Consider the following 111354-nt stretch of genomic DNA (forward strand, 5'->3'; position numbering starts at 1 on the left):
GGGATGGCGGCGTCGCGCTCCAGCAGCTGCGCATAGCCCAGGATGGCGTTGAGCGGCGAGCGCAGCTCGTGGGAGATGCCGATGACATAGCGGCTCTTGGCCAGGTTCGCCGCCTCGGCCGCCTCCTTCGCCTCCTGAAGCGCCGCGTCGGTGCGCTGGTGGGCGCGGATCTCGCTCATCAGCAGGCTGGTCTGCCGCCGCGTCTCCTCCTGCGCCACCTTGCGGCTCCCATGCGCCAGCACCAGCGTCCAGGCGACGATGCCGCCGATGACGACGAGGACGAAGAAGGCCTTCCAGAAGGCGGCGTCGAGGTCGGCGCTGGGCCGCGACTGCAGCCGGATGCCGAGGAAGACCAGGCTGATGGTGGCAACGAAGAGCAGGAAGACCACCATGAAGGCGCCGACCGGCGTCGCCAGGCCGCGCAGGAGCGGCGCCGGAAGCAGGGCGCGCAGCGGCGTCATGATCTGCGAGGAAAGCCGCGCATGCGGCTTGCAGCCATCGCCGCAGCGGGCGTCGAGCGAGCAGCAGAGGGAGCAGATCGGCCCTGTGTAGACCGGGCAATAGGCCATGTCGCGGGGCTCGAAGTCATGCTCGCAGATGACGCAGGTCAGCATCGGGCGCGCCGCCCAGGCGGCGCGGGGCCGGCGCGCCAGGTAGAAGCGCCCGCCCGTGGCCCAGGCGATGGCGGGGGCGGCGGCGAAGGCCACGCCGAAGGCGATGAAGGTGGACATCGCCTGCGCCAGCGCGCCCAGGAAACCGTAATAGGCGAGGAAGGAGGCCAGGACCGAGAGCAGCATGGCGCCGACGCCGACGGGGTTCACGTCGTAGAGATGGGCGCGCTTGAACTCGATGCCGGGCGGGCTGAGGCCGAGCGGCTTGTTGATCGCGAGGTCCGCGACCAGCGCCCCCATCCAGGCGGCGGCGACGTTGGAATAGACGAAGAGCACCTGCTCGATGGTGTTGTAGACGCCAAGCTCCATCAGCAGCAGGGCGACGGCGATGTTGAACACCAGCCAGACCACGCGGCCGGGATGGCTGTGCGTCAGCCGCGAGAAGAAGTTGGACCACGCCAGCGAGCCGGCATAGGCGTTGGTGACGTTGATCTTGATCTGCGACAGCGCGACGAAGATGGCGGTCACCGCCAGCACCAGGGTCGGCGAGGCGATCAGCACGCCGAAGGCGAGGCGGTACATCTCGGCCGGCTGCACCGCCTGCGCGGCGGAGAGGCCCGAGCGCAGCGCGGCATAGGCCAGGAAGGAGCCGGCCAGCAGCTTCAGCACATCGAAGGCGATCCAGCCCGGGCCGCCGGCCAGCAGCGCGCCCCACCAGACCCAGCGCCGCTGCGTTGCGCGCGGGGGGAGGAAGCGGATGTAGTCCACCTGTTCGCCGGTCTGGGTGATCAGCGCGAAGAGCACCGAGGCGGCGGCGCCGAAGGCCAGCAGGTCGAAGCCGGCGCGGCCGTTCTCCCCGGCATAGGCCGTCCAGCCCGCGAGCCAGTCGGGATGCGCCAGGATCAGCGCGATCAGCGGCAGGATGTTGAGCACCAGCCAGACCGGCTGGGTCCAGGTTTGCACCCGGCTGATGAAGGTGATGCCGTGGGTGACGAGGGGCACCACGACGGCGGCGCAGAGCAGGTAGCCGAGCCAGAGCGGCACGCCGAAGAAGCTGTCCAGCATGTCCGCCAGGATCACCGCCTCGATGCCGAAGAAGATGAAGGTGAAGCTGGCGTAGATCAGCGAGGTGATGGTGGAGCCGATATAGCCGAAGCCGGCGCCGCGGGTCAGCAGGTCGATGTCCACCCCGGCGCGGGCGGCGTGCAGGCAGATCGGCAGGCTGGCCAGGAAGATCACCACCGAGACGAAGAGGATGGCGGAGACGCTGTTGACGAAGCCATGGGCGACCGTCAGCGCGCCGCCGATGGCCTCCAGGGCGAGGAAGGAGATCGAGCCCAGCGCCGTGTTGGCGACGCGGAAGGCGGACCATTTCCGGGCGCTCTCGGCGGTGAAGCGGAGGGCGTAATCCTCCATCGTCTCGTCGGCGACCCAGCGGTTGTAGTCGCGCCGGATGCGCATGATGCGCTGGCGTGTCGCCATGCGGGGGCCCGTCCTCGCGCCGCCGGGCGGGAGGGATGGCGGCGCGCCACAGACTGGGGCCGGGGCGCCGGACGGGTCAAGACGGCCGGGGCTACGTCATTTGACGTATAACGCCGGTGGGAGGATCGCCGCGAGACTGCGCGCCGCGATGAGGCCGGGCCTCCACCGGCCGCCGCTTGCAGGAGACCCGATCCCATGACCGTCCGCTTCCCCGTCTCCCGGCGCGCGCTGCTCGGCGCGGCGGCCGGCGCCCTGGCCATGCCGGCCATCCGCCCCGCCCTCGCGCAGGGGAGCGGCCCGATCAAGGTCGGCGTGCTGCACTCCCTCTCCGGCACGATGGCGATCAGCGAGACGGCGCTGCGCGACACCGTGCTGATGATGGTCGAGGACCAGAACCGGAAGGGCGGCGTGCTGGGCCGCAAGCTGGAGGCGGTGGTGGTCGACCCGGCCTCCAACTGGCCGCTCTTCGCCGAGAAGGCGCGTGAGCTGCTGCAGGTGCACAAGGTGGACGTCACCTTCGGCTGCTGGACCTCGGTCTCCCGCAAGTCGGTGCTGCCGGTCTTCGAGGAGCTCAACGGCCTGCTGTTCTATCCGGTGCAGTACGAGGGCGAGGAGCAGTCGAAGAACGTGTTCTACACCGGCGCCGCGCCGAACCAGCAGGCGATCCCGGCCGTCGAATACCTGATGAGCGAGGATGGCGGCGGCGCCAGGCGCATCGCGCTGCTGGGCACCGACTATGTCTATCCCCGCACCACCAACCGCATCCTGCGCGCCTTCCTGAACAGCAAGGGCATCGCCGATGCCGACATCCTGGAGGAATATACCCCCTTCGGACATTCCGACTGGCAGGGCATCGTCAGCCGCGTCAAGCAGTTCGCCAGCCAGGGCAAGAAGACGGCGATCGTCTCCACCATCAACGGCGACGCCAACGTGCCGTTCTACCGCGAGCTGGGCAACCAGGGCATCAAGGCCGAGGACATTCCCTCCGTCGCCTTCTCGGTGGGCGAGGAGGAGCTGGCCGGCATCGACACCAAGCCGCTGGTCGGCCACCTGGCCGCCTGGAACTACTTCATGTCGGTCGACAGCCCGGTGAACACCGAGTTCAAGAAGATGTGGGCGTCCTACATCAAGAACCCGAAGCGCGTCACCAACGACCCGATGGAAGCCACCTACACCGGCTTCAGGATGTGGACCCAAGCGGTGGGCCAGGCCAAGACGACCGCCGTCGATGCCGTGCGGAGCGCCATGTACGGCCAGAAGGTGGAGGCCCCCTGCGGCTACACCGAGCAGATGTTCGAGAATCACCACCTCTCCAAGCCGGTGATGATCGGCGAGATCATGGAGAACGGCCAGTTCAACGTGGTCTACAAGACGCCGACGGCGATCAAGGCCGAGAACTGGTCGCCCTTCATCCCCGAGAACGCCAACCGCGCCAAGGCCGGCTGATGTTCCGCCTCCTGTGCCTGCTGGCCTCGCTCCTGCTGATCCCGGCTGCCTCGCAGGCGCAGGAGAGTTTCGAGGCCACCGCCGCGCCCCTGGCCGGAAGCTTCACGGCCCAGGCCGAGGCGGTGGAGAGGCTCGGCGCGCTGGGTGATCCGCGCGCCCTGCCGCTGCTCCAGGCCCTGGCCGAAGGCCGCTTGCAGAAGCAGGCCGATGGCACGCTTCTGATCGCCCAGAATGGCGCGGTGCGCGAGGCGCTTTCGGGCGCCCCGGCCGCCGGGCCGGGCGAGGTGGTGCGCATCAACAACCGCGTGCGCGCGGCGCTGCGCGGCGCGCTGGGCCGCCTGCAACTGATGTCGCCTGAGGAGGCGGTGCGCGCCGCCGCCGCGGAGGGGCTGTTCCGCAGCCGCAGCGCGGAGAACATCCCGCTGCTGGAGCAGGCGCTGGCGCGCGAGACCGTGCCGGCGGTGGGCCGCCGCATGGAAATGGCGCTCGCCGCCGCGCGGCTGATGTCGGGGGACGTGGCGACACGGCGCGCCGGCATCGCGACGCTCGGTGCCAGCAGCTCCGCCGAGGCGCGCGGATTGCTGCTGGAGGCGCGCGCCGCGGGGGCCGAGACCGCGGACGGGATCGACGCGGCCATCGCGGCCATCGACGGGCGGCTGAAGCTGCGCCAGATGGCCGAGACGGCGTTCCAGGGCCTCTCCCTCGGCTCGATCCTGCTGCTGGCCGCGCTCGGCCTCGCCGTCACCTTCGGTGTCATGGGCGTGATCAACATGGCGCATGGCGAGATGGTGATGCTGGGCGCCTATACCACGGTGATGGTGCAGGAGGCGCTTCGCGGCATTCCCTGGCTGGCCGCCTGGTCCTTGCCGCTCTCGGTGCCGGCGGCCTTCCTGGTCACGGCAGCGGTGGGGGTGGCGCTGGAGCGCGGGCTGATCCGGCACCTCTACGGCCGGCCGCTGGAGACGCTGCTGATGACCTTCGGCGTCGGCATGATCCTGCAGCAGGCGGTGCGGCTGATCTTCGGCGCGCAGAACCGCGAGGTGGTCAGCCCGGCCTGGATGCAGGGCACGCTGACCCTGCCGGGCGATGTCACCGTGACGCAGAACCGGCTCTGGATCATTCTCTTCGCCCTGGTGGTGCTCGGCCTGACCGTCGCCGCCATCCGCTTCACCCGCTTCGGCCTCGAGATGCGCGCCGTGGTGCAGAACCGCCGCATCGCCGCCACGATGGGCATCCGCACCGGCCGCGTCGACGCCATGACCTTCGCCTTCGGCTCCGGCATCGCCGGCATGGCCGGGGTGGCGGTGAGCCAGATCGACAACGTCTCGCCCAATCTCGGCACCGGCTACATCATCGACAGCTTCATGGTCGTCGTCTTCGGCGGCGTCGGCTCGCTGGCCGGCACCATGATCGGCGCCTTCACCCTGGGCCTCGTCAACAAGATGCTGGAGCCATGGGCGGGCGCGGTGTTGGCCAAGATCGCCGTGCTGGTCGGCATCATGCTGTTCATCCAGCGCCGGCCGAAGGGCCTCTTCGCGCTCCGCGGCAGGGCGGCCGAACAATGAGCGCGACGACCGCCCACCCGCCGGTCCGCACCGCGCTCCGCCCGGGCCTGGTGCTGCGCGGGCTCCTCCTCGGCGGCCTCGCCATCCTGGCGCTGCTGCCGGTGCTGAACCAGCTGCCGCAGGACTCCGCGCTGCACGTCTCGGACTTCGTGGTCGCGGTGTCGGGCAAGTGGATCTGCTACGCCATCCTGGCCCTGGCCATCGACCTGGCCTGGGGCTATGCGGGCATCCTCTCGCTCGGCCATGGCGCCTTCTTCGCCCTGGGCGGCTACGCCATGGGCATGCACCTGATGCGGCTGATCGGGCCGCGCGGCGTCTATGGCCATCCGGTGCTGCCGGACTTCATGGTCTTCCTCGGCTGGACTGAGCTGCCCTGGTACTGGTGGGGCTTCCAGCACTTCCCCTTCGCCCTGCTGATGGCGCTGGCGGTGCCGGGGCTGCTCGCCGGGCTGGTCGGCTGGCTGGCCTTCCGCAGCCGCATCACCGGCGTCTATCTCAGCATCATCACCCAGGCCATGACCTATGCGCTGATGCTGGCCTTCTTCCGGAACGACATGGGCTTCGGCGGCAACAACGGCTTCACCGACTTCAAGGAGCTGCTCGGCATGCCGCTCAATACCTCCGGCGCCCGCGCGGCGCTGTTCTATGCCGCGCTGCTGGCGCTCGGCGCCGCGCTGCTGCTCTGCCGCCACATCGCCCGCTCCAAGCTCGGCCGGGTGCTGGTGGCGGTGCGCGACGCGGAGAGCCGCCTGCGCTTCCTGGGCTATGACACCACCGCCGTGAAGCTCAGCGTGTTCGTGCTCTCGGCGATGATCGCGGGGCTGGCCGGGGCGCTCTACGTGCCGCTGGTCGGCATCATCAATCCCGGCGAGTTCAGCCCGGGCAACTCGATCGAGGCGGTGGTCTGGGTCGCCGTCGGGGGGCGCGGCACGCTGGTGGGCGCGCTGCTTGGGGCCTTCTCGGTCAATGCCCTCAAGACCTGGCTCACCTCCTTCGCGCCGGATCTCTGGCTCTTCGTGCTGGGTGGCCTCTTCGTCGCCGTCACGCTGCTCCTGCCGCGCGGTCTGGCAGGCCTGTTCCGCAGGGAGGAGGGGCGATGATCGGCGGTGTCGAGGGCCGGCTCTACCTCGATGGCGTCTCCGTGGTCTTCGACGGCTTCCGTGCGCTGAACGCGCTGTCGCTGATCATCGAGCCGGGGGAGTTGCGGGCCATCATCGGGCCGAACGGCGCGGGCAAGACGACGATGATGGACATCATCACCGGCAAGACCCGCCCGACCGCCGGCACGGTCAGCTTCGGCGAGCATGACCTGACGCGGATGGACGAGGCTGAGATCGCCAATCTTGGCATCGGCCGGAAGTTCCAGAAGCCCACGGTCTTCGATGCCCTGACGGTGTTCGAGAACCTGGAGCTGGCGCTGAAGGCGCCGCGCGATCCCTGGTCCTGCCTGCGCTGGCGGCTGGCCGAGGGCGCGCGCCGCCGGATCGAGACGGTGATGGAGGAAATCGGCCTCACCGAACGCGCGCGGGACCGCGCCGCCATCCTGTCGCACGGGCAGCGGCAATGGCTCGAGATCGGCATGCTGCTGATCCAGGAGCCGCGGCTGCTGCTGGTCGACGAGCCGGTCGCCGGCATGACGGATCAGGAGACGGAGAGCACCGCCGCCCTGCTGCGCGGCATCGCCGGGCGGCGCTCGGTGGTCGTCGTGGAGCACGACCTGGAGTTCGTCCGGGCGCTGGGCAGCAAGGTCACGGTGCTCTGCGAGGGCAGCGTGCTGTCCGAGGGGTCGATCGACCATGTCCAGAACGATCCGCGCGTGATCGAAGTCTATCTGGGGCGCTGAGCATGCTGCGTGTCGAGGGTATCGATCTCTTCTATGGCGCCAGCCGGGCGCTGCGCGGTGTCTCGCTGGCCGCTGATCCCGGTCGCGTCACCTGTGTGCTGGGGCGCAACGGCGTCGGCAAGTCCTCGCTGATGCGCGCCATCGTGGGCCTCGAGCGCATCCGCGGGGGCCGCGTCGTCTGGGAGGGGAGGGACATCTCCGCCCTCTCTCCCGCCGACCGCGCCCGCGCCGGCATCGGCTACGTGCCGCAGGGGCGCGAGATCTTTCCCTTCCTCACGGTGCGGGAGAACCTCGAGACCGCGCTCGCCGCCGCGCCGCGCGGCAGCCGGGTGCCGGAGGATGTCTTCGAGCTTTTCCCGATCCTGAAGCAGTTCCTGCGCCGGCGCGGCGGCGATCTCTCCGGCGGGCAGCAGCAGCAGCTCGCCATCGCGCGCGCTCTCACCGCGCGGCCGCGCCTGCTGATCCTCGACGAGCCGACGGAGGGCATCCAGCCGAATGTCATCAAGGACATCGCCCGCGTGATCGCGCTGCTGGCCCGGAGCCGCAACATGGCGGTGGTGCTGGTCGAGCAGTATTACGAGTTCGCCCGCGAGCTGGGTGACCAGCTCGCGATCCTGGTGCGCGGCGAGGTGGCGCTGGCGGGGGCATCCGGCACGCTGGACGAGGAGGCGGTGCGCCGGCTGCTGACCGTTTAACGGGCCTTAGCGCCGGTTGCGCACCGGCACGGTCTCCAGCCTCAGCTGTGGCGTCTGGCCGGATTGCCAGGCATTGGCGCCCTCGGCCACGGCCGGCACGGGAAGGTCGGCCCGCCCCTCGCGCCGCTCCTGCGTCGAGAGGCCGAGCCTGCGGTCGCGCTCCGCCACGGCGGCGGGGTCAAGCTGGCCGTCTGCCGTGTAGCCCATCATCAGCCGCGGCGGGCCGAGCGGCAGCGTGTCGCCGCGGTCCACCTGCCAGGTGTGCCAGGTCTTGCCGTAGGTGGTGGAGAGGTCGCGCATCGCGGCCTTCTCCGCCACCTGCGGCAGGCCGGGCATGACCAGCAGGCCGGAGGTGGTTTCATAGTGATGGCTGTGCCAGAGCGGCTTCTCCTCCTCCGGCAGGTCGCGGAACAACCGCTCCGAGACGATGTATTCGATGCCGATCAGCCGCGCCTGGGCGTGGTTGCCGTCGAAGATCGTGCACTGATGCAGGTCCTCGGTGAGATGCGTGCAGTAGTGATGCGCCTCGACGGGCCGCCCCATGTCATCGGCATAGAAATGGAAGCCGTTGAGGTAGAGGTCCATGGCGTTCAGCGGCGCCTTGGACTGCAGCAGCGCCGCGCCCGTGCCAAGCACCTGGCTGCGGGTGGAGGGTTCGGCGCCGGCGGCGGGGCTGCCCTGGTGATGCTGCACCGGCTGGGCCAGGGCATGGCCGCAGGCGCAGGCGGCGAGGGCCGGGGCGGCGGCGGTCAGGACGGCGCGGCGGGGCAGCGGGGATTGTTGCAACCGTTTCATGGCGGAGGTTCTCCCGAAGGGCCTCCGCCTGCAACGGCGGCGCCGCGCGGATGTTGCGGCGCCGGCCTCACATCCGCGCGGGCGGCCGCGTCACATCGTGGCGCCGATCGGCCAGGGCGCGAACTCCGCCGCGCCGAAGTCGTAGCTCTCGCTCTTGGTGCGCTCGCCCGAGGCGACGCGCAGGATGAGCTGGAAGATCCGCTCGCCGCACGCCTCCACCGTCTCGCGGCCGGAGAGGATGGTGCCGCAATTGACGTCCATATCCTCCTCCATGCGCTCGTACATGGCGGAATTCGTGGCGAGCTTGATCGAGGGCGCCGGCTTGCAGCCGAAGACGCTACCCCGGCCAGTGGTGAAGCAGACCATGTTGGCGCCGCCCGCCACCTGGCCGGTCGCCGCCACCGGGTCGTAGCCCGGCGTGTCCATGAAGACGAAGCCCTTCTCCGTCACCGGCTCGGCGTAGTCGTAGACGGCGGTGAGGTTGGTGGTGCCGGCCTTGGCCATGGCGCCGAGCGACTTCTCCAGGATGGTGGTCAGCCCGCCCGCCTTGTTGCCGGGGGAGGGGTTGCTGTTCAGCTCCGCCTGGCCGCGCGCCGCGTACTCCTCCCACCAGCGCATCAGCCCGACCAGCTTCTCCCCCACCGCGCGGGAGGTGGCGCGGCGCGTCAGCAGGTGCTCGGCGCCATAGGTTTCCGGCGTCTCGGAGAGGATGACGGTGCCGCCATGCCGCACCAGCAGGTCCGAGGCATGGCCCAGCGCCGGGTTGGCGGTGATGCCGGAATAGCCGTCCGACCCGCCGCATTGCAGGGCGATGGTCAGGTGGCTGGCCGGCACGGCCTGCCGGTGCACCTGGTTGGCCTCGGTCAGCACCTCGCGCACGAAGGCGATGCCGGCCTCCACCGTCTTGCGGGTGCCGCCCATGGACTGAATGTCCATGTTGCGCAGCCGGCCGGCGAGGTTCTGCTCCTCCAGCAGCCCGGAGATCTGGTTGACCTCGCAGCCCAGGCCGATGGCGATGACATGGCTGAAATTGACGTGCCGCGCATAGCCCGCCAGCGTGCGGCGCAGGATGCGCAGGCCGTCATTGTCGCCCATGCCGCAGCCGGTCTTGTGCGTCAGCGCGACGACGCCGTCGACATTGGGGAACTCGGCCAGCGGGTCGTTGCCGGTGAAGGGGTTGCGCTTGAAGGCATCGGCGATCATCGCGGCGACATGCGCCGAGCAGTTCACGCTGGTGACGATGCCGATGTAGTTGCGCGTGGCCACGCGGCCATCGGGGCGGAGGATGCCCTGGAAGGTGGCGGGCTCGGGTACGTAGAGCGTCGGCCTGGCATCGACGCCCCAGGCATAATCCTTGTCGAAATCGCCCATGCCGCAATTCTGCACGTGCACCCAGTCCCCGGGCGCGATGGGCTGCGTGGCGAAGCCGATGATCTGCCCGTAGCGCTTCACCGCCTCGCCCGGCGCATGGGCGCGGACCGCCACCTTGTGGCCGGGCGGAATGCGGGCGCGGGTCAGGACATTGGGTCCGACGGGCGTGCCCTCGGCCGCGGCGCGGCGGGCGATCAGCACGCTGTCCTCGGGATGCAGGCGGATGAAGGGTGTCTCGGCCGGGGCGTCCATGGTTCGTTGTCCTCCAGGGGTTCGGACATCCTAGAGCGGACCCGGCATCGCGGAAATTGGCAAGGCGTGGGCCGGGCGCTCACGTAAAACAGCCGCCTGAGGGGCTGATCGCAGGGCGGGGCGGACCGCCGGGCGGGCTCAGGCGTGGCCGGCGACACCCGAGAGCAGCAGCGGATCGATCCGCAGCTTGGCCAGGGCCTGCCGCCACTTCTCCTCGGCCGTGCCCTCGAACAGCAGGGCCTCGTCCGCCGAGACGTTGAGCCAGGCGTTGCGCTGGATCTCCTCCTCCAGCTGGCCCGGCCCCCAGCCGGCATAGCCGAGCGCCAGCAGGCCCTGGCGCGGCCCGCCGCCGCCGGCGATGGCCTTCAGGATATCGACGCTGGCGGTGAGCGCGAAATCGCCCGTCACCCTCAGGCTGCCCTCGCTCGACCAGTCGGTGGTGTGCAGCACGAAGCCCCGGCCGCCTTCGACCGGCCCGCCGGCGAGCAGGCGGATTTGCCGCTGGGGCGGCGCCGGCTCCACCTCGAGCTGCTTCAGCAGATCCTCGAAGGAGAGGCTGTCGAGCGGCTTGTTGAGCACGATCCCCATCGCCCCGTCCGCCGAATGGGCGCAGAGGCAGATGACGGACCGGGCGAAGCGGGGGTCCTGCATGCCGGGCATGGCCACCAGCAGCTGGCCGTTCAGGTAGCCGGCCTGCAGGCTGCTTCCGGTGGCCTGGCCCGCCGCGGACCCGAGGGGCTTCCCCTGGGCATTGCGGAAGGCGTCGGGCAACTCATCCTCGCGTGCGCGTCTTGCCATTACTCTGTCAACATGGCGGCGGCGGCCGGCCCGCGCAAGCGCCATGCCGGCCGTCCGGCGCGGCGGGGTGTGGGGCGCGGCGGCGGATCGCGCGTTGACAGTGCGGGCCGGGCTGTGAAAAGCCGGCAGGGCCTGGCGGCGCGGCAGGCGCGCCACAAAGAGGAGAACGCCTAATGACCATTCAGACCGGCGAGACCATTCCGTCGCGGAAGCTGACCGAGGCCACGGCGGAGGGCCCGCGCGAGACCTCGACCGAGGCGGTCTTCGGCGGCAAGACCGTGGTGCTCTTCGGCGTGCCAGGCGCCTTCACCCCCACCTGCTCCGCCAAGCACCTGCCCAGCTTCCTCGAGACCGCGGGGGCGCTGAAGGCCAAGGGCGTCGACACCATCGCCTGCATGGCGGTGAACGACGCCTTCGTGCTGCGCGCCTGGGCCAAGGACCAGGGCGTGGCGGATGAGGTAGTGATGCTGGCCGACGGCGCCGCCGACTTCACCAGGGCGCTCGGCCTGGAGCTGGACCTGACGGCGCGCGGCCTCGGCCTGCGCTGCCAGCGCTTCGTCCTGGTGGCGAAGGATGGCAAGGTGACGCATGTCGCGGTCGAGGCGCCGGGCGCCTTCGAGGTGTCGAGCGGCCAGGCGGTCCTGGCGGCGCTCTGACGGGCCTGCCGGGCGCCGGGCCCCTTAGCCCGGCGCCTCCGGCCGGTCCACCCGCCGGTTGTCGCGGCCGCGGAACCAGATCAGCGCCCGCCGCTCGCGCTGCTCCGGGCTCATGGCGAGCCAGTCGCGGAACTCGGCCAGCACCTTGCCGGTGATCGGCGCCACCGGCAGGTCGAGCAGGGTGTCGAGCGGCATGTAACCCAGCCCCTCCAGCTCGCCCGAGCCGGCGAGCCGCCCCTCCGCCGCCTCGGCCGGGGCGATCAGGAAGCGGGCGTTGAAGCGGATCGGGCTGGTCGGCGGCGTCACCGCGCGGCAGAGATACTCCAGCCCGTCCAGCCGCGGCACCGCGCCGCCGAGCGTCAGCCCCGTCTCCTCCTCCAGCTCCCGCGCGGCGGCGATGGCGAGCGCGCGCGCCAGCCGCGGCGGCGCGCGGTGCTCGAGCGCGGCGCGGGTGGCGGAGCGCAGCTCGGTGGCGGCGGCGGCGGCGCGGTCCGCCAGATCCACCCGGCCGCCCGGAAAGACCAGCCGGTTGGGCATGAAGCGGTGCCCGGCGGCGCGCATCCCCATCAGCACCTCCACCACCCCGGCATGGTTGCGGCGCCAAAGGATCAGGGTGGCGGCGTGGCGCGGAAAGGCCGGGCGGGCGGCGGGAGCGGCCGGGTGGCCGGCGGGGGCGATCTCGGACATGGCGCACAGGCTCGCACCATGCGCGGTGCCCGAAAAGGGGCCAAGTTCTTGACATTGCAACGACGCGAGCGCATCTGCCGGAAAGCGGACGAATCAGGTCCGTTTTAGCTGAGAACCATTCTCAAGGAAGAGGGGCCCGCGTGTTGCGGCTGTCGAAACTGACGGATTATGCCGTGGTGGTGCTGTCGCGGCTCGAGGCCGAGGGCGGGGTGCAGACCGCGCCGGGCCTCGCCGCGGCCACCGGCATCGCCGAGCCGACGGTGGCCAAGGTGCTCAAGACGCTGGGGCATTCCGGGCTGGTCGAGGGGCTGCGCGGCGCGCGCGGCGGCTATCGCCTGGCGCGGCCGCTCTCCGCCATGCCGCTGTCCGAGGTCATCGTCGCCATCGACGGCCCGATCGCGCTCACCGCCTGCGTCGATGGCGCCAGCGGCGGCTGTGAGGCCGAGGCGGTCTGCCCCGTCCGCGGCCGCTGGGACCCGGTGAACGAGGCGATCCGCGCCGCGCTCTCCTCCATCACCCTGGCCGATCTGGCGGTGCCCCGCGCCGCATGCTCCGCCGCGCCGCCCGCCCGTCCGCGCCCGCCGGCGGAGCCGGCCCGCTCTTATTCGCCGGCGCAGCCGGCCCGCCTGCCCGCCCATTCGCCCGCCGCCGAGTAGGGAACACGCCATGCCCGCCGTCACCGAAACCATCGATACCGTCGCCTCCGTCACCTCGGGCACCTACAAGTACGGCTTCGAGACCGAGATCGAGATGGAGTTCGCCCCCAAGGGGCTGAACGAGGACATCGTCCGCTTCATCTCCGCGCGGAAGAACGAGCCGGAATGGCTGCTCGCCTGGCGGCTGAAGGCCTTCGCGCTGTGGCGGACGATGGAGGAGCCGCGCTGGCCGGCGGTGAAGTATCCCCCCATCGACTATCAGGATGCCTACTACTACGCCGCGCCGGTGAAGAAGCCGGGGCCGAAGTCGCTCGACGAGGTCGATCCCGAGCTGCTGCGCACCTATGAGAAGCTCGGCATCCCGCTGCGCGAGCAGGCCATCCTGGCCGGCGTCGAGGGCGCGGGGGAGAGCCCGGCCGAGGGCCGCATGCCGGTGGCGGTGGACGCCGTGTTCGACAGCGTCTCGGTGGCCACCACCTTCAAGGGCCGGCTGGAGAAGGAGGGCATCATCTTCTGCTCCATCTCCGAGGCGGTGCAGCACCACCCCGAGCTGGTGCGCCAGTATCTCGGCAGCGTGGTGCCGCAGGCGGACAACTTCTTCGCCGCGCTGAACAGCGCCGTCTTCACCGATGGCAGCTTCGTCTACATTCCGAAGGGCGTGCGCTGCCCGATGGAGCTGTCCACCTATTTCCGCATCAACGCCAAGAGCACCGGCCAGTTCGAGCGCACGCTGATCATCGCCGATGAGGGCGCGACCGTGTCCTATCTCGAGGGCTGCACGGCGCCGATGCGCGACGAGAACCAGCTGCACGCCGCGGTGGTGGAGCTGGTGGCGCTGGACGATGCCTCGATCAAGTACAGCACGGTGCAGAACTGGTATCCGGGCGACGAGGACGGCAAGGGCGGCATCTACAACTTCGTCACCAAGCGCGGCGCCTGCCGCGGCCGGCGCTCCAAGATCTCCTGGACCCAGGTCGAGACGGGGTCCGCGATCACCTGGAAGTACCCCTCCTGCATCCTGCAGGGCGATGAGAGCGTGGGTGAGTTCTACTCGGTGGCCATCACCAACAACCACCAGCAGGCCGATACCGGCACGAAGATGATCCATCTCGGGCGCAACACGCGCTCGACCATCATCTCCAAGGGGATCAGCGCCGGGAAGGGCCAGAACACCTATCGCGGCCTGGTGAAGATCCAGCCCAAGGCGTCGGGCGCGCGCAACTTCACCCAGTGCGACTCCCTGCTGATCGGCGACCAGTGCGGCGCGCACACCGTGCCCTATATCGAGAACCGCTGCATGACCGCCAAGGTCGAGCACGAGGCGACGACCAGCCGCATCGCCGAGGACCAGCTCTTCTACTGCCGCCAGCGCGGCCTGTCGGAGGAGGATGCGGTCGGGCTGATCGTCAACGGCTTCTGCCGCGAGGTGCTGAAGGAGCTGCCGATGGAGTTCGCCGTCGAGGCGCAGAAGCTGCTGCAGATCAGCCTCGAGGGCTCGGTCGGCTGAGGCCTTTCCCGGCGTCGCGGCACGCCGGTGCGGAACTGAGATGCGAGATGAAGGGCGGCGCCATCCTGTCGGGCGCGCGCCGCAAGGACGGAAGTGGAAGCGATGCTGAAGATCGAAGGGCTGACCGCCGAGATTGATGGCAAGGAGATCCTGAAGGGGATCGACCTCGAGGTGCCCACCGGCGAGATCCACGCCATCATGGGGCCGAACGGCTCGGGCAAGTCCACCTTGTCCTACGTGCTCTCCGGGCGCGAGGGCTATGAGATCACCGGCGGCGCCGCGAGCTTCGAGGGCCAGGACCTGCTGGCCATGGAGCCGGAGGAGCGCGCCGCGGCTGGCCTGTTCCTCGCCTTCCAGTATCCGGTCGAGCTGCCCGGTGTCGGCAATGCCAACTTCCTGCGCACCGCGCTGAACGCGCAGCGGCGTGCCAAGGGCGAGGCCGAGCTGGACGCCATGCAGTTCCTCAAGCTGGCGCGGGAGCGGATGCGCGCCCTGTCGATGCCCGAGGACATGCTGAAGCGCGGCGTCAATGTCGGCTTCTCCGGCGGTGAGAAGAAGCGCAACGAGGTGCTGCAGATGGCGCTGCTGAAGCCGCGCATCGCCATCCTGGACGAGACCGATTCCGGCCTCGACATCGACGCGCTAAAGATCGTGGCCGATGGCGTCAACGCCATGCGCGGCCCGGACTTCTCGGCGCTGGTCATCACCCACTACCAGCGCCTGCTGGACTACATCGTGCCCGACCGCGTGCACGTGCTGATGGGCGGCCGCATCGTGCAGTCCGGCGGGCCGGAGCTGGCGCAGCAGCTGGAGGCGAGCGGCTACGGCTCGGTGCGGGCGGCATGAACGCGGTGAGCGAACCTGCCGTGACCGAGGCCGGCGCCGCCGGCTTCCTGCATCGCTTCGAGGGGCTGCGCGCCCGCCTGCCGGGCCGCGGCCTGCCCTGGCTGGTGGAGCGGCGCGAGGCCGCCGCCGAGAGCTTCCGCGCCCAGGGCTTCCCCAGCCGCAGGGTGGAGGCCTGGAAGTACACCGACCTCGCGCCCCTGACCCAGGCCGGCTTCGGCGAGCCCCTGACCCCGGTGGAGAGCGCGCTGCCGCTGCCCCGCCCGGCGGCGCCACGGCGTGTCGTGCTGGTCGATGGCCGGTTCAGCCAGGACCTGTCCGACCCCGACGCGCCGGTGCGCAGCCTGGCGCGGCACCTTCCGGAGCTGGAGGGCCGCCTCGGCGCCCTGGCGCGGGTCGAGGACCTGCCGCTGGTGGCGCTGAACACCGCCCTCTTCGAGGATGGCGTGCTGATCGATCTCGCGCCGGGCGAGGATGGTGGCGTGATCGAGCTGCTCTCCGTCACCCGTGCCGACCGGCCGGTCGCCTCGCATCCGCGCCACCTGATCCGGCTGGGCGCCGGAGCGAAGCTCGTGCTGATCGAGCGCAGCTGGGGCCATGGCGAGGGGCGCTACCTGCACAGCCCGGTCTTCGAGGTCGAGGTGGGCGAGGACGCGCATGTCACCCACGCCCGGATGCAGCAAGAGGGGAAGGGGGCGATCCACCTTTCCACCGTCTTCGCCGAGGTCGCGGCGCGCGGCACCTATGACAGCTTCCTGCTGCATGCCGGCGCCAAGCTGTCGCGCAGCGAGGCGCATGTGCGGCTGGCCGGGCCGCGCGCGGCGGCGCATCTGAACGGCGCGCAGCTGCTGGGCGATGGCCAGCATGGCGATTGCACCACCTTCCTCGACCACGCGGCGCCGGACTGCCCGAGCCGCCAGACGGTCAAGACGGTGCTGGCCGGCAGGTCGCGCGGCGTCTTCCAGGGCAAGATCCATGTCCATCAGGTCGCCCAGCGCACGGATGGCTACCAGATGAACCAGGCGCTGCTGCTGTCGGACCAGGCCGAGATCGACAGCAAGCCGCAGCTGGAGATCTACGCCGACGACGTCAAGTGCAGCCACGGCGCCACGGTAGGCGAGCTGGACGAGGAGCAGGTCTTCTACCTGCGCTCGCGTGGCATTCCCGCCGCCCAGGCGCGCTCGATGCTGATCGAGGCCTTCCTGCAGGAGGCGGTCGAGGGCGTCACCGAGGAGGCGGCGCGGGCCGCGCTGGCCGAGGCGGTGGCCGGCTGGTGGGAAAGGATGGCGGCGTGATGGAGGGGGCGGTCGCGGCCGGCTTCGATCTCGCCCGCATCCGCCGGGATTTCCCCATCCTGGCGGAGAAGGTGCGCGGCAAGGATCTCGTCTTCCTCGATTCCGGCGCCTCCGCCCAGAAGCCGCGCCAGGTCATCCGGGCGATGACGCGGATGATGGAGACCGCCTATGCCAATGTGCACCGGGGCGCCTACCATCTCTCCGAGGCCGCCACCGAGGCCTATGAGGCGGCGCGGCGCGCCGTCGCCGGCTTCCTGAACGCGGGCAGCGAGCGCGAGATCGTCTTCACCGCCTCCTCCACCGCCGCCATCAACCTCGTGGCGCACAGCTACGGGCGTGGCGTGCTGAGGCCGGGGCAGGCGGTGCTGATCTCCGAGATGGAGCACCATGCCAATCTGGTGCCCTGGCAGATGCTGAAGGCCGAGCGCGGGATCGAGCTGCGCGTCGCCCGCGTGACCGATGCCGGGGAGCTGGACCTCGCCGATGTCGAGGCCAAGCTGGCCGATGGCCGGGTGGGCCTCCTCGCCGTCACGCATATGTCCAACGTGCTGGGCACGGTGACGCCGGCCGGGCGGCTGGCGGCGCTGGCGCATGCGCATGGCGCGAAGCTGCTGCTCGACGGCTCGCAGGCGGCGGTCCACCGCCAGGTCGACGTCCAGGCCCTGGACTGCGATTTCTACGTCTTCACCGGCCACAAGCTCTATGGCCCGACCGGCATCGGCGTGCTCTGGGGCCGGATGGCGCTGCTGGAGGCCATGCCGCCCTTCCTCGGTGGCGGCGACATGATCAGCGAGGTGACGCTGGAGGGCTTCCTGCCCGCGCCCGTGCCGGCGAAGTTCGAGGCTGGCACGCCGCCCATCGTCGAGGCGGTCGGGCTGCACGCGGCCATCGACTACGTCCAGGCCATCGGCATGCCGGCCATCGAGGCGCATGAGCGGCATCTGGTCGATCACGCCATGGCGCGGCTGGCGCCGATCGAGGGGCTCTCGCTGCTCGGCCGGGCACAGGATCGCGGCGGGGTCTTCGCCTTCGCGCTCGACAACGCGCATTCCCATGATCTGGCGACATTGCTGGACCGCGTCGGCATCGCGGTCCGGTCCGGCCGCCATTGCGCCGAGCCGCTGCACGCCCGATTTGGAGTGGAGAGCACCTGCCGCGCCTCCTTCGGCCTCTACACGACCGAGGCGGAGATCGATTACCTGGCGGAGGCGCTCGGCAAGGCGCGGGAGTTCTTCGGCTGATGTTCGACGATCTGCGGGACCTCTACCAGGAGGTCATCCTCGACCACGGGCGCAAGCCGCGCAATTTCCGCCGGCTGGAGACGTTCGATCGCGAAGGCCGCGGCGACAACCCGATGTGCGGCGATCGCATGCAGCTCTGGGTGAAGCTGGCGCCGGACGGGCGGCTGGACGATCTCGCCTTCCAGGGCAAGGGCTGCGCCATTTCCATGGCCTCGGCCAGCCTGATGACCGAGACCGTGCGCGGCAAGACGCAGCAGGAGGCGCGGCACCTGTCCGACTGCTTCCGCGAGCTGGCGATGACCGGCGCCTGCCCCGATTGCGGCGCCGGGCTGGCGGAGGAGATGGAGCGCCTGCAGGCCCTGGGCGGCGTCTCCGAGTTCCCGAGCCGGGTGAAATGCGCGACCCTGGCCTGGCACACGCTGAACGAGGCGCTGGAGAACAGCGGGAAGGAGGCGAGCAGTGAGTGACGGGAGCCCCGCCACCCAGGAGCGGCACGGAAGCTGGACACCGGAGGGCGAGACGCCGCCGCGCATCTCCGAGGACGCGGTGATCGGCGCCATCGCCAATGTCTATGATCCCGAGATCCCGGTGAACATCTACGAGCTCGGGCTGATCTATGCCGTCGAGATCGGCGATGACGGCGTGGTGAAGGTCGAGATGACGCTGACCACCCCGTCCTGCCCCTCCGCCCAGGAGCTTCCGGGACAGGTGGAGGAGATGGTCCGCGCCGTGCCCGGGGTCACCGATGTCACGGTCGAGATCGTCTGGGACCCGCCCTGGGACCCCTCGCGCATGAGCGAGGATGCCCGGCTGGCGTTGAACATGTACTGACCGCTGGCCATCTTGAGGTTGAGATGAGCACCACCGCCACCACGCCCCGTCCCGCTCGCGCGCTGCCGCCCCTCATGCAGGTCTCGGAGGCGGCGGCCGAACGCCTGCGCGCCCTCTATGCCGGCGGACAGGAAGGGCGGCTGCTGCGGATCGCGGTCAAGACCAAGGGCTGCTCCGGCATGGCCTACGACCTGAGCTGGGCCGATGCGCCCGGCCCGGGCGACGAGGTGGTTTCGGACAGGGGCGTGACCGTGCTGGTGGACCGTAAGGCGACGCTGTTCCTGATCGGCACCACCATGGACTACGAGGTGAAGGCCATGTCGGCCGGCTTCACCTTCACCAATCCGAACGAGAAGGGCCGCTGCGGCTGCGGCGAGAGCTTCCACGTCTGAGGGCAGGGCCGGGGGCGATCCCCCGGCCGCCGCCCCGTTCAGTCGAGCCGCGCGCCGGAGACGCGGACGACGTCCTTCCACTTGGCGTCCTCGCGCGCAATGAAGGCGTCGAATTCGGCCGGTCCCATCGGCCGCGGCTCACTGCCGATGTCGCGCAGCTTGGCCAGGGCGGCGGGCTCCTTCAGGATCTCCAGGATCAGCCCCGAGACGCGCTCGATGATCGGCTTCGGCGTCCTGCTCGGCGCCTGCACGCCGAACCAGGCCTCGGCCTCGAAGCCCTCGACGCCGCTCTCGGCCACCGAGGGCACGTCCGGCAGGGCGAACCAGCGCGCCTTGCTGGTCACCGCCAGGGCGCGCAGACGGCCTTCCTGGATATGCGGCAGGTAGGGCGGCAGGTTGTCGATGGCGATGTTGAGCCGGTCGCCCAGCAGGTCGGGGATCACTGAGGCGCTGCCGCGATAGGGCACATGGAAGATGTCCGTGCCGGTACGGTGCTTGAGCAGCTCGCCGCACATATGGCCGGAGGTGCCGTTGCCGGGCGTGCCGTAGCTGAGGTCGCCGGGCTTCTCCTTGGCCTGCTTCAGCAGGTCGGCGAAGCTCTTGATCGGGCTGTTGGCCGGGACGGTGATGACATTGGCCAGGGAATTGACCAGCGCGAGGCTCGTCAGGTCCTTCGGCGCATAGGGCATCTTGGTGTAGAGGAACTGGTTGATGCTGGCCGTGCCGATGGTGCACATCAGCAGCGTGTAGCCATCCGGCTCCGACTTCGCGACCATGTCGCTGCCCAGCATGCCGCCGGCGCCGGGGCGGTTGTCCACCACCATGGGCTGGCCCAGCATCTGGGAGAGCCGCTCGGCGATGACGCGGGCGGTCACGTCGGTGGCGCCGCCGCCGGGGAAGGGCACGACGAGGCGGATCGGCCGGCTGGGATAGGCGGCCTCCGCGCGCAGGCTGGCGGGGAGGAGGGCGGGGGCGGCCAGAAGGCTGCTGGCGGCCAGCAGGTGGCGGCGCGAGAGCGTCATTGCGCGACCTTTCGAGAACGTTTTCTGCGCGCGTGCTAGACGCTGGGGCCCCATTCTGCAAGCGGCAGCCTGGCCTTTCCCGCACCTCCCCCGGCCCCGGCCGCTACTCCACCCTGGCCCCCGAGCGGCGCACCACCTCGCCCCATTTCGTCACCTCGGCGGCGACGAAGACCTCGAAGGCCGCGGGGCTGGTGCCGCCATTGGGCGTCAGCCCCGGCTTCATGCCGCCGAGATCGGCCAGCCGGGCCCAGGTCTCCGGCTCGGCGATGATGGCGTCGATGGCCGCGCCGAGCTTCTCGACGATCGGCCTCGGCGTCCTCGCCGGGGCCTGCACGCCGAACCAGCCGGTGGCCTCGACACCGGGGAATCCCGCCTCGGCGGTGGTCGGCACATCGGGCAGGGCTTCGCTGCGCACCGGCGTGGTGACCGCCAGCGGCCGCAGCCGGCCGTCGCGGATATGGCCGATGGCGGAGGGGAGGTTGTCCACGCCGACCTCGATGCGGCCGGACATGATCTCGGCCAGCATCGGCCCGGCGCCGCGGAAGGGCACATGGGTGAGGTTGATGCCGGCCTCGAGCTTCAGCAGCTCACCCGTCATGTGCAGCGAGGTGCCGGCGCCCGAGGAGCCGATATTGAGCTTGCCGGGCTCCTTCTTGGCCAGTGCCACCAGCTCCGCCAGGGTCTTCACCGGCAGGGCGGGGGTGACGAAGATGACGTTCGGCACCTTGATCACCAGCCCGACACTGGCGAGATCCTGCGGCTTGTAGCCCATTTCGCTGCCGTAGAGCGCGTAGTTGATGGCGCCCGAGGAGACGGTCTGCATCAGGATGGTGTAGCCGTCCGGCTCGGCCTTGGCGACGGCGTCGGAGCCGATGTTGCCGCCCGCCCCGGCGCGGTTCTCGATGGGGAAGGGCTGGCCCAGCCGTTCCTGCAGCCGGGGCGCGATGACGCGGGCGGCGATGTCGGTGGTGCCGGCGGGCGTGAAGGGGACGATGAAGCGCACCGGCCGGGTGGGCCAGTTGGCGGCCGGGGCCGCGCTTCCAGGGGTCGCGCTTCCCGGGGTCGTGCTTCCCTGGGCCATGGCAGGGCCCGCCGCGGGCAGCATGGACAGGGCGGCGGCGCCCAGGGAATGGCCCAGCAGGGTGCGGCGGGGCAGCGGCGTGGTCATGGCGGTCCTCTCCTGGCTCGGCGGCGCGGAGACATGGCCCGCGCCTTGTCCGTCTGGCCTCGTTCCTGCCGCAGAAGGATGCGGCCCCGCAAGCGGGAAGTGCGCCAGCGGTGGCCACCGGCACAGAACCTCGCCGCATGGGTGATCTGCCGGGGGTGGAGGCTCGTCGCGCAGCAGAATTGCGCTATGATGACAAGCCAGGAAACATATGTGCGGGAACCGGCGCGATGAGCCCCTTCAACGATCCTTCCATCCGTTTCACCCGGACCACGCAGCCGCGGCCCAGGCCCGAGGATGCCTCGCTCAGCTTCGGCAAGGTCATGACCGACCACATGTTCCTGATGGATTATGAGGAGGGGAAGGGCTGGCACGATCCGCGCGTGGTGCCCTATGGCCCCTTCAGCCTGGATCCCGCCACCTCGGTGCTGCACTACGGCCAGGCGGTGTTCGACGGGCTGAAGGCCTTCCGCGGCGAGGATGGCAGCATCCGCCTGTTCCGCGCCCAGCGCCACGCGGAGCGGCTCAACCGCTCCTGCCGCGCCCTCTGCATCCCGGAGATGGATCCGGCGCTGATCCGGGCCTCCTTCGAGGCCATCGTCGCCGCCGATCATGACTGGGTGCCGCGCGCCGCCGGAACCTCGCTCTACATCCGCCCGACCGTCATCGCCCGCGACGTGATGCTCGGCGTGCATCCGGCGCACAGCTACACCTACTTCGTCATCTGCTCGCCGGTCGGGGCTTACTACAAGGAAGGGGTGAAGCCGGTTCGCATCCTGGCCACCGACACCCATGTCCGCGCCGTGCAGGGCGGCCTCGGCGAGGCCAAGACGGCGGCCAACTACGCCGCCTCCCTCTCGGCGCAGCAGGAGGCGGAGAAGCTCGGCTTCACCCAGGTGCTGTGGCTGGACGGCGTGGAGCGCCGCTTCATCGACGAGGTCGGCACCATGAACATCATGATGCGGATCGGCGACGAGATCGTCACCCCGCCGCTGGCCGGCACCATCCTGGACGGCGTGACCCGCAACTCCATCCTGACGCTGATGCGCGACTGGGGCCTCGGCGTCTCCGAGCGGCGCATCGACATCCAGGAGGTGATGCAGGCCGGGCGTGACGGCACGCTGGCCGAGATGTGGGGCACCGGCACCGCGGCCGTGGTCTCCCCGGTGGGGCAGCTCCAGTACAAGGGCGAGACCATCACCATCGGTGGCGGCGAGACGGGCGCGCTGACGCGCAAGCTCTACGAGGCCATCATCGCCATCCAGTACGGCCGGGCGCCGGACCCGCATGGCTGGACCAGTGCGGTGCGGCTGCCCGTCGCGGCCTGACCGCCCGAGGCCTGACCATCCTGGCGCGGGGAGGGGGGCGGCCCCCTCCCCGGTGAGGCTCAGCGCGTGGTGAAGACCTCGGTCGCCTGGGTCTGCTCGTCGACGCGCGGCCGGTAGTCGAGGCCGCGCCGCAGCGCCCAGACGCTCTTCTGGGTGTGCAGCGGGATGATGGCGACATCCTCCATCGCCACCTTCATCGCCTCCTGGTGCAGCGCCTCGCGCTTCGCCTCGTCCAGGCTCTGCAGGCCCTGCAGCGTCAGCTCGTCGACGCGCGGGTTGGAGTAGCGGCCGTAGTTGGACAGGCCCGTCCCCGCCGTGCCGCGCGAGCCCAGGACGGCGCGGAGCGAGGTGGAGGGCTCGCCCAGGCTGTTGCTCCAGCCCAGCAGGTAGGCCGAGGCCTCGAAGCGGTTCAGCCGGCCGATCAGCGTCGCCAGCGGCTGCGCGTCCACATTGGTCTTCACGCCGATGCGCGTCCACATCTGCGCCACCACCTGCAGGATCTGCGCGTCGTTCACGTAGCGGTCGTTCGGGCCGCGCAGCGTGACGGTCAGGCCGTTCGGATAGCCGGCCTCGGCCAGCAGCGCCCTGGCCCGCTCGACATCATACTTCGGCACGGCGATGGCGGGGCTGTAGCCGAAGGCGCCGGGCGGCATGAACTGCCCGGCCGGCACCGCCGCCCCCTCCATCACGCGGCTGACGATGGCGGGGCGGTTGATGGCGATGGAGAGCGCCTCGCGCACGCGCCGGTCCTGCAGCGGGTTCCTGTCCAGCGTCTCGCCATTCGGGCCGGTCACGTCGGGCGTGGCGCCGTCCCGGTAGACATCGAGGCCGAGGAAGATCAGCCGCAGGCTGGTGTTCTCGACCACCTTCACCCGCTCGTCCTTGCGCAGCCGCGTCAGGTCGTTGGTGGGCAGGTTGTCGATCATCTGCACATCGCCCGAGAGCAGCGCCGCCACGCGGGCCCCGGAATTGGTCAGGATGCGGTAGTCGACCTTGGCCCATTCCGGCTTGTCGCCCCAGTAGGCGTCGTTGCGCGCCATCTCCACCCGGTCGTTCGGGCTGTAGGAGACGAAGCGGAAGGGGCCGGTGCCGATCGCCGCGCGGCCGCTGTTGAACTCCGAGGAGGCGACCTCGCCGAGCGAGCGCGGGATGATGAAGATCTGCGTCAGGTCGTTCGGCAGCAGCGGATAGACGCCGTTGGTGCGGAAGCGGATGGTGCGATCGTCGACCACCGTGATGTCGGTGATGGCGCGGGTATAGACGGCGAAGGAGCTCGGGCTCTGCACCGTGGGCGGCCGGCGGACGGAATAGGCCACGTCCTCGGCGGTGAGCGGCGCGCCGTTGTGGAAGGTGACGCCGGGGCGGAGCCTGAATTCCCAGGTGGTGTCGTCCACCAGCTTCCAGGATTCCGCCAGGCCCGGGATGACGCGGGAATTGCCGTCGCGCCGGGTGAGCCCCTCGAACATATGGGAGGAGAGCTGGATGCTCGGCGTCAGCGTGTAATACTGCGGGTCGATGCTGGCCGGCGGCGCCGAGATGCCCATGGAGAGGGTCTGGCCCAGGGCGGACGTCAGCGCGGGGGTCAGAACGGGGGGGGCCGCGAGCAGGGCGGTGCCCAGCAACGCGGCCTTGAGGCTGGATGTGATACGCATGGCGGTCTTCCGCGTGGAGGAGGAGGGGATGGGGGAGGTCATGCCGCCTCCCCCTCGGTCCAGCCAAGCTCCTGGCCGACCAGGCTGGCCCAGTAGGCCGCGCCGAGCGCCAGGATCTCGTCGTTGAAGTCGTAGAGCGGCGTATGGACGTTGTGGAAGCTGCCGTCCGGGTTCACGCCGTTGCCGATGCGCATGAAGACGCCGGGCTTCTCGCGCAGCATGAAGGCGAAGTCCTCGCCACCGGTGCTGAGCGGGATCTCGCCCACCTTCTCCGCGCCCACCAGGGCGGCGGCGGCGGCCGTGGCCACCGGCACCTTCTCGGCCGCGTTGACGGTGGGCGGGCAGAGCGCCTCGTAGCTCAGCTCGGCGGTGCAGCCATGCGCCGCCGCCAGGGTCTCGGCCAGCTCCTGCAGCCGGCGCCGGATGACGGCCTGGGCGGCGGGCTCGAAATACCGCGCGGTGCCGCGCACCACGACCTTGGCCGGCATGACGTTGGGCGAGCCGAAGCTGCCGCCCTGGACATGGCCGACCGAGAGGGCCGCGCTCTCGATGGGGCGCAGGTTGCGCGGCAGGATGGTCTGCACGGCCAGCAGGAAGTGGCCGAGCACGACCGTGGCGTCGGTGGCGAGATGCGGCGCCGCGCCGCCATGGCCGCCGGTGCCGTGGAAGGTGACGCCCCAGAAATCGGCGCCGGCCAGCATCGGGCCGGGGCGCGTCGCGAACTGCCCGACCGGCAGGCCCGGCGTGTTGTGCATGCCCCAGACGCTGTCCACCGGGAAGCGCTCGAAGAGCCCGTCGCGGATCATGGCGGGGGCGCCGGTGCCGGCCTCCTCGGCGGGCTGGAAGATGAAATGGACGGTGCCGGCGAAGTCCGGATTGCCGGCCAGGTAGCGGGCGGCGCCAAGCAGCATGGTGGTGTGGCCGTCATGGCCGCAGGCGTGCATCTTGCCCGGCACGGTGGAGGCATGGGCGAAGTCGTTCTCCTCCTGGATGAAGAGCGCATCCATGTCGGCGCGCAGCCCGATGGCCCGCTGGCCGGGCCGCCGCCCCTTCAGCGTACCGACGACGCCGGTGCCGCCGATGCCCTCGGCGACCTCCAACCCCCATTCCCGCAGCTTGCCGGCCACCAGCCCGGCGGTGCGCACCTCCTCGAAGCGGGTCTCGGGATGGCGGTGGATGTCCCGCCGGATCTCGACCAGCTCGGGCTCATAGGCCCTGATCGCCTCAAGGATGTCCTGCCGCATGCTGTCGTCCTTTGTCTGCTGCGCGATGCGGGGCAAACTGAGGCGCCCCCGGCCGGGGGTCAACGGGCGTGACATGTTAACGGCTTATGCGATAGATATATTTCCATCATGATGGACACGCCCGCCGCCATGCCCGAGATCCGCGATGCCACCGAGGCCGACCTGCCGGCCATCCTCGCCATCCTGAACCAGGCGATCCGCGAGACCACCGCGATCTGGCACACCGCCGAGGCGACGCTGGAGGCCCGTCGCGCCTGGCTGCACGAGCGCCAGGGCCGGGGCCTCCCGGTGCTGGTGGCGGTCTCCGGGGGGGAGGTGCTGGGTTTCGCCAGCTTCGGCGACTTCCGCCCCTTCGCCGGCTATGCCCTGACGGCCGAGCATTCGCTCTACGTGGCGCCGGCGGCGCAGGGGCGCGGCCTCGGCAAGGCCCTCCTGGCGGCGCTGCTGGTCCGGGCCGAGGCGCTCGGGCTCCATGTCCTGGTGGCGGCGATCGAGGCGGCCAACGCCCCCTCCATCGCCCTGCACCGGGCCATGGGCTTCGAGGAGGCGGGGGTGCTGCGACAGGTCGGCCGCAAGTTCGATCGCTGGCTCGACCTGCTCTTCATGCAGAGGATCCTGCCCGGCGGCGGCTGAGGCGTGGCCGGGCCCGCGGCGGCTGGCCGGCAGGCGGCGCGCGCATCCCTCCTGCCAGCCCTTGGCGGGCCTTTTCTCGTTGACGGGGCGGGGGCGCCGCCGCATGGTCCCCCGCCCGATTTCGGGCCCGATTTTCAACCCCCCGATTTCAACCCTGGGATGACCCTTCCGATGCCTGCGATCACGCTGCCCGACCAGTCCGTCCGCCAGTTCGACGGGGCTGTGACCGGCACGACCGTGGCCGCCGCCATCGGCCCCGGCCTCGCCAAGGCGGCGCTGGCCATGCGGGTGGACGGCCAGCTGCGCGACCTCTCGGCGCGCATCGACCAGGATGCCGAGATCCGCTTCATCACCCGCCGCGACCCCGAGGCGCTGGAGATGATCCGGCATGACGCCGCGCATGTGCTGGCCGAGGCGGTGCAGGAGCTGTTCCCCGGCACCCAGGTGACCATCGGCCCGGCGATCGAGAACGGCTTCTACTACGACTTCGCGCGCAACGAGCCCTTCACCCCGGAGGACTTCCCGGCGATCGAGGCGAAGATGCGCGAGATCATCGCGCGCAACGCGAGCTTCGAGCGAGAGGAATGGCCGCGCGCCGAGGCCATCGCGTTCTTCGAGAAGCGGGGCGAGCGGTACAAGGCCGAGCTGATCCGCGACCTGCCGGAGAGCGAGGTGATCTCGATCTACCGCCAGGGCGAATGGCTGGACCTGTGCCGCGGCCCGCACATGCGGAGCACGGGCGACATCGGCTCCGCCTTCAAGCTGATGAAGGTGGCCGGCGCCTATTGGCGGGGCGATCATCGCAACGCCATGCTCTCCCGCATCTACGCGACCGCCTGGCGCGACCAGAAGGAGCTCGACGCCCATCTCCACCAGCTGGAGGAGGCCGAGAAGCGCGACCACCGCAAGATCGGCAAGGAGATGGGGCTGTTCCACCTCCAGGAGGAGGCGGCGGGCAGCATCTTCTGGCACCCCAAGGGCTGGCGCCTCTACACCACGGTGCAGGACTACATGCGCCGGCGGCTGGATGCCGAGCGCTACCAGGAGGTGCGGACCCCGCAGCTCGTGGACCGCAAGCTGTGGGAGGCCTCGGGGCATTGGGAGAAGTATCGGGAGAACATGTTCCTGGCGACGGTGGATGACGAGTCCGAGAAGGACCGCATCCTGGCGCTGAAGCCGATGAACTGCCCCTGCCATGTGCAGATCTTCAACCATGGCCTGCGCTCCTATCGCGAGCTGCCGATGCGCATGGCCGAATTCGGCGCCTGCCACCGCTACGAGCCCTCGGGCGCGCTGCACGGCATCATGCGGGTCCGTTCCTTCACCCAGGACGACGCGCATATCTTCTGCACCGAGGCGCAGATCGCCCAGGAGACGGTTGAATTCGTCAGCCTGCTTTCGCGCGTCTATCGCGATTTCGGCTTCGAGAGCTTCCGGGTGAAATTCTCCGACCGGCCGGAGAAGCGCTCCGGCACGGACGAGGTCTGGGACCATGCCGAGGGCGCGCTGCACGAGGCCTGCCGCATCGCCGGCGTCGAGTACGAGATGAACCCGGGCGAGGGCGCCTTCTATGGCCCCAAGCTGGAATTCGTGCTGCGCGACGCCATCGGCCGTGACTGGCAGTGCGGCACCCTGCAGGTGGATTTCGTACTGCCCGAGCGGCTGGACGCCGTCTATGTCGGCGAGGATGGCAACCGGCACCGGCCCGTGATGCTGCACCGCGCCATCCTCGGCTCCTTCGAGCGTTTCCTCGGCATCCTGATCGAGGAGCATGCCGGGCGCTTCCCGCTCTGGCTGGCGCCGGCGCAGGTGGCGGTGGCGACCATCGTGGACGAGGCGGCCCCCTATGCCCGCGAGGTGGCGGCCGCCTTCCGCAAGGCCGGGCTGGCGGTGGAACTGGACGTGCGGAACGAGAAGATCAACCGCAAGGTCGTCGACCATATCGAGCAGCGCATTCCGGTGCTCGCCGTGATCGGCCGGCGCGAGGCGGAGGAGGGGCGGGTGGTGCTGCGCCGCCTGCCGGGCCGTGAGCAGGTGGCCATGAGCCTGGCCGAGGCGGTCGAGACCCTTGCATCGGAGGCGCTGGCGCCCGATCTAAGGGCGCCGACAGAGGTTGCGGTTGCGTGACCACTGCACCATAAGACACTCCGCTTCGTCCCCCACAGCAACAGGAGCCGACTCTGGCCCGAGGCCCAATCCCGAACCAGCTGCCAACCCGCGACGGTCCGCGGGTCAATGAGGATATCCGCGTCCCGCAGGTTCGCCTGATCGACCAGGATGGCGAGATGCTCGGCGTCATGAGCGCGCGCGAGGCCCTGCTCCGCGCCTATGACGCGGGCATGGATCTGCTGGAGATCAGCCCGAATGCCGTCCCCCCGGTGTGCAAGATCACCGACTACGGCAAGTTCAAGTACGAGCAGCAGAAGAAGGCCAACGAGGCCCGCAAGAAGCAGAAGATCGTCGAGATCAAGGAAATCAAGGTTCGCCCGAACATTGATGACCACGACTACGACGTGAAGATGCGCGCGGCGAAGGGCTTCCTCGAGGAAGGCGACAAGGTGAAGGTCACCCTGCGCTTCCGTGGCCGTGAGATGGCGCACCAGGATCTCGGCGTGAAGGTTCTCGAGCGCATCCGCACCGAACTGGTCGAGCTGGCCAAGGTCGAGCAGATGCCGCGTCTGGAGAACCGCCAGATGATCATGGTACTGGCGCCCAAATAATCCGCCGGCGGCCGGGCCCTGCCCGCCAGACCGGATGAAAAGGCCGGGGCGTGTCGCGCTCCGGCCTTTTTCGTGGGATCCCCGGGGCCGCCGCCCCCCCTAGCGCCCCGGAAATCGCAGATCGAGGCCGCGCGCCCGCCATCCCGCCTCGATCACCGCCTTGTCGATCAGCCCGGCGGGATCGGCCTTGCGCGGCGAGAAGGCCAGCGAGGGCGCCCGCTCGCGGCGCCAGATGCCGAGCAGCCGGCGCAGCTCCGTCAGCGGCTCGGGATGGTCGTCCACGCGCAGGTCAAGGTCCGGGAAGTCCTCGGTGGTGATCAGCTTCATCGCCGCCGACTGCCGCCCCCGCCGGTCGCCTCCTGCCGCCTGCCCGGCATCGAGCGCCAGCATCAGCCGTTCAGGCAGCTGCAGGCCGGTGCCGGAGCGGAAGGTCGCCGCCGTTTCGCCCACCACCGCCGGATTGGCCAGCATGTTGCCGGCCACGCTGAAGCCCTGCCCCTGCTGGCTGCCCGCCCATTCGACGCAGCTCTGGCCGGTCCAGGCGGCGGCGCGGCCATGCCGGTCCACGGCGTGGATCTGCCGCAGCGCCTTTCCGTCATCGCCCACCAGCGCGCCCTCGATGGCGGCCGAGGGCGTCAGGCCACGCGCCAGCCCGTCCAGCACGGCGGGCGCCAGGTAGCGGTTGGTGAAGGACTGGGTGGAGACGGCGCCCACCCCGGCCCGCACATGCGGGCAGGAGGCGCCGACGGCGAAGGCGCAGGTGGTGACGGCCACCGCGAAGGCGCCGCTCTCGGCGTCATGCGCCACGATCGACCAGGTCATTGCCGCGTTGTCCTCGGTATCTTGCTGCGCTCCACGGTGGCGCTGACGGTCCGGCGGATCAAGGGGAAGCCGGAGCCGGCGGGGGCGGCGCGAAAGTCTTGCCTTGACAGCGGCGTTGTGGTGCAAGCTGGCCCATGGCCGACCTCTCCTCCCCCAGCTCCCATCACGACCGCGTCCTGATCCTCGATTTCGGCAGCCAGGTGACGCAGCTCATCGCGCGCCGGGTGCGGGAATCCGGCGTCTATTGCGAGGTCTGGCCGTTCACGGCCGGCGAGGAGCGCATCCGCGCCTTCGCGCCCCGCGGCATCATCCTCTCCGGCAGCCCGGCGAGCACGACGGAGGAGGGCAGCCCGCGCGCCCCGCAGGCGGTCTTCACGCTGGGCGTGCCGGTGCTCGGCATCTGCTACGGCCAGCAGACCATGTGCCTGCAGCTCGGCGGCGATGTCGCCGGCAGCGACCACCGGGAGTACGGCCGCGCCTATGTCGAGGTGCGCGAGGCCTGTGCCCTGACGCAGGATGTCTGGGCGCCCGGCGCGCGCGAGCAGGTCTGGATGAGCCATGGCGACCGCGTCACGGCCCTGCCCGAGGGCTTCCGCATCGTCGCCGTCAGCGACGGCGCGCCCTATGCGATGATCGCCGACGACGCGCGCCACTTCTACGGCCTGCAGTTCCACCCCGAGGTGGTGCACACCCCGCATGGCGCGCAGCTCCTGCGGAACTTCACCCACGGCGTCTGCGGCTGCCGGGGCGACTGGACCATGGCGGCCTTCCGCGCCGAGGCCATCGGGCGCATCCGCGCCCAGGTCGGCGGCGGCCGGGTGATCTGCGGCCTCTCGGGCGGCGTCGATTCCTCCGTCGCGGCGGTGCTGATCCACGAGGCGATCGGCGACCAGCTCACCTGCATCTACGTCGATCACGGCGTGATGCGCGCCGGCGAGACCGAGCAGGTCGTCGCCACCTTCCGCGACCGCTTCAACATCCGGCTGGTGCACCGCGATGCGTCGGACCTCTTCCTCGGCGCGCTCGAGGGCGTCACCGATCCGGAGGTGAAGCGCAAGACCATCGGCCGGTTGTTCATCGAGGTCTTCGAGGAGGAGCAGGCCAAGATCGGCGGCGCCGACTTCCTGGCCCAGGGCACGCTCTATCCGGACGTGATCGAGAGCGTCTCGGCCACCGGCGGCCCCTCCGTCACCATCAAGTCGCACCACAATGTCGGCGGGCTGCCCGAGGACATGCGGATGCAGCTGGTCGAGCCGCTGCGCGACCTGTTCAAGGACGAGGTGCGCGCGCTGGGCCGCGAGCTGGGTCTGCCGGAGGAGATCGTCGGCCGGCATCCCTTCCCGGGGCCGGGGCTTGCCATCCGCATTCCCGGCGCGGTGACGCGGGAGAAGGTGCAGATCCTGCAGAAGGCCGATGCCATCTACCTTGAGGAGATCCGCGCCGCCGGCCTGTACGATGCCATCTGGCAGGCCTTCGCCGTGCTGCTGCCGGTCAGGACGGTGGGCGTGATGGGCGATGGCCGCACCTATGACAGCGTCTGCGCGCTGCGCGCCGTCACCAGCACGGATGGCATGACGGCCGATGTCTACCCCTTCACCATGGAATTCCTGACGCGGGTGGCGGGGCGCATCGTCAACGAGGTGCGCGGCATCAACCGCGTGACCTACGACATCACCTCGAAGCCACCCGGAACCATCGAGTGGGAGTGAATTAGGGTCGTTTCAGACCGTCTCGCTCCGTGCCGAAAACCGCACCAACCATTTGACTGGCAAGGATTTTTCTTCCTACTCCGTATCACTGCATGTCACCCCAGCCGAGCCACTTTGTTGGTATCGATGATGGTATGGCGCAGGATGGTCAAGAAACGGGCTTCCGATACCAACAGCGCCTGTTGATGGTATCCGGTCGCCCCCTGACCGGATGCGGATCTATGAGCGAACTCACTGATAAACAACTGAAAAATCTGAAGCCAAGGGCCAAGCTCTATAAGGTGGCGGACCGCGACGGGATGTACGCGGCTGTCACCCCAACCGGGGTCATCTCGTTCCGGTATCAGTACCGGGTGAACGGGCGGCAGGAGGTCTTGACTATCGGCCGGTATAGCGCCGACGCGGCGCGCAAGCTGACACGGGCACCCGACGCGCTGGAATACGGAATGGAAGTATCGCTTGCGGAGGCTAGAGCGCTCCTGGCGCGCGCTAGGCGTCAGGTCGAGCGGGGCGAGTCGCCGTCGAAAGCCAAGGTGGAAAAGCGCACGGCGTCAGCAGCAGCGGTCACATTCGGCGGGTGGGCTGAAGCCTATTTTAAACACAAAGCCGATCCCAAGTCGGGGGCCGAGAAACTGGCCGACAGCACCTTGGCGATGCGCCGATCCGTCTATGATCGCGCCATCGCGGGAGAGCTGTCGAAAGTCAAGCTGGGAGAGGTGACGCCGCAACGCCTCAAACGTCTGTGCGACGAGGTCAAGGAGAAGCGCGGGCCGGCCGTCGCCGTGCATGTCCGCGAGGTCGTGTTGCTGGTGTTCCGCCATGCCCAAGGAAGTGGGGTTGATGTGAGCAACCCGGCCGAGTCGATCCGCACCAGCGCCATCGCCACGTTTGAACCGCGCGACCGCGCGCTGTCGCCGTCCGAGGTTCGCGCGGTCCTAGCGGCTCTGGATCATGTGTCGGCGGCACCCACGCTGCGCTTGGCGGTGAAGTTTGTCCTACTAACCGGCGTTCGCAAATCGGAGTTCATCGACGCCACATGGAAGGAAATCGACTTCACCGCCGCGCGCTGGACGATCCCGGCCGAGCGCATGAAGGCCGGCAAAGCGCACGTTGTCCCGCTGAGCGATCAGGCGCTCGACATTCTGACGGCTTTCCGCACCATGTTCGGCAACAGCCGATACCTCCATCCCGGCCGATACGACGGCGATGCGCCCATCAGCAACGCCACACTCAACCGCGTGATCGACACGGTCGTAGAACGCATCCGGGAGACTGATCCTGACTTTCAGAGCTTCGGTGTTCACGATCTGCGCCGCACGCTCTCGACCGGCCTGAATCGCGCCAAGTTCGATGATCGTTGGATCGAGATGAGCTTGGCCCATGCGCCCCGGAACCGGATCGCGGCCATTTACAACGTGAACCGCTACCTCGCCGAGCGGAAGATCATGCTTCAATGCTGGGCTGATATGCTCGACGCCTGGGTGAAGGGCGAATCCGCAAGAAACCTGATCGCCGACGCGAAGCGACGTGCCGCCGAGGTCCACGACGACGAATTGGACGATGATCTCTGAACTACATGCGGCCCGCGTCCATTTTGTCAGTTGTTGTCATTGGTGGCCGCCAGCCGGCCGGATCGGCGATCCAGCGGTCGATGTCTGATTCATGCCAGCCTGCGCCGTTGATGCTGATCCTGAGCTGGGGCGGGAACGTGCCTTCGGCGATCTTGCGGTAGATGGTGGACCGGGATAGGCCCGTGCGGGCGAGGACGGTTTTCAGGCGGACGATACGGTCTGGTTCACGCATGGCTGCGCTGCCTCCTGCTGGTTGTTTCTGACGATTGCAGAGACCAGTGAGAGCAACGAATTATCGTTGTGCAATAGATATTTAGATGGCGTAGTGCTGTGGCGTAGAATCGGCGGTAAAAAGGAAGAACTTACGGTCGGACACCTTAGCTCCTGCCAATGTCAATGCCGGGTATGAAGGCGATTTGTCTGCCAAGATTGCGGCCTGATTCGAACAATATGTCGGCACTATAGGCGTTCCAATGGCAGATCAGTGATGTAAATTCGTTCCAAAACGTGGGAGCATGGAACATTGAGTTTCGATGAAAGGTCACTGACTGCCGCGCGAGATCGGCTTCTTGAAACAGCCGTGCGGTTCTTCTCCGCTGACCCTGCTGTCATGGGGATATTTCTGGGGGGATCGCTCGCGGCTGGTAGCGCTGATGCTTATTCCGATATTGACCTCCGCGTCGTGGTGACGACGGATCGGCATGACTACTATGTCAGTCAGCGTCGCGAACTGCCAAGGCAATGGCCGGGTTTTCTGTTCAACGAGTGGGTGCCCGGCGCGCAACATTGCGTTTCTCACTTTCGTCCATTCGGAAAGATCGACATCTTTTACTACGATGCCGCTGCGCTTGCTCCGTCCCCTTGGTATCGTCTGCCAATCCGGATTTTGCATGACCCCAAGGGAATCGTTGCGGACCTCGTAAAACGTTCACAGGGATTCCCATTCACGGTTTCCGAAGACGACCTAGATTTTTCGATCAGCAAGGGCTTGGCGGCCGCGCATGAAAGCTACCGGCGCGCGCGGCGTGGTGAGCTGTTCTATGCCCTGTCGCTGTTGGACGAGTTGCGCCAGCACATAATGCAGGCCGACGACTGGCTAAATGATCGGACCCCGGAAACGGCTGTGATAGCAAAGTTCGACAGACGCGGAAGCAGCGCCGTTCTCGATGTTCTCAAAGCGTCCTATGGCCCATGCGCGGCTGACGCCATCATGTCGGCGCTGCGCCTTCTGGCGGCAACCTATCGCGCGCAGGTCACAGAATTGCATGGTAAATTCGGCCTTGCGCGGCCTTTGGTGTCGGACCTTGAGGCTCTGGATGTTGTTCTGTTGAGAGCGTAGGCCAGACAGCAGCAAATCGGCGTCTGCTACAATCCGATGCCTCTTCCTCTGCCAAGGCCGTGACTGAGGGCAAGTTGCCGGCCAAGCCTCATCCCTGAGTCGAAATCCATGCTGATGCCGAGTTGCTTCTTGCGGCATTCGAGCAGGGATTCCATCTGCGGATCACGTTGAAGGCTCATCGCCATATTGCCCATCTCCGCCCGCGCTGACCTGTAGCCGGAATAGTTGCCCGCCGCATATTGGCGCTCGCCGGTCTGTTTGAGTTCCCGGAACCGTTCCACGAAGCGATCCGCGCGGCGCTCCGGGCTGGTGCGAATCTCGGTTTCGAGCTGGAGGGCGCGGATGGCGCGATTGACCTTGCCCGATCCCGCCTCATGGGCAAGGCTCTCATCCTTGGCATAGGCCGCTTCGGCGTCCTGCCAGCCAAAGGGGCGCACCCCATCGAACGCCTTACGGGAATCGACCAGTTCTTCCCATTGTTCGGGGCTTGCCTTGCTCCCGGCATCCTCGGCGTTGAAGACCTGGCCAACGGCATGGGCATGGCGGATGAGCGCCATTCTGCGGGCGTGGCGCAAGGCATCCTCCGAATCTATTCCGGCGTCCCGCGCCACCGCCTCGATCTCCTGCTTTATCCCGCTGCCGGTCGTCTCCCTTTCCGGCCCTTCTGCGCCGTCGCGGAGTTCGCGCACGCTGAAGATAATGTCGTCGATCCGGTCGAGGGCATTGTCCGGCACACGTACCTGTTCAACGGCGGCATCACGGGCATGGGAGGCAATACCGCGCCGCTCGGCATAGTCCTGTGCCGGGTCGTAGTCCGATGCCATGTCCTTGGCCCGGTCGCGCGACAGGGTGTTGATGAGCTTATCCTGACTCGAAAAATCGTCGCGGCCATAATGCAGGTCCATGCTGTCGCGGTGACGCGATAGCGCGACATAGCTGCCGTGGGCGTCCATGCCGGGCGTTGCCAGCACATACGTCCGGTCCACGGTCATGCCCTGCGCCTTATGGATGGTCGCCGCATAGCCATGGTCGATGCGGTCGTAGTCCTTGAGGTCAAAGCTGATGCCGCGCCCGTCATCGGTGCGAACCGACATGGATTGCGGGCTGACTGCCTCAATCGTGCCGAGGGTGCCGTTCTTCACGCCAAGCCCGCGCTCGTTTTGCAAGAACATGATGCGATCACAGGCGGCGAAGTTTCTAGCGCCGCGCTCGACCGTGACGCGCACATCCTCGCCAAGATCGCCCGCCTCCCGCATCCTGTCGCGGGCGGCCTCGTTGAGTTCCCGCACCTCGGCATTGGTATGGGTAAGGATGATGCGGCTGCTGTCGGGCGATGCCTGCCGGTCGCGGTCCCAGCGGTCGATCAGATCGTCACGCGCCTGCCCGCGCGTCTGAGCCTCATGCACCATGTCGTGCGCGTCATAGGCATGGATCGCATGGCTAGTCCTGCCGGTGGCCAGATCGCGGGTGGCATCGCGCTGCCAGTCCTCACGCTGGCGGCGCACTTCATGGATTTCCACGCCGCCATGACGCTCGTGGATAGATCGGAAGGCTGCGCCCGCCTCGATAGATTGAAGCTGCTGCGGATCGCCGACCAGCACGACCTTTGCGCCTACGTCGGCGGCATGAGAAAGCACGCGCTCCAACTGCCGCGTGCCGACCATGCCCGCCTCGTCAATGACAAGCACGTCGCGGTTGGTCAGCATGTCGCGCCCGTTCTTCCAGCCATGTTCCATGCTCGCGATGGTGCGGGACGCAATGCCCGATCCGCTTTCCAGATTCTCGGCCGCGATGCCGGACAGCGCCACGCCGCGCACCTCGTAGCCCGCCGCTTCCCAAGCCTCGCGCGCAACGCCGAGCATCGCGCTCTTTCCCGTCCCGGCATAGCCAACGACAATGCCAAGGTCGCGCCCGTCCGTGACATGCGCAAGCGCGTCGGCCTGCTCGCCGGACAGGACAAGGCCGCGCTGTTCGGCACTGGCCAAAGCAGCTTCGCGGTCCCGGTCGTTGACTTCGTGCCGTTCCCTCTCGGCCATCATCTCAGCCGAGCGGCGCAGGCGCTGTTCGGTCTCGATCATGTCTCGGGTGGTGAACCGATCCTCGCCGCGTCCGTCTTGCCCAAGCTCGACCAGATCAGGCGAACCCCGCATTGCGCCCATAACCTCGTTGAACTGGTCGATGCCGTCGCTGTGGCGATGCGCGAACATCGCCATGTCGCGCCGCGTGAACGTCGATTGCTGATGCGTGATCGCGTCCAGCGCCACCGATGGATCGGCGATGATACGCTCGCCGTTGTTGCGGGCGATCTCGCGGTGCATGTCCGCCCGGTCGGCGGCTTCAATGCCTTCGCCTTCGATCCGCTGCGCGGGTGCGCCGATCTGGCTTTGCGGCTCAAGTCCGATGCCCTGCGCCGCAAGGCTGCGATGGTCGATGCGGGCGTCGATGTCGAGTTCGGCCAGTCGTTCGTTAACATGATCGGCCCAGCGTTCGCGCCACCGTCCCACCATCTCCGTCCGGTTCCAGTCGCGGACCTTTTTGCCGAACCCGTCCTTATCGACCTCGCGCATGGTGAGCATGACATGGGCATGGGGCTTCGGCATCCCGTCCTCGCCGATGTCCCAATGCACATTCAGATCAGCGATCATGCCGTGATCGATAAATTCAGCCTGCGCAAAATCGCGGGCAAGCTCGATGCCTTGGCGTTCCGTCATCTCGCGAGGGATTGCAAATTCGACCTCGCGGGCAAGCTGGGCGTCCTTGCGCACCTCGAACGCCTCGACATCGTTCCAGAGCCGTTCGCGATCGCTCCACTGCTCGGGCGCGTTCTCCGGCAACAGCACCTCGGAATGGACGACGCCACGCTTGGCGGAAAAGTCCTGCACGCGGTCCAGCCGCTCATCGCGCATCCGTGAGGCCGAGCGGTAGGCGGCAGAGGCTACCGCGCTCGACCCGGCCTTGCGGCCAATGACCTTGACGTGAAGATGATAGATCGCCATCGCCATCAAGCATTGGCACGGTCAAGCGCACGTCGGAACGACGTATAAGCGCGCCCTCCCTCGAAAAAATCTCGGGATGGACCAGCCGGTCCCGCACCATCCCAGCAACATAGAAGCAATCGGCCACGCGCTCAACTACCATCGCTCCATCAACAGCTTATGGAGGATGCAGTGCGTAAGCCACGGGACTTCGATACGGAATTGAAGACGCTTGAAGATAAAGCGCGGGAACTCAAAACCCGCAAGGTGCAGCAACTCGGCGAATTGGTGATCGCCACCGGGGCGGACAGCCTCACCGCCCAGGAACTGGCGGGCGCGCTGGTGGCATTGGCGGAAACCAAGGACGCCGGAAAGAGGGAGGCATGGGCGAAGCGAGGGGCGGCGTTCTTTCAGGGCCGGTCGCGGCGATCTGCTCCGGCATCTGACCGCGACGCAGGCAGCACTTCGGCGCAACCGGGCGGCGCGCAACCGGCATCAGGCGCAACAGGCGCGACATGACATGCGAAGCTGGCAGGTCGAGAGACGCAAGCGAACGCGACACCTGATCGAACTCGGCGGTCTCGTCGTCAAGGCAGGCATCGTCGAACTCACCGGCGACGACCGCACCGTGATCTATGGCGCGATGATCTGGATCGCCGAAAAACTCAAAAACGAGGACGGCGAACATGCGCGCGGTGTCTGGGCAAAGCTGGGAAAGGTGGCGTTCGAGATGGAGCGTTCGGCGGACCCAAACGACAGGGTGCAGTCGCAGCCGAATCGGGCGTGATTGATGGCGGGTGGCGCGGAGACCCCAAATATCGCAGCGCCACCCGCCATCGCGCGGCAACGCCGCGCAAAGACACACAAGCAAAATGGAACGGCAGGAAAGCCATCACGGCGCAACGCTCTGGGATGGCTGACAAGCTTCAAAGGGATGAGCACGAGAAGGCATTGGCGCTCTGGTCGGCAATGGGAAAAGAGGCGTTCGAGTTTGAGCGCCACAGAATCGCCGAGGATGCCTAAACTCCGAACCGCTCCCGCATTTCTCTGGCCTTCGCCCATTCGTCGCCGGGTATTCGGTCGATCAGTTCCTTCATCACCCGGACAAACGTGGTCTTGAGGGTTTCGTCGGTCAGGGTCTTGGCGCGATCCGTTGCAAGCAACGGGCGCATGTCGGTGAAGAAGGTAGGATTGGCAAGTTTTTGGAACATGCGCTGCTGCGCCTCGGCCCGCGAAATCGTAGTCTCCGCCTTTTCGAGATAGAGGCGGAAACATGCGATGATCCTGGCGGTGTCCAGCCCATCGAACACGGTGAGCGCGTGATCGAGGTCGAACAGGTCGCGGCCCTTGTTGCGCTGAAGCAAGGCCCGCAACTTGGTCGCCAGCATTTCCTCCCGCGAGAATGTCGGGATTGCGGCCTTGCCGGTGAACCTTTGCCTTGCCAAGCCACGGTTCCAGCACGGCGCGAACACCATCGAGGACTGACCCAATCGGGCCGGCGCTCGTTCGCACGAGGTCGATGTCTTCTGAGTAGCGCAGCGGTGCGGGGAAATGCAGCTTGTTGAGCGCCGTGCCGCCCCGGAAGCGCAGTTCGCCGCGAAGGAATGGATCGGAGAAGATGGTGATAAGCGCGCGGCTGATGATGAGGTCTTGCTCGACCTGCCGCTGGCTTGCCCACGGCGCGACACGGCTCCAGGCGGTGATGTAGTCCTGCGGGATCATTGGTCGATCTCCGGCGGCCGGCGGACGATCACGCGCCAGCGTGCATCGCGTTCAGATGGCGGCGGTGACAAATCCGGATCGCCCGCCTGCTTGGGATCGAGTTCGATCCAGGGCAGCGGCCCGCGCGCCGACAGCGCCACGGACATCGCCTCCGCGATCTGCGGATGCCCCAACCTTCCGAGCAGATGCCCGAGGCGCTGCACGACCGCCTTCTCGAAAGCGCCCGACAAGGAGGCGAGCTTTTTGGGTTGCAGCCGCTCGGCCAGTTCGGAAAGCACCGTCGCGATGTTGTCCAGACCCGCGCCGGACTGTGGATAGCGCACCAGGTCGAGCGCCGTCAGCTCCGGTGAGGACAGCTTCATATAGCCCGATGGCGTCTTACGATCCTCGATCCCCGCCGCCACCGTCGCCATGTCCTTGCGGTAGGAAAATACGATCCGCGTCCGCCCGGCTTCGATGTCGGGCAGGAGCTTGTTCGTGACGACCTGAAACTCCATCACGGCTTGATGTGAAGCGCCGTGGGTTGCGGCCGCCGTCAGCAGCCCCACATAATACGGACGCTGTTCGTGGTGCATCAAGGCGTCGATATACCACTCGGGCGGCGGCGCCCCCACCGTGGAATGCTGGGGCGGCACGACCACATAGAAGCCGCGCCGGGGTCGGAGAAGCTGGCCGCGCTGCTGCAAACGCTCGGCGGCGTCGAGGAACGCGCCCCGGCTGACGCCGATCTCCTTCTGCGCTTCATCCGCAGAAAAGACCCCCCGGCCCGTAGCAAGCAAGCCGGAAACGTAGGAAGATAAGGCTGACCGCTCAACTCGGATCATACCACATTATCCGCTTTCAGCGCGGAAATATCAATATGATTCATTGATCGAATCATCCTTAAAAATCCGCGTATAGGGCGGATTCTTCAATATGATGCGGCAGCGACCTCGTCCCTCGCCTCCTAACGGGATGGATGGTCACGCCATCTTCTCTAATTTTCTCCAATCTTCTATACACTTCGCCAAACGTGATTCACGATTGGCGTATGAGCGACGAAATCCTCACGATCCGGGAGGTGGCGGAGCTTCTCAAGATCAATGAGAAGACGGCTTACAAGCTCGCGGCTGCGGGCAAGCTGCCGGGCTTCAAGGTCGGCGGATCGTGGCGCTTCGAGCGCCGGGAGATAGCAAACTGGATAAAGCGCAAGGTTGAGGAGCAACAAAGGGATAACGGCGGTGATCACTGAGTACCATGCCAAGCTATTCGCTCACGAGTTGAGCAGGCGGCACTCCGTTGCGGATGCCGAGAAGCTGGCTGGCGCGCTCATGGACGCTCAGGTTGATCTCAACCCCCATCAGGTAGAAGCCGCGCTGTTCGCCTTCAAGTCGCCGCTATCCAAGGGCGCGATCCTCGCCGACGAGGTGGGCCTTGGAAAGACCATCGAGGCCGGACTCGTCCTCGCTCAGAAATGGACGGAAGGCCGCGATGCGTTTATTCGAGCTTCCCGCCCGCATCGACGGTACGGCGGATTTGACCTTGCCCGATCCGGTCAGGCAGGTCGTGGAAAGCGAGCACACGGCGATCCTCGACGACATGGCCGCGCGGCAATCGGCATGGTTCGACGACGAAATGGAAAAGCTCGACAACTGGGCGGAGGACAAGCGCGCCGGGCTAAAGGCGGACCTCAAGGAGCTGGACGAGCAGATCAAGGCGCTCAAGAAAGAAATCCGCCAGACCGGCAATCTGCCGGACAAGCTTGCCCTGCAACGGCAGGCCCGCGCCCTTGAGACAAAGCGCGACGAGGCATGGCGCGCCTATGACGCCGCCGCGAAGGATATTGAGGTTCAGAAGGAGCGCCTTCTGGATCAGGTCGAAGAGCGTCTCGGGCAGAACGTGTCCGACGAAGAGCTGTTCGCCATTAGGTTCGAGATCGTGTGAGGGGGCGCGCGGAATGACAAGTTCAATCGTCACAACGGGCATTAGGGGCAATACGTACAAGACGCTTCTTAGGAAACACATCCTGCACACCAAGCCGTCCGTCGTCGGCCTCGCCGTGGCATACGTGTCCGCGTCGGGGTTCAATCTCGTGAAGAGCATCCTTGATGAAGGAGGTGTCGATGAAGTCAGGCTGGTTACCGACACGAAAGACGGTGTGACTCATCCGAAGGCGCTTCAGACTGCCATGGACAGCGGATGGGGGATTCGCGTCGTTGACAGTCTGCCCGGCACCTTCCATCCCAAACTGTACGTTGGCGCCGACAGCTTCAATGAGACCAAGGGCGTCGATGGTCTCTCGCTTGTCATTGCAGGATCACAGAATCTCAGCCTCGGTGCGTTCTCCAGGAATGGCGAATGCGCGTTCTGGAGCGTAGCGCCTCACAGCCGAGACTCTGCCGCTCAGGCTTGGCTTGATTGCTGGCAACTCGGTGTGCCCCTGACCAAGACGAAACTGAAAGACTACGAGAAATATTTCGCGCTTCGGAATCGCCATCGCAGACCTGAAGACCTCGTGACGCTCGGGGTTGCGGACAGTGCTCCCAAGACCACTGCCGCTGGCGCTCCGCCAAAGAATGCAACACCGCCCAAAACGGCCGAGAAGGCCATATCGGAGACGGCTGCTTCTGTTGCTTGGGCTGGACTTCAGTCCTTCACCGGCGAGTATAACTTGCAGGTCGAGTTTCCCAAAGAGGCCGGGCTTGTGCTCCGCAGAGTTTTTGGCAAGCCATCCAAAGATGGCTCCATCGACATACTTTGCGCCGACGGGATCACTCGCACCTTCAAGTTCAGGTTCTACGAAGACAATGGCATGTTTCGCCTGAATGTCCCCAATGCAGCGCCATTGGTCGATTGGGCGCGTGCAAATAAGGCGGGCATCGCCTACGTCGAGCACGACGAAGTGGGCGTCATTTCGTTCGAGATATTGAAACCCGGGCAGCCTCTCATGGACGTTGTAGATCGTTCGCTCGCGCTTGGTACGTGGGGCCGCACGCCCACGAGATTGTATGGCTGGTACTGATGACTGTGGAAGACAACGAAGCACCGTTCGCTGGCATGGAATCGAGCAGCCCGACGAGGCTCACTCTGACCTCCGATGATGTTGCGGCCCGCAAACGCACCCTCCTGCGCAATTTCCTCGCGCAGACGCTGCCAGAATGCCTCAGCGAGGGGCAGATCGACTTTGAGCTGTTGAGGCGAGCCCTGGGCGATTGGATTGAAGCCGGCCAGGAGCGATTTGGCCTGTCTTGGCCGGGCAAAGCCCAATGCATGAAGATCATTCAGCAGCCGAGCGTGGCGACCCTGAAACCAAAGCGCACCGACTCGGTGGAGTTTGACGCCACCGGCAATGTCTTCATCGAGGGGGACAATCTGGAAGTCCTGAAACTTTTGCAGAAGGCATACTTTGGCAGGGTCAAGCTGATCTATATCGACCCGCCCTACAATACCGGGCAAGAGTTTATCTATCCGGACAAATATGCAGAAACTCTGGAGACGTATCTCGCCTACACCGGTCAGGCTGATGCCGAGGGACGCCGCTTCTCCACCAACACGGATACGGTTGGGCGATACCATTCCAACTGGCTTAATATGATGTACCCGCGCCTCTACCTTGCGCGGAATCTCCTTCGCGACGACGGCGTTATCTTCATCTCGATCGACGACCACGAATTGAGTCGTTTGCGAGAGTTGTGCGACCAGATTTTCGGCGAGGAGAACTTCAAGGCCGACATTGCCTGGCAGAAGCGATACACGCGCAGCAACAACACGGTCGATTTCACGACCGTCGTTGAGCATCTCTTAGTCTACGCCAAGTCGGAGGCGTTCGAGGTCAGCCTGCTGCCGCGCACCGAGGAGGCGGACGCGCGCTACACAAACCCCGACAACGACCCGCGCGGCGTTTGGAAGGGCGCTTCATTCCTCAATCCTGCGTCCCCGCAGGACCGTCCGAACCTCTGCTATCCGCTCAAGAATCCGAACACCGGCGGCGTCGTTCACCCAACCACAAATGCCTGGCGCCGTTCGGAAGAAGCCTTTCATGAGTTGCTGGCCGACAATCGGCTCTACTGGGGGCCGGATGGGAAGGCGGCTGTCCCGTCCATCAAGATGTTCCTTTCAGAAGCAAGGGGGCTCACGCCCATCAACTTCTGGGCGCATGACTATGCCGGCCACACCGACGAGGGGACGCGAGACCTTGACACGTTGATCCCCGGCAAGGTGTTCAACAATCCCAAGCCCGTTCAGCTGATCCGCAGGGTGATTGACCACGCCTGCAATGGCCCCGGCGACATCGTGCTGGATTTCTTCGCAGGCTCCTGCGCCACAGCGCAGGCGGTGATCGAGCAGAACATCGAGGACGGCGGCAGCCGGAGATTCATCGTCGTGCAACTGCCGGAGCCGACCGACGAAACGTCGAACGCCGCGAAAGCAGGCTTTCGTACCATAGCGGAGATCGGCAAGGAGAGGATTCGTCGGGTTATCAAGAAGTGGCAGGAACAACCGGCGGGCATGTTCGACCTGGAGCGCAGAAAGCACACGGACCTCGGCTTCAAGGTGCTGAGCCTCGACCGCTCCAATTTCAAACTGTGGAACGGAAACGGTGCGGCCGATGCCGACGAACTCGCGCAACAGTTAGAGTTACACATGGATCACCTTTCGGCTGCCAGCAGCGCCGAAGACATTCTCTATGAATTGCTGCTCAAGGCGGGTTTCCCGCTGACCACCAACGTTAAGACCATCAAACTTGCGGGCCAGGAAGTGTTCTCCGTCGAAGACGGCGCGATGCTCATTTGCCTTGAGAAGGAGATCACGCCGGAGTTGATCGACGCGCTGGCGGAGGCGAATCCGTTGCAGGTCATTTGTCTGGACGAAGGATTCAAGGGAAACGACCAGCTCAAGGCCAACGCGGTTCAGACGTTCAGGGCGAGAGCCGAGGCGGAAGAATCCGAAATCGTCTTCAAGACGGTTTGAGGAGGCGCGGCGTGAAGCTCAAATTTGACCCCTCGCTTCAGTACCAGCACGACGCGATCAACGCCGTCGTCGGTGTGTTCGACGGCCAGCCTTTCGTACAGAATGGGGCAATGGGGTTCCAGTCGATCCAGATCGGCGGGCTGTTCCAGACAGAGCTTGGCATGGGCAACCAACTCAGCCTGCCGGATGACGAATTGCTGAAGAACGTCCACCGGATTCAGGAAGCGAACGGGATCGAGAAGATCGCGGAGCTTGCGGGCCGCGAGTTTTCCGTCGAAATGGAAACCGGCACCGGCAAGACCTATGTGTACCTACGGACCATTTTCGAGCTGAACAAAACCTACGGCTTCAAGAAATTCATTATCGTGGTGCCGAGCGTTGCTATCCGTGAGGGCGTCCTCAAAAGCATCGACATAATGAAGGAGCATTTCCAAACGCTCTACGACAAGGCGCCGTTCGATCACTTCGTCTATGACAGCAAGCGCCTTGGCAAGGTTCGGCAGTTCGCCGCCAGCAACCAGATTCAGATCATGGTCATCAACATCCAGTCCTTTCAGAAGGATGTTGCCGACAAGGATTTGGCGGAGATGACCGAGGACGAGCTGAAGAAGCTCAACGTCATCAACCGCGAGAATGACCGCATGTCGGGCCGGCGGCCCATCGAATTCATTCAGGCCGCCAACCCCATAGTCATCGTCGATGAGCCGCAGAGCGTCGATACGACCGAGAAATCCCGCAGGGCCATCGGCAATCTCAATCCGATGGTGACGTTGCGCTACAGCGCCACGCACAAGAATCCGTACAATCTCGTTTACAAGCTCGACCCCATCAAGGCTTACGACCTGCGCCTTGTGAAACGTATCGAGGTCGCATCCGTCCGCTCGGATGAGAATTTCAACGACGCCTATGTCAAGTTGATCGCCACGGACAACACAAACGGCATCCGCGCCCGCGTTGAGATTCACAAAGAGGGCAAGGCTGGGCCGAAGCCGACGAAGATATGGGTCAAGCAGGGCGACGATCTGTTCGTGAAGTCCGACGAGCGCGAGGCGTACCGCAATGGCTATATCGTGCAGAACATCGACTGCACGCCCAGCTCGGAATATGTCGAGTTCAATCAGGGGCGGTTCCTTGAGCTGGGGCAGGAAGCCGGGGGCCAAGCCGACGACATCATGAAGGCGCAGGTCTATGAAACCGTCGAGCAGCACCTCAAGAAGGAGCGTGCGCTCAAAGGTAAGGGCATCAAGGTTCTCTCGCTCTTCTTTATCGACCGCGTTGCCAACTACCGCATCTACAATGAAGACGGTACGACGGGCCTCGGCAAGATCGGCCAATGGTTCGAGGAAGCCTATCGTGAACTGACCGCCAAGCCGATTTACAAAGGCCTGATCCCCTTCGACGTTGCTGAAGTACACAACGGCTATTTCTCGCAAGACAAACAGGGGCACGCCAAGGACACGCGCGGCAACACCGCCGACGACGAAGATACCTACAACCTCATCATGCGGGACAAGGAACGGCTCTTGGACCCCGCTGTGCCGCTGCGCTTTATCTTCTCCCATTCCGCGTTGCGGGAGGGATGGGACAATCCCAACGTCTTCCAGATTTGCACCCTCAATGAAACGCAATCCGCCGACAAAAAGCGGCAGGAGATCGGGCGCGGTCTGCGTCTGCCCGTCAATGCGGCGGGCGAACGCGTGCATGATGAAACTGTCAACCGCCTGACTGTCATCGCCAACGAGTCCTATGAGGATTTCGCCCGCACCCTACAGACCGAATTCGAGGAAGATTTCGGTATCCGGTTTGGCAAGATCGAGAAGATTGCCTTCGCCAAGCTTGTGCGCCGTGCCAAGGATGGAACCGAAGTTGAGATCGGGCAGGACGAGTCGGCGAAAATATGGGCGAGCCTCGTCGAGGGCGGCTACATCAGCGCCGCCGGTGACATTCTCGCCAAATTCGATCCGAAGAACCCGCACTTCGAGTTGAAGGTGCCGGAAGGCTATGAGGACCTGCGCGCCGCGATCACCGATGAGATCAACAGCAAGATCTTCAAGAACCGCATCGTCAATGCCCGCGATCGGCGCGAGTTGAAATTCCGCAAGGAAGTCCATCTGGGCACGGACTTCCAAGCGTTGTGGGCGAAGATCAAGCATCGCACGCGATATCGCGTGACCTTCAAAACAGCGGACCTAATCGACCGCGCCCTTGCCCGCATAAAGCAGATCGAGCCGATCAATGCGCCGCGCGTCGCTACGACCGTGGTGGAGGTGGATATCACCGACGCGGGCGTATCGGCGGATAAGCAGATCGCAACGCGTGTGCGCGACGCGCAGCCGATCAAGGTATTGCCCGACATTCTCGCCTTCTTGCAAAAAGAAACCGAGTTGACCCGGCATACGCTCGCCGAGATATTGAAACGCTCCGGCCGCCTTGCTGAGTTCAAGATCAACCCGCAGGCGTTCATGGCGGCGATCGCCAAGGAAATCTCCCGCGCTCTGCACGACCTCATGCTGGAAGGCATCAAGTACGAGAAGGTGGCCGGGGCCTATTGGGAGCAAAGTCGTATCGAACAGGACGCCGAGGAGGGCATCGTCCGGTATTTGAGCAATCTGTACGAGGTTCAGAACCGTGAGAAATCACTGTTCGACGCCATTGAATACGAATCCGAAGTCGAGAAGCAGTTCGCCCGCGATCTGGACCACAATGAAGCCGTCAAGCTCTTCGTCAAACTGCCCTCATGGTTCAAGATCGATACCCCCATCGGTTCCTACAACCCCGACTGGGCTTTCGTGACCGAGCGCGAGGAAAAGCTCTATTTCGTGCGTGAAACCAAGAGTACGTTGGATTCTGAAGAGCGCCGCACCAAGGAGAATCAGAAGATCGCCTGCGGCCGCAGACACTTTGAAACCATCGGCGTGAATTTCGATGTCGTCACCTCGCTAACAGAGGTGGCGATATGAGCCGCAGGGCTTGTCGGGACGTTCGGCCACGCCTTTGGGCGGCCTTATTCGCGGCGCCCCGGCATCCTTCGTGAGAATCCTGCGGATTTCCGTAGAAAAACTCTTACGGACGTTCCTGTCTTGTTCTATTATGGCCGAATGTCCAAAACTATCACGAGCAACCAACTATTGGGTGAGATAGGCGAGGCGGCGGTACGCCTTCGCTTTCTCAACATGGGGTTCCAGTTCGATGGCCGCTCCCGGCTCGAGGCGGGCGTCGATGGCATCGCGGAAGTAATGGACAACGGGAAGCCTCTTGCCCGCATGATCGCGGTACAGGTCAAGGCAAGGGAATCCTCCCGTTACACATCCGAAGACGACAACGGATTCAGCTATCTCCTGCGCCCGGACGACCTGACCTATTGGCGCGGGTCGAACCTTCCTGTCATCCTTGTTCTGTACCGCAAGTCTGATGAATCATACTTCTGGAAAGAGATTGGCACAGACATCGAACGGGAGGGCCGCAAGCTCCAGTTCGACAAGAGCCGTGATGTTCTCGAACAGAACGCTGTTGATCGCCTTGCGGCCCTGACAGTTCCCAAGGCCGGATTCGGTTATTATGTCCCCCCGCTGGGCGGCGGCGAAGAAGCGTTGGTTAATATTCTGCCCGTAACGCTGCCCGCAGAAATATTCGTCGCTTCAACGTCCCACACCGCAAAGAAGGCGGTTTCCATTCTGCTCGATGGCGACGAGCCTGCCCGTTTCGATTGGACGATCAAGGGAGGCACCTTCTGGTCGTTCAGCGATCCGAGCGCGACGGTATGCGAGCATATCGTTGACCTCGATCAGGTCGAAGCGATCGACACGTCAGAGATCGCCTTTCATGAGGATCGGGACGAGTTGAACAATTTTGCCTTTCTCTTGCGCAAGGCGCTCGACCATCAGGTGCGTGCAGACCTCGCGTGGAGCAAAGAGCGCAAGCTGTATTATTTCAGAGCGGCAGCCGTGAATACGCCGCGTTCATTCACCTACGAAGCGTCCAAGAAAAAGGCGTCTACCGAGGTCGTCAATGTCGCCGTAAACAAGGCCGACAAGACGCGCATCGAGTTCGTTCGCCATCACGCTTTCGTTCCGCGGTTCGAGCGTCTTTACGACCAATGGTATCTGGTCATCAACCCGACTTACTTTTTCACGACGAACGGGTTCATCCCGCACTCTTATCCGGCCGCGCTGCTCGCCGGAAAAAAGCGCCTCGACAACAGTGCATCCCTCCGGGGACAGGTTGTCATGTGGCATCGCTTTCTGAGCCGGTCCGATCGAGAGGAAGGGGGCCTGTTCAGTGAAGCCTCGTCCGTGCCGCGCTTGAAGTTTGGCGAGCCGCCTACGGTAGAGCTGGCCACCCGCGTCCCGGAGGATGTCTGGGGTTCCCAGAAGAAGCCAGCGGAAACAGAGGAGATACAGGAGCGGCTGTTCGGATGAAATTCGCAACGAAAATATTCGACGAGCCGCATCTGGAATTCGGTGACAAGCATCACCATCCCGATCCGCGGCTGGGCCTCTTCGAGGCCGGCCCGCTCCAGACCCCGTTAGGCGATGTCGTCAAAATCGCTGTCGTCGGCGATTCCAAGACCATTGAGGATGCGAAGGAATTTTTCGCCGAAGCTGCCAGCGGTTTCTCAGGAAAGAGCGAGAAGCACCCCAATCTTCATCCGGATTTTCCGGGACTGGGCAACCAGAACCCATTCCGGTGCAAGTTCGAGATATCGGATGGAGCGACGGCGGCCATCGCACAATCGAAAATCGACAAGATTCGCAAAGAGCCGCATCACGGCAAGGCCGTGGAAATGGCGGTCGATGAAATCGTGCAGCAGCTCCAGATGCTCGATGAAGGCAGTCACCGCCCGGATGTCGCAATTGTGGCCTTGCCCGTGAGCCTGATCGAGAGGGTCTGGAACGCGAAGGTCGATTCCAAGGCGACGACCGAAAAGGATGACAGTGGCGGATCGGACGCTCCTGACTTCCGCGGGATGCTTAAGGCAAAAGCAATGGGCCTGAGCTTCCCGATCCAGATCGTTTGGGAGGATGTCTTTGACGAGTCGGCGAGCATCCCGCGCAAGGTGAAAGAGAGCCGCGTCCGAAAAATTCAGGATCAGGCAGGGCGGACATGGAATCTCCTGACAACTCTCTATTACAAGGGAACCGGGCGTATTCCTTGGCGCAAGATGCCTCACGACGGCGAGTTTACCGCCTGCTATATCGGTGTCAGCTTCTATCGTGAGGTCGGCGGGCAGCAGCTCTTCACCAGCGCCGCTCAGATGTTTGACGAACGAGGGCGCGGGTTTATTCTCAAAGGCAAGCGCGCCCATACGGAAAGCCGTGGCCGCCATCCCTACATGACGCAGGCTGATGCGCGCCAGCTCATATCGGATGCGCTCACTGCGTATAAGAACCATCACAAGAATTACCCGGCGCGTGTCATTGTCCTTAAGACATCGCAATTCCGGGAAGAAGAAGCGGCTGGCATTCTTGAGGCTCTGGAAGAGGCCGGAACCGAGCTTCGCGACCTCGTTTGGGTTCAGGAGTCGTACGCCGTGAAGGTTCTTCGGGATGGCAATTATCCCGTAATGAGGGGGACATTCGTTGAGCTTGACGGAAAGGGACTGCTCTACACGAATGGAAGCATACCCTATTACGGCACTTACCCCGGAATGTACGATCCGAGGCCGCTGCTGCTTTGCCCGTACAAAGGCAGTGACAGCACGATCGCTCAGATCGCTAGTGAGGTTTTGGCTCTCACCAAAATCAACTGGAATTCGACGCAAATGAACCAGAAACTTCCCATCCCCATCAGGGCAGCGCGCGCGGTGGGTGAAGTCTTGAAATATGTCAGCGATGAGAAAGTAAGCTCGGATTACGCTAGGTATATTTAAGGAAGCTCGTCTCACGCTGTTCGTATTTGGCCACCCCTAACGGGCCTGGTTCAGCGAGAAGGCGAAGGGAGGCGTCATCCTCCGAAACTCAGGCTCTTTTGATCTGCATTCTCGCGGACCTCGTTTATGATGCGCGCCGTATATTGCGGGGAGGACCGTCATATAGAATCCGCGAATCTCGCCCCTTGGCTTGGTGGTATCGCAGTTGGTATGAGTTTGGAGCATGAGCGGAAAGCCCAACAACTACAATGCGAAGCCAAGCCTATTGACCATCGAGTGGGAGTGACGGGAGCGCGGCCTCAGCGCTGAGGCCGGAGCCGTTCCGCCACCACCATCGCCGCGGCGCCCGCTAGCATCAGCAGCGCCATCGGCCGCGCCGAGCCATCGGCCAGCCAGCCGAGCAGCAGGCCGCTGCTGCCCGCCACCGTGAACTGCAGCGTGCCCATCAGCGCCGAGGCCGAGCCGGCCTGGCTGGCGTGGCGGCTGAGCGCGCCGACGGCGGCGTTCGGCATGACCAGGGCGCTGCAGGCCATCGCGACGGTGATCGGCGCCAGCACCTGCAGCGGATGGGTCGGGCCGGCCATGGCGATGGCGGCGAGGGCGAGCATGGCGGCGAGGATGGCCCAGCTGGCCCAGCGCACGAGCCGCCCCGGCCCGAGGCGGAGCAGCAGGGCCGGGTTGAACTGCGAGGCCAGGATGAAGGCCGAGGCGTTGAGGCCGAAGAGCAGGCCGAAGCTGGTGGGCTCCATCCGGAACAGGCCGACGAAGACCGCGGGCGATCCGCCGACATAGGTGAACATCAGGAACATGGCGGCGCAGCCCAGCGCGACATGCGCGCGGAAGCCCGGTTCGCGCAGGATCTGGACGTAGCGCAGCAGCTGCGCCCCCGGGCCGAGGCGCAGCCGGCGCTCCGCCGCCAGCGTTTCCGGCAGCAGGCGCCAGACCAGCAGCATCGAGATCAGCCCGTAGGCGGCGCTGAACCAGAAGATCGGCCGCCACCCGCCGAGGCCGAGCAGAAGCCCGCCGAGGCCGGGCGCCAGGATCGGCGCCGCGCCCATCACCAGCATCAGCCGCGACATCAGCCGCGCCGCCTCGTGCCCGTCCGCCATGTCGCGCACCACGGCGCGCGGCAGCACCATGCTGGCGGAACCGCCGAAGGCGGCGAGGCAGCGGAAGGCGGCGAGCGAGGCGATGTCGGTCGCCAGGGCGCAGCCGACGGAGCCGGCGATGAAGACGGCCAGGCCCAGGATCAGCGGCCGGCGGCGCCCCAGCCGGTCGGCCAGCGTGCCCTGCACGAGCTGCCCCACCGCCAGGCCGAGGAACCAGGTGGCGAGGGTCAGCTCGGCGGAGCCGTGCGGCACGCCGAAGCCGGTTTCGATGGCCGGGAAGGCCGGCAGGTACATGTCGGTCGAGAGGGGACCGATGGCGGTCAGGAAGCCGAGCAGCAGGGGTAGCCAGACGGGCATGTCAGATCCAGGCGGGCCGGGCGGTGGGGAAGGGGCGGCCGGTATCGGGGCGGGAGGGCTCAGGGCGGCCAGGCCGGGGCCGTGCCATGCGGCATTGTGCCATCCCCGCCGGCGGCGGGCCAGCCGTTGTCCGGCCGGCGGGCCGCTCCCATCTGCGGCGTGAGGGCCGGCCATGGGGCCGCGGCGGGAGGATCTCGGATGCAGGATTTCACGGTGGAGGGCCAGGCGAGGCTGGCGGCGCTGGCGCGGCAGCAGGGCTTCAGCCCGGAGGCCGTCGCCGTGCTGGCGCGGGCGCTGCGCCGGGGCGGCGGCAGGCAGGCCCAGTTCAGCCATCCTGAGCTCGGTGGCATGGGGCAGTGGTCGGCCGGTGGCATGCTGATGATCGGCGACATGTTCAACAACGGGCTCAAGGCGCGGGTGGCGGCCCTTTGCGACGCCCTGGTGGAGACGATGTCGGAGACGATGGCGCGGGGCGGTCTCTTCACCGAGGCTGAGCGGGCCGGCGGGGGGGGCGCGGCCTGGTGGCCGGCGGCGCTGGGCCGGCCCTCCTCCCAGGGCGCGCAGGACGGCATGCGCTATGCCCATTTCCCGGCCGAGCGCCGGCTTGCGGTGGAGCGGGAGGGGCGGGTCACGCTCTACGATACCGGCGATCTGCAACTCAGCGGCTTCGGGCAGCAGCAGGGCGGCGGCGGCCTGCCCCTCAGCCTCTCCGGCGCCGGCGGGCCGGTGCCGCTGGACAGCCTGCCGGTCGTGGAACCGCCGCCGCGGCCGCAGGCCGGGGGCGGCGACAGCGACATCCCCGTCCTGATCGAGAGACTCGCGGCGCTGCATCTCCAGGGCATCCTGACGGATGCCGAGTTCAGCGCGAAGAAGGCGGAGCTGCTGGCCCGCCTCTGAGGCGGCGCGTCAAAGGCGGTGCGTCAAAGGCCGGGCAGACGCTGGAAGCCCGGCTCCTCTGGTGGCTCGGCGAAATCCTCGGCGATGGAGTCGACCCGCGCCAGGGCGGGGCCGGCGCGGCATTCGGCCAGCAGGGCGTTGACCGCCGCCGCCTCACCGCTCACCAGCGCCTCGACACTGCCATCGGCACGGTTGCGGACCCATCCCTGCACGCCGAGCCGGTTGGCGGTGCCGATCATCCAGTCGCGGTAGCCGACACCCTGCACCCGGCCGCGGATGCGCACCCGCTTGCTGATCATGGCAGCCTCCGTTGCCCCGCCGGGCCGATCCCCGCTCCGCGCCTCACTCCCGGGCCAGCCGGAGCAGCCGCGCCGCCAGGCCGACGTCGCGGATGACGCCCTCCTGCCGCAGCATGGCCTCGGCATCCTGTCCCCACAACTCCTGCTGGAAGGTCTCGTCGAGGAAGGCGAGCCGGCAGGCCTCGGCGGCATCCAGGCGGTCCTGCGCCAGGGCGAGGCCGAGCACCAGGCTGCCGAGCGCCGGCACGGCGACGCCAAGCGCGGCGAGCTCCAGCACCGGCAGGGCATCCAGGCGCCGGCGCAACGCGGCGAGCGAGGCCGGCGGCTGCGCCACGGGCATCAGCCCCGTGGTGACGGCGAGGGGCGCATCAAGCTGCAGCGCCGCCCAGTCGAGCAGCGGCTGCCAGTCCCGCGCCTGCCGCTCGGCCAGGCGCGGCTCCCCGGCACGGTAGCAGAGCAGGTCGCTCATGCCGTACTGCGCCAGGGCGGCGGCGCTGGGGGCCGGGTCGGGGGCCATCCGCTCCAGGGCGGTGGCCACCACGCGGGTCAGCGGCACCTCCTCCATGCTCATCTCGCCGTCCCTGGCGCCGCCGGCCCGCTGCCACTCCTCGGCCACGGCCTTGGCCAGCCGGCGGCGGGGCAGATGCAGAGGGCCGCTGCCCGGCAATCGCAGCGGCCGCCCATCCAGCAGCACCGCGAAGCCCGCCCCGGCCGGCATCGCCTCGGCCTTGTCCCAGAAACGCTTCATGGCCGGCTTATGGGGTCGCGCGCCCGCCGCGCCAAGCCCCCGCGGGCCGGCGGCCACGATCCCAGGCAGAAAGCATTATCGTGCAGGTTCTGCAATTCGCTTTCGCGCGCGACCCTGGGGTGCGAAACTCCGCCCGCTGCAACCCGCGGATCGATGATGCGCCAGGACACGCCCCTGCCGAAGGCCCCCTCATCCTCACCCCGGGAGGCCGCGTGCCCCGCCTGTCCAACCTGTTGTCGCTAGCCGGGCATGCCCAGCACCCTCAGCCGCTTTCCGGCCACGGTCATCGCGCCGGCCACCGAGGCGCACCTGCCCGGGATCATCACGGTCTTCAACGACATCGTGGCCACCAGCACGGCGGTCTATACCGAACAGCCCGACAACCTGGAGCAGCGGCAGCAATGGTTCGCCCAGCGCCGCGCCATGGGCTATCCGGTCCTGGTCGCGCTGGGGGCGGAGGAGAACGAGGTTCTCGGCTTCGCCAGCTTCGCCGACTTTCGCCCGAGCTGGCCGGGCTTCCGCCATACGGTGGAGCATTCCGTGCACATCCGGGCCGATGCCCGCGGGCGCGGGCTGGGTCCGCTGCTGGTCAGCCGGCTGATCGCCGAGGCGGTGATGCGCCGCAAGCACGCCATGGTCGCCTCGGTCGATGCCGAGAATCACCGCTCCATCGCCATGCACGAATCGCTGGGCTTCGAGCGGGCGGCGCTGATGCCCCAGGTCGGCTGCAAGTTCGGGCGCTGGCTCGACCTGGTGCTGATGGTGAAGCTGATCAGCGACGGCCCGCCGCACTGAGCGGGCCGCCGCGGGGGCGTCAGCCCGCCGCCTTGGCCTCGCGCCGGCGGGCGTGGAGGATGAACTCCGTATAGCCGTTCGGCTGCGTCCGGCCCTGGAAGACCAGGTCGCGCGCCGCCTGGAAGGCCGGGCCGTCATAGCCGGGCGCCATCGGGCGGTAGGCGGGGTCGCCGGCGTTCTGCTGGTCGACGACGCCGGCCATGCGGCGCAGCGTCTCCTCCACCTGGGCCTCGCTGACCACGCCGTGGCGCAGCCAGTTGGCGATGTGCTGGGCGGAGATGCGCAGCGTCGCGCGGTCTTCCATCAGTCCGACATCGTTGATGTCCGGCACCTTGGAGCAGCCGACGCCCTGGTCGATCCAGCGCACGACATAGCCGAGGATGCCCTGGGCGTTGTTGTCGAGCTCGGCCTGCACGTCCTGCGGCGACCAGTTGCTGTCGGAGAGCGGGATGGTGAGGATGTCATCGAGCCGCGCCCGCGTGCCCCCGCGGGCGATCTCCTCCTGCCGCGCCGCGACATCGGTCTCGTGGTAGTGCAGCGCGTGCAGCGTGGCGGCGGTGGGGGAGGGCACCCAGGCGGTGTTGGCGCCGGCCTTCGGATGGCCGCCCTTCTGCGCCAGCATGTCGGCCATCTTGTCCGGCGCCGCCCACATGCCCTTGCCGATCTGCGACTTCCCGCGCAGCCCGCAGGCCAGGCCGGTATCGACGTTCCAGTCCTCATAGGCCTTGATCCAGGCCGCGCCCTTCATGTCGCCCTTGCGCAGCACGGCGCCGGCCTCCATGGCGGTGTGGATCTCGTCGCCGGTGCGGTCGAGGAAGCCGGTGTTGATGAAGGCGACCCGGTCCTTCGCCGCCGCGATGCAGGCCTTGAGGTTGACGGTGGTGCGCCGCTCCTCGTCCATGATGCCCATCTTCATCGTGTTGGCGGGCAGGCCGAGCGCCTGCTCCACCCGGCCGAACAGCTCGTTCGCCCAGGCCACTTCCTTCGGCCCGTGCATCTTCGGCTTGACGATGTAGATGGAGCCGGCGCGGCTGTTCATCCGCCGGCCCTTGAGGTCGTGCAGCGCGATGGCGGTGGTGACCAGCGCGTCCAGGATGGTCTCGGGTGTCTCCTTCCCCTCGCGCGTCACCACGTCGGTCATCATGTGGTGGCCGACATTGCGCACCAGCATCATCGAGCGGCCATGCAGGGTGAGCCGGCCGCGGCCGTCCGGCGCGGTGTACTCGCGGTCGGGGTTGAGGCGGCGGGTGAGGGTCCGGCCGTCCTTCTCGAAGCTGGCGGCGAGATCGCCCCGCATCAGGCCGAGCCAGTTGCGGTAGACGAGGATCTTGTCCTCGGCATCGACGGCGGCGACGGAATCCTCGCAATCCATGATGGTCGAGACGGCGGATTCCAGCACCACGTCGGAGATGCCGGCCGGGTCGTCCCGGCCGATCGGATGCGCCCTGTCGATCCGCACCTCGATATGGAGGCCGTGGTTGCGCAGCAGGATGGCGGAGGGCGCCGCGGCCTCGCCCGCATAGCCCGCGAAGCGATCGCCATCCTTCAGCGCCGTGGCGCCGCCGTCGGCCAGCCCGACCACCAGCACGCCGCCCACCACCGAGAGGCCGGCGACATCGGCCCAGGAGCCACCGAGCAGCGGCGCCGCCTGATCGAGCACGGCGCGGGCGCGGGCGATCACCTTCTCGCCACGCGCGCGGTTGAAGCCCTTTCCGGCCGCCAGCGCCCCCTCCTGCGGGATGGCGTCGGTGCCGTAGAGCGCGTCATAGAGGCTGCCCCAGCGGGCATTGCCGGCATTCAGCGCGTAGCGGGCATTGTTCACCGGCACGACGAGCTGCGGCCCGGCGATCCGCGCGATCTCGTCATCGACATTCGCGGTGCCGACGCTGACCGGGCCGGGATCGGGCTGGAGATAGCCGATCTCGGTCAGGAAGGCGCGCTGCGCCGCCAGATCGACCGGGCGGCGCGGATTCGCCTTGTACCAGGCATCGATCTGCGATTGCAGCCGGTCGCGCTCGGCCAGCAATTCGGCGTTGCGCGGCGCGAGATCGGCCAGGATGGCGTCATAGGCGGACCAGAAGGCCTCCGGCGCCACGCCGGTGCCCGGCAGGGCCTCCGTCTCGATGAAAGCCTTGAGCGCCGGATCCACCGCCAGCGCGCCGATGCGAACCTGTTCCGCCATGCGATCCTTCCCTTCTTGGCTCGGTGTCTCGGTCGCAGTTAACCCGCATCGCGGCTGGTGGGATAGGGGCGAGCGGCAGGGGTGGGCGGCGGGGGCTTGCGGTGCCGCGGCGGCGGGCGGAGCCTGGGCGGGACGCAAATCCGGAGGATCGTCCGCCATGCCCGTCTCCACCGCCCTGCCGCCCTTCACCACCCAGCACTGGCAGGTGACCAAGCCGGCCGCCCACGGGCGGCGGGGCATGGTCGCGAGCCAGAGCCGCGCCGCCGCCGAGGCCGGGGTCGCCGTGCTGGAGGCGGGCGGCAACGCCGCCGACGCCGCCGCCGCCACGGCCTTCGCCCTGGCGGCCATGGAGCCCTGGAACTCTGGCCTGGGCGGCATCGGCTTCGCCCTGGTCCACCGGGCCGGCCAGCCGCGCGCCGAGCTGCTCGACTTCGGCCCCGTCGCCCCCGCCGCCGCCGATCCGGCCGATTATCCGCTGACCGGGCGGATGAAGCAGGACCTCTTCGCCTGGCCGGAGGTGGAGGGGGACCGCAACATCCATGGCCCGCTCTCCTTCGTCACCCCCTCCTCCGTGGCGGGCTATGCGACGCTGGTGGAGCGTTTCGGCAGCGGCATGCCGCTGGCCGAGCTGCTCGGCCCGGCCATCGCGCTGGCGCGCCGCGGCCTGCCGCAGGACTGGTACACCACGCTGAAGATCGCGAACTCGGCCCGGGTGCTGCGGCTCTACCCCGAGAGCGCGCGGATCTACCTGCCGGACGGGCTGCCGCCGGTGGCCCCCTATCAGGGCGCGCCGGGCTTCTTCCGCCTCGGCCGCCTGCCGGAGACGCTGGAGCGGCTGGCCGGCGCCGGCTGGCGCGACTTCTATGAGGGCGAGATCGCCGCCTCGATCCTGGCCGATGTGCGCGACCTGGGGGGCCGCCTCTCGGCCGCCGACCTCGCCGGCTGCCGCGCCGTGGTGCGTCCGGCGCTCGACATCCCCTGGCGGGACGGCCTCACCCTGCAGGGCGCCGGCGGGCTGACCGCGGCGCCGACCCTCGCCCGGCTGGTGCGGGAGATGGGCCGCCTCACCCCCGGCGCGGCGCCGGACGCCGCCTGGTTCAGCGCGCTCGCCCGCGCCATGCAGGCCGCCTATGCCGAGCGGCTGGAAGGGCTGGGCGCGGCCGCCACCCCGCCGGAAAGCCCCGAGACCTGCACCACGCATCTCACGGTGGTCGATGCCGAGGGCAACATGGTCGCGATGACCACGACGCTGCTCTCCTCCATGGGGAGCCGCGTGGTGCTGCCGGGCAGCGGCGTGCTGATGAACAACGGCATGATGTGGTTCGACCCGGAGCCGGGCTCGGCCAATGCCATCCGCCCCGGCGCGCGGCCGCTCTGCAACATGTGCCCGGTGACGGTCTCGGACGGCAGCGGGCCGGTGCTGGCGCTCGGCGCCTCGGGCGGGCGGCGCATCCTGGCGGCGGTCTATCAGATGTTGGCCTTCAGCCTGGATTTCGGCATGGACCCGGCGGCGGCCGCGCATCATCCGCGCATCGACGTCTCCGGCCCCTCCGGCATCACCGCCGACCGCCGCCTGCCCGCCGAGGTGCTGGCGGCGCTGGAGGCCCAGGGGGAGGCCCAGGGGAAGGCCCAGGGGAAGGAGGATGGCGGGGTGCTGGCGGTCGAGCACGCCGTGCTGCCGGTGAACTTCGCCTGCCCCAACCTGATCGCGCGGGATGGCGAGGGTTTCACCGGCATCAGCGATGTCATGACGCCCTGGTCGGCGGCGGTGGCGGCGCGCTGAGGCCCAGGGTAGGCCGAGGCTTAAGGCGCGCCCGATTCCGGGTCGCGCCCGAAGGGCCGGACCGCGTCCGCCGTGCGCAGGCGGCAGAAGGCCTGCCGCCCAATGCGCAGCGCGACCAGCAGCAGCAGCGTGACCAGCGGCGCCACCACGGTGGCCGCTGCGCCGATCTGCGCGCCGATGGCGGCGGCGATGATGCTGACCAGGGCCGCCTGGGTCTCGCCCCGCGCCGAGAACAGGGCCTGCCGCAGGTCGTCGTAGCTGCCGTCGCCGCCGCAGAGGAAGGCGCGGAACTCCCGCTGCACGGCCTCCCAATAGGTGATCGGCGGCTCTCCGCCGGCGGGGCCGGCGCGGGCGCCGAGCAGGATGGCGATCTCCCGCGCGGTCATCGTGTCGGAACGCAGGTAGCGGCCCTGGCGCAACAGGCCGAAGACCGGGCCGCCGGTGAGCCCATCCTCGGTGAAGAGTCGCAGCGGATCGTCATCCATCGGCACCACCCCTCCGTGCCCCGCCGGCCGCCGCGCGGGCGCGATCCTAGAGCAGGTCCCGGCGCGGGCCGTGAAAAAAGCGCGCGGCCTTCAGCGCCGCAGCGCCAGCGACAGCCCCAGGCCGATCAGCGCCAGCCCGGCCAGGTGGAAGCCGTGCAGCCTCTCGCCCAGAAGCGCGACCGCCATCACGGTGCCGAAGGCCGGGATCAGATGGATGAACAGCCCCGCCCGGTTGGCGCCGATCAACTCCACGCCACGATTGAAGAACAGGTAGGAGAGCAGCGAGGGAAAGACCGCCAGGTAGAGGATCACCGGCAGCAGCGCGGCGTCGAAGGCGGCGGAGGGGGCGAGGCTCGCCCGCTCGATGGCATAGGCCGGGCCGAGCGCCGCCAGGGAGAGCGCGATGCTGGCGGCGAGGAAGCTCAGCGGATGCAGGCGCGGCCGCAGCCGCAGGCAGGCGGAATAGAGCGCGTAGGACAGCACCGCCGCCAGCACCCAGAGATCGCCCGGGTGCAGCCGCAGGTGCAGCAGGTCGTCCAGCGCGCCATGGCTGGCGATGGCGATGACGCCGCCGATCGAGACCAGCACGCCGAGCCATTGCCGTGGCCGCGCCCGCTCGCCGAAGAGCAGGAAGCTGCATGTCAGGATGGCGAGTGGAATGACCGACTGCAGCAGCAGGCCGTTCACCGCCGGGGTCGAGCGCAGGCCGAGATAGACCAGGGTGCTGAAGCTCATGATGCCCAGCAGCGCGAGCAGCATCAGCACCGGCAGGCTCCGCCGCAGCACCGGCCAGTCGCGCCGCAGATGCGGCCAGGCGAAGGGCAGCAGCAGCGCCAGCGCCAGGCTCCAGCGCCAGAAGGACAGGAAGAAGGGCGAGGCCGACGCGTGCATCGCCCGGCCGATGACCAGGTTGCCGGCCCAGAAGAGCGAGGCCAGGGCGAGCAGCAGGACCGGGGCGTTCCAGAGGCGGGCGAGGACGGGGCCGGCCATGTCGCCTCAGGCCGTGGCCAGCAGCGCGACGCCGAGCGAGATCAGCCCGATCGCCGCGATCTTCTGCGCCCCCAGGGTCTCGCCGAAGGCGAAGTGGCCGATCAGCGCGACGAGGACATAGGAGGCGGCGGTGCAGGGCAGGGCGACGCTCATCGGCAGCTTGCGCAGCGCGACGATGTAGAGCATCGCGGCGCCGCCGTAGAAGCCGAGGCCGATGATCGTCTGCCAGCGGAAGAGCTGCGCCAGGAAGGCGCCGCCGCCCAGCGTGCCCGCCTTCAGCAGCACCTGCCCGACCAGCGAGGTGCCGATCGCCGCCGCCAGCACCAGCCAGTGCAGCATCACGCCCCCGCCGTCTCGCGCGCGGCGGGCACGGCGGCCGGCGCCCGTGCCGGGATCACCTCCCGCACCACCCCCTGCGGCTTGCCGTTGGCCGAGAGGAAGGCGCGGCCGAGATACTCGCCCATCACGCCGAGGATGAGGAACTGCACGCCGGCGATCAGCAGCGTCACCGTCATCACCGAGGCCCAGCCGGAGGGCGTGTCCTTGGTCATCGCCTCGATCATGGTGAAGACGGCGCCGATCATGCCGAGCAGGCCCATGCCGAGGCCGGCGAACATGGCGAGCCGCAGCGGCATCAGCGAGAAGTTGGTGGCGAGGTTCAGCCAGAGCCGGATCAGCCGGCGCATGGTGTAGTTGCTGCGCCCCTCGGCGCGGGCCAGGTGCATCACCTCGATGCTGTCGATGCGCTGCGTCACCTGCATGACCAGCCCGTCGATATAGGGATAGGGGCCGGTGTAGCGCGTCACCTCGCGCGTCACGAGCGCCGACATGCAGCGGAAGGAGGAGAGGTAGAGCCCCTTCGGCTTGTCCATGAGCTGGTCGGCCACCCAGTTGGCGAAGCGGCTGCCGAGGTTGCGCCAGCCCTCGTGCTTCTTCTCGGCATAGCGGGTGTAGACGACGTCCCAGCCGCCCAGCCGCGCGTGGTCGTAGAGCCGCAGCACCTCCTCGGGCGGGTTCTGCAGGTCGTCATCCATGGTGATGACATAGGCGCCGCGGGCGTGGCGCAGCCCGGTCATGACAGCGTTGTGCTCGCCGAAGTTGCGGGCATGCTCGATGAAGGTGAGCGGCACCGTCGCCGTGGCGGCGAGCCGGCGGCAGACCTCGCCGCTGTTGTCCGGGCTGCCGTCGTTGACCAGCACGATCTCGATGCCGCCTTCGGGCTCCAGCGCAGAGAGCGCGGCGACGAGGCGCCCCACCGTGTCGGCGCCGCGATAGACCGGCACCACGATCGACAGGCCGATGGCGGCGGGAGAAGGGTTCATGGCGGCGGTCTCGGGGGGCTGAGGGGATCAGGCGGCGCCGGCCGTGGCGGTGAGCAGCACCGAGCCGCCGGCCGGCCAGCGCAGGCCGAGGCGGGTCAGCGCGGCTTCCGCGACGGTGGCGGCATGCAGGCTGGCATCCAACCATGGCGGGAAGGGGGCGACGTCGCTGGCATCCGACTCGCCGCGCGCCAGCAGCTTGCGCTGCGCCACCATCAACGGCAGGAGCAGGGCGTTCCAGTAGCGGGCGCGCACGGCGCCGAAGCCCGCGCGGCGCAGCAGGGCGCGGGCGCCGCCGGCGGTGTAGCGGCGGGCGTTGTGCACCCGCCGGTCATGCGCCGAGTGCAGCCATTCGAAAGCCGGCAGGTTCAGCACCAGCAGCCCGCCCGGTGTCAGCACGCGGCGCATCTCGGCCAGCGCGCGCGTCTCGTCCACCGCCGCGTGGCAGAGCACGTCGGCGCTGGCCACGGCGGCGAAGGCGGCATCCGCGAAGGGCAGGCGGGCGGCGTCCCCGGAGACGATGGCGGCGCCCGACTTGGCGGCGGCGCGGGCGGCGGCGGCGGGATGGTACTCGAGGCCGTAGAGCGGCCGCCCGGGCGCCTCCCGCGCGAGATGCCGCAGCAGCCCGCCGGTGCCGCAGCCGATATCGAGCAGCGCGCCCGGCGGTGCCGACCGCAGGGCCCCGGCGAGGCGGGCGCGCAGCGCGCGGTACCACCACATGCCGTCCTCGGCGGCGTCCATCAGGGCGTATTCGGCGGGGTCCATCACGGGAAATTGTGCCAGTGCCCGCGGCCTGCCGCAATGCCGGCGCAAGGAGGGGCTGCCCCGCGGGCCGCGCCATTGCGCGATCCCCTTCCGGGGGGAAGGATGCCCGCCACCCGCGATGACGCCGAACCCCAGTTCCCCCGCTGACCGGAGGCCCGGACCCGGCCCCGCCTCCCGACGGGCCGGCGCGCCGCCGGCCGGGCGGCGCCGCCTGCTCGCCGCGCTGGCGCTGCTGCCGGCCGCCGCCTTCCTGGCCATGGTCCTGGCGCCGCCGCTCAACCACGATGTGGCGGCGGTGCTCGACTTCGCCCTCCGCATGCGGGCGGGAGAGGCGCTGTATCGCGACCTGATCGACGTCAACCCGCCGCTGATCTTCCTGCTGAACCAGCCCGCGGCCTGGCTCGCCGGCTGGCTGCCGCTGGAGGCCGGCCAGGCGTTGCTGCTCTGTCTGCTGGCGCACTGCGGCGGCGTGCTGTGGCTCTGCGCCGGGCTGCGCCGGGGGCGCGGAGAAGGTCCGGTGGAGCGGGCCGTGATGACGGCGCTGCTGCCGCTGCTGCTGGTCTGTGCCGGCTATGATTTCGGCCAGCGCGAACAGCTCATGGCGGTGGCCGCGCTGCCTTACCTGCTGCTGGCCGAGCGGCGCATCCTGGGATTGCGGACCCCGCCCGGCGCTTGGCTCGCCACGCTGCTGCTGGCCGCCGCCGGCTTCGCGCTGAAGCCGCATTTCCTGGCCGCCCCGGCGCTGGTGGAGGCGCTGGTCCTGCTGGCGCGGGGCCGGGCGGCACTGCGCGACCCCTTCCCCTGGGCCATGGCGGCGCTCTGGGCGCTCTACCTCGCCGCCATCCCGGCCTTCTTCCCCGGCTATTTCGGCCATGTCGTGCCGCTGGTCTGGGACTGGTATGTCGGGCTCGGCGGCGTGCCCTGGTGGCGCGTGGCGCTGACCGAGGTGCTGGGCAGCGGCATCGCCACGACCCTCGGCCTCGCCGTGCTGGTCGGACTAGCGCCGCGTGGCGCGGGCTGGCTGCCGCGCCTCGCCGTCGCCGCCATGCTGGGGGGGCTGGCCGCGGCGCTGGTCCAGCACAAGGGGTGGAGCTACCACCTCGTGCCGGTCTGGATCTGGGGCGGGCTGGCCGCGGGGGCCCTGTCCGGGCGGTTGGCGGACCGCGCGCTCGCTCCGCCGCGGGCCGCCGGCGCGGCACCCTGGCTGGCCGTCCTGGCGGCCTTCGGCTTCGGCCTCTTCACCCTGCGCGGCGGCGAATCGCCCTGGGTGCAACTGGCCTATCCCGGCAGCGCCGGCGCCCGCATCGCCGCCTGGCTGCAGCGGGAGGCGCCGGGCCGGCCCCTGCTGGTGCTCTCGCCGGACATTCCCACGGTCTATCCGGCGGTGGTCTATGCCGGCTCGCGGCTGCTGCTGCCCTACATGAGCACCTGGCTGCTGCAGGCGGTCTACCAGGACTGCCCCCAGGACGGCCCCGACCCGGCCGCGCGCTATCACGCGCCGGCGGCGATGGGACCGGCCGAGCGGGCCCTCTTCGACACCGTGGCGGAGCGCCTGGCGCGGGAGCGCCCGGCGGCGGTCCTGGTCGCGCGCCATGCCGGCATTCCCTGGTGCGGCGGGGATTTTGACTTCATCGCCTATTTCAGCCGTCATCCGCTCTTTGCCGAGGCCTGGGCAGGCTACAGGCTGCGGCACGAGATCGACGGATACCGCCTGTACCAGTGGGAGGCCCGGGGCAGGGCCGAGGGGAGGAACTGATGCCGTATCAGGATTATGTCGGCCGCAGCGAGACACGGCGGGACCGGGTGGATGAGCGCCTCGTCGAGGGGCTGGCCGCCACGCTGTCCCGCCCCGTGCCGGCCGGCGGGCTGCCGCCGCTCTGGCACTGGATGCTGTTCCAGGACTGGAAGCCGGCCGAGGGGCTGGGGCCGGACGGCCATCCGAAGCGCGGCGGCTTCCTGCCGCCGGTGCACCACCTGGAGCGGCGGATGTGGGCCGGTGGCCGCGTCACCTTCCGGGGCGAGCTTCGCGGCGGCGACGCGGTGGAGCGCACCAGCACGATCCTGAAAGTCAGCGGCAAGACCGGCGGCAGCGGCGAGCTGGTCTTCGTCACCGTCCGCCACACGCTGGCCGGCCCGCGCGGCCCGGTGCTGGAGGAGGAGCAGGACATCGTCTATCGCGGCGCCGGCGGGGCCGCGATCAAGGCGGCCGATCCGGCGCCGGACTGGCCGGAGGCCAGCCGTGCGACGGTGATGCCGGACAGCGTGCTGCTGTTCCGCTATTCGGCGCTGACCGGCAATGGCCACCGCATCCACTACGACTTCCCCTACGTGACCACGGTCGAGGGCTATCCCGGCCTGGTGGTGCACGGCCCCCTGCAGGCCACCTGGCTGGCGCAGCACGCGCTCGACATGGCGGGGGAGGGACGGCGCCTCGCCCGCTTCACCTATCGTGGCCAGCGCCCGGCGATCGGCGGCCATGCCCTGACGCTGCTGGGCCAATGGGAGGGCGGTCAGGAGGCTGGCCGCATCCGCCTGGAGACGCGGGACGACAGCGGCGCCACCTGCCAGGTCGCCGAGGCCGAGCTTGTCTGATCGAAAACCGCTGGCCGGGGTGCCGCCCCGGCCGGCCGCCAGGGCCGCGCTGCTGGACGAGACAGTGCGGGGCATCGGCTTCGTCGCCGCCGGCTACGCGGTCATCGCCTGCGCGGACGCGGCGATGAAATGGGCGATGCCGCAACTCGGGCCGGCGGCGGCGATGATCTGGCGCGGCCTGTTCGGCGCGCTGGCCATCGCCGTGCTGGCGCGCGGCGCCTCGCTGCGGCCGGTCAATCTCCGGCTGATCGCCGGGCGCAGCCTGCTGCACTGCGTCGTCACCGTCGCCTACTACGTTGCCTGGGCCTCCGCCCTGCCGCTCGCCGACACCTATGCCGTGGCCTCGGCGGCGCCCCTGCTGATGACGCTGCTGGCGATTCCGCTGCTTGGCGAGCAGGTGGGCTGGCGGCGCTGGCTCAGCACCCTGGCGGGTTTCGGCGGCGTGCTGGTGATGCTGCAGCCCGGTGGCGCGCTCTGGCGCTGGGAGGCCGGGATGCTGCTCTGCGGCGTCGGCCTGATGGCGCTGACGCGGATCTGGACGCGGCTGCTCTCGCGCAGCGACACGCCGGCCACCATCGCCTTCTGGCTGCTGCTGGCGCATGTGCCCGTGGGCCTGCTGCTGCTGCCCCTGTTCCCGCCGCCCGTCCTGTTCCCCGACCCGGCCACCATGGCGGTGGTGGCGCTGCTCGGCTGCGCCAATGGCGTGGCGCATTTCCTCTTCGCCCGCGCCTTCGCCCTGGCGCCGGTCTCGGCGCTCGCGCCCTTCGAGTATTCCACTCTGGTCTGGGGGCTGCTGCTCGGCCTGGCCATCTGGGGTGAGTTCCCGGCCGGCGCGACGCTCGCCGGTGCCGGCATCGTCATCGCCGCCGGGCTCTACAACCTGCACCGGGAGCGGATGCGGGCGCGCGACAAGCGCCAGGCGCTGGCGCGCGGGATGCCCCTCGCGGGGGGCGGCTGATGGTGATGCGCCATGACGTGCGGCGCGGGGCGCTGATGATGCTCGGCGCCACCGCGCTCTTCACCCTGATGGGCGCCCTGGTGAAAGCGCTGGGCGACCGCATTCCCTTCCCCGAGCTGATGTTCTTCCGCAACGCCCTGGCCCTGCCGGTGGTGCTGGCCATCGGCCTGCGCCGCAAGGTGACGCTCAGGACCCGGCGGCTCGGCGGCCATGTCGCGCGCGCCGTCACCGGCATGCTGGCGATGGGCTGCTCCTTCTTCGCGCTCACCGTGCTGCCGCTGGCCGAGCAGACGGCGCTGACCTATTCGACGCCGCTCTTCGTCACCATCCTGTCCATCCCCTTCCTGGGCGAGCGGCCGGGCATCCACCGCTGGGGCGCGGTGATCGCGGGCTTCCTCGGCATCCTGGTGATCGCCATCGGCCAGGGGGCCTTCGGGGGCGAGCGGCCGGTGCCGGCGGGCGCCGCGCCCTGGCTGCTCTGGGCCGGCTTCGCCGCCGCCTCGGTGCATGGCCTCTTCTCCGGCCTGACCACCATGCTGGTGCGGCAGCTCTCGGGCACCGAGGCCAGCGCCACCATCGTGCTCTGGCAGTCCATCCTGATGACGGCGATGAGCGCGGTGCTGCTGCCCTTCGTCTGGGTGACGCCCTCGCCCGCCGACCTGCCGCTGCTGCTCGGCATCGGCCTGCTGGGCGGGCTGGCGCAGGTGCTGCTGACCGAGGCCTATGCCAGCGCCCAGGTCTCCTCCCTCGGCCCCTATTCCTACACTGCCCTGGTCTGGGCGATCCTGCTCGGCTGGATCGCCTGGGGCGAGGTCCCGACCCTGCCGATGCTGGCCGGCGCGGGGCTGATCGTCGCCGCCGGGCTCTATATCCTCCACCGCGAACTGCGCAGGAGGCGCGCGTGAGCATCCCCTTCATCAAGGATGACCCCCTTCCCACCGGCGTGGTGGAGGACCTCGGCCGGCCGGGCGGCGTGCGGCTGCGCCGGCTGCGCTGCGGCAATCCCGGCCCCTTCACCTTCCTCGGCACCAACACCTACCTGATCGGCGAGGGGCGGGTGGCGGTGCTGGATCCGGGGCCCGAGGACGCGGCGCACCGCGCGGCGATCCTGACGGCGCTCGGCGGCGAGACGGTGAGCCATATCCTGGTCAGCCACACGCATCGCGACCATTCCCCGGGCGCCGCCGCCCTGCGGGCCGCGACCGGCGCGCCGTGCCTCGGCTTCGGCCCGCACATGACGCCGCCGGGCGCGGGCGGGGAGGGCGGCGACCATGACTTCCGCCCCGACCGCCGCCTGGCCGATGGCGAGGCGGTGGAGGGCGAGGGCTGGCGGCTGACGGCGCTCCACACCCCCGGCCATTGCGCCAACCATCTCTGCTTCGCGCTCGAGGGCACGGGCGTGCTCTTCTCGGCGGATCATGTGATGAGCTGGTCGACCAGCGTGGTCAGCCCGCCGGATGGCGAGATGGCGGCCTACATGGCGGCGCTGGAGCGGCTGATCGCCCGTGGCGACAGTCTCTACCTGCCCGGCCATGGCGCGCCGCTGGCCGAGCCCATCCGCTTCGCCCGCGCCCTGCTGGCGCACCGCGGCGCGCGCGAGGCGGCGCTGCTGGCGGCGCTGCGGGAGAGCGGGCCGGCGACGGTGCCGGCGCTGGTGGAGCGGCTCTACAGTCCGATCGACCCGCGGCTGGTCGCGGCCGCCGGGCGCAGCCTGCTGGCGCATCTGCTGAAGCTGCGGGCGGAGGAGCTGGTGCGCGAGGCCGGTGAGACCTGGGCGGCGGTGTGAGCCGGGCCGGTTGCAACCCGTCCGGCCCGCGCCCATTGCTGTTCTGCCGTCCCGCCACCGGCGCGGCGGACAGAACCCCACCAGCCTGGAGACCGCAGCATGTCCCGCCGCGCCCTCGCCCTGGCCCTGATGGCCCCGATCCTCGCCGCCGCGCTCGCCGCTCCGGCGGCGGCGCAGCGCCGGCCCGCCGGGGCCGACCCGTCCTTCACGGTGGTCAACGACACCGACCGCCCGGTGGAGCATCTCTTCGCCAATCCGCCGGTGATCCGCGACTGGGGCCATGACCGGCTGGCCGAGCCGGTGCCGCCGGGCGGGCGCCGGCTGATCCGCCTCGATCCCGCCGGCGGCTGCCGGCAGGATGTGCGGGTGGTCTATGTCGGCGGCGCCGTGCAGGATCTGCGCGGCCTCGACACCTGCGCCCGGCATCTGGTGCGGCTCGGCGGCGCCGACGCGGCGGCTCAGCGCGCGCCCTATCTCTTCCTGCGCAACGAGGAGCGCCGGCCGGTCTCCCAGGTCTTCGTCTCGCCCTCCGGCCAGCCGGACTGGGGGATGAACCGCCTGACGGTCAGCCCGCTGCCGCCGGGCGCGCAGTTCCGCCTCGCCCTGCCGCCCGGGGAATGCGGCTATGACGTGAAGGTGGTCTTCTTCGATGGCATGCCGATGGAACGGCGGGGCCTCGACCTCTGCACGCGGCCGGACCTGCGCCTGCCCTAGCGCCGGCGCGGCCCCGCCTCGTTGAGCGCGAGGTTCTGCTGCGCCAGCTCGGCGGCCGCGCTGGTGGGCGCCACGGCGATGACGCGCTGCCAGTCCCGCCGCGCCCCGGCGGTATCGCCCTTGAGCTGCGACAGGATGCCGCGTTCCAGCAGGCCCTCGGGATTGTCGGGGTCGAGCTTCAGCGCCGTCTGCACGGCGGTCAGCGCCTCGGCCGCGCGGTCGAGCTGGCGCAGCGCCGCGGCGCGGAACACCCAGGCATCGGCGCGGCCGCCATCGCGGCGGATCGCGTGGTCGAGATCCTGCAACGCCTCGCCGTAGCGGCCGAGCATGCCGGCGGCGACGGCGCGATCGACCAGCAGGGCCGCGTCCTCGGGCGAGAGGCTGAGGGCCAGGGTGCTGGCGCCATAGGCGCGGTTCACGTCGCCCGCCAGCATCCAGGCCTGCGCCGCCTGGGCATAGACGGCGGCGCGGACGGCGGCCGGGGCGCCGGAGCCGGCGGCCAGCCGCTCCAGGCGCGGCGCGGCGCGCTCCGGCTCGCCCAGGGCCAGCAGGCCGAGCGCCAGGCAGTGGCGGGCGGCCTCGCCGCCGCCCTCCTCCTCCCAGCGGCTGGCGCGGGCCACGGCGCCTTCCGGATCGGTGCGGAGGCGGGCCAGGCAGGCGTCGTAATCCGGCCCCTCGGCCAGGCGCGGCCCCTCGGCCTCGGGAGAGGGCGCCGCGGGGACCGCGCCCGGGGAAGGAGCGCGGGAGGGGGAAGTCGCGGAGGGGGGAGCCCCGGGAGGAGCTTCTGGCGGCAACGGCAACGCGGCCCCGGGAGCGGCGCGCCGCTCGGCGGCGACGGAATCCCGGTGCGGCAGGCTCGCGGCGGCGAGGGCGGCCAGCAGCAGCGTGGCGCAGGCGGCGGCGAGGGTGGGGCGGAGAAGGCGCATCGGCCGGCAGTCTAGAGCAAACTCCGGCCGGATGGGATCATCCGATCGGCGCTGGCCAGGGCGGCATGCCGGTGTCAGGACGCAGGCGGCCGGAAACAGGAGGGGGCGGGAAAGGTGATGGGCGAGCGGCGGATGGTCATCCTGGGCCTGGGCTATGCCGGGGCCGCGATCGCGCGCGCGGCGCGGCGGGCGGGCTTCGAGGTCGCCGGCACGCGGCGCGCGCCCGGCCCGGAGGAGGCGCCGCCCGGCGTCGCCCTCCTGCCCTTCGCGGCGGCGGGCGAGGCCATCGCCGCGGCCAGCCACCTGGTCATCACCGCCGCGCCGGGCGAGGCGGGCGATCCGGTGCTGGAGGCGCATCGCGCCGCGCTCGCGCGGGCGGCGGGCCTGCGCTGGGTCGGCTATCTCTCGACCACGGGCGTCTATGGCGACCGCGACGGCGGCTGGGTGGAGGAGACCACGCCGCCCGCGCCCGGGCAGGAGCGGGGCCGCCGCCGCCTTCGGGCCGAACAGGATTGGGCGGCGGCGCTCGCCGGGCGGGGCGTGGCGCTGGACCTCTTCCGCACGGGCGGGATCTACGGCCCCGGTCGCAGCGCCCTCGACGAGCTGCGCGCCGGCCGGGCGCGGCGGGTGGACGCGCCGCGGCACCGCTTCTCCCGCATCCACCGCGACGACATCGCCGCCGCCGTCCTCGCCGCCGCCCTCCGCCCGGCCGCCCCGGAGATGCCGCGCGTGCTGCATCTGGCCGACGACCTGCCCTCCACCGGCGCCGAGGTCATGGAGGAGGCCGCCCGGCTGCTCGGCCTGCCGCCGCCGCCCCTGGTGCCGCTGGAGCAGGCGCTGGCCGCCATGTCGCCGATGGGCCGCAGCTTCTGGGCGGAGAACCGGCGCGTCGCCAGCGGTGCCACCCAGGCGATGCTCGGCCTGCGCTGGCGCCACCCGACCTATCGCGAGGGGCTGGCGGCGATCCTGGCCGCGGAGAGGGGCGCGGCGGGGAACGAGGGCGGCGGCTGAGGCGGTCCCGGGCCGCGCGCAAAGCGCGTGCAAAGCGCCGGCCCCTGCCTTATTCCGCCGCGATGGACACGCGGCAGACCTTGTTGGCGCATTGCGCCGGCCATCTCGACACCCTGCGCGCCGAGGGGCGCTACCGGGACTTCGCTCCGCTGGAGAAGATCGCCGGCCGCTTCCCGGTCTATCGCTGGCACAGGGCGGGCGGCGCGCGGGAGATCACCGTCTGGTCCGCCAACGACTATCTCGGCATGGGCACGCATCCGGCGGTGCTGGCGGCGGCGGCCGGGGCGGTGGCGCGGATGGGCGTCGGCGCCGGCGGCACGCGCAACATCTCCGGCACCTCGCCGCTGCATGCCGAGCTGGAGGCGCTGCTCGCCGCCTGGAACGGCAAGGCGGCCGGGCTGATCTTCGGCAGCGGCTACACCGCCAACCAGGCCGCCCTCTCGGCCCTGCTCGCCGCCCTGCCGGGGATGGAGGTCTTCTCGGACGCGATGAACCATGCCTCGATGATCGACGGCATGCGGCGCAGCCCGGCGCGGCGCCACATCTGGCGCCACAACGACCTCGGCCATCTGGAGAGCCTGCTCGCCGCCGCCGACCCGGCGGCGCCCAAGGTCATCGCCTTCGAGAGCGTCTATTCGATGGAAGGCGACGTCGCCCCGCTGCATGCCATCTGCGACCTGGCGGAGCGCTACGGCGCGCTCACCTATCTCGACGAGGTGCATGCCGTCGGCCTCTATGGCCCGACCGGGGCCGGCATCGCCGAACGCGACGGCGCCGCGTCGCGGATCGACATCATCCAGGGCACGCTGGCCAAGGGCATCGGCGTGGTCGGCGGCTATGTCACCGGCGAGGCCAGTCTGGTGGACTATATCCGCTCCACCGCCGGCGGGCTGATCTTCACCACCTCCATGCCGCCGGCGACGGCGGCGGCGGCGATCGCCAGCATCCGCCACGTCCAGGGCGATGCCGCGCTCCGCCGCCGGCTGGCCGAGCGCGCCGTGGCGTTGAAGGCGGCGCTGGACGCGGCCGGGCTGCCGCGGCTCGACAGCGCCAGCCATATCGTGCCGGTCCCGGTGCCCGGCGCCGGGCGCTGCCGCGCCGTGGCGCGCCGGCTGCTGGAGGAATTCGGCCTCTACGTCACGCCGATCAACTATCCCACCGTGCCACGCGGCACCGAGCGGCTGCGCCTCTGCGCCACGCCGCATCATGACGACGCGATGATCGCGGCCCTGGTGCGGGCGCTGGGCGCCGTGCTGCCGGCGGCCCAGGCGGCCTGAGCGTCAGTAGAGCCGGCGCAGGCGCAGGCTCTCGGCGCCCCGCGCCAGCAGCTGCAACTCGCTCCCCGCGAAGCGCCACTGCGTGGCCCCGTCGCGCGCCGCCTGGAAGGCCCGGCTGATCTCCTCCACCGCCGGACGGCAGGCCATCAGCGTGCCGATGCCCTGGTGGCCGTCGCGCCGGATGCCGCCATCGGGCGCGAGCCGCAGCCCGCCGGCATAGCGGTTGCAGCCGTCGAAGCCGGCGATGTGACCCTTCTCGTCGATCTCCAGCGTAGGCGGCTGCTCCGCCGCGACCGGCCGGCCGGCGATCCGCGTCACCACCCAGCGGGTGTCCTCCAGCCGCCCGGGCGGCAGTTCTTCGCCGCCGCAGCCTTCCAGCCGTTCCCCGTTGATCTCCAGCACGGCCCGTTCGGCGAAGCGGGCGCCGCTCATGCTGTCCTCGCAGGGGCCGGGCCGCAGCGTGAGGGCGAGGCCGGCGGCCTCGTAGCGGCGGCCCTCCGGCAGGTTCTCGGCGGCGGGCGCGGGGGCGGTGCGGTCGGGCAGGCCGGGGCGGCTCAGGCGCATCTGCCCCGCGCCGATGCGCAGGCTCCAGAACGGCTCGTTGCCGCTGGCGCGGACGGGCTCCGCGTTGGCCGGCATGGCCGGGCCCGAAGCGGGGGCCGGAGCGGCGCAGGCGGCCAGGGGGAGAAGCAACGGGAGAAGCAAGGGGAGAAGCGGGAGGCGCGGGCGGTCTCGCATGGCGCGACCCTGCCCCCGGTGCGGACCGCGGGCAAGCCCGGCCCGCGCGCCCCGATCCCTCAGACCCCGTAGCCCGCGAGGCGCGGCAGCCAGAGGGCGATGTCGGGGAAGGCGATGATCAGCCCGGTGCCGAAGGCCAGCATCAGCATGTAGGGGATGATGGAGCGGTTGACCTCGGCCAGCGGCGCGCCGGTGATCGCCTTGATGACGACGAGGTTCATCGCCACGGGCGGCGAGATCAGCGCCATCTCCAGGCTCAGTGTCAGCAGGATGCCGTACCAGACCTTGTCGATGTCGAGCTGCGCCAGCAGCGGCAGGATCGCCGGCATGGTCAGCAGGATGATCGAGAAGCTCTCCAGCACCAGGCCGAGCAGAAAGAGCAGCACCATCATGGCGACCAGGAAGCCGGTGCGCGACAGGCCCCATTCGGTGACCAGCATGGTGAGCTCCTGCGGCACGCGCAGCTTGGTCAGCATGTAGCCGTAGATGGCGGCGCCGGCGATGATCATCAGCAGCATGGCGCTGGTGCGCGTCGCCTCCTGCACGCCGTCCAGCAGGTCGCGCCAGGTCAGGCTGCGATAGATCAGCGCCGCGATCAGGATGGCGTAGAGCGAGCCGGTGCCGGCCGCCTCGGTGGCGGTGAAGACGCCCATGTAGATGCCGCCCAGCACGAAGAGCGGCAGCGACAGGCTCCATCCGGCGCGGGCGAGGGAGAAGCTCTCCGGCGAGGTGCCGCCGATTTCGGCCTCGGGCGGCGCCACCGCCTTTCCTTCGGTGAGGAAGCAGTAGAGCGCGAAGAACGATGCCATCATCACGCCGGGAACGACGCCGGCCAGGAACAGCGCGCCGACGCTCGTCTCGGTGACATAGGCGTAGAGCACCATGGGCGCCGAGGGCGGGATCAGGATGCCGAGCGTGCCGCCGCCCGCCACCACGCCGAAGGCGCCGCGCCGGCTCATGCCGTAGCGCAGCATCTGCGGGATGGCGATCTTGCCCACGGTGAGCGCGGTGGCGACGGAGGAGCCGGAGATGGCCGCGAAGATGGTGCAGGCCGCGACCGTCGCGATGCCGACGCCGCCGCGCACGCCGCGCAGCAGGCGGAAGGCGGCGGCGTAGAGGTCATCCACCACCCGGCCGCGCACCATGACATGCGCCATCAGCATGAAGAGCGGAATGGCGACCAGCAGATAGCCGTCGAGCTGGCCCATCACCAGCTCGCCCAGGGCCGGCACGCCGCCCTCGACCCAGAGCAGCACGCCAAGCGGCAGCAGGAACAGCGCCACGAACATCGGGACGCCGAGGTAGAGCAGCACGAAGAGCGCCGCGAGCAGGGCCAGGAAGGTCATCGGTGCGTCGTCTTCCGCGCTGGTGTCACTCGCCGCGCGCGAGGGTGTCGCGCGGCAGCTCGTCATGGCCGTCGGGGAGGTATTCGGGCTCCCGGCCGAGCAGCAGCAGGGCGCATTGCACCAGCGACACCAGCAGCAGCAACGCCGCGCCGGCCGGCAGCAGCGCCTGCACCCACCACACCGGCACGCCATCGATCTCGGTCATGATGCCGATCATGCGGCTGAAGGCGACCATCTCCAGCCCGGACTGCAACAGGATGCCGGCGACCAGCGCGACCGAGGCCGTGCTGACGACCTGCGCCCCGCGCGCCCAGCGTCCGCGCAGCCGCCCGGTCAGCACATCGACGCCGATATGCTCGAAGCGGCGCTGCGCCTCGGGCGCCGCCAGCAGCACCAGCGCCACCACCAGCCAGCCAGCGGTCTTGTCGATCCAGGGCTGCGGCTGGCCGAAGACATAGCGCGCCACCACCGACCAGGTGACCAGCACCAGGCAGCAGAGGGTGGCGCAGCCGCCCAGGGCGGCGCCCGCGCGCGAGAGCAGGCGGGCGAAGCCTTCGATCGCTCCCGCCGCGCCGCCCCCCGCCCTGCCCGTGGGGTCGTTCGGCGGCCGGTTCACAGCGCGCGCAGCAGGTCGATGGCGCGCTGGCCGTTCTCCGGCGCCAGCTTCAGGAAGGCGTCGATCACCGGCTTCTGCATGGCGGCGCTCCAGGCGGCGCGCTCCGCCTCGCCCTGCATGTGCAGCGTCATGCCGCGCTCGCGCAGCTCCTGCACCGCCTTGGTGGCAACCTCTTCGGTCAGCGGGATCTGCGCCTGCTCGGCCTCGCCAGCCGCCGCCTCGATGATGGCGCGGTGCTCGGGCCTCAGCCCGTCGAACCAGCGCGGGTTCACGTAGACATGGGTGAAGACGCAGAACCACGGCGTCACGGTGCCGAACTTCTGGAACTCGTAGAAGCGGCGCGAGACGGCGGCGGAGACGTCGGTGAGCCCGGCATCCAGCACGCCGGACTGCAGGGCCTGCGGCACCTCCGGCCCCGGCATGGAGGAGGGCGCGGCGCCTACGGCGGTCAGGGCATGGTCGGTCAGCGCGTTGAGGCCGCGGATCTTCAGCCCCTTGAAGTCCTGCGGGGTGACGATCGGCTTGGCATTGCTGGTGAAGATCGCCTGGCGGGTGGTGTAGAGCCACATCAGGTTGCGCACCGCGCGCTTCTGCAGCAGCCCCTCCAGGAACCTCGCCGCCTCCGAGCCGGGAAAGGCCTTGATCTTCTCCAGATCGGTGAAGAGATAGGGCAGGGTGGGCGCGTTCATCTCCGGGAGCGTGTTGCCCCACTGGAAGTTCACCGCCGCCGCCGCCTCGAAGGCGCCGCGCGCGACGCCCGGGAAGTTCTCGCCCGCCTTGGCGAGCTGCTCGGCCGGGAAGACCTGCACATCGATCGCGCCCTGGCTCCGCTCCTTCACCCGCTCGGCGAAGCTCGCGATGATGCGGGCGTTCTGATGGCTCGGCGGATACTGGTGCGAGAGCCGCATGGTGACCGCGGCGCCCTGGGCGCGCGCCAGGCAGGGCTGGGCCAAGGGCAGAGCCAGGCCGGAGGCGGCCAGAAGCAGGTTGCGGCGTTGCATGGGCGTTTCCCCGTTCCCGGTTGCTTCGGCACCGGCTGCTGCCGGGCGCGGCTGCTCTTTGCTGCCGGACCGTCCAGGGGTCAACAGCTTCCGGCAAGCGGATGCCACTACCCTGGCATGTTTGTTTCAAATCCCCCGTCTACGACGCAACTTGCGGCAGCGGGGCGCGTCACGGAGGTGAACGCGCGACGCACGGCAAAAACCCCGCCGGGGCTGGGCGGGGCGATGTCGAGAAAAGAGGGAGGTCCGGATGGTGGGCGCGACAGGGATTGAACCTGTGACCTTCCCCGTGTCAGGGGGACGCTCTCCCGCTGAGCTACGCGCCCATCCGGTCGGGGCGGGTCTTTATCCCGGCGGCGCGGGCGGGGCAAGGGGGATCCTGCGCGACGGCGGCGAATCATCGAGCCCCCAACCCCCAACCCGAGGTCGGCCGCATGGCGACTCGTGACAGCGCCTTCCGGCTATGGCTTGATCCTGCCGGATCATGGACCTGCCTCTGCCGATAGTCGCTGACGAAAGTCCCGGCGACGCCTACCACCTCTCGCGCCCTCCGAGGCAGCGCGTGCCGCTGGTCGTTGCCTCGCCCCATTCCGGGCGCGACTACCCCGCCGCCTTCCTGGCCGAATCGAGGCTGGATGCCTTGTCGGTCCGGCGCTCGGAGGACAGTTTCGTCGACGAGCTTTTCGCCGCCGCGCCGGCGCAGGGCATTCCGCTGCTGGCCGCCACCTTTCCCCGCGTCTACTGCGACGCCAACCGCGAGCCCTGGGAGCTTGACCCTTCCATGTTCGACGGGCCGCTGCCGGCCTGGGTGAACAGCGCCAGCCCCCGGGTCGGCGCGGGCCTCGGCACCATCGCGCGCATCGTCGCCAGCGGCGAGCCGGTCTACCGCCGGCGGCTGCCCTTCCGCGAGGCGGAGGAGCGGATACGGCGCTGCTGGCAGCCCTATCATGCCGCGCTTGGCCAGCTGATCGCCGAGACCAAGGAGGCCTTCGGGGCCTGCCTGGTGCTGGACTGCCATTCCATGCCGGCGCATCCGGGGCAGACCCACAGCCCGCCGGACATGGTGCTGGGCGACGCGCATGGCACGGCCTGCGCGCCGCGCGCGGTGCGGCGGGTGGAGGAGCAGCTCTGGTCGATGGGCTATCGCGTGCGGCGCAACGATCCCTATGCGGGTGGCTACGTCACCCGCCATTACGGGCGCCCGCGCGAGGCGGTGCATGTGCTGCAGATCGAGATCGCCCGTGCGCTCTACATGGACGAGACGGCGATCGAGCGCCTGCCCGGCATGACCCGGCTGCAACGGGACCTGACCACCCTGCTGGCCACACTGGCGGAGATGGACTGGAGCGTGCTGCGCCGCTGAGCCTCCTGGCGGAAGCGCGGGCAAAAAAAAGGCGGTGCCGAAGCACCGCCGAGTTTAGGGAGGAAACGTCCAAGAAAGACAACAACACAGCGAACTGTGCTGCTGCGAGATGGAAGATAGGCCGGAGATCATTCGCACGCAAGTGATTTTTCGCGGTGCAACACGAAAAATGCCTGTCTGCTGAGCGGGCCCCCATGCAATTTCTGCATGGCGACCGGATCCTGCCGCTTCCACAGGCAGAAAACCCCGCGCGAGGCGGGGTTTCCGGCGGTTCAGGTCTCAATGGTCACGCTTGCGTGTCAGCCGGCGAGGGCGTCCTCGCCATCGATCACGGCGGCCACGCCGTGCACCACGGCGGCGATGCGGATCGCGGCCTGCACCGCCTCGCGCCCCAGCCCGCCATGCAGCACCACCTTCTCATGGCTTTCCATGCACATGCCGCAGCCGTTCACGGCCGAGACCGCCAGCGACCACAGCTCGAAATCCACCTTCTCCACCCCGGGCTTGCCGATGACGTTCATCCGCAGCTTGGCCGGCATGGTGCCGTACTCACCGCCGACCAGATGCACGAAACGGTAGTAGACATTGTTCATGCCCATGATCGCCGCCGCCGCCTTGGCCGCCGTCAGCGCCTCGGGCGAGAGCCGGGGGCCGAACTCGGCCAGGATGGCGCGCGTCACCTCGGGGTTGCGGCTGGCCAGCGCGCTGGCCACGAAGGTGCCCGCCCGTTGCTGCTCGGTCAGCGCCGGCTCGGTGGCCAGGCTGCCCAGGTTGAGCTTGAGGTCGCGGGCATAGTCGGGCAGGCGGGCGCGCAGGGCTTCGAGAGACATGCGAAGGGCTCCTCCGGTCTGGTGGTGGCGGATGAAGAGGCGGGAGAGGGCGGGGGAGATCCCGCGGGATGCTCCGAGGGGAATGCCCCGGAATGGCAGCCGGCCGGAGGGCGGGCGCCGGGAGAAGAAGGGGCGCGGGCCGCCTGGCCCGCGCCGGTTCCACGCCGGATCAGGCGGCCTTGAACAGCTCCTGCGGCTTCAGCGTGTCGCCACCCTTGTTCCAGTTGCAGGGGCAGAGCTCGTCGGTCTGCAGGGCGTCCAGCACGCGGATCACCTCCTGCGGATTGCGGCCGACGTTCAGCCCGTTCACCGAGGCCCACTGGATGGTGCCCTCGGGGTCGACGATGAAGGTCGCGCGCAGCGCCACGCCCTCGGCCTTGTCCAGGATGCCGAGCGCGGAGGCGAGCTCGCGCCGGGTATCGGCCAGCATCGGGATCGGCAGGTCGCGGATGTCGTTGTTGTGCACGCGCCAGTTCAGGTGCACGAACTCGCTGTCGGTCGAGGCGCCGTAGAGCACGGCGTCACGATCGGCGAACTCCTCGTTCAGCTTGCCGAAGGCGGCGATCTCGGTCGGGCAGATGAAGGTGAAGTCCTTCGGCCAGAAGAAGATCACCTTCCACTTGCCGGCATCGGACTCGTTGGAAATCTGGGTGAAGGACTTGCCCGGGCCCTCGAGCCCCTCGGGGCCGCCCTTCACGGCGGTCAGGTTGAAGGCGGGAAGCTTGTCACCGACGGTCAGCATGCGTGATGGATCCCCATGATGTGCGATTTCGGCGGAAGGCGCCCTTGGCGGGCGCCATTCCGCGCTGCACAACCTTTATGGATGCTGCAATGCACACATGCCAATGAATAGTTTTCGAAGGAATGATCGCCTGAATCGATGACGCCGCTGCCCAGCCCCCAACAGCTCCGCTATCTGGTCTCGCTCGCCGACCTCGGTCATTTCGGCCGCGCCGCGGCCGCCTGCGCGGTCACGCAATCCACCCTCTCGGCCGGCATCATCGCGCTCGAGCGGCATCTCGACGCCGCCGTCCTGGAGCGCGGCCCGGGAAAGCGCCCGGTCTTCACTCCCCTGGGCCTGGAGCTGGTGGCGCGCGCGCGGGTCGCACTGGCCGCCCTGGCGGCGGTGGCGGAGACGGCGGCGGCGGCGCGCGACCCGCTCTCCGGCCCGCTCCGCCTCGGCGTCATCCCGACCATCGGCCCTTTCCTGCTGCCGCATCTGATGCCGGCCCTGCGGCAGGGCTTCCCCCGGCTGCAGCTCTGGCTGCGCGAGGGCCTGACCCAGGATCTGGCGGAGGAGCTGCTCGCCGGCCGGCTCGACCTGCTGCTGCTCGCCCTGCCGGTGGCGCTGCCGGAAGTCGAGACCCTGCGTATCGCCGAGGACCCCTTCGTCGTCGCCCTGCCGGCCGGGCACCGGCTGGCGGAGCAGGCGGCGGTCTCGATGGAAGCGCTGGGCGGCGAGCGGCTGCTGCTGCTGGAGGACGGGCATTGCCTGCGCGACCATGCCCTCGCCGCCTGCGGCCTGCCCGGCGCCGGCGGCGAGGGGTTCGCCGCCACCAGCCTGCATACCCTGGTGCAGATGGTTTCCGGCGGGCTTGGCGTGACGCTGCTGCCGCGCCTGGCCGTGGCGGGCGGGGTGCTGAACGGCGCCAGCCTGGTGCTGAGGCCGCTGGAAGTGCCGCAGGGGCGGGGGCTGGGCCTTGCCTGGCGCGCACGCTCGCCCCGTGCCGCGGAGTTCCGCGGGCTGGCCCCGGCGGTGGCCGCGGCCATCGCGGCGGCGGGTCCGGGGAAGGCCCCAAGGGAGGCCCCGGAGGCCGGCCTTTCGGTTGACAAGCTGGCCACCGCCCCCTAAACGCGCCCGCTCGAAGGGGTTCAGCCAATGAAGATCCGTAACAGCCTGAAGAGCGCCAAGACGCGCGACAAGAACTGCGTGATGGTTCGCCGTCGTGGCCGTCTCTATGTGCTCAACAAGAAGAACCCCCGGATGAAGGCCCGCCAGGGCTGACCTCCGGGCGCCGCCGGGTGCTCCCGGTCGGCGATCCGCTTCCTGTCTGAAAACGCCGCCGCGGCCCGCCCGCGGCGGCGTTTCTGCGTGCTCTTGCCGGCGGGCGTGGCGCACCCCATCCTCGGCGGCAAAGCTCGTGGAGGATGCCGCATGATCGCCTTGCCGGAACCGGATGCCGCCGTGCTGGCCCGGCGCGACCGCATCCTGGCCGATCTGCGCGACCTGCTGCCCGACCCCGGCCCGGCGCGCCCCGGCGGGCAGGCGGTGATCGGCGACCCCGAGCGGCTCCGCGCCTATGAGACGGACGGCCTCTCGGCCTACCGCCAGCCGCCGCTGGCCGTGGTGCTGCCGACCACGACCGAGGAGGTCGCCGCCGTGCTGCGCTACTGCCACCGCAACGGCATCCGCGTGGTGCCGCGCGGCGCCGGGACCAGCCTCTCCGGCGGCGCGCTGCCGTTGGCCGATGCGGTGGTGATCGGCCTTATGCGGATGAACCGCATCCTCGAGGTGGACTATGCCGACCGGCTGGCCGTGGTGCAGGCCGGCGTCACCAATATCGGCATCACCCAGGCCGTCGCCGCCGAGGGCTTCTTCTACGCGCCCGACCCCTCCAGCCAGCTCGCCTGCATGATCGGCGGCAACGTCATGATGAACTCGGGCGGCGCGCATTGCCTGAAGTACGGCGTCACCGCGGGCAACCTGCTGGGCGTGAAGTTCGTCACCATCGAGGGCGAGGTGATCGAGATCGGCGGCGCGCATCTCGACGCCGCGGGCTATGACTGGCTCGGGCTGATCACCGGCAGCGAGGGCCAGCTCGGCCTGGTCACCGAGGTCACGGTGCGGATCCTGCGGGCGGCGGAAGGCGCGCGGGCGATGCTGGCGGCCTTCCGTGCCAACGAGGTGGCTGGGCAGGTGGTGGACGCCATCATCGGCAGCGGCATCATCCCCGTCGCATTGGAGTTCATGGACCGCCCGGCGATCCATGCCTGCGAGGCCTTCGCCCAGGCCGGCTATCCGCTCGACGCCGAGGCCATGCTGATCATTGAGGTCGAGGGCAATGCCGAGGAGCAGGACGCGCTGCTGGCGCGGCTGAAGGAGATCTGCGGCCGCTTCGACCCGATCTCGCTACGCGTCGCCGAGACGGCAGAGGAGAGCCTCGCCATCTGGAAGGGCCGCAAGGGCGCCTTCGGCGCCATCGGCCGTATCAGCCCCGACTATCTCTGCATGGACGGCACCATCCCGGTGGGCGAGCTGCCGCGGGTGCTGCGCCGGATGCAGGAGATGTCCGACGATTACGGGCTAAAGGTGGCGAACATCTTCCATGCCGGCGACGGCAACCTGCACCCGCTGATCATGTTCGACGCCAACGACCCGGAGAGCTTCCGCCGCGCCGAGGCCTTCGGCGCCGATATCCTGAAGCTCTGCGTCGAGGTCGGTGGCTGCCTGACCGGGGAGCATGGTGTCGGCGTCGAGAAGCGGGACCTGATGACGGTGCAGTTCAACCCGGCCGAGCTGGCGCAGCAGCGGCGCATCAAGAGCGCCTTCGACCCGCAATGGCTGCTGAACCCGGCCAAGGTCTTCCCGCTGGAGGGCAATCCGCTGGTCCACCCGCCGGCGACCGCCGCGGCATGAGCGACCTCCTGGCGCCGCAGACCGAGGAGGCGCTGCTCGGCGTGGTGCGCCGCGCCGCCGCCGCCGGCGAGCCGCTGGCCATCGAGGGGCTGGGCGGCAAGCGGGCGATGCTGCGCCCGGTGCAGGCGGCGCGCACCCTCTCCACCCGGGCGCTGACCGGCATCACCCTCTACCGGCCGGAGGAGCTGGTGCTCTCGGCCCGCGCCGGCACGCCGCTGCCGGAGATCGAGGCGGCGCTGGACGCGCGGCGGCAGATGATCACCGCCGAGCCACCCGACTTCTCGGCGCTCTTCGGCCATGACCAGCCTTCGACACTGGGCGGCATGGTGGCGGCCAATCTCTCGGGGCCGCGCCGCATCGGGCCGGCCGGGGCGCTGCGCGACCAGGTCCTGGGCGTGCGCGCCGTCACCGGCCATGCCGAGCTGATCCGCTCCGGCGGGCGGGTCCACAAGAATGTCACCGGGCTCGATCTCTGCAAGCTGCTGGCGGGCAGCCACGGCACGCTCGGCGTGCTGACCGAGATCACGCTGAAGCTGCTGCCGCGCCCCGAGGCCAGCCTGACGGTCGCCGTGCGCGTGCCCGATCTGCGGCACGGTGTCGCGGCGCTCTCCGCCGGGCTCGGCAGCCCCTATGGCGTCAGCGGCGCCGCGCTCCTGCCGGAAGGCTATCCGCCGCTCGGGCTGGACGGGGCGGTGGCGCTGCTGCGGCTGGAGGATTTCGCCGAGTTCCTGGCGCATCGCTCGGCCGGCCTCCGCGCGGCGCTGGCCGGACATGGCGAGACCGGGCTGCTGGAGGGCGAGGCTAGCCTGGCCCTGTGGCGCACCGTGCGCGATGCGGCGGCGCTCGGCGCCCTGCCGGGCGAGGCCATCTGGCGCCTCTCCCTGCGGCCCTCGGCGGCGCCGGCGGCGGCGCGGGCCCTGCGCGAGGCCTTCGGCGCGCGGCTGCTGCTCGACTGGGGCGGCGGGCTGGTCTGGGTCGCCGGGCCGGCCAGCGATGCGGCGCATCGCGCGGTGATGACGGCGGCCCGGGCGTCGCGCGGCACCTTCACGCTGTTCCGCGCGCCCGATGCCCTGCGGGCCGCCGTGCCGGTGTTGCCGGAGGAGCCGCCGCCGCTGGCCGCCATCGGCGCGCGGGTCAAGGCGGCGATGGACCCCTCGGGCATCCTCAATCCCGGCCGGATGCGCGGCTGAGCGGGGAGGGGGAAGGGCCATGCGGACCCGGATCGGAATTCTCGGCGCCGGGCCCGCCGGCCTCTTCCTCGCCCTGCTGCTGCGGCGCGCCGGCATCGACAGCGTCGTGCTCGAAAGCCGCGACCGCGCCGCCGTCGAGGGCACCATCCGCGCCGGGGTGCTGGAGCACTGGGTGACGGAGCTGATGCGCGAGCTCGGCCTCGGCGAACGGCTGGACCGGGAGGGGCATGTGCATGACGGCATCACCCTGCAATCGCACCGCCGGCGCTTCCATCTCGACATCGCCGGGCTCACGGACGGCCGGCACGTCACCGTCTATCCGCAGCACGAGGTGTTGCGCGACCTGATCGGCGCGCTGCTGGCGCGCGGCGGCGAGATCCGCTTCGGCATCTCCGGCGCGCGGCTGCACGGGATCGACGGCGAGAGCCCCTTCATCACCTACCGCGAGGCCGGGGCGGAGCGGGAGAGCCGCCTCGACTGCGAGTTCATCGTCGGCGCCGACGGCTATCACGGCCCCTCGCGTCAGGCGATTCCCGCCAGCCTGCGGCAGGAGGCGCACCGCCTCTATCCCTTCGCCTGGCTCGGCATCCTGGTGCATGCGCGCCAGTCCTGGCCGGAACTGATCTATGCCAGCCAGGGCGAGGGCTTCGCCCTGCTCTCGACGCGGACGCCGGAGATCCAGCGCCTCTACCTGCAATGCGACCCCGCCGAGGATCTGACGCAATGGCCGGAGGCGCGCATCTGGGACCAGTTGCGCGCGCGCCTGGCGACGGATGACGGCTGGACGCTCGACGAGGGCGAGATCTTCCAGAAGGGCATCATCCCGCTGCGCAGCTTCGTCTGCGCCCCGATGCAGCACGGCCGACTGTTCCTCGCCGGCGACGCCGCGCATATCGTGCCGCCGACCGGCGCCAAGGGGCTGAACCTCGCCGTCGCCGATGCGCTGGTCCTGTCGCGCGCCTTCGAGGCCGAGGCCCGCGCGGGCGACAGCGGACGGTTGCAGCGCTACAGCGAGACCTGCCTGCGCCGCGTGTGGAAGGCGCAACGCTTCTCCTGGTTCATGACGCGTCTGCTGCACCGCGATCCGGCGGAGACGCTGTTCGACGCGCAGGTGCGCGAGGCCGAGCTGGCGCTGATCCGCGACACCCGCGCCGCGGCGGTGTCGCTGGCCGAGAACTATGTCGGCCTGCCCTTCGATGCGGAGGCGTGACCGATACGGAATCGTCTCATCCGAAGGAGCGCCGACTTCGAAAGATTCGTGATCTCACGCGACGAAACTGACCGGCGCCTCGGTTGTTCCTGACGCGGGAACCACAGAGGAGACAGTCAGATGGTCGCGATTCTCGGCACTGAGGGGAATGACAACCTCGTCTCGCCCGAATCCGTCTCGAATGACAGCATCAACGGCCTGGCCGGCGATGACCGCATCGAGGCGCGGGGCGGTGACGACCTGCTCATCCCCGGCCCCGGCAATGACCGGCTGGAAGGCGGCGACGGGCGGGACACGGTGCTGCTGGGCGGCAATCTCGACGACTACCAGATCTACCGCTGGGAGGATGAGGGCGTGATCCGCGGCCCCGAGGGGGTCGACACGCTGCTCGACGTCGAGGCGATCGCCACCGATCTCAACGGCACGCGCGAGTTCGGCGATGTCGGTCAGTTCCTCGGCTACGCCTATCTGGCGTCCTACGAGGATCTCGGCAACGCCTTCGGCGAGGACCGGGACGCGGCCTGGTCGCACTTCCGGGATCATGGCGCCCTCGAGGGCCGCAGCATCCTCTTTGACGGCAACAGCTATCTCGCCGCCAACACCGATGTCCTCGTCAATGCCGATTTCGGCGCCAATGCCGATGAGGGCGGCGCCCTTCACTATCTCCGCTTCGGCCGTGCCGAGGGGCGTGAGACCGATTTCGACGGCCTGTCCTATGTGGCGAGCCATGGCGACCTGATCACGGCCTTCGGCGCCTCCGGCGTCGCCAACGCGATCGACGGCGCCGGCACCGAGCATTACGTGCAGTTCGGCTTCAACGAGGGGCGGCAGGTCGACCTGTTCAACGAGACGCAGTACGCCCTGCTCAATCCCGATCTCGCCCTGGCCGGCGTGATCACCAACGACCAGCTGGCCTGGCACTTCGTGACCTACGGCTACGAGGAAGGCCGGCAGGGCGCCTATGATCCGGTGATTGCCTGATTTCCCGGTGGGCGCCAGCGCGCGCCCACTTTCGTGAAACGGCCGTCATCTTCCGCCCCGCGCACCTGAGGCGCGGGGCGTTTGCGTTTTCTGTCGCGCGTCGGGGCCGGCGACAGGCATACTTCACGGGAACACGCGTGATATCCCGCACGACGAAGCCTTCTCGGAACTCTTGCCGATGCGGCTGCGCGGCTCCGGCCAGCGTGACGCCGGCCAGGGCCATCGCCATCTTCGCCGTGCTGGCCTATGGGCTGATGCTCATCGCGGCCCTGCCGCTGCCCGAAACCCGAGGCAAGGTGCTCGACGCCGATGACCGATCTCTCCGCCGGCCCCCGCGCCCCCGAGGCCCTCTGCCCCGGCCCCGATCCCGATCCGCGCGGGCCGCGCCGTTTCGCCGTGCCGTCCGGCGCGGTGGACACCCACGCGCATGTCATCGGCCTGCCGCCCCGCTGGCCGCTGGTGGCGAACCGCAGCTACACCCCGCCCGAGGCCGGTCCCTCCGCCTACCTCGCCATGCTGGACGCCACCGGCATGACCCATGGCGTGCTGGTGCAGGTGAGCGTGCACGGCACGGACAACCGGCTGATGGAGAGCGTGCTGCGCGCGCATCCGGACCGGCTGCGCGGCATCGGCGTGGTCGGCCTCGGCCGGTCGGAGGCGGAGTATGGCGTGCTGAAGGCGGCCGGCGTCGTCGGCCTGCGGCTCAATGTGCTGTTCGGCGGCGGCGTCAGCCTGGACGGGCTGGAATCCTACGGGGCGCTCTGCCGCGAGATGGGCTGGCACCTGCAACTGCTGCTGGACGCGCGGCAACTGCCGGAGCTGGCACCACGCCTGGCGAAGCTGCCGGTGCCCTTTGTCATCGACCATATGGGGCATATGCCGGCCGCCGGCGCGCTGGAGGAGCCGGGATTCCGGACGCTCGTCTCGCTGGTGCGCGACGGTGCCTGGGTCAAGCTCTCCGGCGCCTACCGGCTGAGCGACGATGCGCCCGCCTACCCGGAGACGACGCCGATGGCCCGCGCCCTGCTGGAGGCCGCGCCGGAGCGCTGCGTCTGGGGCTCCGACTGGCCGCATGTCGCCAATTGGGGGGTGATGCCCAATGTCGGCGACCTGCTGGACCTCCTGGCCGACTGGGCGCCGGAGGCGGCCCTCCGCCACCGCGTGCTGGTGGAGAACCCGGCCCGTCTCTATGGCTTCCCGGCCTAGGGGACGCCCAGCCGGGTGAGGCTGCCCGTCATGCCGCTCCGCGTCATCGCCTCCAGCAGGCCGGCCAGGCCGCAAGGGGACGGGGATTGGGTCGGGGATTGCAGCGGAATGCCGGCCAGGTCCAGGCGCATGGCCTCGGCGCTCGCCAGGATGGCATCCGGCGCCGCGCCACCGGGCCAGCCGGGCAGGCGGTAGGTGAAGTCGAGCCTGCCGGCCTGCCCGGCCAGATCGGGGATCTGCGGCACGACCGGTGGCGGGACGGGGGGATGGACGGGGGACATCTTGTGCTCTCCTGCGCGCCCGGTTCTGGGGCGGCGGCGGCATTATCCCCGGCAGCCCTGAACAAAGCCTGAAGGAGGCCCGGACGGCCTCGTCCGGCCGATCCGGGATTTCCATCGGATCGGGATCTGCTCTAGAGAATGCGGGTGAGCACGACCCGTTTCTTCCTCATCCGCCACGCCATCGTCGAGCCTTCCGCCCGGGTGACCATGTACGGCGACATGGATGTCGCCCTTTGCACCGTCGCGCTGGCGCAGGAGAGCGCCGCCTATGCCTGGCTGGCAGGCCGCCTGCCGCCGGGCGCCCTCTGGGTCCGCACCCCGCTCTCCCGCACCGGCGCCACCGCCGCCGCCATCTTCGCCGCCGGCTACCCCGAGGCGGAGATGCGCGTCGAGCCGCGCTTCCGCGAGCAGCACCTGGGCGAATGGCAGGGCGTCTCGCACGAGGCCTTCGCCGAGCGCCTCTCGGCGCCGCCACATCCCTTCTGGCCGCATGCGGCGGAGGAGAAGCCGCCCGGCGGCGAAAGCCTGCGCGACGTGATCGGCCGCGTCGGCCCGGCGCTGGACGAGATGGCGCGGGAGCTGCGCGAGCGGGATGTGGTGATCGTGGCGCATGGCGGCTCGATCCGCGCCGCCGTGGCCCATGCCATGGGCCTCGATCCGCACCAGGCCTTCCAGTTCTCGGTGCGCAACCTGTCGCTGACCCGGCTGGAGCATCATGCCGGCCATTGGCGGGTCGCCTCCGTGAACGAGGAGCCGCCCCTCGCGGCGCCCTGACCCGCAAGTTGGGCTTGCCACGCCTGAGCCGAGAGGTCATGTCTTCGCAAAGGCTTGTCGGAGGATTTTCATGCGGCGCTCCATCTCTCCGAGGATGCTTCTCGCGGCCGGGCTGCTGGCCCTGGCGGGGCTGGCCGGGCAGCCGCGCGCGGCCCTGGCGCAGGCCGAGGAGCAGAACCTCGTCGATCAATCGACCCTCGCGGTGCAGGAGATGCTCGGCGCCGGGAGCGACCGGAACGCGGCGCATTTCAACGACGCCATCAGCCTGTTGCGCCGCGCCCGGGCGGTGATGATCTGCCCGCGGGTCTTCCGGGCCGGCTTCATCTTCGGCGGGCAGGGGGGCTCCTGCGTGCTGCTGGCGCGCGACGGGGCCGGCTCCTGGTCCTCGCCGGCCTTCTACGGCATCGGCAGCGGCAGCATCGGCCTGCAGATCGGCGTGCAGGATGCCATGGTCATGATGATGATCCTGACCGACCGGGGCCTCAGCGCCCTGATGGACAGCCAGTTCAAGATCGGCGCCGATGCCTCCATCGCCGTCGCGGTGATCGGCGGCGGCATCGGGGGATCGACCACGGCGGCGGTCGGCGCGGACATCGTCACCTTCGCCAAGACGCGCGGCCTCTATGCCGGCATCTCGCTGGACGGCTCCCTGCTCAGCGCCAACAGCGAGCGCAACCGCACCTATTACGGGCAGAGCTTCGGCGCCCGGCAGATCGTGGTAGACATGGCCGCGCACAATCCCGGCGCTGATCCGCTGCGCGGCGCGCTGATGCGTTTCGGCACCGCCCCCGCCAGCCAGCCGCCGCAGCCGCCCGCCCAGCCCGGCTACCAGCAGCCGCAGCAGCAGCCCTACCAGGCGCCGCCCGGCTACCAGGGCGGCGGGGTGCAGGCGCAGCCGCTGCCCTGACGGGCCGGCGCCGGCCGGGCGGCGGGAGGTCAGTCCCCGGCGCGCAGCCCCGCCGCCAGCCGGCGGCCTTCCTCGCCGCGCGGGTCGATCAGCCCCTCGCGCAGGAAGAGGTCGATCAGCACTAGGTTGACGTTGAACTTGAAGTCGTCCGTGTCGCGCACCGCCTCCAGCACGCGCCGCGCCGGCCAGAGCTCGAAATGCTCCACCTCGTCGTCATGCGGAGCGGGGCGGAAGTCCTCCGGCAGCTCCAGGTCGAAGGCATGCAGGATGTCGCGGCGGAGGCCGTGCTCCTGCTTCATGATGTAGGAGATCCGGCTGACCGGACGGGCCCGGAGGGCGAGGTCGCGCGGCAGGCCGGCCTCCTCCTCCGCCTCCTTCACCAGCGTCGCCATGGCGTCCAGCCCGGCGGGCGTGCCGCCGGCGACGATGTTGTCCCACTGCCCCGGCGCCACCGCCTTGGTGGCCGAGCGCTTGCCGAGCCAGAGGTGCAGCCCGCCCCCGGGGCCCTCCGGGCGGCGCACCAGCCCGTTCAGGTGCACCCCCTGCGCCAGGATGCCGAAGGCCGGGATGGCGCCGCGATCGAGCCGCGCCAGCACCGGCCCCTCCGGCGTGGCGCGCACGTCGAAGGGCTCGCCGCGGAGGCGCAGATAGCCATCCCGCGCCAGGCCGCGCGCCGCGTCGGCCAGCACCGCCTCGCGCGCCGCGGCGCCGCGCAGCCGCGCCGGCAGGGCGACGCCCTGCCCGTCGAAATGGAAGTCGCGCGGGTGGAAGGCCAGCCAGCGGGCGAGATCGGGCTCCAGCCAGCCGACCTGCTCGGCGCCGATGCGGAAGGGCACCAGGCCGGCCGGGGAGGGGAGGTTGTTGCAGGCGGCGATATGCCGGGCGAAGCCGTTCATGCGGCTCTCTTGCGCCCTGCGCGGCATCCCGGCAAGGCTGTGGCCCCATGATCGACCTCGACCGCATCCGGGCCGAGACGCCCGCCGCCGCGCGCCGCGCCTATCTGCACAATGCCGGGGCGGCGCTGATGCCGGCGCCGGTGCTGGCGGCGCAGGTGCGCCATCTGGAGCTGGAGGCCGAGCTGGGCGGCTATGCCGCGGCGGCGGCCGAGGCGGGGCGGCTGGAGGGGGTCTACGACTCGGTCGCGCGGCTGCTGAACGCCGGGCGCGAGGAGATCGCCCTGGTGGAGAACGCCACCGTCGCCTGGCAGATGGCCTTCTATTCCCTGCGCTTCGCCCCCGGCGACCGCATCCTGACCGCCGAGGCCGAGTACGCCGCCAACTACGTCGCCTTCCTGCAGGTGGCGCGGCGGATCGGTGCCGAGATCGCCGTGGTGCCGAGCGACGCCACGGGCGAGCTCGACACCGCGGCGCTGGAGGCGATGATCGACGCGCGGGTGAAGCTCATCGCCATCACCTGGGTGCCGACCAATGGCGGGCTGACCAATCCGGCCGCCGCGATCGGCCGCATCGCCCGGCGGCACGGCATCCCCTACCTGCTCGATGCCTGCCAGGCGGTGGGGCAGATGCCGGTGGATGTCGAGGCCATCGGCTGCGACATGCTCTCGGCCACGGGGCGGAAGTTCCTGCGCGGGCCACGCGGCACGGGCTTCCTCTATGTCCGGCGCGGCCTCCTGCAGCGCCTGGAGCCGCCGATGATTGACCATTTCGCCGCGCCCTGGGTGGCGCGGGAGGAATACCGGCTGCGCGACGACGCGCGCCGCTTCGAGACCTGGGAGAACAACTACGCCGCCCGCGCCGGGCTCGGCGTGGCGGTGGACTATGCGCTGGGCCTCGGGCTGGAGGCGATCCAGGCGCGATGCCAGGCGCTCTCGGCCCGGCTTCGCGAGGGCCTGGCGCGCATCCCCGGCGCCGTGGTGCGGGATCTCGGCCGGAGCCCCTCGGCCATCGTCAGCTTCACCCTGGCGGGGCGGGCGGCGCGCGACATGGTCGCCGAGGCGGCGCGGGCGGGGATCGTGATCGGCGCCTCGGAGCCCACCAGCACGCGCATCGACGCCGAGAGGCGGGGCCTCGGCAGCGTCCTCCGCGCCTCGCCGCACTACTACAATACCGAGGACGAGATCGATCGCCTGCTCACCCTCTGCGCCGCCTGAGCGACGGGAGCGGCCATCTCCGCAATGCGTGGATAACGGAGCGATACACCGCGCATCTTGCGATATCGAGGAGGATATGCAACCATAGAGTGTATATCCGGGCCTAGAACCTGATCCCGGTCTCCTGGCCGATCCGCCGAGCAGGAGGATAGGCGCAGGCCATGTCCGCGCGGGGGACAGAGTCCGAGACATGATGGGTCACCCTTCGACCGCCCGCATCATCTGGCGCTGCCCCGCCCTGTCCTGGCTGACCGATCCGGCCTGCGCCGTGCCGGAGGGTGCCCGGCCCCTGCTGCTCGGCCAGCTCGTCTCGTCGCCGATGGCGGTGGTGATGGGCGCGTTCAACGGCGTCGTCGTCGCCGGCGTCTGCCTGCTGCGTCAGGAGGTCCCCCTCTTCAGCCTGTTCCTGGCGCTGGAGCTGCTGATCCTGTTCGGCCGGCTGACGGTGATCCGCGGCATCCAGCGCAGCCGGGCGGCCGGGTTGCGGCCGCGCATCGAGGGCGCGATCCTGCTCTCGCTGCTCTGGTGCGCCCTGCAGGGCAGCATGTCCTTCGCCGCCATGCGCAGTGGCGATGCCACGCTGATGATCCTCTCCGCCAGCCTGATCATGGCGGTGGTCGGCTCGGTCTGCGCGCGCAACTTCTCCGCTCCGCGCCTGGCGATGCTCCTCGTGGCGCTCTGCGTGCTGCCCTTCGTCACCGGGGCGGCGCTGTCCGGCGATCCCTGGCTGCTGCTGCTGCCGGTCATGGCCGTGCCCTTCTTCCTCGGTACTTGGCAGATCATCTGGACCTTCCAGCACACGCTGGTGGGCTCGCTCGCGGCGGAGGCCCGCAGCAGCCATCTGGCGCAGCACGACCGGCTGACCGGGCTGCTGAACCGCTTCGGCCTGGAGGCTGCCTTCGGCGCGCGGATGGACGGCGCCAGCCGGCTGGCCACGCTCTACCTCGATCTGGACGGCTTCAAGCCGATCAACGACACCCATGGCCATGACGTGGGCGACAAGCTGCTGGTCGAGGTGGCGGCACGGCTGTCGCGCAATCTCCGCCCGGCCGACCTCGTGGCCCGGACCGGGGGTGACGAGTTCGTCGTCGTGATCCGCGACATGGAGCCCGAGGCGGTGCAGCAGGTGGCGGAACGCCTGGTCTCCGCCATCGCGGACCGGCCCTACGATGTCGAGGGGATGCTGCTGCGCGTGGGCGTCAGCCTGGGCTGGGCCTGCATCCCGGAGGATGCGGCGACGCTGGAGGAGGCGCGCCTGCGGGCCGATGCCGCGCTCTACGCGGCGAAGCAGGGCGGGCGCGGCATCGGCCGGCGCTTCGACGATCCGGCCCTGAGCCGCGCCTGAGGCCAGGCCCGCGGCCGCGCTTCCAAGGGAGCCGCCGCCTGCCGCCACCCTGGCGCGCAGCAGCCCCGCATTGCCGCCCGGCGCCCCGGCCGCCATGTAACCGCCGACCCGACCGGAGACATCCCGTTTTGCCTGCTTCCTCCTCTCCACGCGGCCATGGCCGGACGCTGCTGACCCTCGCGCCCTATCTCTGGCCGAAGAACGAGACCGGGCTGCGCACCCGCGTGGTGATCGCCCTGGTGCTGATGGTGCTGGCCAAGGGCGCCAATGTGCTGGTGCCGATCGCCTATGCCCGCGCCGTCGACGCGCTGGGCCCGCGGGAGGGGGCGGCGGCGATGGTCGCCATCCCGGTGGCGCTGGTGGTGGGCTATGGCCTGCTGCGGATGGCCAGCTCCGCCTTCGCCGAGCTGCGCGACGCCATCTTCACCAAGGTGCAGGCGCGGGCCGGGCGCGTCATCGCGCTGAATGTCTTCCGCCACCTGCACGCGCTCTCGCTCCGCTTCCACCTCGACCGGCAGACCGGCGGCATGTCCCGCGTCATCGAGCGCGGCACGCGGGGGATCAACTTCGTCCTCGACTTCATGCTGTTCAACATCGTCCCCACGCTGATCGAGATCCTGCTCGTGGCGGGGATCCTCTGGGGGATGTTCGACTTCTCCTTCGCCGCCGTGACGCTGGTGACGATCGGGCTCTACATCGCCTTCACGCTGGTCTTCACCGATTGGCGGCTGCGCTTCCGCCGGGCGATGAACGAGATGGACCAGGAGGCCAACACCAAGGCCATCGACAGCCTGCTGAACTACGAGACCGTCAAGTACTTCGGCAACGAGAAGCATGAGGCGGCCCGCTACGACGCCACACTGGCGCGCTACGAGAAGGCCTATACCCGCTCGGAAGTGACGCTGAACTACCTCAACATGGGCCAGGCCGGGATCATCGCCATCGGGCTGACCGTCGTCATGCTGATGGCGGCGCGCGGCGTCTCGAACGGCAGCATGACGGTCGGCGATTTCGTGCTGGTGAACACCTACCTGATCCAGCTCTACCTGCCGCTCAACTTCCTGGGCTTCGTCTATCGCGAGCTGAAGCAGGGGCTGGTGGACATGGAGGCGATGTTCACCCTGATGCGCGAGAAGCAGGAGGTGGCGGACGCGCCGGATGCGCGGCCGCTGGCCGCCGGGCCGGGCGAGCTGGTCTTCGAGGAGGTCCGCTTCGGCTACCGGCCGGACCGCACCATCCTGAAGGGCGTGTCCTTCCATGTGCCGGCGGGGCGGATGCTGGCCATCGTCGGGCCGACGGGGGCGGGCAAGTCCACCATCTCCCGCCTGCTGTTCCGATTCTACGACCTACAATCCGGCCGCATCCTGCTGGACGGGCAGGACATCCGCCAGGTGACGCAGGAGAGCCTGCGCGCCGCCATCGGCGTCGTGCCGCAGGACACCGTGCTGTTCAACGACACCATCCGCTACAACATCGCCTATGGCCGCCCCGGCGCCTCGGAGGCGGAGGTGGAGGCGGCGGCGCGGCTCGCCCAGGTGCATGATTTCGTGATGCGCCTGCCGGAGGGCTACGACACCCGCGTCGGCGAGCGCGGCCTCAAGCTCTCGGGCGGCGAGAAGCAGCGCGTCGCCATCGCGCGGACCATCCTGAAGGACCCCCGCGTGCTGATCCTGGACGAGGCGACCAGCGCCCTCGACACCCGCACCGAACAGGAGATCCAGGCGGCGCTGCGCGGCGTCGCGCGCGGGCGGACCACCCTGGTCATCGCGCACCGCCTCTCGACCGTGGTGGAGGCCGACGAGATCATCGTGCTGCAGGAGGGCCGCGTCGCCGAGCGGGGCAGCCACGCCGTGCTGCTGGCCGAGGATGGGCTCTACGCCCAGATGTGGCGGCGCCAGTCCGAGGCGGTGGCGGCGGCCGAGGCGGCGGCGGCGGCGGCGGCCAAGGCCGCGGCCAGCGGCGTCGATCCCGATGCCGGCCCGGCGCACCGCCCGCAGGATGGCGCCGGGGAGGGCGACCGGGACAGTATCGGGCACAAGCCGAACGGCGGGCGCCCCGCCCCGCGCGGCGCAGAGCCGACCCCCGCCCGCTGACCCTTTCGCTCGGCCGCCGGCCTGACTATGTGACGGCGGAGTATCCAGGAGGCACCAGATGCAACTCGATCCGCAGGGGGTGGCCCCGGAAGATCTCAGCCATGCCGGTTCCGTGGTGGACAAGGCGATCGAATACATGATCGAGCAGAAGATCGCGCCGATCTCGGTGGCGTCCGCCCTGCTGGGCGGCGCGCTCGGGCTGATGGCCCGCAGCATGGAGGACCGCGCCATCGCCAACGTGCTGCGCAGCGCGCTGGCCTCTGTCGAGGCGGGGGAACTGCAGGAGATGCGTGGCACCCCGCCCGGCGGGCAGGAGTTCTGAACCGCTCCGGCCCGAATCCCCTCCCGAATCCTTGACTCCGACCGGGGGGCGGGCCATACGCCCCCCTCTGTTCTCATCTCGGGTGCGTGGCCACTGCCGCGACCCTGAAGTCGTTTGAAGGGTTAGCGCCATGGCTCGCCGTTGCGGCATCACCGGCAAGGGCGTGCTGACGGGCAACAACGTCAGCCACGCCAACAACAAGTCGCGTCGCCGGTTCCTCCCGAACCTGCAGGAGACCTCGTTCTTCTCCGACGTGCTGGGCACCTCGATCCAGCTCCGCCTCTCCACCAACGGCATCCGCACCGTGGAGCACAATGGCGGCCTGGACAGCTTCCTGCTCGGCACCGCCGACCGTAAGCTGCCGGGCGAGGCCCTGACCCTGAAGCGCCGCATCCAGCGCGCCCAGGAAAAGAAGGCGGCCGCTTCCGCAGCCTGAGGCGGAGGGCCCTGACGGGGCCCTCATGCTGTCACGAAGGCGTGTCCTGCCGCTGGCGGGCGCGCCTTTTGTGATTCCTTAGCGGTTGTCGCGCAGGATGAGCGCATGCCGCCGCACCTGACCGACCTGCTGCTCATCCTCTGCCTGCTCGCCCTCCTGGCCAGCGGTCTGGCGCAATGGCGCCTGCGCCGCAGGGCCGAGGCCCGCGCGGACGCCCTGGCGCGGGACCTGGCGCTGCGCAGCCGCATGCTCGACCTCTTCGCGCAGGAGCTGCATGGCCGGGCCCTGGCGCTGCTGGGGCGGGCCGGCACCGGCGGCGACCTGCCGCCGGACGGGCAGGCGCGCGCCCTGCTCTGCCTGGCCGCCGACGCGCATGACTGTGCCGCCGCCGCCGCCGGCCCGCGGGCGCTCCGCGAGGAGACGCTGTCCCTGGCGGCCCTGCTGAGGGACGCGGTGGAGCAGGTCTCCCTGGCCCTGGCGCCCGGCCGGCGGCACTGGGAGATCGCGCCGGAGTTCGAGGAGGTCGCCGTGCGGGCGGATCACCGGGCGCTGCGCGGCGCGGTGATGCAGGTCCTGACCCGCGCCGTGCGCCACAGCCGGGAGGGCGACCCGATCGGCCTTCGCCTGGTCCGGTCCGAGGCTGTGCTCGCCATCGTGGTGGAGGATGAGGGGTCCGGCCTTGCCGCCGCCGATCTGGGCCCGGCGGCGCGGGGCGAGGGGACGCGCGGCCTGGGGCTCGGCCTGGCGGTGGCACGGCAGCTCCTGCAGGCGCATGGCGGCGAGTTGCGGCTGGAGGCGGTGCGGGGCATCGGCGCCCGGGCCTGGCTCACCCTGCCGAAGCAGCGCCTGGTGCCGTCCTCCGGCCGCTGAGGGCCTCCGGTGCGGCCCGCAGGGTGAAGAGGTGCAGCAGGCCCTTCTGGAAGAACATCTCGTTGTCGTCCGCCACCATGGCGATCCACGGCCGGCCGGCATGGTGGAAGGCGCTGACCCCTTCCCAGTTCTCGTGCGGCAGAGCCGCTGCGGGCAGCAGGGTTTCCGGCTCGATCACGCTCTCCGCCGTCGCGGAGGCCAGCTGCGCGGCCGGGATGCGGCGCAGCAGGCCACTGAAGCCGGGTGTCCTCAGGCTGAAGCGGCGCTCCACCATCAGCACGCCGCCGTCCGGCAGGGGGGCGGCGTCGGTGGGCACGAAGCCGCGCGCCGGGCGGTAGCGCAGCAGGGTCCAGCCGCCGGGCCGGCCCAGCCAGGCGCGCAGCGTGCCCTCATCCTGCCAGAGGCCCTCGCTCACCGCCCACCAGCGCCCGTCGGCCAGCACCGCGAGGCTTTCGAGGCCGGCGTTGTTCGGCTGCGCGCCGAGGCCCGGCGGCGCCTTCTCCACCAGCCGCCCCGGCCCATCCAGCCGGTCATAGGCGACGATGCGGTGCCAGCGCTCGAAGCCCACCAGCCAGCCGCCCTCGGGCGTGCGGGCGAGGGATTCGGCATCACGCGAGACGCCGGGCAGGTGGAGGGGGAAGCCGGTATCGAGCCGGCCCGTGCGCAGCGCCTGCAGCCCCCGCGGACGGCCCCCGGCGTCGATCTCCAGCCCGGCCTGCATCCAGTGGCCAAGATCGCTGATGGCGGTCAGGGTCAGCGCATCATCGACATGCAGGGCCGAGATGCCGCCGAAGCCGATGACATGCCGGTTCAGCAGCAGGCCGCCCTGGGAGATCAGGGGAGCGTCCTCGGGCAGCGGAAGCGGGGGCAGGGGGGTGGCGGGCGCCCCGGCCAGCCGCAGCGTGGCGCAGGCCCCCAGCCCGGCCGCCGCCGCCGCCCCGAGGAGGAGGCTGCGGCGGTTCAACAGGATCACGCGACCAGGGGGGACCGTTCGGTGGCGGCGCGCTGGAAGGCGGCGGCGGCATCCTCGTCGAACAGCTCGGCCAGCTTCTTCATCATCGTGCCGCCCAGCTCCTCGGCATCCACGATGGTGACGGCGCGGCGATAGTAGCGCGTGACATCGTGGCCGATGCCGATGGCGATCAGCTCGACGATGTCGCGCTGCTCGATGTCGTGGATCACCTTGCGCAGGTGCCGCTCCAGGTAGTTGCCGGGATTGACCGAGAGGGTGCTGTCATCGACCGGCGCGCCGTCCGAGATCACCATCAGGATGCGGCGCCGCTCGGGGCGGGCGAGCAGGCGGCGATAGGCCCATTCCAGCGCCTCGCCGTCGATGTTCTCCTTGAGCAGCCCCTCGCGCAGCATCAGGCCGAGATTCTTGCGCGCCCGCCGCCAGGGCGAATCGGCGCCCTTGTAGATGACGTGGCGCAGGTCGTTCAGGCGGCCGGGATTGCGCGGCTTGCCCTCCTGAACCCAGCGCTCCCGGCTCTGCCCGCCCTTCCAGGCGCGGGTGGTGAAGCCCAGGATCTCGACCTTGACCGAGCAGCGCTCCAGCGTGCGGGCCAGGATGTCGGAGCACATGGCGGCGACCGAGATCGGCCGGCCGCGCATCGAGCCGGAATTGTCGATCAGCAGGGTGACGACGGTGTCGCGGAAATCCGCCTCGCGCTCGCGCTTGTAGGAGAGCGAGAGCATGGGGTTGGCGACGATCCGGGCGAGGCGCGCCGCGTCCAGCGTGCCCTCCTCCAGGTCGAACTCCCAGGCGCGCTGCTGCTGCGCGAGCAGCCGGCGCTGCAGCCGGTTGGCCAGCTTGGAGACCACGCCCTGCAGGTGGCTGAGCTGCTGGTCGAGCTGCTGGCGCAACCGCGCCAGCTCCTCGGCGTCGCAGAGATCCTCGGCGGAGATCTCCTCGTCGAACTTCCGGGTGAAGGCGCGGTAGGCGGAGGAATCGTCGGAGGGGGCGACCTCCTTGCGCTGCTGCGGGCCGCCGGGGCGGTCCTCGCCCTCGGCCGCCACGCCGTCCTCCTCCTCCGCCTCGCCATCCTCCTCGGCGCCCTCGCCCTGCATGGTCTCGGGCTCGGCTCCCATCATGGGATCGGAATCCTGGCTCTGCGCCTCGCCCTCGGCCGAGTTCTCCTGCTCGGAGGCGGTCTCGGTACCTTCCTCGCCGGCCTCGTCCTCCTCCGCCTCGGCCTCCACCTCGGCCTCGGCGAGGTCGAGGGCGGAGAGCAGCCTGCGGGCGGCGCGGGCGAAGCGGTCCTGGTCCTCGCCGAAGCGGGCCATCTCCTCGAGGGCCGCGTCCGCCTGCTCGCCCAGCGTGCCGCGCCAGAGCTCCAGGATGCGCTGCGCGGCCTGCGGCGCGACCTCGCCGGAGAGGCGCTCGCGCGCCAGCAGGGACAGCGCCGCCGGCAGCGGCAGCTGGTCCTTGCGGGTCATGCGGTCGTAGCCCTCGGCCTCGCAGGTCTCGTTCAGCCGGGCCTGCAGGTTGGCGGCGACGCCGGGCATGCTGCGGCTGCCGACGACCTCGACGCGCGCCTGCTCCAGCGCGTCGAACACCTCACGCGCCTCGCGGCGTTGCGGCGTGCGGGCGGCGTGGGCGGCCTCGTCATGGTGGCGCAGCCGCAGCGCGATGGCATCCGCCGCGCCGCGCAGCCGCGCCATCTCCGAGGGCGGCAGGGCGCGGGTCGGCAGGGGCAGGCGGGCCCGCTTGCCGGCGAGGCCGGAGGGGCCGGGCTGGTAGGCCACCTGCACCTCGGCATTGCGCGCCATGGCGCGCAGCGCGCCGGCGGTGGCCCGCTTGAATTCTTCCTGACGCGTCAGGTCCTTGCTGCTGCCGCTCATCGTGCTCGCCCCTTCAACGATCACACGGGGCCGGTCGCCCCGAAGGCCCCGGGAGGGCAGGCCTCCCCGGGCCGGCCCTCAGCCCTTGCGGACCAGCAGGCCGGTCGGCACTTCCTCGTTGAAGCAGCGCTGGTAGTACTCGGCGACCGTCGAGCGCTCCGCCTCGTCGCACTTGTTGAGGAAGGAGAGGCGGAAGGCGAAGCCGACATCGCCGAAGATGCGGGTGTTCTCGGCCCAGGTGATGACGGTGCGCGGCGACATGACGGTGGAGATGTCGCCGGCGATGAAGCCCGCCCGCGTCAGGTCGGCCAGCGCCACCATGGCGTCGATGCGCTTCTTCGCCGCGGCATCCTTCGGGTCGATGCCGAGCTTGGCGGCGACGATGGCGCTCTCCTGCGCATGCGGCAGGTAGTTCAGCGTGGCCACGATGTTCCAGCGGTCCATCTGGCCCTGATTGATCTGCTGGGTGCCGTGATAGAGGCCGGTGGTGTCGCCCAGGCCCACCGTGTTCGCCGTGGCGAAGAGGCGGAAGGCCGGATGCGGATGGATGACGCGGTTCTGGTCGAGCAGCGTCAGCTTGCCCTCGACCTCCAGCACGCGCTGGATGACGAACATCACGTCCGGGCGGCCGGCGTCGTACTCGTCGAAGACCATGGCGCAGGGGTGCTGCAGGGCCCAGGGCAGGATGCCCTCGCGGAACTCGGTGACCTGCTTGCCGTCCTTCAGGACGATGGCGTCCTTACCGATCAGGTCGATGCGGCTGATGTGGCTGTCGAGGTTGACGCGGATGCAGGGCCAGTTCAGCCGCGCCGCCACCTGCTCGATATGCGTCGACTTGCCGGTGCCGTGATAGCCCTGGACCATGACGCGGCGGTTGAAGGCGAAGCCCGCCAGGATGGCCAGGGTGGTGTCGCGGTCGAACTGGTAGGTGGGGTCGACCTCCGGCACGTGCTCGGTGCGAACCGAGAAGGCGGGCACCTCCAGGTCGCTGTCGATGCCGAACACCTCGCGCGCCTTGACGGTGATGTCCGGCAGGTTGATGGCGGAGGTGGGGCGGGCGTCGGAAAGGGTAGCGACCTTGTTCATAGGGCTCTCTTCGCTCTCGGCTCTCGTATTACGGGCGGCGGGATCGGTCGTGGTGCGATCGGTCTCTGCTCGGGTTGTGCTGCATCAGGCGGCGCGGCTGGCGGCGCGGGCCCGGCCGGGCCTCTCCTCGCCAGGCCGCGCCTCGGGCGGGTGTTCGGCCGCCGTGTCGGCCAGCCTCCGGCGCAGCAGGCTATAGGCCCGGTTGATGTCCTTCAGCCGTTCCTCGGCCGCCTTGTCGCCACCGTTGGTGTCCGGATGGTAGCGCTTGGCGAGTTCCTTGTAACGAGCCCGCAACGCCGCCTGCTCCAGCGGCCAGCCCAGGCCCAGCATATCAAGCGCGGCGCGCAATTCGGGCGGCGCCTCGCGGGCGCTCTTGCGCGGGGTCGGCGGCGCCTGACCGAAGAGACCCAGCGGATCCCTGAACAGATCGGCATTGATGCGCGTGTTGCCAAGGCGGCCCAGCGGCCAGGTCGGGCGCTGCCAGCCACTGTCCTCGCGCAGGTTCTGCTCGATCTCCTCGGGCTTCATGCCCTTGTAGTAGTCCCAGGCCTGATTATAGGCACGGACGTGTTCGAGGCAGAAATGATAATAATCGCGCAGCCGCGAGCGGTCGCGGGGCGCGCGGAATTCCCCGGCTGCCTCGCAACCGGGCGCTTCGCACAGTTGGGTCGGGGTGGGGCTGTCGGATCTGGGACGTTCGCCGCGGCGGGCCATTTGAAGGTTTATGGTCGCGTATCGTGATGGCCGCAAGCCGCCAGATTGCAAACCTTTTGCTTGGCGTCAGGCGAGTTGTCGTGGAAAAGCACAACCTATGAGCACACGTGCCGAACGCATGCGAAACCTCCTGCTCCGGACCTTCCAGGAGGCCGAACTGGAGATCGCCGATGACAGCCACCGGCATGCCGGGCATGCCGGCGCCGCGCCCGGCGGCCAGACCCATTATACCGTGCAACTCGTCACGCCCGACTTCCGCGGGATGAGCCGTGTGGCGCGCTCGCGCGCCGTGCACGATGCTCTGGCCGCCGAGTTCGGCAGCGGGCTGCACGCCCTCTCGCTCCGCCTGCTGACGCCCGAGGAGGCGGGGCAGGCGGCCTGAGCCGCCGCGCCCGGTCCGGCCATGTCCCAGGCCACCCTCGCCAACACCACGCTGTACGAGGACGAGCACCTGGTGGTGATCCACCGGCCCGGCGCCGGAGAGGCCGCGGCGGCGCTCACCCTCGTCACCTTCGCCGATCTCACCTTCCGCCCCAATGGCGACAAGGTCTGGGGCCAGGAGGTGGCGGGCAAGCTCGGCTGCAACACCATCGGCTTCGTGGCGCGGCGGGAGAACTGGTTCCCCGCCGCCTCCGTCGCCGCCGCGGCGCCGGCGGTGCGCGCCGCCCTGCGCGGCCGGGTCGCTACCTATGGCTACAGCATGGGCGGCTACGCGGCGCTGAAGTACGCCGCCCTGGTCGGCGCCGGCCATGCCCTGGCGGTCTGCCCGCAAAGCTCGATCGCGCCGGGCGAGGTGCCGTGGGACGCCCGCTTCCACCGCTTCCACCACCCCGTGCTGCATGCCGGCATGTCGGTGGCGCCCGGCGAGGCCGGCGCCTTCGCCGTGCTGCTGGCCGATCCCTACATGCCGGAGGACCGGCGCCATGCCGCCCGCCTGCGCGACGAGGCAGGGGTCCACTGGCTGCGGACCCCTTTCATGGACCATGCGGCGATCTGGCTGCTGGTCGAGAGCGGCTTCCTGAGACAGGTGCTGGAACGGCTCCTGGCCTCCGACCTGGAGGGGCTGACCGGCCTGCTGCGGGCCCGGCGCCATGCCAGCCCGCACTGGTTCCGCCATGCCGGCAATGCCGCCTTCCGCCGCGGCCATGTCGCCATGGCCAACCGGCTGTGGCGGAAGGCGCTGGCGCTCGGCCTGCCGCCCGGCGTCACGGAACAGGATCTGGGCCGGCTGCTGCGCGAGCGGATGCGGCGGCTGCGCGATGCCGGCCGGCGCGAGGCCGCGCGCGATGTCGCCCTGCAGCAGGCGGCGCTGCGGCCGGAGGACTTCGCCTCCCAGGCCCAGGCCGGCCACGCCCTGCTCGGCATGAGCGAGGCCGAGGCCGCCGAGGCGCCGTTCCGCGCCGCGCTGAAGCTGCGCGGCGATGTCGGGCACATCTATCAGGGCCTCTCCCTGGTGCTGGGCGCCCAGGGGCGCATGGCGGAAGCCATCACGCTCTGCCGCCGCGGCGTGAAGGAGGCGCCGGGCGACGCCAAGCTGCAGGTGCATTTCGGCCATCTGCTGCTCAACAACGGCAAGGTGGACGAGGCCGAGGCGCAGTTCCGCGCCGTGCTGTCCCAGGCCGGGCTGTCTGAGGCCGGGCCGAACGGCTCGGGCGACAATTCGCAGGCCCTGCTGGGCCTGAGCCACACCCTGGCGGCCCGGGGCGACCGCGAGGAGGCGATCCATGTGGCGCGCCAGCTGATCGCCGAGGGCAACACCGATCCGCAGGCCTTCCTCTGGCTCGGCCAGCTGCTGCTCTTCATCGGCGAGCCGGCGGAGGCCGAGCCGGTGTTCCGCGACGCCCTGGCCGGCGCGCCGGACAGCGGCCCCGCCGCCATCGGCCTGGCCCGGGCGCTGGAGCGGACCGGTCGGCTCGAGGCGGCGCGCCGCACCGCCGCCGAGGCCGCCGCGCGGCTGCCGCGGGATGCCAAGGTGCAGGCCATCGCCAAGCGCCTCGGCCCGCCCAGTGCCGCGCCCATGCCGGAGGTGGGGCCAACCCCCTCGCGCCTGCGCCGCTGGGTCACCGCCTTCTTCAGCCGTGACGAGGCCTATTGAGGCAGCTGGTCTATTCCGCCGCCTTCCGCCCCGCCACATAGGCCGGCCAGTGCCGGGCCACCACCGGGCTGTCCTCCGCATAGGCGAGGCAGGTGCCGATCTGCGCCGGCTTGCGGCCGTCGCGTCCGGCCTCCTGGCGGGCGGCGCGGCGCCGCGCGTAGCTGGTCTGGAAGGCGACGGTGGCCATCTGCGCCAGCATCTCCCGCAGATGCGTGCAGCCCACCGTGCCGCCGACCCGTTCCTGCACCGCCCGGTTGAAGCCCGGCCCGATCCTCAGGCCGGCGAGCCGGGCGAAGTTCGGCGCCGCCTGCGGGCAGATGGCGTAGGGGCTGAAATCCGTCGCCGCCTCGCAGGACTGGATGACCATCTCGGCATCGATGGTGAGCCGGATCCACATCCCGTGCAGCGCCTCGCCCGGCTCCACGCGGCGGTCCAGCGAGTCGAAGGGGAAGCTCTTGGTATCGGTCAGGTGGCCCTCGATATCGAAGAGGCCGTCCTCGCGCTCGAAGCCGTGCATGTCGATCTGGCGGCGATGCAGGGGCTTGCGCGCGGCGGGCGGGGAGAGGGGCATGGCAGGCTCCCGGCTTTGATGCGTCGCAACAGAAGGTCCTTTTCCCTATGGCACAGGGCACGCGGTCAGGGAAAGGCGCCAGGAGAGAGGCGCCGAGGAGAAGCAGCGGTGGCGCTGCAACGCTCCGCGCCGCCTCCGGTTAAACGCGAGCCCGTGGAGCGGATGGCGGCCTGGCGACATCCGGCCTTCCCTCCGGTAGCCTGCGCGCGGCGCCGCTGCGCGTCCTTCCATTCGAGAGCAGGAGCAGAGCATGCCCGTTGAAGCGAAGTACAAGACCACCGCCACGGCCACCGGCGGCGGCCGCGACGGCAAGACCGCCCTGGCCGATGGCAGCATGGCGCTGCAACTCGCCGTGCCCAAGGAGCTTGGCGGTCCGGGCGGCGACGGCGCCAATCCCGAGAAGCTCTTCGCGCTGGGCTACTCCGCCTGCTTCCTCGGCGCCATGCGCGTCGCCTCCGGCCAGACCAAGATCAAGCTGCCCGAGGGTTCCACGGTGACGGCGACGATCGGCATCGGCCCGCGCTCGGAGGGCGGCTTCGGCATCACCGCCGAACTCGACGTCTATCTGCCCGGCCTGCCGGAGGAAGAGGCGCGCCGGCTCGTCGAGACGACGCACGACATCTGCCCCTATTCCAACGCCATCAAGGCCAGCGTGGACGTCAAGACGACGACCCGCGCCTGACCCCGCGGACGGCGGGACACCGCCGGCGGACGGCGACCGCCCCGCCGCGCGGGGCGGCGCCTCAGCCCAAAGGTTCTCAGCCGAGGGCGCCCTCGGCGCGCAGCAGCGCCTCCACGATCTGCGGATCGACGCCCTCCTGGGTCAGGGCCTCGCCGGGGCCGCGCAGCAGCACGAAGCGCAGATGGCCGTCGCGCACCTTCTTGTCCTTCCGCATCCGGCGCATCAGCGCCTCCAGCGCGAACCGGCGCGGCAGGTCGCCGAGCCGCGCCGGCAGGCCGACAGCCCGCAGATGCGCCTCGACCCGCCCCGGCAGGTCCGGATCGCACAGGCCCAGCAGGCCGGAGAGCCGCGCCGCCAGGCCGAGGCCGATGGCGACGCCTTCCCCATGCAGCAGGCTGCCGTCATAGCCGCACTCGGCCTCGATGGCGTGGCCGAAGGTATGGCCGAGGTTGAGCAGGGCGCGCCCCCCCTCGGCGCTCTCCTCCCGCTCGTCGGCGGCGACCACGGCGGATTTCAGGCGGCAGCTCTCCATAACGGCATGGCGCAGCGCGGCGGGATCGCCGGCCACCGCCTTCGCCCCCTCGGCCTCGCACCACGTCCAGAGCGGGCCCTGCAGCAGCCCGTGCTTGGCCACCTCGGCATAGCCGGCGCGCAGTTCGCGGGGCGGCAGGGTGGCGAGCACGCCGGTATCGGCCAGCACGATGCGCGGCTGGTGGAAGGCGCCGGCCAGGTTCTTGCCGGCGTGCAGGTTGATGCCGGTCTTGCCGCCGACCGAGGAATCGACCTGGGCCAGCAGGGTGGTGGGCACCTGCACGAAGGGCAGGCCGCGCAGCGCCGTGGCGGCGACGAAGCCCGCCAGGTCGCCGACGACGCCGCCGCCCAGCGCCAGCACCGCCGTGCCGCGGTCGATGCCGGCGGCCAGCATGTCCTCCAGGACTGAGCCGTAGGTGGCGAGGCCCTTGCTGGCCTCGCCGGGCGGCACGGTGAGGCTGGCGCGGATCTCGATGCCCGCCTCCTCCAGCCCGGCGCGGAGCGCCGGCAGGTGCAGCGCGGCGACGGAGGCATCGCTCAGGATGGCCAGCCGGCGCGCCGGCAGGGCGGGGGCGAGCAAGGCACCGGCGCGGGCCAGCAGCCCTTCGCCCACCACGACGTCATAGCCCCGCGCGCCGAGGCCGACCGGCAGGCGGGCCGGCGGGGAGAAGCCGTCCAGGGCGCCCTGGACGCGGTCGGTGGTCGCTTCGGGGTTCTCGTCCAGACAGTCCACGATCAGATCGGCCTCGGCATAGAGGTGGTGACGGGCGGCCATCAGCCGCCGCAGGACCTCGACCGGGTCCTGGTTCAGGAACATCGGCCGGGTCGCCCGGCCGGAGACGCGCGGCAGCAGCACCGGCAGGGCGCAGCGCAGCCAGACGGCGACGGCGCCGGCCTCGCGGATGGCGCGGCGGGTCTCGGCATCGGCATAGGCGCCGCCGCCGGTGGCCAGCACCACCGGCGGGCCGGCGAGCAGGCGGCTGATGACGCGGCGCTCGCCCTCGCGGAAATGCGGCTCGCCGTAGCGGGCGAAGATCTCGGTGATGGGCTGGCCGGCGGCGGCCTCGATCTCGGTATCGGCGTCACGGAAGGGCAGGCCCAGGCGCTGCGCCAGGCGCTTGCCGATGGAGGACTTGCCGGCGCCGGGCATGCCGATCAGCACCACGGCGCGCGCGGCGGCCGGGGCGGGGACCGCGGTGGCGGCCGGCGCGGGGGCGGGACCGGGAGCCGGCGGTGCGGCGGGCGGAACGATGGCGAGGCTGAGGTTGCGTGACACGGTGGCGGAAGGTAGCACATCACGCTCCGCGCGCGAGGATACCCCCGGCTGCCATGTTCCGCCGTCCGATTCTGCTCCTTGTCCTGGTCCTCGTGGTCGCCCTGCTGGGCGGCCTGCTGGTGATGGCCGCCTTTCCGCCGGCGGTGACGCCGCAGGCGGTCGAGCGCACCCTGCCCAACGAGCGCTTCGGCACGCGGTGAGCCAGGCGCCCTGGTGAGCCAGGTATCCGGCGGCCCGCGCCGGGCGCCGTTCACCGGCCAGGGAGGACGCGATCCGTTGAGACCCCTCCATCGCCCGGCACCGCCGGCTCGTTCCGGCCGCCGGCCCCGCTGAGGCGCCGCGCATGGACCGCCACCTGGAAGCCTTTCTGGAGATGCTGGCCGCCGAGCGGGGGGCGGCGCGCAACACCCTCGCCGCCTATCGCGCCGATCTGGAGGAGGCGGCCGGTGTCCTGCGCCGCCGCCACGGCACCGCCCTGGCGGCCGCCGGGGAGGCGCCGCTGCGCGCCTATCTCGCCGGGCTGACCGATTCCGGCCTCTCGCCGCGCACCGCCGCGCGGCGGCTCTCGGCGCTGCGGCAGTTCTTCCGCTTCCTGGCGCGGGAGGGCGTCCGGCCGGACGACCCGACCGAGCTGCTCGACCGCCCGCGCCAGCCGCAGCCGGTGCCGAAGGCGCTGCGGGTCGGGGAGGTCACGGCCCTGCTCGAGGCGGCCGCCGGCCTGCCGGGCCGCCGCGGCCCGCTCGCCGTCGCGCTCCTGGAGATGCTCTATGCCTCGGGGCTGCGCGCCAGCGAGCTGGTCGGCCTGCCGGGCAACGCCCTCTCCGAGGAGAGCCCGCTGATCCTGGTGCGGGGCAAGGGCGGAAAGGAGCGGCTGGTGCCGGTCTCGGCCCGGGCCCGCGCCGCGGTCCTGGCGCTGCGCGAAGGCGGAGGGCCGGGGCGCTGGCTCTTCCCGTCCTACGGCGCCTCCGGCCATCTGACACGGCAGAGCCTGGTGCTGCTGACCAAGCAGGCCGCGCTAACGGCGGGGCTCGATCCCGCCCGCGTCAGCCCGCACGTGCTGCGCCATTCCTTCGCCACGCATCTGCTGGAGGGCGGCGCCGATCTGCGGGCGCTGCAGATGCTGCTCGGCCACGCCGATATCGCGACGACGCAGATCTACACCCGGGTGCTCGAGGAGCGGCTGCGCCTGCTGGTGGAGACCCACCACCCGCTGGCCTCGACCGGCCCGTCGTGACAGGCTCGTCGGTCCAACCTAGGAGGGAGTCGAGGCCATGCTGACCGGACGCTGCCACTGCCGGGCCATCCGCTACGCGGTGCCGCGGGAGGCGGTGCTGCATCACGCCCTCTGTCATTGCGGGGATTGCCGCCGCCATGCCGGCGCGCCGATGGTCGGCTGGGCCATGGTGCCGGCGGAGAGTCTCGTCGTCCACGGCAGCCCGAAGGTCTATGCCTCCTCCGCGCGGGGCCGCCGCAGCTTCTGCCCGGACTGCGGTACCGGCCTGTTCTATGCCAACGAGGAGAACCTGCCCGGCCTGGTCGATATCCAGACCGGCACGCTGGACGATCCCGCGGCCCTGCCGCCGGGGGCGCAGATCCAGGTCGCGGAGCGGCTGCCCTGGATGGCCGCGCTCGATGGCCTGCCGGCGTTCGAGCGCTATCCAGGCTGAGGCGGTCGCGCACGCGGCCCTCCCCCCTGGCCTTGCCGTTCCGTCTGCGCTAGGCCACCCCCTCTTCCGCGCCCGGGGGCTGAACCGGGCGCCGCCTGGACACGGGATCGCGATGCGCCATTTTCTGGATTTCGAGAAGCCGCTGGCCGAGCTGGAAGGCAAGATCGAGGAACTGCGGCGCACCACGGATGCCGGCGGCATCGACGTGGCGGAGGAGGTCGGCAAGCTGTCCGACAAGGCCGCGAAGCTGCTTTCGGCGACCTATGCCAAGCTGACCCCCTGGCAGAAGACCCAGGTCGCCCGCCACCCCGACCGGCCCAAGGCGCTGGCCTATGTCGCGGCGCTGATCGAGGATTTCGTGCCGCTGGCCGGAGATCGCGCCTTCGCCGATGACGCGGCGGTGGTGGGCGGCATGGGGCGCTTCCACGGCCGCGCCGTGATGGTGCTGGGCACCGAGAAGGGCACCGATACCGAGAGCCGGGTGAAGCACAATTTCGGCATGGCCCGGCCGGAGGGCTACCGCAAGGCGCGGCGGCTGATCGAGCTGGCCGGGCGCTTCGGCCTGCCGGTGCTGAGCTTCGTCGACACCGCCGGGGCCTTTCCCGGCATCGAGGCCGAGGCGCGCGGCCAGGCCGAGGCCATCGCCCGCTCGATCGAGGCCTGCCTGGACGCGCCGGTGCCGGTGGTCTCGGCGATCATCGGCGAGGGCGGCTCGGGCGGCGCCATCGCGCTCGCCGCCGCCGACCGGGTGCTGATGCTGGAGCACTCGATCTATTCGGTGATCAGCCCCGAGGGCTGCGCCAGCATCCTGTGGCGCGATGCCGCCCAGGCCAGCACCGCGGCCGATGCGCTGAAGCTGACCGCCCAGGACCTCTCCCGCCTCGGGCTGATCGACCAGGTGGTGCCCGAGCCGCTGGGCGGCGCGCACCGCGACCCGGCGGCGGCGATGTCCGCCCTCGGCGCGCGGATGTGGGAATGCCTGGAGCCGCTGCTGGCGCTGGATGGCGGGCGGCTGAAGGCGCGGCGGCGCGAGAAGTTCCTCGAGATGGGCCGCCACGGCGTCGTCTGAGAAGGCCTGCCGCACAGGCCTTCTCCAGCGGTCACGGGCCCGGATTCAGCGGGCCGCCCCCGTGGAGCCGAGCAGCACCCCGCGCAGCAGGCCGAGGTAGCGCGCGCACATCGCCGCCTCGTCCTGCCGCAGCGCCAGGGCCTCGGCCGCCGCCTGCCGCCGTGCCACCTCCGCCCCGCCTCGCAGCACCGTGGCCAGGGCCGTGGCCAGGGCCGCCGCGTCGCCGGTGGGGACCAGGCAGGCAACCTCCGCGGCCTCCTCGCCCAGCCCCTCCAGCGCCGCCTCGCTCGCCACCACCGGGCAGCGCCGCAGCGCCGCCTCGAGGAAGGCGAGGGGATAGCCCTCCAGCCGCGAGGGCAGCAGCAGCGCATCCGCCGCCTCCAGCAGCGCGCCGGCATCCTGGCGGAAGCCGAGCAGCCGCAGCGGGGGGTTGTCGCCACGGGCGGCGCGCCGGAGGGCGGCCTCCAGTGTCGGTGGCGCCCCGGCGCCGGCCACGGCGAGCACCGCCGGCGGGCCGGCTGCCAGGCGCCGGGCGATGTCCGGTAGCAGATCGGCGCCCTTGGCGGGATCGAGCCGGCCCAGGAAGAGCGCGAGGCGGGTGCCCGGCGCCAGGCCGAGATCCTGCCGCACCCTGGCCCGCCGCCCGGCGCGGTCGCCGCCGGCGGGCGGCCGGGCGCCGTTCGGCACCAGGGCGATGGTCGCCTCCGGGAGGGCGAAGCGCCAGGCCAGCCCCGCGCGCACCGGCGCGGACACCGCCACCCAGCCGCCGACAAGCCGCGCCGCGTCGCGCTGGCCGGCATCGTCCAGCGGCAGGAAGGCGCGTTGCCGAGGCGCCAGATGGCCGATGGCGAGGCTGGGCTGCCCGGTCTCGGCCAGGGCCCGCAGGCAGCCGAGCCCGGCCTCCGGCCAGGGCAGCGGCAGGACGGCGACATCCGGCGTCCCGTCGGCGAGCAGCGCCCGCGTGGCGTGGTGCTGGGCGGCGTGGCTTTCCGCCGTGCGGCCTGGATGCCAGGCGAGGTCGGCAGGGCGCAGGTCCGGCGGTTCCCGCCCCGGCCAGGCGGCCAGCAGCGCCGGATGAAGCTCCGGGGCGGCGGCGCAGGCGACGGCGCAGCCCGCCTCCATCAGGGCTGCCATCAGGGCCAGGCTGTGCCGCTCGGTGCCGCCGAAGCCGCGGCTCGGCAGGAGCATCAGCGTGCGGCGCAGCCGGCGGGCCGGCGGCAGCGCGGCGTCGGGGGTCGGCGGGACGGGTTCGGGCATGCCTCGAGGCGCTCCGGCGCGGCCTGCGCAAAGGTTGTGGAGTTTCTCTTTACCATTCTTCATGGTAGCGATCATCGCCATCCCGACAATCGAGTGTCGGAGGCGAGCCGCAGCGGATCGGAGAGACGTGCCGCATGGACATCGCAGCCGGATCGTGGCCGGCGCCGCAGGACAGCCGCCCCGGCGGGATCGAGATCGGCATCGTCATCCCGGCCCATCGCCAGCCCGGCTTCCTGGCGGAGGCGCTGGAGGCTGTGCTGTCGCAGCGCGCGCCCGGGGGCGGGGCGCCGCGTCTGGCCGCCGTGGTGGTGGATGATGGCTGCCCCTTCGCGCAGACGCGCGAGACCGGCCTGGCCTTCGCCCGGCGCCACCCGGACCGGATCTTCTACCTGCGCCGCGCCAATGGCGGGCTCAGCGCCGCGCGCAACACCGGCATCGACTTCGTGCTGCGCGCCTGGCCGGGCTGCCGCGCCCTCTATCCGCTCGACGCCGACAACCGGCTGCACCCGGATTTCCTGGCCCGCGCCCTGGCGCTGCTGGAGGAGAGCCCGGCGGAGGTGGGCTGGGTCTATCCGGACTTCGACTTCTTTGGCTTCGCCGAGAACTATTCGGCGCGGGGCGCCTACAGCGCCCTGCTGCATCAGCTGGAGAACCACTGCGAGGCCGGCAGCCTGATCCGCCGCGCCGTCTTCGAGGCCGGGCTGCGCTATGACGAGACGATGCGCGACGGCTTCGAGGACTGGGACTTCTGGCTGCGTGCGGGCCACCGGGGCTTCCGGGGCCGGCACCTGCCACGGGCCGGCTTCCTCTACCGCAAGCGCGCCGAGAGCATGCTGGCCGGCTCCGAGCGGCGCCGGGCGGCCCTGCTCGCCACCATGCGCGGGCGCTATGGCGCGGCGCAGCGGGCGCGCGCGCTCCTCCGGCTGGAGGCGGCCGAGGCGCCGCGTTTCGCCCTGCACCTCGCCGGGGAGGAGGCGGTCGCCTTCCTGCTCGATCCGGCGGCGGAGCCGGCCGAGCGGCTGGACTGGCCGAGGGCGCATGCCCGTCTGGCGGAGAGCTTCCGCAGCCCGCAGGCCGTGCACGCGCCGCCCGTCTGCGTCTTCGCCGAGGCCGGCACGCTGGCGCGGCTGGCGGAGGCGGGCCTGCTCCGCACGGTCTTTCACCATGCGATGCTGGCGCTGCGCGAGGCCGCGCTGGTGACGGTGAGCCTGGAGGCCGAGCCGGACGGGGGACTGGCCCTGGCCGCCGCCGCGCCGGGGGCCGAGGCGGCGCCGCTGCTCTTCGCGCGCAGCCGGCTGCTGGAGGACTGGGCGCTCGATCCCGAGCCGGACGGGCTGGAGCGTGCCCTGGAGGCGGCCCCGGCGGGGATGGCCGGCTTCCGCGTCGGGCTGCCGGAACCGGTGACGGGAGGTGGAGAGGCGCCGCCGCCGGCCCTGCCGCTGCTGCGCGCCGCCGCCGCCGGCTTGCGCGACCTCGTCCGCCGCCGCTCGGCGATGCCGGCGGACTGGCGCGCCGAATGGCGGCGGCCGCGCGCGCAGGCGCTGGAGGCCTATCCGGAACTGGCGGGCTGCGGCCCGCCGCTGCCCTATCTGGCGCCGGAGGATGGCCGGGACATCGCCTTCCTGCTGCCGCTCTTCGCCTTCGGCGGTGTCGAGAAGGTAGTGTTCAACTATGCCGCCGTGCTGCGGCGGCGCGGCTGGCGGCCGCATCTCTTCATCACCGGGGCGCGCCGCATCCAGCCGATGCCGGGGCACGCCGCCGTCTTCGAGAGCCTGAACTTCTTTCCCGGCGAGAGCATCGAGGGCGGCGACTACGATCGGCTGCATCTCGGCGCCTGCGTCTCGGGCTTCGCGCTATGGAAGGACACGCGCGACGCCGTCGGCCTGCTGGCCGGGATGGATGTGGTGGTGAACACCCATGCGCTGGGCGGGCATGGGCTGATGCAGGCGCTGCGCGGCCAGGGGGTGCGCACCTGGCTCGGCCTGCATCTGGTGGAGCGCGGCCCCTTCGGCCAGCCGCTCGGCAACCCGCACATCGCCCTGGCCTATGAGGGCGCCTATGACGGCGTTGTGGTCATCTCGGACCAGCTGCGCGACTGGTGCGTCGGCCAGGCGATGCCGGCGGGGAAGATCGTCCGCGTGCTCAACGCGCCGTCCTACGAGCCTGTGCCGGGCCGCCCGGCGGAGGCCATGGCGGCCCGCGCGGCGCGGCCGGCGGAGGCGCCGCTGCGGCTGCTCTACCTCGGCCGGCTGGACGCGCAGAAGGGGCTTGAGCGGCTGCGCGACATCATCCTGCGGACGCGCGGGCCGCGCTTCGCCTGGCGCCTCGCCGGGCAGGCGGTGCTGGGCGATTCGGCCCTGGACCTCGGGCAGACCGGCATCGCCGTGGAGCCGCCCGCCATGGACGCGGCGGGGCTGGATGCCCTCTATGCCTGGGCCGACGTCGTGCTGCTGCCCTCGCGCTTCGAGGGCGTGCCGCTGACGGTGCTGGAGGCGCAGCGCTTCGGCTGCGTCGTCGTCGCCACCGATGTCGGCGCCGTGCCCGAGATCATCGAGGACGGCCGGGACGGCTTCCTGCTCCGGACGGACCGGGGCGAGGCGGCGGTGGTGGAGGATGCGGTGGCCCTGCTCGAGCGTCTGGCGGCGGCGCCGGCGCTGCGCCGCGCGGTGGGCGAGGCGGCCACGGCCCGCGTCTCGGCGGCGAACTGGGAAAGGAACATGGCGGAATGGCTGGCGCGGCTCGAACTCCCGCTCGAACTCCCGCTGGAACTCCCGCTGGAAATCCCGCCGGGGCCGGCGGCATGAGCGGCCTGCTGGCCCGCGCCGCGGACCTGCCGGCGCTGATGTCCGGCGCGCCGGCCATCCTGGTGGCGGAGACGCTGCCCGGTTGGCAGTCCCTGCGGCGGCCCGGCCTGGCGCTGTGGCGGCTGGTGGCGGCGGGCGACGCCTTTCGCCTGGTGCCGGAGGAGGCCCGGCCGGAGGAGGAGGGCTGGGAGGCCCTGGCCCTGCCGCCGGCCGGCGCGCTGGCGGTGATCCTGCCGGAGAAGGCCGCGGCCGCGGCGGCGCTGGCCGCCTGGTGGCAGGCAGCCGCCGGCCTGCCGCCGCCGCTGATCGAGGCGGCGGATGCCGCCGCGGCCGGGGCGGCGGTGGCGGCGCGGTTGCTGGACGCGCTGCAAGGCGCGCAGGCCCGCGCCGTCGCGCTCGAGCGCAGCCTGGTGCAGACCCGGCGGGACTATGAGGACACGCGCGAGGTGGTGGCCGCGCTGTCCCGCCGCCTTGGCCATCGTCCGCCATCGCCGTTGAGCCTCGCCCTGGCGCTGGAACCGGGGCCCGGGCGCCTGCGGCGCCCCGCGGGGGAGGCGCGCCTGGCGCTGTGCCAGCCGCTCGGCCTGCGCCTGCAGGGGATCGCCGCCCTGGCGCTGCATGTCGCCGCGCTGCCTGGAGGAGAGAGCGGGGAAACGGCTTCGGAGCCGGCCGGAGCCATGCGGCTGCGGCTGCGCGGCGAGGAGAGCGGCCGGATCTTCGCCGCCTGGACGCTCCCCGCCGGAGCCCTGGCGCCGGGCTGGCTGACGCTGGACCTGCCCTGTCCGCTGGGCCCGGAGCGGGAGAGCGCGGCGCTGGAACTGGTGG

The 111354-nt window shown here is 70.0% G+C and carries 106 protein-coding genes, 1 tRNA gene and 1 pseudogene (2 of these 108 running past the window's edge); 67 read left to right on the forward strand and 41 right to left on the reverse strand.

Annotation, left to right across the window (positions count from 1 at the left end; genetic code table 11):
• A protein-coding gene (locus tag D9598_RS10075; protein WP_198366339.1) for an ATP-binding protein crosses the window boundary here: on the reverse strand, window positions 1–2093 show its 5' portion. 1240 nt of this gene lie to the left of the window's left edge; the window shows 2093 of its 3333 coding nt (coding positions 1–2093); the start codon lies at window positions 2091–2093; its stop codon lies beyond the left edge, outside the window.
• 195 nt (window positions 2094–2288) lie between these two features.
• Between D9598_RS10075 and urtA the strand changes: the two genes are divergently transcribed.
• From urtA to urtE, 5 genes are read left to right on the forward strand one after another with little or no spacing between them, the layout of a single operon-like run.
• Window positions 2289–3539 carry an urea ABC transporter substrate-binding protein gene (urtA, locus tag D9598_RS10080; protein ID WP_198366340.1) on the forward strand — a complete coding sequence of 417 codons (1251 nt, stop codon included), beginning with the start codon at window positions 2289–2291 and terminating at the stop codon, window positions 3537–3539.
• The gene (urtB, locus tag D9598_RS10085) at window positions 3539–5104 is read left to right on the forward strand and encodes an urea ABC transporter permease subunit UrtB (protein ID WP_198366341.1); all 1566 of its coding nucleotides are present in this window, start codon (window positions 3539–3541) and stop codon (window positions 5102–5104) included. Before urtA ends, urtB begins: the two co-directional genes overlap by 1 nt.
• Window positions 5101–6204 (forward strand): urea ABC transporter permease subunit UrtC, encoded by a 1104-nt coding sequence (gene urtC / locus D9598_RS10090; RefSeq protein ID WP_198366342.1) that lies wholly within the window; start codon window positions 5101–5103, stop codon window positions 6202–6204. Before urtB ends, urtC begins: the two co-directional genes overlap by 4 nt.
• Window positions 6201–6947, forward strand: a complete 747-nt coding sequence (gene urtD / locus D9598_RS10095; protein WP_198366343.1) for an urea ABC transporter ATP-binding protein UrtD — start codon at window positions 6201–6203, stop codon at window positions 6945–6947. The genes urtC and urtD overlap by 4 nt, the downstream gene beginning before the upstream one ends.
• Window positions 6948–6949: 2 nt before the next feature.
• The gene (gene urtE, locus D9598_RS10100) at window positions 6950–7642 is read left to right on the forward strand and encodes an urea ABC transporter ATP-binding subunit UrtE (RefSeq protein ID WP_198366344.1); all 693 of its coding nucleotides are present in this window, start codon (window positions 6950–6952) and stop codon (window positions 7640–7642) included.
• A 6-nt stretch (window positions 7643–7648) separates the two neighbouring features.
• Here urtE and D9598_RS10105 read toward each other — a convergent pair whose 3' ends face one another.
• The 3 genes from D9598_RS10105 to D9598_RS10115 form a co-directional block, all read right to left on the reverse strand.
• Window positions 7649–8437 (reverse strand): OBAP family protein, encoded by a 789-nt coding sequence (locus D9598_RS10105; RefSeq protein ID WP_232477101.1) that lies wholly within the window; start codon window positions 8435–8437, stop codon window positions 7649–7651.
• Window positions 8438–8527: 90 nt separating this feature from the next.
• Complete coding sequence (locus D9598_RS10110; protein WP_198366345.1) at window positions 8528–10060, reverse strand: UxaA family hydrolase; 1533 nt, start codon at window positions 10058–10060, stop codon at window positions 8528–8530.
• Window positions 10061–10198: 138 nt separating this feature from the next.
• Window positions 10199–10858, reverse strand: coding sequence for a YqgE/AlgH family protein (locus D9598_RS10115; protein ID WP_198366346.1), 660 nt, complete (start codon window positions 10856–10858; stop codon window positions 10199–10201).
• A 173-nt stretch (window positions 10859–11031) separates the two neighbouring features.
• Here D9598_RS10115 and D9598_RS10120 point away from each other — a divergent pair, with 173 nt between their 5' ends.
• Window positions 11032–11514, forward strand: coding sequence for a peroxiredoxin (locus D9598_RS10120; RefSeq protein ID WP_198366347.1), 483 nt, complete (start codon window positions 11032–11034; stop codon window positions 11512–11514).
• Window positions 11515–11538: 24 nt separating this feature from the next.
• On the opposite strand, the gene D9598_RS10125 is transcribed toward D9598_RS10120, so the two are convergent.
• Window positions 11539–12201 (reverse strand): NUDIX domain-containing protein, encoded by a 663-nt coding sequence (locus D9598_RS10125; RefSeq protein ID WP_198366348.1) that lies wholly within the window; start codon window positions 12199–12201, stop codon window positions 11539–11541.
• Window positions 12202–12341: 140 nt separating this feature from the next.
• On the opposite strand from D9598_RS10125, the gene D9598_RS10130 reads away from it, so the two are divergent.
• The 8 genes from D9598_RS10130 to D9598_RS10165 all read left to right on the forward strand — a co-directional run bounded on the left by D9598_RS10130 (window position 12342) and on the right by D9598_RS10165 (window position 18966).
• Window positions 12342–12857, forward strand: a complete 516-nt coding sequence (locus D9598_RS10130) for an SUF system Fe-S cluster assembly regulator (protein ID WP_198366349.1) — start codon at window positions 12342–12344, stop codon at window positions 12855–12857.
• 10 nt (window positions 12858–12867) lie between these two features.
• Window positions 12868–14364: a Fe-S cluster assembly protein SufB gene (sufB, locus tag D9598_RS10135; protein ID WP_198366351.1), complete on the forward strand. Its 1497-nt coding sequence runs from the start codon at window positions 12868–12870 to the stop codon at window positions 14362–14364.
• Window positions 14365–14466: 102 nt separating this feature from the next.
• A complete protein-coding gene (gene sufC / locus D9598_RS10140) occupies window positions 14467–15210 on the forward strand; it encodes a Fe-S cluster assembly ATPase SufC (RefSeq protein WP_198366352.1) in 744 nt (247 codons plus the stop codon).
• A complete protein-coding gene (gene sufD, locus D9598_RS10145) occupies window positions 15207–16502 on the forward strand; it encodes a Fe-S cluster assembly protein SufD (RefSeq protein WP_198366358.1) in 1296 nt (431 codons plus the stop codon). The genes sufC and sufD overlap by 4 nt, the downstream gene beginning before the upstream one ends.
• Complete coding sequence (locus D9598_RS10150) at window positions 16502–17743, forward strand: aminotransferase class V-fold PLP-dependent enzyme (protein ID WP_198366589.1); 1242 nt, start codon at window positions 16502–16504, stop codon at window positions 17741–17743. The genes sufD and D9598_RS10150 overlap by 1 nt, the downstream gene beginning before the upstream one ends.
• A complete protein-coding gene (gene sufU / locus D9598_RS10155; protein ID WP_198366359.1) occupies window positions 17743–18210 on the forward strand; it encodes a Fe-S cluster assembly sulfur transfer protein SufU in 468 nt (155 codons plus the stop codon). The genes D9598_RS10150 and sufU overlap by 1 nt, the downstream gene beginning before the upstream one ends.
• Window positions 18203–18574, forward strand: a complete 372-nt coding sequence (locus D9598_RS10160) for an SUF system Fe-S cluster assembly protein (RefSeq protein WP_198366360.1) — start codon at window positions 18203–18205, stop codon at window positions 18572–18574. Before sufU ends, D9598_RS10160 begins: the two co-directional genes overlap by 8 nt.
• Window positions 18575–18597: 23 nt before the next feature.
• Window positions 18598–18966, forward strand: coding sequence for an iron-sulfur cluster assembly accessory protein (locus D9598_RS10165; RefSeq protein WP_198366361.1), 369 nt, complete (start codon window positions 18598–18600; stop codon window positions 18964–18966).
• Between the two features lie 38 nt (window positions 18967–19004).
• Here the strand turns inward: D9598_RS10165 and D9598_RS10170 are convergent, their stop codons facing one another.
• Together D9598_RS10170 and D9598_RS10175 are read right to left on the reverse strand one after the other, a co-directional pair.
• Complete coding sequence (locus tag D9598_RS10170; protein WP_198366362.1) at window positions 19005–19988, reverse strand: tripartite tricarboxylate transporter substrate binding protein; 984 nt, start codon at window positions 19986–19988, stop codon at window positions 19005–19007.
• A 103-nt stretch (window positions 19989–20091) separates the two neighbouring features.
• Complete coding sequence (locus D9598_RS10175; RefSeq protein WP_232477102.1) at window positions 20092–21156, reverse strand: tripartite tricarboxylate transporter substrate binding protein; 1065 nt, start codon at window positions 21154–21156, stop codon at window positions 20092–20094.
• Window positions 21157–21383: 227 nt separating this feature from the next.
• Here D9598_RS10175 and D9598_RS10180 point away from each other — a divergent pair, with 227 nt between their 5' ends.
• Window positions 21384–22481, forward strand: a complete 1098-nt coding sequence (locus D9598_RS10180) for a branched-chain amino acid aminotransferase (protein WP_198366363.1) — start codon at window positions 21384–21386, stop codon at window positions 22479–22481.
• 59 nt (window positions 22482–22540) lie between these two features.
• On the opposite strand, the gene D9598_RS10185 is transcribed toward D9598_RS10180, so the two are convergent.
• Together D9598_RS10185 and D9598_RS10190 are read right to left on the reverse strand one after the other, a co-directional pair.
• Window positions 22541–24133: an ABC transporter substrate-binding protein gene (locus tag D9598_RS10185; RefSeq protein WP_198366364.1), complete on the reverse strand. Its 1593-nt coding sequence runs from the start codon at window positions 24131–24133 to the stop codon at window positions 22541–22543.
• Window positions 24134–24171: 38 nt separating this feature from the next.
• A complete protein-coding gene (locus D9598_RS10190; RefSeq protein ID WP_198366365.1) occupies window positions 24172–25377 on the reverse strand; it encodes an amidohydrolase in 1206 nt (401 codons plus the stop codon).
• A gap of 108 nt (window positions 25378–25485) precedes the next feature.
• On the opposite strand from D9598_RS10190, the gene D9598_RS10195 reads away from it, so the two are divergent.
• The 3 genes from D9598_RS10195 (at window position 25486) to infC (ending at window position 28730) form a co-directional block, all read left to right on the forward strand.
• Window positions 25486–26010, forward strand: coding sequence for a GNAT family N-acetyltransferase (locus D9598_RS10195; protein WP_198366366.1), 525 nt, complete (start codon window positions 25486–25488; stop codon window positions 26008–26010).
• A 171-nt stretch (window positions 26011–26181) separates the two neighbouring features.
• Window positions 26182–28137 (forward strand): threonine--tRNA ligase, encoded by a 1956-nt coding sequence (gene thrS, locus D9598_RS10200; protein WP_198366367.1) that lies wholly within the window; start codon window positions 26182–26184, stop codon window positions 28135–28137.
• Between the two features lie 80 nt (window positions 28138–28217).
• Window positions 28218–28730, forward strand: coding sequence for a translation initiation factor IF-3 (gene infC, locus D9598_RS10205; protein ID WP_232477126.1), 513 nt, complete (start codon window positions 28218–28220; stop codon window positions 28728–28730).
• A gap of 99 nt (window positions 28731–28829) precedes the next feature.
• Here infC and D9598_RS10210 read toward each other — a convergent pair whose 3' ends face one another.
• Window positions 28830–29552, reverse strand: coding sequence for a DUF1028 domain-containing protein (locus tag D9598_RS10210; RefSeq protein WP_198366369.1), 723 nt, complete (start codon window positions 29550–29552; stop codon window positions 28830–28832).
• A gap of 134 nt (window positions 29553–29686) precedes the next feature.
• On the opposite strand from D9598_RS10210, the gene guaA reads away from it, so the two are divergent.
• Both guaA and D9598_RS10220 read left to right on the forward strand, forming a co-directional pair.
• Entirely contained in the window at window positions 29687–31261 is a 1575-nt protein-coding gene (guaA, locus tag D9598_RS10215) for a glutamine-hydrolyzing GMP synthase (protein WP_198366370.1), read from the forward strand.
• A 221-nt stretch (window positions 31262–31482) separates the two neighbouring features.
• On the forward strand, window positions 31483–32832 hold the full coding sequence (locus tag D9598_RS10220; protein WP_198366371.1) for a site-specific integrase: 1350 nt from the start codon (window positions 31483–31485) through the stop codon (window positions 32830–32832).
• 1 nt (window position 32833) lies between these two features.
• On the opposite strand, the gene D9598_RS10225 is transcribed toward D9598_RS10220, so the two are convergent.
• Window positions 32834–33064 carry an AlpA family transcriptional regulator gene (locus D9598_RS10225; protein ID WP_198366372.1) on the reverse strand — a complete coding sequence of 77 codons (231 nt, stop codon included), beginning with the start codon at window positions 33062–33064 and terminating at the stop codon, window positions 32834–32836.
• Between the two features lie 291 nt (window positions 33065–33355).
• Here D9598_RS10225 and D9598_RS10230 point away from each other — a divergent pair, with 291 nt between their 5' ends.
• Window positions 33356–34171, forward strand: a complete 816-nt coding sequence (locus D9598_RS10230) for a nucleotidyltransferase domain-containing protein (protein ID WP_198366374.1) — start codon at window positions 33356–33358, stop codon at window positions 34169–34171.
• A gap of 26 nt (window positions 34172–34197) precedes the next feature.
• On the opposite strand, the gene traA is transcribed toward D9598_RS10230, so the two are convergent.
• Window positions 34198–37167, reverse strand: a complete 2970-nt coding sequence (gene traA, locus D9598_RS10235) for a Ti-type conjugative transfer relaxase TraA (protein ID WP_198366592.1) — start codon at window positions 37165–37167, stop codon at window positions 34198–34200.
• A 171-nt stretch (window positions 37168–37338) separates the two neighbouring features.
• Here traA and D9598_RS10240 point away from each other — a divergent pair, with 171 nt between their 5' ends.
• The 3 genes from D9598_RS10240 to D9598_RS10250 are packed head-to-tail and all read left to right on the forward strand — an operon-like array spanning window position 37339 to window position 38169.
• Complete coding sequence (locus tag D9598_RS10240; protein ID WP_198366375.1) at window positions 37339–37665, forward strand: conjugal transfer protein TraD; 327 nt, start codon at window positions 37339–37341, stop codon at window positions 37663–37665.
• 1 nt (window position 37666) lies between these two features.
• Window positions 37667–37933: a conjugal transfer protein TraD gene (locus D9598_RS10245; protein ID WP_198366376.1), complete on the forward strand. Its 267-nt coding sequence runs from the start codon at window positions 37667–37669 to the stop codon at window positions 37931–37933.
• On the forward strand, window positions 37930–38169 hold the full coding sequence (locus D9598_RS10250) for a hypothetical protein (protein ID WP_198366378.1): 240 nt from the start codon (window positions 37930–37932) through the stop codon (window positions 38167–38169). Before D9598_RS10245 ends, D9598_RS10250 begins: the two co-directional genes overlap by 4 nt.
• Here the strand turns inward: D9598_RS10250 and D9598_RS10255 are convergent.
• From D9598_RS10255 to D9598_RS10265, 3 genes and pseudogenes are all read right to left on the reverse strand, one after another.
• A complete protein-coding gene (locus D9598_RS10255; RefSeq protein ID WP_198366379.1) occupies window positions 38166–38621 on the reverse strand; it encodes a nucleotidyl transferase AbiEii/AbiGii toxin family protein in 456 nt (151 codons plus the stop codon). The two genes, D9598_RS10250 and D9598_RS10255, sit on opposite strands and share 4 nt — an antisense overlap.
• Before the next feature lie 16 nt (window positions 38622–38637).
• Window positions 38638–38868 (reverse strand): annotated as a pseudogene (locus tag D9598_RS21625) (nucleotidyl transferase AbiEii/AbiGii toxin family protein); the annotation flags it as partial.
• Window positions 38865–39692, reverse strand: coding sequence for a type IV toxin-antitoxin system AbiEi family antitoxin (locus tag D9598_RS10265; protein ID WP_198366380.1), 828 nt, complete (start codon window positions 39690–39692; stop codon window positions 38865–38867). The pseudogene D9598_RS21625 and the gene D9598_RS10265, both read right to left, overlap by 4 nt.
• Window positions 39693–39898: 206 nt before the next feature.
• Between D9598_RS10265 and D9598_RS10270 the strand changes: the two genes are divergently transcribed.
• From D9598_RS10270 to D9598_RS10300, 7 genes are all read left to right on the forward strand, one after another.
• Entirely contained in the window at window positions 39899–40099 is a 201-nt protein-coding gene (locus D9598_RS10270) for a helix-turn-helix domain-containing protein (RefSeq protein ID WP_198366381.1), read from the forward strand.
• 239 nt (window positions 40100–40338) lie between these two features.
• Entirely contained in the window at window positions 40339–40791 is a 453-nt protein-coding gene (locus tag D9598_RS10275) for a hypothetical protein (protein WP_198366382.1), read from the forward strand.
• Window positions 40792–40804: 13 nt separating this feature from the next.
• Window positions 40805–41869: a hypothetical protein gene (locus D9598_RS10280; protein ID WP_198366383.1), complete on the forward strand. Its 1065-nt coding sequence runs from the start codon at window positions 40805–40807 to the stop codon at window positions 41867–41869.
• Window positions 41869–43818, forward strand: a complete 1950-nt coding sequence (locus D9598_RS10285) for a site-specific DNA-methyltransferase (protein ID WP_198366385.1) — start codon at window positions 41869–41871, stop codon at window positions 43816–43818. Before D9598_RS10280 ends, D9598_RS10285 begins: the two co-directional genes overlap by 1 nt.
• Window positions 43819–43829: 11 nt before the next feature.
• A complete protein-coding gene (locus D9598_RS10290; RefSeq protein ID WP_198366386.1) occupies window positions 43830–46778 on the forward strand; it encodes a DEAD/DEAH box helicase family protein in 2949 nt (982 codons plus the stop codon).
• Window positions 46779–46898: 120 nt separating this feature from the next.
• Window positions 46899–48236: a DUF4365 domain-containing protein gene (locus D9598_RS10295; protein WP_198366387.1), complete on the forward strand. Its 1338-nt coding sequence runs from the start codon at window positions 46899–46901 to the stop codon at window positions 48234–48236.
• Entirely contained in the window at window positions 48233–49687 is a 1455-nt protein-coding gene (locus D9598_RS10300) for a hypothetical protein (protein WP_198366388.1), read from the forward strand. Before D9598_RS10295 ends, D9598_RS10300 begins: the two co-directional genes overlap by 4 nt.
• A gap of 299 nt (window positions 49688–49986) precedes the next feature.
• Here D9598_RS10300 and D9598_RS10305 read toward each other — a convergent pair whose 3' ends face one another.
• Window positions 49987–51153 carry a multidrug effflux MFS transporter gene (locus D9598_RS10305; RefSeq protein WP_198366389.1) on the reverse strand — a complete coding sequence of 389 codons (1167 nt, stop codon included), beginning with the start codon at window positions 51151–51153 and terminating at the stop codon, window positions 49987–49989.
• Between the two features lie 198 nt (window positions 51154–51351).
• On the opposite strand from D9598_RS10305, the gene D9598_RS10310 reads away from it, so the two are divergent.
• Window positions 51352–52050, forward strand: a complete 699-nt coding sequence (locus tag D9598_RS10310; protein ID WP_198366390.1) for an SHOCT domain-containing protein — start codon at window positions 51352–51354, stop codon at window positions 52048–52050.
• 23 nt (window positions 52051–52073) lie between these two features.
• On the opposite strand, the gene D9598_RS10315 is transcribed toward D9598_RS10310, so the two are convergent.
• Both D9598_RS10315 and D9598_RS10320 read right to left on the reverse strand, forming a co-directional pair.
• Window positions 52074–52349 (reverse strand): acylphosphatase, encoded by a 276-nt coding sequence (locus D9598_RS10315; RefSeq protein WP_198366391.1) that lies wholly within the window; start codon window positions 52347–52349, stop codon window positions 52074–52076.
• A 43-nt stretch (window positions 52350–52392) separates the two neighbouring features.
• The gene (locus D9598_RS10320; RefSeq protein WP_198366392.1) at window positions 52393–53097 is read right to left on the reverse strand and encodes an ATP12 family chaperone protein; all 705 of its coding nucleotides are present in this window, start codon (window positions 53095–53097) and stop codon (window positions 52393–52395) included.
• Window positions 53098–53346: 249 nt separating this feature from the next.
• Here D9598_RS10320 and D9598_RS10325 point away from each other — a divergent pair, with 249 nt between their 5' ends.
• Complete coding sequence (locus D9598_RS10325; protein ID WP_198366393.1) at window positions 53347–53892, forward strand: GNAT family N-acetyltransferase; 546 nt, start codon at window positions 53347–53349, stop codon at window positions 53890–53892.
• 19 nt (window positions 53893–53911) lie between these two features.
• Here D9598_RS10325 and D9598_RS10330 read toward each other — a convergent pair whose 3' ends face one another.
• Window positions 53912–56074 carry a malate synthase G gene (locus tag D9598_RS10330; RefSeq protein ID WP_198366394.1) on the reverse strand — a complete coding sequence of 721 codons (2163 nt, stop codon included), beginning with the start codon at window positions 56072–56074 and terminating at the stop codon, window positions 53912–53914.
• A 157-nt stretch (window positions 56075–56231) separates the two neighbouring features.
• On the opposite strand from D9598_RS10330, the gene D9598_RS10335 reads away from it, so the two are divergent.
• Window positions 56232–57857 (forward strand): gamma-glutamyltransferase, encoded by a 1626-nt coding sequence (locus D9598_RS10335; protein ID WP_198366396.1) that lies wholly within the window; start codon window positions 56232–56234, stop codon window positions 57855–57857.
• 20 nt (window positions 57858–57877) lie between these two features.
• On the opposite strand, the gene D9598_RS10340 is transcribed toward D9598_RS10335, so the two are convergent.
• The 5 genes from D9598_RS10340 to D9598_RS10360 all read right to left on the reverse strand — a co-directional run bounded on the left by D9598_RS10340 (window position 57878) and on the right by D9598_RS10360 (window position 61416).
• Entirely contained in the window at window positions 57878–58342 is a 465-nt protein-coding gene (locus D9598_RS10340) for a hypothetical protein (protein WP_198366397.1), read from the reverse strand.
• Window positions 58343–58432: 90 nt separating this feature from the next.
• The gene (locus tag D9598_RS10345) at window positions 58433–59332 is read right to left on the reverse strand and encodes a DMT family transporter (protein WP_198366398.1); all 900 of its coding nucleotides are present in this window, start codon (window positions 59330–59332) and stop codon (window positions 58433–58435) included.
• Window positions 59333–59338: 6 nt separating this feature from the next.
• Complete coding sequence (locus tag D9598_RS10350; RefSeq protein WP_198366399.1) at window positions 59339–59671, reverse strand: EamA family transporter; 333 nt, start codon at window positions 59669–59671, stop codon at window positions 59339–59341.
• Window positions 59671–60654: a glycosyltransferase family 2 protein gene (locus D9598_RS10355; protein ID WP_198366401.1), complete on the reverse strand. Its 984-nt coding sequence runs from the start codon at window positions 60652–60654 to the stop codon at window positions 59671–59673. The genes D9598_RS10350 and D9598_RS10355 overlap by 1 nt, the downstream gene beginning before the upstream one ends.
• A gap of 27 nt (window positions 60655–60681) precedes the next feature.
• On the reverse strand, window positions 60682–61416 hold the full coding sequence (locus D9598_RS10360; RefSeq protein WP_198366593.1) for a class I SAM-dependent methyltransferase: 735 nt from the start codon (window positions 61414–61416) through the stop codon (window positions 60682–60684).
• Between the two features lie 118 nt (window positions 61417–61534).
• Here D9598_RS10360 and D9598_RS10365 point away from each other — a divergent pair, with 118 nt between their 5' ends.
• The 6 genes from D9598_RS10365 (at window position 61535) to D9598_RS10390 (ending at window position 67466) form a co-directional block, all read left to right on the forward strand.
• Entirely contained in the window at window positions 61535–63172 is a 1638-nt protein-coding gene (locus D9598_RS10365; protein ID WP_198366402.1) for a hypothetical protein, read from the forward strand.
• Window positions 63172–64008 (forward strand): MaoC family dehydratase N-terminal domain-containing protein, encoded by an 837-nt coding sequence (locus D9598_RS10370; protein ID WP_198366403.1) that lies wholly within the window; start codon window positions 63172–63174, stop codon window positions 64006–64008. The genes D9598_RS10365 and D9598_RS10370 overlap by 1 nt, the downstream gene beginning before the upstream one ends.
• Window positions 64001–64966, forward strand: a complete 966-nt coding sequence (locus D9598_RS10375) for a DMT family transporter (protein ID WP_232477103.1) — start codon at window positions 64001–64003, stop codon at window positions 64964–64966. Before D9598_RS10370 ends, D9598_RS10375 begins: the two co-directional genes overlap by 8 nt.
• A complete protein-coding gene (locus D9598_RS10380) occupies window positions 64966–65871 on the forward strand; it encodes a DMT family transporter (protein ID WP_198366404.1) in 906 nt (301 codons plus the stop codon). Before D9598_RS10375 ends, D9598_RS10380 begins: the two co-directional genes overlap by 1 nt.
• Window positions 65868–66752, forward strand: a complete 885-nt coding sequence (locus tag D9598_RS10385; RefSeq protein WP_198366406.1) for an MBL fold metallo-hydrolase — start codon at window positions 65868–65870, stop codon at window positions 66750–66752. Before D9598_RS10380 ends, D9598_RS10385 begins: the two co-directional genes overlap by 4 nt.
• Before the next feature lie 99 nt (window positions 66753–66851).
• Window positions 66852–67466 (forward strand): hypothetical protein, encoded by a 615-nt coding sequence (locus D9598_RS10390; protein WP_198366407.1) that lies wholly within the window; start codon window positions 66852–66854, stop codon window positions 67464–67466.
• Here the strand turns inward: D9598_RS10390 and D9598_RS10395 are convergent.
• Window positions 67463–68392: a tetratricopeptide repeat protein gene (locus D9598_RS10395; RefSeq protein ID WP_198366408.1), complete on the reverse strand. Its 930-nt coding sequence runs from the start codon at window positions 68390–68392 to the stop codon at window positions 67463–67465. The two genes, D9598_RS10390 and D9598_RS10395, sit on opposite strands and share 4 nt — an antisense overlap.
• 117 nt (window positions 68393–68509) lie before the next feature.
• Between D9598_RS10395 and D9598_RS10400 the strand changes: the two genes are divergently transcribed.
• Both D9598_RS10400 and hemA read left to right on the forward strand, forming a co-directional pair.
• Window positions 68510–69403 (forward strand): SDR family NAD(P)-dependent oxidoreductase, encoded by an 894-nt coding sequence (locus tag D9598_RS10400; protein ID WP_198366409.1) that lies wholly within the window; start codon window positions 68510–68512, stop codon window positions 69401–69403.
• A gap of 62 nt (window positions 69404–69465) precedes the next feature.
• Window positions 69466–70680: a 5-aminolevulinate synthase gene (gene hemA / locus D9598_RS10405; RefSeq protein ID WP_198366410.1), complete on the forward strand. Its 1215-nt coding sequence runs from the start codon at window positions 69466–69468 to the stop codon at window positions 70678–70680.
• Between the two features lie 3 nt (window positions 70681–70683).
• On the opposite strand, the gene D9598_RS10410 is transcribed toward hemA, so the two are convergent.
• The 5 genes from D9598_RS10410 to D9598_RS10430 form a co-directional block, all read right to left on the reverse strand.
• Window positions 70684–71319: an META domain-containing protein gene (locus tag D9598_RS10410; RefSeq protein WP_198366411.1), complete on the reverse strand. Its 636-nt coding sequence runs from the start codon at window positions 71317–71319 to the stop codon at window positions 70684–70686.
• Between the two features lie 158 nt (window positions 71320–71477).
• Window positions 71478–72764 carry a TRAP transporter large permease gene (locus tag D9598_RS10415; RefSeq protein WP_198366412.1) on the reverse strand — a complete coding sequence of 429 codons (1287 nt, stop codon included), beginning with the start codon at window positions 72762–72764 and terminating at the stop codon, window positions 71478–71480.
• A 25-nt stretch (window positions 72765–72789) separates the two neighbouring features.
• Window positions 72790–73380 carry a TRAP transporter small permease gene (locus tag D9598_RS10420; RefSeq protein WP_198366413.1) on the reverse strand — a complete coding sequence of 197 codons (591 nt, stop codon included), beginning with the start codon at window positions 73378–73380 and terminating at the stop codon, window positions 72790–72792.
• The gene (gene dctP / locus D9598_RS10425; protein ID WP_198366414.1) at window positions 73377–74381 is read right to left on the reverse strand and encodes a TRAP transporter substrate-binding protein DctP; all 1005 of its coding nucleotides are present in this window, start codon (window positions 74379–74381) and stop codon (window positions 73377–73379) included. The genes D9598_RS10420 and dctP overlap by 4 nt, the downstream gene beginning before the upstream one ends.
• Window positions 74382–74632: 251 nt before the next feature.
• Window positions 74633–74707 (reverse strand) — tRNA-Val (locus tag D9598_RS10430).
• Between the two features lie 158 nt (window positions 74708–74865).
• Here D9598_RS10430 and D9598_RS10435 point away from each other — a divergent pair.
• A complete protein-coding gene (locus D9598_RS10435) occupies window positions 74866–75744 on the forward strand; it encodes an N-formylglutamate amidohydrolase (RefSeq protein ID WP_198366415.1) in 879 nt (292 codons plus the stop codon).
• A gap of 299 nt (window positions 75745–76043) precedes the next feature.
• On the opposite strand, the gene D9598_RS10440 is transcribed toward D9598_RS10435, so the two are convergent.
• Together D9598_RS10440 and D9598_RS10445 are read right to left on the reverse strand one after the other, a co-directional pair.
• Window positions 76044–76574 (reverse strand): carboxymuconolactone decarboxylase family protein, encoded by a 531-nt coding sequence (locus tag D9598_RS10440; RefSeq protein WP_198366417.1) that lies wholly within the window; start codon window positions 76572–76574, stop codon window positions 76044–76046.
• A 169-nt stretch (window positions 76575–76743) separates the two neighbouring features.
• Window positions 76744–77316 (reverse strand): peroxiredoxin, encoded by a 573-nt coding sequence (locus tag D9598_RS10445; RefSeq protein ID WP_198366418.1) that lies wholly within the window; start codon window positions 77314–77316, stop codon window positions 76744–76746.
• A gap of 138 nt (window positions 77317–77454) precedes the next feature.
• On the opposite strand from D9598_RS10445, the gene D9598_RS10450 reads away from it, so the two are divergent.
• The 7 genes from D9598_RS10450 (at window position 77455) to D9598_RS10480 (ending at window position 84798) form a co-directional block, all read left to right on the forward strand.
• A complete protein-coding gene (locus D9598_RS10450) occupies window positions 77455–78426 on the forward strand; it encodes a hydrogen peroxide-inducible genes activator (protein WP_198366419.1) in 972 nt (323 codons plus the stop codon).
• A gap of 27 nt (window positions 78427–78453) precedes the next feature.
• Window positions 78454–78579 (forward strand): type B 50S ribosomal protein L36, encoded by a 126-nt coding sequence (gene ykgO / locus D9598_RS10455; protein WP_198366420.1) that lies wholly within the window; start codon window positions 78454–78456, stop codon window positions 78577–78579.
• A 150-nt stretch (window positions 78580–78729) separates the two neighbouring features.
• Window positions 78730–80211: an FAD-linked oxidase C-terminal domain-containing protein gene (locus D9598_RS10460; protein WP_198366422.1), complete on the forward strand. Its 1482-nt coding sequence runs from the start codon at window positions 78730–78732 to the stop codon at window positions 80209–80211.
• A complete protein-coding gene (locus tag D9598_RS10465) occupies window positions 80208–81401 on the forward strand; it encodes an FAD-binding protein (RefSeq protein WP_198366423.1) in 1194 nt (397 codons plus the stop codon). The genes D9598_RS10460 and D9598_RS10465 overlap by 4 nt, the downstream gene beginning before the upstream one ends.
• A 19-nt stretch (window positions 81402–81420) precedes the next feature.
• Window positions 81421–82611, forward strand: coding sequence for a 4-hydroxybenzoate 3-monooxygenase (locus D9598_RS10470; RefSeq protein WP_198366424.1), 1191 nt, complete (start codon window positions 81421–81423; stop codon window positions 82609–82611).
• A 120-nt stretch (window positions 82612–82731) separates the two neighbouring features.
• A complete protein-coding gene (locus D9598_RS10475; RefSeq protein WP_198366425.1) occupies window positions 82732–83592 on the forward strand; it encodes a hypothetical protein in 861 nt (286 codons plus the stop codon).
• Between the two features lie 309 nt (window positions 83593–83901).
• On the forward strand, window positions 83902–84798 hold the full coding sequence (locus D9598_RS10480; protein WP_198366426.1) for an amidohydrolase: 897 nt from the start codon (window positions 83902–83904) through the stop codon (window positions 84796–84798).
• On the opposite strand, the gene D9598_RS10485 is transcribed toward D9598_RS10480, so the two are convergent.
• Complete coding sequence (locus D9598_RS10485) at window positions 84795–85079, reverse strand: hypothetical protein (protein ID WP_198366427.1); 285 nt, start codon at window positions 85077–85079, stop codon at window positions 84795–84797. The two genes, D9598_RS10480 and D9598_RS10485, sit on opposite strands and share 4 nt — an antisense overlap.
• Before the next feature lie 144 nt (window positions 85080–85223).
• On the opposite strand from D9598_RS10485, the gene D9598_RS10490 reads away from it, so the two are divergent.
• Complete coding sequence (locus D9598_RS10490; protein WP_198366428.1) at window positions 85224–85853, forward strand: histidine phosphatase family protein; 630 nt, start codon at window positions 85224–85226, stop codon at window positions 85851–85853.
• Between the two features lie 70 nt (window positions 85854–85923).
• The gene (locus D9598_RS10495; protein WP_198366430.1) at window positions 85924–86760 is read left to right on the forward strand and encodes a lipid-binding SYLF domain-containing protein; all 837 of its coding nucleotides are present in this window, start codon (window positions 85924–85926) and stop codon (window positions 86758–86760) included.
• A gap of 29 nt (window positions 86761–86789) precedes the next feature.
• On the opposite strand, the gene D9598_RS10500 is transcribed toward D9598_RS10495, so the two are convergent.
• Window positions 86790–87656 (reverse strand): NUDIX hydrolase family protein, encoded by an 867-nt coding sequence (locus D9598_RS10500; protein WP_198366431.1) that lies wholly within the window; start codon window positions 87654–87656, stop codon window positions 86790–86792.
• Between the two features lie 47 nt (window positions 87657–87703).
• Between D9598_RS10500 and D9598_RS10505 the strand changes: the two genes are divergently transcribed.
• The 6 genes from D9598_RS10505 to D9598_RS10530 all read left to right on the forward strand — a co-directional run bounded on the left by D9598_RS10505 (window position 87704) and on the right by D9598_RS10530 (window position 93936).
• Window positions 87704–88870 (forward strand): aminotransferase class V-fold PLP-dependent enzyme, encoded by a 1167-nt coding sequence (locus tag D9598_RS10505; protein ID WP_198366432.1) that lies wholly within the window; start codon window positions 87704–87706, stop codon window positions 88868–88870.
• 190 nt (window positions 88871–89060) lie between these two features.
• Window positions 89061–90215, forward strand: coding sequence for a diguanylate cyclase (locus D9598_RS10510; protein ID WP_198366434.1), 1155 nt, complete (start codon window positions 89061–89063; stop codon window positions 90213–90215).
• Between the two features lie 128 nt (window positions 90216–90343).
• Window positions 90344–92308, forward strand: coding sequence for an ABC transporter ATP-binding protein/permease (locus tag D9598_RS10515; protein ID WP_255528711.1), 1965 nt, complete (start codon window positions 90344–90346; stop codon window positions 92306–92308).
• Window positions 92309–92366: 58 nt separating this feature from the next.
• Window positions 92367–92630, forward strand: coding sequence for a hypothetical protein (locus tag D9598_RS10520; protein WP_198366435.1), 264 nt, complete (start codon window positions 92367–92369; stop codon window positions 92628–92630).
• 130 nt (window positions 92631–92760) lie between these two features.
• Window positions 92761–93066 (forward strand): 50S ribosomal protein L28, encoded by a 306-nt coding sequence (rpmB, locus tag D9598_RS10525; protein ID WP_198366436.1) that lies wholly within the window; start codon window positions 92761–92763, stop codon window positions 93064–93066.
• Between the two features lie 105 nt (window positions 93067–93171).
• Window positions 93172–93936, forward strand: a complete 765-nt coding sequence (locus D9598_RS10530; protein WP_198366437.1) for a sensor histidine kinase KdpD — start codon at window positions 93172–93174, stop codon at window positions 93934–93936.
• Here the strand turns inward: D9598_RS10530 and D9598_RS10535 are convergent.
• The 4 genes from D9598_RS10535 to D9598_RS10550 all read right to left on the reverse strand — a co-directional run bounded on the left by D9598_RS10535 (window position 93893) and on the right by D9598_RS10550 (window position 98577).
• Window positions 93893–94909, reverse strand: a complete 1017-nt coding sequence (locus tag D9598_RS10535) for an esterase-like activity of phytase family protein (protein ID WP_198366438.1) — start codon at window positions 94907–94909, stop codon at window positions 93893–93895. The two genes, D9598_RS10530 and D9598_RS10535, sit on opposite strands and share 44 nt — an antisense overlap.
• Window positions 94906–96777 carry a cobaltochelatase subunit CobT gene (cobT, locus tag D9598_RS10540; RefSeq protein WP_198366439.1) on the reverse strand — a complete coding sequence of 624 codons (1872 nt, stop codon included), beginning with the start codon at window positions 96775–96777 and terminating at the stop codon, window positions 94906–94908. The genes D9598_RS10535 and cobT overlap by 4 nt, the downstream gene beginning before the upstream one ends.
• Before the next feature lie 78 nt (window positions 96778–96855).
• The gene (gene cobS, locus D9598_RS10545) at window positions 96856–97863 is read right to left on the reverse strand and encodes a cobaltochelatase subunit CobS (RefSeq protein WP_198366440.1); all 1008 of its coding nucleotides are present in this window, start codon (window positions 97861–97863) and stop codon (window positions 96856–96858) included.
• 84 nt (window positions 97864–97947) lie between these two features.
• Window positions 97948–98577, reverse strand: a complete 630-nt coding sequence (locus D9598_RS10550) for a J domain-containing protein (protein WP_198366441.1) — start codon at window positions 98575–98577, stop codon at window positions 97948–97950.
• 97 nt (window positions 98578–98674) lie between these two features.
• On the opposite strand from D9598_RS10550, the gene D9598_RS10555 reads away from it, so the two are divergent.
• Entirely contained in the window at window positions 98675–98959 is a 285-nt protein-coding gene (locus tag D9598_RS10555; protein WP_198366442.1) for a BolA family transcriptional regulator, read from the forward strand.
• Window positions 98960–98980: 21 nt separating this feature from the next.
• Window positions 98981–100672 (forward strand): tetratricopeptide repeat protein, encoded by a 1692-nt coding sequence (locus D9598_RS10560; RefSeq protein ID WP_198366444.1) that lies wholly within the window; start codon window positions 98981–98983, stop codon window positions 100670–100672.
• Between the two features lie 10 nt (window positions 100673–100682).
• Here the strand turns inward: D9598_RS10560 and D9598_RS10565 are convergent, their stop codons facing one another.
• Complete coding sequence (locus tag D9598_RS10565; protein ID WP_198366445.1) at window positions 100683–101243, reverse strand: DUF2889 domain-containing protein; 561 nt, start codon at window positions 101241–101243, stop codon at window positions 100683–100685.
• A 250-nt stretch (window positions 101244–101493) separates the two neighbouring features.
• Between D9598_RS10565 and D9598_RS10570 the strand changes: the two genes are divergently transcribed.
• The gene (locus tag D9598_RS10570; protein ID WP_198366446.1) at window positions 101494–101925 is read left to right on the forward strand and encodes an organic hydroperoxide resistance protein; all 432 of its coding nucleotides are present in this window, start codon (window positions 101494–101496) and stop codon (window positions 101923–101925) included.
• Between the two features lie 76 nt (window positions 101926–102001).
• Here D9598_RS10570 and aroB read toward each other — a convergent pair whose 3' ends face one another.
• Window positions 102002–103750, reverse strand: a complete 1749-nt coding sequence (gene aroB, locus D9598_RS21630) for a 3-dehydroquinate synthase (RefSeq protein WP_370591986.1) — start codon at window positions 103748–103750, stop codon at window positions 102002–102004.
• A gap of 35 nt (window positions 103751–103785) precedes the next feature.
• On the opposite strand from aroB, the gene D9598_RS10580 reads away from it, so the two are divergent.
• The 4 genes from D9598_RS10580 to D9598_RS10595 all read left to right on the forward strand — a co-directional run bounded on the left by D9598_RS10580 (window position 103786) and on the right by D9598_RS10595 (window position 106468).
• A complete protein-coding gene (locus tag D9598_RS10580) occupies window positions 103786–103932 on the forward strand; it encodes a hypothetical protein (RefSeq protein ID WP_198366448.1) in 147 nt (48 codons plus the stop codon).
• 143 nt (window positions 103933–104075) lie between these two features.
• The gene (locus D9598_RS10585) at window positions 104076–104966 is read left to right on the forward strand and encodes a site-specific tyrosine recombinase XerD (protein ID WP_198366449.1); all 891 of its coding nucleotides are present in this window, start codon (window positions 104076–104078) and stop codon (window positions 104964–104966) included.
• Between the two features lie 37 nt (window positions 104967–105003).
• Complete coding sequence (locus tag D9598_RS10590) at window positions 105004–105399, forward strand: GFA family protein (RefSeq protein ID WP_198366450.1); 396 nt, start codon at window positions 105004–105006, stop codon at window positions 105397–105399.
• Between the two features lie 112 nt (window positions 105400–105511).
• Window positions 105512–106468 carry an acetyl-CoA carboxylase carboxyltransferase subunit alpha gene (locus tag D9598_RS10595; RefSeq protein WP_198366452.1) on the forward strand — a complete coding sequence of 319 codons (957 nt, stop codon included), beginning with the start codon at window positions 105512–105514 and terminating at the stop codon, window positions 106466–106468.
• A 45-nt stretch (window positions 106469–106513) separates the two neighbouring features.
• On the opposite strand, the gene D9598_RS10600 is transcribed toward D9598_RS10595, so the two are convergent.
• Window positions 106514–107725, reverse strand: coding sequence for a glycosyltransferase (locus D9598_RS10600; RefSeq protein ID WP_198366453.1), 1212 nt, complete (start codon window positions 107723–107725; stop codon window positions 106514–106516).
• Between the two features lie 134 nt (window positions 107726–107859).
• On the opposite strand from D9598_RS10600, the gene D9598_RS10605 reads away from it, so the two are divergent.
• Window positions 107860–110529, forward strand: a complete 2670-nt coding sequence (locus tag D9598_RS10605) for a glycosyltransferase (RefSeq protein WP_198366455.1) — start codon at window positions 107860–107862, stop codon at window positions 110527–110529.
• A protein-coding gene (locus tag D9598_RS10610) for a DUF6212 domain-containing protein (RefSeq protein WP_198366456.1) crosses the window boundary here: on the forward strand, window positions 110526–111354 show its 5' portion. It continues 1169 nt past the right edge of the window; only the first 829 of its 1998 coding nucleotides appear in the window; it begins with the start codon at window positions 110526–110528; its stop codon lies off the right edge, out of view. The genes D9598_RS10605 and D9598_RS10610 overlap by 4 nt, the downstream gene beginning before the upstream one ends.

It is taken from the genome of Roseomonas sp. KE0001, assembly GCF_016107285.1.
Classification (GTDB): domain Bacteria; phylum Pseudomonadota; class Alphaproteobacteria; order Acetobacterales; family Acetobacteraceae; genus Pseudoroseomonas.

Excerpts from the sequence above, each read along its gene's own strand:
- D9598_RS10595 (WP_198366452.1), top strand. The coding sequence starts at position 105,512 with ATGCGCCATTTTCTGGATTTCGAGAAGCCGCTGGCCGAGCTGGAAGGC.
- D9598_RS10265 (WP_198366380.1), bottom strand. The coding sequence starts at position 39,692 with ATGATCCGAGTTGAGCGGTCAGCCTTATCTTCCTACGTTTCCGGCTTG.
- D9598_RS10560 (WP_198366444.1), top strand. The coding sequence starts at position 98,981 with ATGTCCCAGGCCACCCTCGCCAACACCACGCTGTACGAGGACGAGCAC.
- rpmB (WP_198366436.1), top strand. The coding sequence starts at position 92,761 with ATGGCTCGCCGTTGCGGCATCACCGGCAAGGGCGTGCTGACGGGCAAC.
- traA (WP_198366592.1), bottom strand. The coding sequence starts at position 37,167 with ATGGCGATCTATCATCTTCACGTCAAGGTCATTGGCCGCAAGGCCGGG.
- D9598_RS10500 (WP_198366431.1), bottom strand. The coding sequence starts at position 87,656 with ATGAACGGCTTCGCCCGGCATATCGCCGCCTGCAACAACCTCCCCTCC.
- D9598_RS10365 (WP_198366402.1), top strand. The coding sequence starts at position 61,535 with ATGACGCCGAACCCCAGTTCCCCCGCTGACCGGAGGCCCGGACCCGGC.
- cobS (WP_198366440.1), bottom strand. The coding sequence starts at position 97,863 with ATGAACAAGGTCGCTACCCTTTCCGACGCCCGCCCCACCTCCGCCATC.
- D9598_RS10320 (WP_198366392.1), bottom strand. The coding sequence starts at position 53,097 with ATGAAGCGTTTCTGGGACAAGGCCGAGGCGATGCCGGCCGGGGCGGGC.
- D9598_RS10450 (WP_198366419.1), top strand. The coding sequence starts at position 77,455 with ATGACGCCGCTGCCCAGCCCCCAACAGCTCCGCTATCTGGTCTCGCTC.
- D9598_RS10180 (WP_198366363.1), top strand. The coding sequence starts at position 21,384 with ATGAGCCCCTTCAACGATCCTTCCATCCGTTTCACCCGGACCACGCAG.
- urtE (WP_198366344.1), top strand. The coding sequence starts at position 6,950 with ATGCTGCGTGTCGAGGGTATCGATCTCTTCTATGGCGCCAGCCGGGCG.
- D9598_RS10330 (WP_198366394.1), bottom strand. The coding sequence starts at position 56,074 with ATGGCGGAACAGGTTCGCATCGGCGCGCTGGCGGTGGATCCGGCGCTC.
- hemA (WP_198366410.1), top strand. The coding sequence starts at position 69,466 with ATGGACACGCGGCAGACCTTGTTGGCGCATTGCGCCGGCCATCTCGAC.
- D9598_RS10380 (WP_198366404.1), top strand. The coding sequence starts at position 64,966 with ATGGTGATGCGCCATGACGTGCGGCGCGGGGCGCTGATGATGCTCGGC.
- D9598_RS10270 (WP_198366381.1), top strand. The coding sequence starts at position 39,899 with ATGAGCGACGAAATCCTCACGATCCGGGAGGTGGCGGAGCTTCTCAAG.
- sufD (WP_198366358.1), top strand. The coding sequence starts at position 15,207 with ATGAACGCGGTGAGCGAACCTGCCGTGACCGAGGCCGGCGCCGCCGGC.
- guaA (WP_198366370.1), top strand. The coding sequence starts at position 29,687 with ATGGCCGACCTCTCCTCCCCCAGCTCCCATCACGACCGCGTCCTGATC.
- D9598_RS10210 (WP_198366369.1), bottom strand. The coding sequence starts at position 29,552 with ATGACCTGGTCGATCGTGGCGCATGACGCCGAGAGCGGCGCCTTCGCG.
- D9598_RS10325 (WP_198366393.1), top strand. The coding sequence starts at position 53,347 with ATGCCCAGCACCCTCAGCCGCTTTCCGGCCACGGTCATCGCGCCGGCC.
- D9598_RS10505 (WP_198366432.1), top strand. The coding sequence starts at position 87,704 with ATGATCGACCTCGACCGCATCCGGGCCGAGACGCCCGCCGCCGCGCGC.
- D9598_RS10285 (WP_198366385.1), top strand. The coding sequence starts at position 41,869 with ATGACTGTGGAAGACAACGAAGCACCGTTCGCTGGCATGGAATCGAGC.
- D9598_RS10415 (WP_198366412.1), bottom strand. The coding sequence starts at position 72,764 with ATGACCTTCCTGGCCCTGCTCGCGGCGCTCTTCGTGCTGCTCTACCTC.
- D9598_RS10220 (WP_198366371.1), top strand. The coding sequence starts at position 31,483 with ATGAGCGAACTCACTGATAAACAACTGAAAAATCTGAAGCCAAGGGCC.
- D9598_RS10340 (WP_198366397.1), bottom strand. The coding sequence starts at position 58,342 with ATGGATGACGATCCGCTGCGACTCTTCACCGAGGATGGGCTCACCGGC.
- cobT (WP_198366439.1), bottom strand. The coding sequence starts at position 96,777 with ATGAGCGGCAGCAGCAAGGACCTGACGCGTCAGGAAGAATTCAAGCGG.
- D9598_RS10360 (WP_198366593.1), bottom strand. The coding sequence starts at position 61,416 with ATGGACCCCGCCGAATACGCCCTGATGGACGCCGCCGAGGACGGCATG.
- D9598_RS10310 (WP_198366390.1), top strand. The coding sequence starts at position 51,352 with ATGCAGGATTTCACGGTGGAGGGCCAGGCGAGGCTGGCGGCGCTGGCG.
- D9598_RS10600 (WP_198366453.1), bottom strand. The coding sequence starts at position 107,725 with ATGCCCGAACCCGTCCCGCCGACCCCCGACGCCGCGCTGCCGCCGGCC.
- D9598_RS10565 (WP_198366445.1), bottom strand. The coding sequence starts at position 101,243 with ATGCCCCTCTCCCCGCCCGCCGCGCGCAAGCCCCTGCATCGCCGCCAG.
- sufB (WP_198366351.1), top strand. The coding sequence starts at position 12,868 with ATGCCCGCCGTCACCGAAACCATCGATACCGTCGCCTCCGTCACCTCG.
- urtB (WP_198366341.1), top strand. The coding sequence starts at position 3,539 with ATGTTCCGCCTCCTGTGCCTGCTGGCCTCGCTCCTGCTGATCCCGGCT.
- D9598_RS10300 (WP_198366388.1), top strand. The coding sequence starts at position 48,233 with ATGAAATTCGCAACGAAAATATTCGACGAGCCGCATCTGGAATTCGGT.
- D9598_RS10370 (WP_198366403.1), top strand. The coding sequence starts at position 63,172 with ATGCCGTATCAGGATTATGTCGGCCGCAGCGAGACACGGCGGGACCGG.
- sufU (WP_198366359.1), top strand. The coding sequence starts at position 17,743 with ATGTTCGACGATCTGCGGGACCTCTACCAGGAGGTCATCCTCGACCAC.
- D9598_RS10355 (WP_198366401.1), bottom strand. The coding sequence starts at position 60,654 with ATGAACCCTTCTCCCGCCGCCATCGGCCTGTCGATCGTGGTGCCGGTC.
- D9598_RS10225 (WP_198366372.1), bottom strand. The coding sequence starts at position 33,064 with ATGCGTGAACCAGACCGTATCGTCCGCCTGAAAACCGTCCTCGCCCGC.
- D9598_RS10570 (WP_198366446.1), top strand. The coding sequence starts at position 101,494 with ATGCCCGTTGAAGCGAAGTACAAGACCACCGCCACGGCCACCGGCGGC.
- D9598_RS10190 (WP_198366365.1), bottom strand. The coding sequence starts at position 25,377 with ATGCGGCAGGACATCCTTGAGGCGATCAGGGCCTATGAGCCCGAGCTG.
- D9598_RS10275 (WP_198366382.1), top strand. The coding sequence starts at position 40,339 with ATGCGTTTATTCGAGCTTCCCGCCCGCATCGACGGTACGGCGGATTTG.
- D9598_RS10410 (WP_198366411.1), bottom strand. The coding sequence starts at position 71,319 with ATGCCGGCCAACGCGGAGCCCGTCCGCGCCAGCGGCAACGAGCCGTTC.
- D9598_RS10590 (WP_198366450.1), top strand. The coding sequence starts at position 105,004 with ATGCTGACCGGACGCTGCCACTGCCGGGCCATCCGCTACGCGGTGCCG.
- D9598_RS10255 (WP_198366379.1), bottom strand. The coding sequence starts at position 38,621 with ATGGTGTTCGCGCCGTGCTGGAACCGTGGCTTGGCAAGGCAAAGGTTC.
- D9598_RS10555 (WP_198366442.1), top strand. The coding sequence starts at position 98,675 with ATGAGCACACGTGCCGAACGCATGCGAAACCTCCTGCTCCGGACCTTC.
- D9598_RS10480 (WP_198366426.1), top strand. The coding sequence starts at position 83,902 with ATGACCGATCTCTCCGCCGGCCCCCGCGCCCCCGAGGCCCTCTGCCCC.
- urtD (WP_198366343.1), top strand. The coding sequence starts at position 6,201 with ATGATCGGCGGTGTCGAGGGCCGGCTCTACCTCGATGGCGTCTCCGTG.
- D9598_RS10520 (WP_198366435.1), top strand. The coding sequence starts at position 92,367 with ATGCAACTCGATCCGCAGGGGGTGGCCCCGGAAGATCTCAGCCATGCC.
- dctP (WP_198366414.1), bottom strand. The coding sequence starts at position 74,381 with ATGCAACGCCGCAACCTGCTTCTGGCCGCCTCCGGCCTGGCTCTGCCC.
- D9598_RS10280 (WP_198366383.1), top strand. The coding sequence starts at position 40,805 with ATGACAAGTTCAATCGTCACAACGGGCATTAGGGGCAATACGTACAAG.
- D9598_RS10110 (WP_198366345.1), bottom strand. The coding sequence starts at position 10,060 with ATGGACGCCCCGGCCGAGACACCCTTCATCCGCCTGCATCCCGAGGAC.
- D9598_RS10445 (WP_198366418.1), bottom strand. The coding sequence starts at position 77,316 with ATGCTGACCGTCGGTGACAAGCTTCCCGCCTTCAACCTGACCGCCGTG.
- D9598_RS10165 (WP_198366361.1), top strand. The coding sequence starts at position 18,598 with ATGAGCACCACCGCCACCACGCCCCGTCCCGCTCGCGCGCTGCCGCCC.
- D9598_RS10245 (WP_198366376.1), top strand. The coding sequence starts at position 37,667 with ATGCGAAGCTGGCAGGTCGAGAGACGCAAGCGAACGCGACACCTGATC.
- D9598_RS10475 (WP_198366425.1), top strand. The coding sequence starts at position 82,732 with ATGGTCGCGATTCTCGGCACTGAGGGGAATGACAACCTCGTCTCGCCC.
- D9598_RS10580 (WP_198366448.1), top strand. The coding sequence starts at position 103,786 with ATGTTCCGCCGTCCGATTCTGCTCCTTGTCCTGGTCCTCGTGGTCGCC.
- urtA (WP_198366340.1), top strand. The coding sequence starts at position 2,289 with ATGACCGTCCGCTTCCCCGTCTCCCGGCGCGCGCTGCTCGGCGCGGCG.
- D9598_RS10175 (WP_232477102.1), bottom strand. The coding sequence starts at position 21,156 with ATGACCACGCCGCTGCCCCGCCGCACCCTGCTGGGCCATTCCCTGGGC.
- D9598_RS10390 (WP_198366407.1), top strand. The coding sequence starts at position 66,852 with ATGTCCCGCCGCGCCCTCGCCCTGGCCCTGATGGCCCCGATCCTCGCC.
- D9598_RS10150 (WP_198366589.1), top strand. The coding sequence starts at position 16,502 with ATGGAGGGGGCGGTCGCGGCCGGCTTCGATCTCGCCCGCATCCGCCGG.
- D9598_RS10350 (WP_198366399.1), bottom strand. The coding sequence starts at position 59,671 with ATGCTGCACTGGCTGGTGCTGGCGGCGGCGATCGGCACCTCGCTGGTC.
- D9598_RS10585 (WP_198366449.1), top strand. The coding sequence starts at position 104,076 with ATGGACCGCCACCTGGAAGCCTTTCTGGAGATGCTGGCCGCCGAGCGG.
- D9598_RS10395 (WP_198366408.1), bottom strand. The coding sequence starts at position 68,392 with ATGCGCCTTCTCCGCCCCACCCTCGCCGCCGCCTGCGCCACGCTGCTG.
- D9598_RS10530 (WP_198366437.1), top strand. The coding sequence starts at position 93,172 with ATGCCGCCGCACCTGACCGACCTGCTGCTCATCCTCTGCCTGCTCGCC.
- D9598_RS10550 (WP_198366441.1), bottom strand. The coding sequence starts at position 98,577 with ATGGCCCGCCGCGGCGAACGTCCCAGATCCGACAGCCCCACCCCGACC.
- D9598_RS10305 (WP_198366389.1), bottom strand. The coding sequence starts at position 51,153 with ATGCCCGTCTGGCTACCCCTGCTGCTCGGCTTCCTGACCGCCATCGGT.
- D9598_RS10510 (WP_198366434.1), top strand. The coding sequence starts at position 89,061 with ATGATGGGTCACCCTTCGACCGCCCGCATCATCTGGCGCTGCCCCGCC.
- D9598_RS10120 (WP_198366347.1), top strand. The coding sequence starts at position 11,032 with ATGACCATTCAGACCGGCGAGACCATTCCGTCGCGGAAGCTGACCGAG.
- D9598_RS10335 (WP_198366396.1), top strand. The coding sequence starts at position 56,232 with ATGCCCGTCTCCACCGCCCTGCCGCCCTTCACCACCCAGCACTGGCAG.
- D9598_RS10115 (WP_198366346.1), bottom strand. The coding sequence starts at position 10,858 with ATGGCAAGACGCGCACGCGAGGATGAGTTGCCCGACGCCTTCCGCAAT.
- ykgO (WP_198366420.1), top strand. The coding sequence starts at position 78,454 with ATGAAGATCCGTAACAGCCTGAAGAGCGCCAAGACGCGCGACAAGAAC.
- D9598_RS10195 (WP_198366366.1), top strand. The coding sequence starts at position 25,486 with ATGATGGACACGCCCGCCGCCATGCCCGAGATCCGCGATGCCACCGAG.
- D9598_RS10170 (WP_198366362.1), bottom strand. The coding sequence starts at position 19,988 with ATGACGCTCTCGCGCCGCCACCTGCTGGCCGCCAGCAGCCTTCTGGCC.
- D9598_RS10440 (WP_198366417.1), bottom strand. The coding sequence starts at position 76,574 with ATGTCTCTCGAAGCCCTGCGCGCCCGCCTGCCCGACTATGCCCGCGAC.
- D9598_RS10460 (WP_198366422.1), top strand. The coding sequence starts at position 78,730 with ATGATCGCCTTGCCGGAACCGGATGCCGCCGTGCTGGCCCGGCGCGAC.
- urtC (WP_198366342.1), top strand. The coding sequence starts at position 5,101 with ATGAGCGCGACGACCGCCCACCCGCCGGTCCGCACCGCGCTCCGCCCG.
- D9598_RS10605 (WP_198366455.1), top strand. The coding sequence starts at position 107,860 with ATGGACATCGCAGCCGGATCGTGGCCGGCGCCGCAGGACAGCCGCCCC.
- D9598_RS10125 (WP_198366348.1), bottom strand. The coding sequence starts at position 12,201 with ATGTCCGAGATCGCCCCCGCCGGCCACCCGGCCGCTCCCGCCGCCCGC.
- D9598_RS10495 (WP_198366430.1), top strand. The coding sequence starts at position 85,924 with ATGCGGCGCTCCATCTCTCCGAGGATGCTTCTCGCGGCCGGGCTGCTG.
- D9598_RS10105 (WP_232477101.1), bottom strand. The coding sequence starts at position 8,437 with ATGAAACGGTTGCAACAATCCCCGCTGCCCCGCCGCGCCGTCCTGACC.
- D9598_RS10435 (WP_198366415.1), top strand. The coding sequence starts at position 74,866 with ATGGACCTGCCTCTGCCGATAGTCGCTGACGAAAGTCCCGGCGACGCC.
- D9598_RS10470 (WP_198366424.1), top strand. The coding sequence starts at position 81,421 with ATGCGGACCCGGATCGGAATTCTCGGCGCCGGGCCCGCCGGCCTCTTC.
- D9598_RS10485 (WP_198366427.1), bottom strand. The coding sequence starts at position 85,079 with ATGTCCCCCGTCCATCCCCCCGTCCCGCCACCGGTCGTGCCGCAGATC.
- sufC (WP_198366352.1), top strand. The coding sequence starts at position 14,467 with ATGCTGAAGATCGAAGGGCTGACCGCCGAGATTGATGGCAAGGAGATC.
- D9598_RS10315 (WP_198366391.1), bottom strand. The coding sequence starts at position 52,349 with ATGATCAGCAAGCGGGTGCGCATCCGCGGCCGGGTGCAGGGTGTCGGC.
- D9598_RS10465 (WP_198366423.1), top strand. The coding sequence starts at position 80,208 with ATGAGCGACCTCCTGGCGCCGCAGACCGAGGAGGCGCTGCTCGGCGTG.
- D9598_RS10185 (WP_198366364.1), bottom strand. The coding sequence starts at position 24,133 with ATGCGTATCACATCCAGCCTCAAGGCCGCGTTGCTGGGCACCGCCCTG.
- thrS (WP_198366367.1), top strand. The coding sequence starts at position 26,182 with ATGCCTGCGATCACGCTGCCCGACCAGTCCGTCCGCCAGTTCGACGGG.
- D9598_RS10345 (WP_198366398.1), bottom strand. The coding sequence starts at position 59,332 with ATGGCCGGCCCCGTCCTCGCCCGCCTCTGGAACGCCCCGGTCCTGCTG.
- D9598_RS10400 (WP_198366409.1), top strand. The coding sequence starts at position 68,510 with ATGGGCGAGCGGCGGATGGTCATCCTGGGCCTGGGCTATGCCGGGGCC.